Source organism: Corallococcus sp. CA049B, from assembly GCF_003611685.1.
GTDB lineage: Bacteria > Myxococcota > Myxococcia > Myxococcales > Myxococcaceae > Corallococcus > Corallococcus coralloides.
The window spans coordinates 1-85,610 of sequence record NZ_RAWC01000012.1 but is presented as its reverse complement, the minus strand read 5'-3'; the positions used below and the strand labels follow the sequence as shown (position 1 = coordinate 85,610).

Sequence of the window (85,610 nt, the reverse complement as noted above, 5' to 3'; positions counted from 1 at the left end):
TCCCCGCCCCCCGTGGGCGGGGAGGGGCCCGCCATCGACCCCGTGTGCGGCATGGAGGTGGACCCTCGCGCGCCCCGGGGTGGGAGCTGGGAGCACGAAGGCCACACCTGGTTCTTCTGCAACCCGAAGTGCCGCCAGCGCTTCCAGGACGACCCCGCCCGGTTCCTCCAGCCCCAGACTCAGCCACCGCCCGCCGCGCCGGGCGCCGTGTACGTGTGCCCCATGGACCCGGAGGTGCGGCAGGACGCGCCAGGGGCGTGCCCGAAGTGCGGCATGGCGCTGGAGCCCGAAGCGCCGCCCGCGCTCCAGACGCGCGTCGAATACACCTGCCCCATGCACCCGGAGGTGGTGAGCGACGGGCCCGGCGCCTGCCCGAAGTGCGGCATGGCGCTGGAGCCGCGCACGGTGACGGTGGAGGAGCCGCCGGATCCAGAGCTGCGCTCGATGACGCGAAGGTTCTGGGTGGGCCTGGTGCTGAGCGCGCCGCTGATGCTGCTGGGCATGTCGGACATGCTGCCGGTGCGGCACGGGCTGTCGGCCTCGGCGCTCGTGTGGGCGCAGCTCGCGCTGGCGACGCCGGTGGTGCTGTGGGTGGGGGCGCCGTTCTTCCAGCGGGGCTGGGCGTCGGTGAAGAACCGGCACCTGAACATGTTCACGCTCATCGCGCTGGGCGCGGGCGCGGCGTACGCCTTCAGCGTGGGCGTCACGCTGTTCCCGCACCTGTTGCCGGAAGGCGCGCGCACGGGGCACGGCGGCACCGTGCCCGTATACTACGAGGCCGCGGCCATCATCCTCACGCTGGTAGCGCTGGGACAGGTGCTGGAATTGCGCGCCCGCCACGCGACGTCCGGAGCGCTGCGGGCCCTGTTGTCGTTGGCCCCCGCCACCGCGAGGCGCATCTTGGACGACGGCCACGAGGAGGACGTGCCGCTGTCCCAGGTGCATGCGGGATGGCGCCTGCGCGTGCGCCCCGGTGAGAAGGTGCCGGTGGATGGCGAGGTGCTGGAGGGCGCGAGCGCGGTGGATGAATCGCTCGTCACCGGGGAGCCCGTGCCGGTGGAGAAGGGGCCGGGCGCGAAGGTGACGGGCGGCACGGTGAACGGCACGGGCACGCTCGTGATGCGGGCGGAGCGCGTGGGGCAGGACACGCTCCTGTCGCGCATCGTCCAGCGCGTGGCCGAGGCGCAGCGCACGCGCGCGCCCATCCAGCGGTTGGCGGACCGGGTGGCCGGCATCTTCGTGCCCGCGGTCATCGCGGTGGCGGTGGTGACGGCGATGGTCTGGGGCGTGTGGGGCCCGGAGCCGAGGCTCGCGCATGCGCTGGTGAACGCGGTGGCGGTGCTCATCATCGCCTGCCCGTGCGCGCTGGGCCTGGCCACGCCCATGTCCGTGATGGTGGGGACGGGGCAGGGCGCGCGCATGGGCGTGCTCATCCGCGACGCGGCGGCGCTGGAGCGGATGGCGGCGGTGGACACGCTGGTGGTGGACAAGACGGGCACGCTCACGGAGGGCAAGCCGCGGCTCGTGACGGTGGAGCCCGCGCCGGGCGTCGTGGACGCATCCGCGCTGCTGCGCCAGGCCGCGAGCCTGGAGCGAGGCAGCGAACACCCGCTGGCCGCCGCCGTGGTCGCGGGGGCGAAGGAGCGCGGCGTGTCCCCCGGGGGCGTGGAGGACTTCCAGTCCGTGCCAGGGCAGGGCGTCCGGGGCCGCGTGGAGGGACGCGAGGTGGCGCTGGGCAACGCGGCGCTGATGCGGAGCCTGGGCGTGGAGGTGGAGGCTCTGACGGAGCGCGCGGAGGCGCTGCGCCAGGAGGGCCAGACGGTGGTCCTGGTGTCGGTGGATGGCCGGGCGGCGGGGCTCCTGGGCGTGGAGGATCCGCTGAAGCCGTCCACGCCGGAGGCGCTGGCGAGGCTGCGGGATGAAGGCCTGCGCGTGGTGATGCTCACCGGCGACAGCCCGACGACGGCGCACGCGGTGGCGCGCAGGCTGGGCATCACGGAGGTGATCGCGGGCGTGCAGCCGGACGCGAAGGGCGACGCGGTGAAGACACTGCAAGCCCAGGGGCGCGTGGTGGCCATGGCGGGCGACGGCGTGAACGACGCCCCGGCGCTCGCTCGGGCGGACGTGGGCATCGCCATGGGGACGGGCACGGACATCGCGATGGAGAGCGCGGGCGTGACGCTGGTGAAGGGCGACCTGCGAGGCATCGCGCGGGCGCGCGGGTTGAGCCAGGGCGTGCTGCGCAACATCCGGCAGAACCTCTTCTTCGCCTTCGTCTACAACCTGCTGGGAGTGCCGCTGGCGGCCGGCGTGCTGTACCCCGTCCTCGGGTTGCTCCTGAGCCCGCTGTTCGCGAGCGCGGCGATGAGCCTCTCGTCGGTGTCCGTCATCGGCAACGCCCTGCGCTTGCGGCGGCTGAAGCTCTAGTCCGAGAGCAGCCGGACAGTCGGCCGCGCGGGGCGGGATGGTGACGTCCCCGCGCGTGACCACCGTGAGGCCCGAAAGGAACCCCACCATGGCCAACGCCGAAGTGATGCGAGGCGACGACGCGATGCGGGAGTGCATCGACCACTGCATGGCCTGTCACCGCGTCTGCCTGGAGACCCTGGCGGACTGCCTGAAGCGGGGAAGCAGGCTCGCCGAGCCCGGCCCCCTCCGGCTGCTGATGGACTGCGTGGACATCTGCGAGACGAGCGCGCGCTTCATGCTGCGCGGCTCGAATCTGCACTCGCGCACCTGCTTCGCCTGCGCGGAGGTGTGCGCCGCCTGCGCGACCGCCTGCGAGGAGCTGGGCGACGAGGGGCTGATGGAGGCCTGCGCGGACGCGTGCCGCAGCTGTGAGGAGTCCTGCCGCGGGATGAGCGGCGGGGTGATGCCCCAGCCCCTCAACCCGGAGGCCGCCCAACGCTTCGCCGACCTGCCCGCCTGAAGGGGGCGTGCACGGCGGCCCGGGCCCATTAGACTGGGCGCATGAACGCCCGCGAGGAGGGGCGCACCCCAGGTGCGTCCCCCAGTCACATCTCCGTCGTCCGGCTTCCGCACTCCTGGTTCATCCTCTGCACGTCGCGCGAGCTGGGGGACAAGCCGCTCGCCCGCACGCTGCAGGGCACGCCCCTGGTGCTCTTCCGGGGTGAAGGCGGCAAGCCCGGCGCCCTGATGGACCGCTGTCCGCACCGCAACGTGCCCCTGTCGCTGGGGCGCGTGACGAACGGGCAGCTGGAGTGCGGCTACCACGGGTGGCGCTTCGACACCGGAGGCCAGTGCCGGCTCATCCCCGGCCTGGTGGGTGAGCCCGAGGCCCGCTCCCGCTGCGCCGCGACCTACGCGACGCGCGAGCAGGACGGCTTCGTCTGGGTCTACTCCACGCCCGGCGTGGAGCCCACGTCGGAGCCCTTCCGCTTCCCGCTGCTGGACGCGGCGGACTACACCACCGTGCGCCGGGTGCTGCGCGCGCCCGGGTCGCTGCACGCGGTGCTGGAGAACACGCTGGACGTGCCGCACACGGCATTCCTCCACGGCGGCCTGTTCCGCACCGCGGAGAAGAAGAACGAAATCGACGTGGTGGTGCGCAGGAGCGCGGACCGCGTGGAGGCGGAGTACCTGGGCGAGCCCGCGCCCAAGGGGCTCGTGGGGCGGCTGCTCGCGCCGGGCGGCGGGGTGGTGCAGCACTTCGACCGCTTCCTGATGCCGTCCATCGCGCAGGTGGAGTACCGCATCGGGGAGAAGAGCCACATCGTGGTCAACTCCGCCATGACGCCGGTGAGTGACTGGGACACGCTCGTGTACGCGGTGGTGACGGTGAAGCTGCCCGTGCCGCGCTGGCTGCTCAAGGCCGCGGTGCCCTTCGTGCTGCCGGTGGGTCTGCACATCTTCGGGCAGGACGCGCGCATCCTGGAGAAGCAGACGGACTCCATCCGCCGCTTCGGCACGGAGGCCTACGCCTCCACCGAAATCGACGTCCTGGGGCCCAGCATCCTGCGCCTGATGCGCGCCCAGGAGCGCGAGCGCACCGCGCCGCCTCCGGACACGGTCCACGAGACGCGCGTGCGCATGCGCACCTGAGGGGCTTTCAGCCGGCCTTGGGCGCGGCCCGGGGCTGCACGAGCTCCGTGGAGAAGTAGCGCTCCATGCGGTCCGGGAACACCGTCACCACCTGGGCCTGCGGGCCCAGCCGCTTCGCCGCCTCCACCGCCGCCGCGTAGTTGAGGCCGGAGGACGGGCCCACCGGGAAGCCCCGGCGGATGAGCGCCCGCGCGGTGCGCATGGCCAGGTCGTCCGACACGTCCAGCTCCACGCGGCCCGGCATGTCCGCCTCGCGGTACAGCCGCGACAAGCCGTCCACCACGCCCGGCACGCGCGCGCTGAAGCTGCAACACTCGATGTCGCAGCCCAGCCCGGCGATGGGCCGCGCCACGAAGGGCGTCACCGGACAGCCGGCTTCCGCGAACGCCTGGAACAGCCCCACGATGGTGCCGCCCGTGCCCACGCCGCTCACCACGCCGTGCACCAGCCCGCCCGGCACCTGCGCCAGGATCTCCTGCCCCGTCCACACGCGGTGCGCCTCCGCGTTGTCCGGGTTCTCGAACTGGCGGGGCGCATAGCCGCCGCGCTCCTTCGCCAGCGCCTCCGCCCGCGCGATGGCGCCCCGGATGCCCTCCGAGCGCGGCACCAATTCCACCTCGCCGCCGTAGGCGCGGATGGCGATGAGCCGCTCCTCCGTCACGCCCTCCGGCATCACCGCCGTGAAGCGGCAGCCCATCTGCGCGCTCGCGAGCGCCATGGCGATGCTGGTGGAGCCGCTGGACGCCTCCACCACGTCGCCGCCGGGGCTCAGCTCACCCAGCCGCCACGCCTTCTCCAGCATGTACCGGGCGATGCGGTCCTTGGTGGACCCGCTGGGATTGAGGAACTCCAACTTGCACCAGATGGTCGGACCTTCCGGGTCCAGCCGCACGGGCACGAGCGGCGTGGGCCCCACGGCCTGGAGGAAGCGGCCATCAGCGGGAAGCGGGCGGCAGGGAGGGCGCATGGGGCATCCCTATCGCGAAACGCGCTGACAGGGGAGCCACCCTGTCGTCCAGCGAGCGGTGACGGACGCCCGTTCCCCTGGCTGTTCCGTCAGAGAAGACATTTTCCCACGTGCAAGGCTTGGCGCGCCCGGGAGCAGCCATTACGAAGAAGGGCCTCGGTTCCATCCGCCCGCATGCCTTCCGCGCCCATCATCCTCAACGTCAACGACGACCTGGCCAGCCGTTACGTCACGTCGCGTGTGCTGTCCCTGTCGGGCTTCCAGGTGCTGGAGGCGGGCACGGGCGGCGAGACGCTGGCGCTCGCGGACGAGCACACGGACCTGGTCATCCTGGATGTCCGCCTGCCGGACATGAGCGGCCTGGAGGTGTGCCGGCGCCTGAAGGCCTCTCCGCGCACGCGCAACGCGCTGGTGCTGCACCTGTCCGCGCAGGCGGTGGGCCCGGCGGACCGGGCGCAGGGGCTGGAGCACGGCGCGGATGCGTACCTGGTGGCGCCGGTGGATCCGGAGGAGCTGGTGGCCCAGGTGCATGCGCTCCTGCGCCTGCGCCGCGCCGAGCGCGAGGTGCGCGTCCTCTCCGACCAGGTGCAGCAGCAGCGCCGCTTGCTGGAGCTGGCCATGGCCGCGGCGGCGGACCCCATCGCGCTCTATGACGGCGACGGGACGCTCATCTATGCGAACCAGGCGGTGGCCGCGTCGCGTGGCTCGCACCATGTGCACGTGCCGGGCAGGAACATGGACGCGCTGCGCGTGATGGATCCGCAGCTGGAGTCCTTCGCGAAGTCGCTGGACGCGGCGCGGCGCACGGGCCAGGTGCAGCGCGGCCGCGTCACCCTGTCCTCGGACCAGGGCCCCCGGCACTTCGAGTACACGATGTCACCGGCCACCGGGCCCACGGGCGCGGTGGAGGCCGTCATCGCCACCGGGCAGGACGTCACGGAGCTGCGCAACGCGGAGGACTTCCGCGAACAGTTCATCGGCATCCTGGGCCACGACCTGCGCAATCCGCTCAACGCGCTGTCCATGTCCGCGCAGCAGCTCCAGCGCCAGGGCGAGCTGTCCGACCGCCAGCGCGTCTTCACCGAGCGCATCCTCACCAGCGCCGTGCGCATGGAGCGGATGATCCGCCAGCTGCTGGACTTCGCCAGGGCGCGGCTGGGCGCGGGGCTGCCGGTGGTGCGCTCGCGGTGCGACCTGTTCGACGTGGTGCGTGGCGCGGTGGAGGAAGCGTGCGCCAGCCATCCCCAGCGAGAGGTGCTGCTGGACGTGCAGGGGGACGGGCGCGGCGAGTGGGACGCGGACCGGCTGGAGCAGGTGGTGGGCAACCTGGTGTCCAACGCGCTCAAGTTCAGCCCGCCGGAGTCGCCCGTGCGCGTGAGCGCGGAGGGGCTGAATGGGGAGGCCGTGCTGCGGGTGCACAACCTGGGCGCGCCCATTCCGGCGGAGCAGGTGCCGCACCTCTTCGCCGCGTGGCGCCGCGCCGGCCGCAGCGACCGGGAGCGTGGCACCGCCGGAGGGCTGGGCCTGGGGCTCTACATCACCAGTCAGATCGTCCGCTCCCATGGCGGCACCGTGCAGGTGACCTCCACCGAGGCCCAGGGGACGACCTTCACGGTGCGTCTGCCGCGAGGCTGAAAATCCTACGGGTTTGACGACTCGTGGACGGATGCATTGCGTCCGCCCTTCCGGATGCTCAGGGGCGCCCCCACCCTGGGGGCATGGTCCCATCCGAAAAGCAAATCTTCGCCCAGAGCGTGGAAGCCCTCTTCGTGCGTGCGTTGGGGCCGTACCTGACGCGTGACGGACGCCAGAAGCTGAAGGCCGCGGGCCTGAACCTGTCCGAGCCGCTGCGCCCCCACTACTCGCTGGACCAGTGGCGCGTCTTCCTGGACGTGGCCGCGCGGGACGTCTTCCCCGGCCAGCCCCTGGAGACGGCCTACCTGGAGCTGGGCGCCCGCTACCTGAAGGGCTTCCAGCAGACGTCCGTGGGGCGGGCGAGCATGCAACTGGTCACGCACCTGGGGCCACAGAAGACGCTGGAGCGCGTGCCGTACAACCTGCGCGCGGGCAACAACTTCAACGAGGTCCGGGTGGAGGAGCTGTCCAAGCAGGACGCCACCCTGTGGGTGAAGGACGTGCTGGCGGACAACCCCTTCTTCGCCTGCGGCTTCCTGGCGGAGACGCTGCGCGCGTCGGGCGCGGGCTCACCTGAGGTGAAGCCCATCGCCTTCGACGGGACGGCGGCGACGTACCGGCTGACGTGGTCGCAGGCGAAGTCGCAGCGGCCCGCGGGCACGCTGGCGCCGGTGCGCCGGCTCTACGGGTAGCGCACGGGCGCGGGCGGATCATCCGGCGGCAGGGGGATGAACTCCGTCTCCGTGGGCACGGCGGCGAAGCGGCCCTCCTTCCAGTCCGCCTTGGCGGCCTCCAGGCGCTCCTTGGAGGACGACACGAAGTTCCAGAAGAGGTAGCGCGGGCCGTCCATGGGCTCGCCGCCCAGGAGCATCATCCGCGCGGAGGACTCCGCGTTGAGGATGATCTCGCTGCCCGGCTTGAACACGAGCAGTTCGCCGGGCTGGAAGCGCGTGCCCTCCACCTCCACGGTGCCCTCCACGAGGTAGAGGCCGCGCTCCTCGTATTCGGCGGAGAGCTTCAGGCGGGAGCCCGCCTCCATCTTCGCGTCCGCGTAGAAGAGGTCGGAGTGGGCGCGCACGGGGGACTTGCCGCCGTGCACCTGGCCCGCGATGACGGTCAGGTGGATGCCCTCGCCGTCGATGACGGGGAGCGTGTCCGCGGGGTGGTGGACGAAGGCGGGGGCGACCTCCTCGTGCTTCTTGGGGAGGGCGATCCAGGCCTGGATGCCGAAGAGTCGGCCACCGGCGGAGCGGGTCTCCGGGCCGGTGCGCTCCGAGTGGGCGATGCCCTGGCCGGCGGTCATCCAGTTCACGGCGCCGGGGCGGATGGGCTGCACGAAGCCCAGCGAGTCGCGGTGGAGGATTTCGCCCTGGAAGAGATAGGTGACGGTGGACAGGCCGATGTGCGGATGGGGGCGCACGTCCAGGCCGCGGCCGGGGTCGAAGTCCGCGGGGCCCATCTGGTCCAGGAAGATGAAGGGGCCGACCATGCGGCGGCGCGCGGAGGGCAGGGCGCGGCGCACATGGAAGCCATCGCCCAGGTCGCGCACGCGCGGGACGATGAGCGTCTCCAGGGAGGGCGGGGGCTCACGGCCCTGCAGGTCTTCTTCCCAGCTCATGGTGTGGCTCCTTTTCGAGGCGCGCAGTGTGCCGCAGATCCGGCGGGGGCGCGCGGCTCACTTTTTTCCGCGGAATGAGCGGCGGCGTTGCGTGCTTGTACGGTCCGGCGCTGAACTCAGTGGACCGAGCCTGTGCGGCATTCCGGCACGACAGCGGCTTCGCGAAACATCACGTCGGATGGGCCCAGGGCTTCGATTGCTTCGACGAAGCGTTCGTTGACGAAGGTGTACGTGGTTCCGTTCATGGGGCGGAAGAGGTCCACGTCGTGAGTGAGGTCATCTCCATCCAGCCAGGGCTCGGGCGAGATTCGTGCCTCGTACAAGCCGCAGGTTGGGCACCTGGGACCTGTCAGGACTGCGTCTCGGTGCAGAAGCCCGCGCAGAGGAAGCTCCAGCTCATACAGCACGACTCCTGAATCGAGTCCTTGTAGCTCCGCGCGCACAGGAACGAGCGCCCGGATCCCCACGGCCTGGAGGTGCCGCAAAGCTTCCTGCGTGACCAGTACCTCCCAGCCGTAGCGTGCGCTCAAGGGGCCGAAGGTTCCGCTCGCCGTGCCTCGAAGCGGACCGAATTGCATGCCGGGTTCCGGGGACAGACCGGCTGGGAGGAACGGCTGCACATGGGACGCAAGGCGCGCGTATTCCGCGTGGGGTTCGACACGCGGTTCCATCAGCAGGTCGCGCTCGGGCAACGAGGACAGATCAACGCTGGGAAGCGTGAACTGGCCACTCCAGGTCTCATGGCAGGTGGGGCACTCCACCCCGGGCAGGCTCCAGATGTGCTCGGCGGAGAGGCTGCCGCTCCAGTGTCTCGGAGTGGAAGGGGCCGGACGTTGGAGTTGGTAGAAGCGCATCGATGCTTCCCAGGCGTCAGCGGGCCTTCTCGCGCGCGTTCCATTCCAGCTCGTTCGTGGAGGGAGGACTGTCCTCTGTGAGCATCGGATGCTTTGGGTCCATGACTGTGACGGCACGGCTCGGACGGGTGTGGTGTTCTGCGACGACACGAAGCCTGTCCGCCTGATTACCCTGCGTCCTGCTGGGAGACGAATCCGCCGAGGGTTCGGGGGGCACGCCGACCCTCCGACATCCCCTGACCTGGGGGCCCGGAGTCGGCACCCGGCGTCCGTTGACGACGCGCTGTACCTGTGTTCAGGCTGGCCCTCTGGGAGCCCGCCATGTCCCCTCAAATCGCCCTCGCCTTCTCGTCGGAGTCCGCGGCCCATCCGGCGCTCGCCGCCTTCCACCCGGTGGTGCGGCGCTGGTTCGCTTCACGCCTGGGCGAGCCCACCCGGCCGCAGGTTGAAGGCTGGCCGCTCATCCACGGCGGCCATGACGTGCTCATCGCCGCGCCCACGGGCAGCGGCAAGACGCTCACCGCGTTCCTCGCGGCGCTGGACTCCCTGTTCCGCCTGGCGCTCGACGGCACGCTGCCCGACCACACGCGCGTCCTCTACGTGTCGCCCCTGAAGGCCCTGGGCAACGACGTGCAGAAGAACCTCCTCCAGCCGCTGGAGGAGCTGATGACCCTGGCGCGCGAAGAGGGCTACGAGCCCCAGCACCTGCGCGTCCAGGTGCGCACCGGCGACACGCCCGCGGGCGAGCGCGCCCAGATGGTGCGTCGCCCGCCGCACATCCTCATCACCACGCCCGAGTCCCTCTACCTCTACCTCACCGCCGAGCGCGCCCGCGCGACCCTGCGCCACGTGCGCACGGTCATCGTGGACGAGATCCACGCGCTCGCCCGCGACAAGCGCGGCAGCCACTTCGCGCTGTCCATGGAGCGCCTCAAGGCCCTCACCGACGTGCGCCCCCAGCTGTTGGGCCTGTCCGCCACGCAGAAGCCGCTGGACGCCATCTCCGGCTTCCTCACCGGCGCGTCCCTCACCGAGTGCAAGCGCGTGGAGGTGGGCCACCAGCGCCCGTGGGACCTCAAGGTGGAGATTCCGGACGCGGAGCTCTCCTCCATCGCGAGCCACGAGATGTGGGGGCAGGTCTATGACCGGCTGATCCAGCTCTCCAGCGAGCACCGCACCACGCTCATCTTCGTCAACACGCGCAAGATGTCCGAGCGCGTGGCGCACGACCTGGGCGAACGCCTGGGCCAGCAGTGGGTGGCCGCGCACCACGGCAGCATGTCCCGCGAGATGCGCCTGTCCGCCGAGGAGCGCCTCAAGGCCGGCCAGCTGCGCGTGATGGTGGCCACCGCGTCGCTGGAGTTGGGCATCGACGTGGGCAACGTGGACCTGGTCGTGCAACTGGGCACCACCAAGGCCATCTCCGTGCTGCTCCAGCGCGTGGGCCGCGCGGGCCACCACAAGGCGGGCATCTCCAAGGGCATCCTCTTCGCGATGACGCGCGACGAATTGGTGGAGTGCGTCGCGCTCCTCAACGCCGTGCGCGAGGGCGACCTGGACGCGGTCCGCATCCCCAAGAAGCCATTGGACGTACTGGCGCAGCAGATTGTCGCCGCGTGCGCGTGCGAGGAATGGGACGAGCGCGCCCTCTTCAGCATCTTCCAGCGCGCGTACCCGTACCAGGACCTCACCTGGGAGGAGTACCAGCAGGTGCTGGAGATGCTGTCGGAGGGCGTCTCTGAGCGCCGGGGCCGGGGCAGCATCCACCTGCACCGGGACCGGGTGAACCAGCGGCTCAAGGGGCGCAGGGGCGTGCGCATCACCGCGCTCACCAACGGCGGCGCCATTCCGGACACGTTCAACTTCAGCGTCACCGCGCAGCCGGAAGGCAAGGTGGTGGGCACGCTGGACGAGGACTTCGCGGTGGAGTCCTCGCCGGGGGACATCTTCCTGTTGGGCAGCACGGCGTGGCGCATCCAGCGCGTCGTCGGCAGCACGGTGATGGTGGAGGACGCGAGGGGCGCTCCGCCCAACGTGCCCTTCTGGCGCGGCGAGGCCCCGGGCCGCACGGACGAGCTGAGCCTCCAGGTGGGCCGGCTGCGCGAGGAGTTGCTGCGCCACGATGACCCGGCGGGCTTCCTGGAGAAGCTCCTGCGTGTGCCGCCGCCCGCGGTGGACGCGCTCCTGGGCTACCTGCGGCTGGGCAAGAAGATGCTGGGCGACGTGGTGCCCAGCCACACGCAGATCGTCGCCGAGCGCTTCTTCGACGAGGCGGGCGGCATGCAGCTCATCATCCACGCGCCGTTCGGCAGCCGCATCAACCGCGCGTGGGGCATGGCGCTGCGCAAGCGCTTCTGCCGCTCGTTCGACTTCGAATTGCAGGCGGCGGCCACGGAGGACGGCATCCTCTTGAGCCTGGGGGAACAGCACTCGTTCCCGCTGGCGGACATCTTCGACTTCCTGCACCCGGACAACGTGGAGGAGGTGCTGGTGCAGGCCATCCTCCAGGCGCCCATCTTCGGCACGCGCTTCCGGTGGGTGGCGTCGCGAGCGCTGACGCTGCACCGGATGATGGGGGGCAAGCGCGTGGCGCCGAACCTCCAGCGCGCGCGCAGCGAGGACCTGCTGGCGGCGGTCTTCCCCGCGCAGGTGGGCTGCCAGGACAACCACGGTGGCGGGGACGTGGAGCTGCCGGACCATCCGCTGGTGAAGCAGACAATGGACGACTGTCTGCGCGAGGCGATGGACATCGACGGGCTGCGCGAGGTGCTCCGGCGCATGAAGGACGGGCGCATCCAGCTGGTCGCGCGAGACGTCCCGGAGCCGAGCGTCTTCGCACACGCGCTCATCAACAGCCAGCCCTACACCTTCCTGGACGACGCGCCGGCCGAGGAGCGCCGCGTGCGCAACGTGGCCCTGCGCCGCGCGATGCCAGCCGAGGACGCGGCGGCGTTCGGAGCGCTGGACGCGAACGCCATCCGGCAGGTGGTGGAGGACGCCGCGCAGCCGATGCGCGACGAGGACGAGCTGCACGACGCGCTGTTGCAGCTGGTGCTGGTGCGGGCCTCGGAGGTGCCGCGAGGCCTGGAGACAGGGCTCTTCAAGCAGGGGCGCGTGGCTTGGCTGGAGCGGGAGGGCGGACGGTTCCTGGTGTCGGCGGAGCGGGGCAACGCGGTGCGCGCGCTCTTCCCGGACGCTCGGACGCAGCCGGTGTTGCCGGTGCTGGAGTACGACCGGCCGGTGGAGCGCGACGCGGCGGTGCTCCAGGTGGTGCGCGGGCGGATGGAGCTGGTGGGGCCCACCACAGTGACGGAGCTGGCGCGGCTGACGCTCTTGGATCCGGACGACATCAACCTGGCGCTGCACCACCTGGAGAGCCAGGGCAGCGTGCTGCGAGGCCAGTTCCGCGCACAGGACGACGTACCGGTGCCTCGGGACGCGGACGGAAGCCCGGTGCTGGAGTGGTGCGACCGGCGTTTGCTCCAGCGCATCCACCGGCTGACGGTGGGGCGGCTGCGCCGTGAGATTGAGCCGCTGAGCCCCCAGGACTTCATGCGCTTCCTCTTCCGGTGGCACCACCTGGAGGACGTGGACGCGCTGCGAGGCTCCACGGGACTGCTCAAGGCGGTGAGACTGCTGCAGGGATATGAAGCGCCGGCCTCCGCGTGGGAGCGCTTCCTGTTGCCCGCGCGCATGCGGGGCTACACGCCGGACCTGATGGAGCGCGCGTGCTACGCGGGCGAGGTGGCGTGGGGGCGGGTGACGCTGAAGGATCCGCCGAAGCCCGCGGGCCCGCGCCGGGGCGCGCCAGTGGAGGCGCCGGAGCCGGTGGTGGCGAAGCGGTCTTCACCGACGCGCAACGCGCCGTTGACGTTCACGGTGCGCGAGGACCTGGAGTGGATGCTCGCGGCGGCTCGTCCGCACGCGGTGCTGGCGGACGGGGGCGTGTGGACGCCGCCGGACCTGAGCGCGGCGGCGAAGGACGTGGTGGGCGTGCTGGAGCGGCGGGGCGCGTGCTTCTTCCAGGACCTGGTGACGCGGGCGCGGCGGCTGCCGGCGGAGGTGGAGGACGCGCTGTGGGAGCTGGTGGCGAAGGGGCTCGTGACGGCGGACGCGGTGCAGAACCTGCGCATCCTGCAGAGCCCGGCGCACCGCAAGCGGCAGAAGCTGCTCAACCGGGGTGGCCCGGGCCGCTGGAGCCTCCTGGCGCCGTCGGAGCCGAAGGCGCAGGAGGAGGTGACGGAGTCGCTGGCGAAGCTGTTCCTCCAGCGCTACGGCATCGTCTGGCGCGACCTGGTGATGCGCGAGTCGCTGTCGCCGACGTGGCGCGAGCTGCTGTTCGTCTACCGGCGCATGGAAGCGCGCGGCGAGCTCCGAGGCGGGCGCTTCGTGTCGGGCTTCGTGGGCGAGCAGTTCGCGCTGCCAGAAGCGGTGGACATGGCGCGAGCGGTGCGGCGCGCGCCTCCGTCCGGCGTGCGCATCCAGCTGTCCGGAGTGGATCCGCTGAACCTCACGGGCGTGGTGACGCCGGGCCCGCGCGTGGCCGCGCTGCCGAACAACGTCGTCACCTACGTGGATGGCATTCCGCAGGGCGTGGACGCGGTGGAGGACGCGCCGGAGAACGAGGACGCGGAAGTCGATGGTTCGCTCGCGCAGGTGAACTGACCTGCGCAGGACAGAGGCCCGTCGCGGCTTGAATGGGGTTGGCGTTCGGGCGTGGAGTGACGCCCATGAGCCCCAGCGCCCGGCATGGAGCCCCGGTTCTCATCTTCGTCCTCATGGTGATGCTGGCCACCGCTTGTGGACACGCCCAACGTCCCGAGCGGAGGACCTATGTCGTCTCCGAGGATGCGCGAGGCGTCGGGACGGCGGAAGGGCCCGGTACTGGCGGCTCTGGAGCGGAGGCTTACTGCGGTGAGGTGCAGAAACAGTGTTTCCAGAGGTGCTGGAGGCGGAAACCTCCTGCTACCAGCATTCCGAAGCATTCAGCGATGCACCATGAGTACTGCACGAAGACGTGCCGTGAGGAGTTCATGAAGTGCGTCGAGGAGCAGGAGTCTCTGGAGCGTCAGGCTGCCAGGCCGGAGCTGCGATTCTCCACCATGGCTGCGGCGTTGGATTGGCTCAGGGAGCACAAAGCAGAGGTGGCACTGGGAACCATTGTCGTCGTCGCGGGCGTGGCCTTCACGCTTGCGGTGGCGCCCGCGGGCTTCTTGGTGCTGAGCCCCATCTGATCGAAAGGGTAGGACCGTGAGCAAGATACCGGACGTCAACGTTGACGATGTGCTCGAGGTCCTCGGAGCCGAAAGCCAGAAGCATGCGCGAGGAACTCGTGAGTGGAACGCGTTGGAAACGGCCGCGTTCTGCCTGATCTACGTTCAGCATCTCGGCAAGCTGAAGGATTTCGCGCAGTACTTTCAGGAGCGCCTCGACCCCAACTTCAAGATCAAGATCGAACGGGACTTCGCGACCCGGGACGAAGCAGAGTCTTGGATCAAAAGCGGTGATGCGGAGGATGGCATGCAGATCCGCATCGACGGCAAAGGCTTCCTCGTGGTCCGGCTCCCCGGGCGGCTCACCCTGCTGAACAACCCGTTGCCTGAAGAACTCGGCACTGACGACTCCGAGGACTGACCCGACTGGATAGGCCGGCTTTCCACGGGAGATACCCGTCCCGATGCACTGGAGGCAGGTGCGCGCGGTTTGCTAAGAATCCACGACAGCGGGGGACTTCAGTTTCGATCTGTTCGAGGGGCAGTCATGGTTGCCGTAGTCGTTCGCAGGGAGGATTCGCGATGAAGACGCCCATGTGGATTGCCCTGCTCTGCCTGCCACTGTCCGGGTGTTCGCTGGTCGGGTATCACAAGGTGAAGAAGGCTTCGTGGGCGCCACCCGGAGAGGCCGCAGCCGTGGTGTTCCCGAACTCGTTCAAGGAAGGCGTTCACCTGGAGGGCCCCGTGATGGCCGCCCTCGAAGTCGCGATGAACGAGTTCCTGCCTCCGGGCTCGGAGCTCCAGACCGAGGACCCCGACAAGCGCATGGCGCAGTGTCTCTCCAGGCGAAGCACCTACGACACCCATGTCCTCCAATCGGGAGCCGACCTGTTCTTCGTGTGGTTCTCCCCGCAGCCATCACGCTGTGGCCTGAACGAACCCATCCTGGATGGGGGCGCCGTCTACGCGATCGACGGACAGGGGCGCATCCTGGGCCAGAGATAGGGCTAGAACGCCGAGGTCGATGGTTCGCTCGTGCAGGTGAACTGACCTGCGCAGGACGGCAGAGGCCCGTCGCGGCTTGAATGGGGTTGGCGTTCGGTCGTGGAGTGACGCCCATGAGCCCCAGCGTCCGGCATGGAGCCCCGGTTCTCATCTTCGTCCTCACGGTGATGATGGCCGCCGCTTGTGGACACACCCAACGTCCCGAGCGGAAGACCTATGTCGTCTCCGAGGATGCGCGAGGAGTCTGGACGGACGAGGGGTCCGGTAAGGGCGGCTCTGGGGCGGACGCCTACTGCGGCGAGATGCAGAAGCAGTGCTTCCAGAAGTGCTGGAGACGAAAGCCGACAGTGAAAGACATGGAGAAGCACTCAGAGAGCCACCACCGGCTCTGCACGAGCCAATGCCTTGAAGCGTTCATGGACTGCATCAAGGAACAGGAGGCACTGGAGCAACAGGACGCGAAACGGGAGCTGCGATTCCCTGACATGGCTGCCGCGTTGGACTGGCTCCGGGAACACAAGTCCGAGGTGGCATTGGGAACCGTGGTCATCGTCGCGGGGGTGGCTTTCTCGCTCGTCGTGGTTCCCGCGGGGCTGTTGGTGTTGAGTCCCATCTGAAAGGACATATCCGTGAGCAAGGCGCCGGAAATCGATGTGGAGGATGTGCTCTCCGTCCTGGGGGACGAAACCCAGCGTCACGAGAAGGGTTCACGAGAATGGAATGCCCTCCAGGTCGCGGCGATCTGCCTCGTCTACGTCCGGCACATGAACAAGCTGGACGACTTCAAGCGCTACTACCGTGAGATCCTCAGCCCGGATTTCAAGATCAAGGTCGAACGGGATTTCGGAACGCGGACTGAAGCCGATGCATGGCTCAATGAAGGTACAGCCGTCCATGGCATGCACATCCGGATCGGCGGTGCCGGCTTCCTCGTGGTCCAACTTCCTGGGCGGCTCACCTTGATGAACGCCCCGCTGCCAGAAGAACTGAACGCGATGGAGTCGGAGGAGGATTGACCCGCGGAGGACAGCCTCGCCCAGGGTGGCGCCGTCTACGCGATCGACGGACAGGGACGCATCCTGGACAGGAGGTAGCGACCAGGCCCCTGGCTTGGTGGTTGCTTCTGAAACGTTGTCCGCTGTGCTTCGAGGCGCAGATTTTAGAATTAATTTCATGAAATCTAGGCCCCGCCGGATTGAAATTAGCCCATCCGAAGCCTAAGCTGCATTGCGTCAGCTCTCTGGAGAGGTGCGGCGATGCAGAAGTGGGTGGCGCTGGTCCTGTTGGTGGCGGTGGGGGTGGCGGGACTGCTGGTGGCCCCGGCGGCGCAGGTGAAGCAGGGCGGTCCCATCAACCCGGCGGACACCGCCTGGCTGCTCACCGCCACGGCGCTGGTGCTGCTGATGACGCCCGGCCTGTCGTTCTTCTACGGCGGCATGGTGCGGCTGAAGAACGTGGTCTCCACCCTGATGCAGAGCTTCATCGCCATGGCCGTCATCAGCGTGCTGTGGGTCGTGGTGGGCTTCAGCCTGTGCTTCGGTGACAGCTTCCACGGCCTCATCGGTGACCCGCGCACCTTCTTCATGTTCAGCGGCGTGGGCGGTGAGACGCACCCGGACCTGGCGCCCACCGTGCCGCTGCTCCTCTTCGCGCTCTTCCAGCTCAAGTTCGCCATCATCACCCCGGCGCTCATCACCGGCGCGTTCGCGGAGCGCGTGCGCTTCAAGGCGTACCTGCTCTTCATGGTGCTCTTCAGCGTCTTCATCTACGCGCCGCTCGCCCACTGGACGTGGCACCCGGAGGGCTTCCTGCGCCAGTGGGGCGTGCTCGACTTCGCCGGTGGCACCGTGGTGCACATGTCCGCGGGGCTGGCCGCGCTCGCGGGCGCCATCGTCCTGGGCCGCCGCCAGGTGCACCTGACGCACGCCACGCACGCTCCCGCCAATGTTCCCTTCGTGATGCTCGGCACGGGCATGCTGTGGTTCGGCTGGTTCGGCTTCAACGCGGGCTCCGCCCTATCCGCGTCGTCCCTGGCCACGCTCGCCTTCGCCACCACCAACACCGCCTCCGCCGCCGCGATGCTCGGGTGGATCGCCTTCGACTGGCTGCGCGGACGCAAGCCCAGCGCCATGGGCGCCTGCGTGGGCGCGGTCGTGGGCCTGGTCGCCGTCACTCCCGCGGCGGGCTTCATCACCGTGGGGCAGAGCATCGTGGTGGGCCTGGTCGCCAGCTTCGTCAGCAACGCCGCCGTCCACTTCAAGAGCCGCACCGCGCTGGATGACACGCTCGACGTGTTCCCCTGCCACGGCCTGGGCGGCATCGTGGGCATGGTGCTCACCGGCGTGCTCGCCAAGGACGTGGGCCTGCTCTACGGCACCACGCGCACCTTCCTCATGCACCTCCTGGCGCTGGTCGTCGTCTCCGTCTTCTCCTTCGTGGGTTCGTACATCCTGTACAAGATCGTCGACCGCATCGTCCCGCTGCGCGTCACCCGCGAGCAGGAGGAGGAGGGCCTGGACCTGAGCCAGCACGGAGAGACCGTGGGCGAGGTCCCCACCGCCGCGCTCGCCGTCCCCACGCCGCCCGCCCCGAGCGCGCCCGCCGCACCGGAGCACGCCGCTCCGTCGGAGCCCGTGCCCGCGTAGCGCTCCTCTCCACCCAGGCAGCTGCACACGGGGCCCCTCGCTTCACGCGGGTGGGCCCCGTGATGCTTTGAGCCTCCAAGCGCGTGGACCCCGCGAGGCCGGGAACCTGTCAGGAAGGAAATGGGCGCGTCCTCGCGGATCATTCGCGCGGGCAGCGCCCTGTCCGGGGCCTGACTGCGACCTGCCATGCGTTGAACGTCTGTTCATGCACGGGCGCCCGCGGCGTTGAGACAAGACCAGCCATCGGATGACGGGCTGGCTTCGCCGTGGGGGAGCGCATGTCGCGGAAGTGCAAGGAATCGAGAATCGCTGTCCTGGGAATCATGCTCGCGGTGTGGGGCTGCTCGAAGGAGCCCGCACCCGCGCAGCCTCCGCCGGTGCGGGAAGCTCCGGCGGGCGTGCAGGCCGGTCCGGGAGGCACCAGGAGCCTGGGGGAGCTGCCCGTCGTGGAGGGCACCTCCGTCGCGAAGGTCTTCGCCCAGAAGCTGGGCAAGCCCACGTCCCTGGGAGAGACGACCGCGGTGCACGTGAAGCTGCCGCCCCCCGCCAATCGAGGGCTCGCGGGCAGCCTCGTGCGCGTGGTCGGTGAGCCGTCCGCGCCCACCGTCCTCTTCCACTCCGACACCCTGGTCCGGCTGGGGGTGATTCCCTCAAGCCCCGGCCCCGACTTCTTCACCCTCTTCGCGCGGCTCCCGGACTCGGAGGTGGAGCGCCGAGCGGAGCGCGAGCGGCGGCTGGCCTCGGGCGAGTTCGGGATGCCCACCCGGGAGACCGTCCTGTTCAACGGCCGCCACCCGGCTGCCCGTTACGAGGGGCTCCCCATGGACGCCAACGCCTTCGCGCAGGGCGCGCTCGTGCCCCAGACGAGCTGCCCCCGGATTCCAGCCTCCACCGAGGCCTGGTGGGAGCGGACGCAGCTGATCCGCGACCCGGCCGTGGTGCTGGACCCGGCGCGCACGTGGGACCCATGCACCGGCGCGGGGACGAAGGGCGGCGTGTGGACCTTCGCGCACCTCATGCGGGAGATGGCCCAGGGGTCCGGCGCGAGCCCGGAGGACTTCGTGCTGGAGTGGCTGTCGCTCTGGCTCAATGACTTCCAGGCCAACGGCGACACGGTGCCCGCGCGCCGCAAGATGTATGACGAAGTGATTGCCCCCTGGGCCGCCGCCAGCGGCGCGACCTCGTCGCTCGAGTTCAACGCCTCCACGAACCGCTGGGAGGTGGTGCTGCGCCAGCCGCTGGACCTGGACATCGCGCCCTTCCGGCTGCTGGCCATCATCAACCGCATCGACCTGGGGGGCAGCTCGGAATACGGAGGCCGGTCATCCAACCCGGGGGAGCTGCGCTTCATCTTCGGGCTGACGCGCCCCTCACCCTGGGGCGGAGGAACGGAGGCGACGTGCAACCTCAAGCCCTTCACCGTCATCTTCGAATACGGCGTGCCGGGCGCGGGGTGCAGGGCCATCACCGGCTGGGCGCGGCAGTGGGTGGGGTTGGGGATGTACCCGGCCTTCAACGCGGCCTACCGGTCGCGGCTGCAGCAGATGACGGAGAGCGTCGTCCGGCATGGGCGGGCGCCGGGGAAGGGCAACCAGAGCGCCCTCAATCAACTGCGCACCAACGAGGTGGCCCTGGGGTTTCCATGGGAGCTGCGGGAGTTCCACCTGGCGGACGAGAACCCCGGCGCCGGCAAGGACAAACCCTCCAACGGCTTCCTGCGCGTCCACACGATGGCGCTGACCCCGGATGACGCGACCCACGACTTCCGCACGGACCCCGACGTGGACTTCTTCGTGCGCACGCACGTCAAGAACGGCGTCGAGCAGCCGGTGACGGTCCCCGCCCACTGCACCGCCCGCTTCACGGTGCCTCACGCCGTCAACGGCAGGCCGTTCCTGGGGGCCAACGCGCAGGTGGCGCCGCCCACCCACTGGGACGCCGTCTCCGCGGTCTCCACCAACGCCACGGAGGTCTGCGCGCGCAAGGAGTTCTCCAGCAACACCTGCAATGGCTGTCACTTCAAGGACACGGGCACCAACGACTTCACGGGCGTGGACAACCTCGCCTTCACGCACGTCAGTCCCACGTCGGGCATCCCGGCCCGGGAATCCAAGTTCATGACGGGTGGGGGCAGCGGCTTCATGTACGTCGTGCCGGATGCCCAGTTCGGAGCGCCGGTGACGTCGTGGCCGTTCGCGGACCTGCTGCGCCGCCACCAGCGGCTCCAGGAGCTGGCCCACTGCTCCACCTGCGGATGGTTCATCGACCTGGACGCGGGCTACCTGAAGCGGATGGAGGCGCTCGCCGGGAGCGTGCCCCTGGACCTGCCCCCCGGTGCACCCGGGCCGACGTTCACGGTGGGCCCCATCCGCGACGTCGGCGTGGTGCAGCAGCTCCTGGAGCTGCGCCCAGGCCTCCGGATCCGGCCGCGGGAGCTGCCGCTCGACTTCCTCGAGCCGCCCGCGGCCCGCGTCCACTGACGGGCCCGGCGATGCGTTGGGGCTCCAAGCGTGTGGACCCCGCGAGGCCGTGAGCCTGTCGGGAAGGAAATGGGCGGAGCCCCTGCTGATCACTCGCGCGGGCAGCGCCTTGTCCGGGGCCTGACTTCGAACCTCATGGGTCGGGTCTCCGCGCGCGCACTTCATCCTCGCGGCGTTGAGTCAATGCCAGCCATTCAAGACGAAGGCTGGCTTTGCCGGGAGGAATGTATGTTGTGGAAGTGCGAGGAGTTGAGAATCGCCGTGGTGGGGGCCTTGCTGGTGGTCAGCGGCTGCGCGAAGGAGCCGGCGCAGGAGCCGGCTCCGGAGCCTTCGAGGCAGGACGCCGTGGAGGAGTCGCGGACGAGCAGCACGAGCCTGGGGGAGCTGCCCCTCGTGCCGGGCTTGTCCGTCGCCGGAACCTTCGCGCAGAAGCTGGCGCGGCCCACGCCCCTGGGGGAGACGACGGCGGTGCACGTGAAGCTGCCGCCCCCGGCCAACCGCGAGCTGGCGGACAGCCTCGTTCGCGTGGTGGGTGACCCGGCGCGGCCCACGGCCCTGTTCCACTCCGACACCCTGGCGCGGCTGGGCGCGATTCCCTCGAGCCCCGGTCCGGACTTCTTCACGCTCTTCGCGCAGCTCCCGGACTCAGAGCTGGAGCGGCGCCAGGAGAACGAGCGCCGCCTGGCCTCGGGCGAGCTTGGGGAGACCACCCGGGAAGCCATCCTGTTCAACGGCCGCCACCCGGTCGCCCGCTACGAGGGGCTCCCCGTGGACGCGGCGGCCTTCGGGTGGGGCGAGCAGGTGCCGGTCACGATCTGCCCCCTGCTGCCGGCCTCCACCCAGCCCCAGTGGGAGCGGACGCTGATGATCCGCGACCCGGCCGTGGTGCTGGACCCGGCGCGCACGTGGGACCCGTGCACCGGCGCGGGGACGAAGGGCGGCGTGTGGACCTTCGCGCACCTCATGCGGGAGATGGCCCAGGGGTCCGGCGCGCGGCCGGAGGCCTTCGTGCTGAACTGGCTGTCGCTCTGGCTCAATGACTTCCAGGCCAACGGTGACACGGTGCCCGCGCGCCGCAAGATGTATGACGAAGTGATTGCCCCCTGGGCCGCCGCCAGCGGCGCGACCTCGTCCCTCCAGCTCAACACCGCCACGAACCGCTGGGAGGTGGTGCTGAGCAAACCGCTGGACCTGGACATCGCGCCCTTCCGGCTGCTGTCCATCGTCAACCGCATCGACCTGGCCAGCAGCTGGGACTACGCCGACCGGCAGACCGACCCAGGCGAGCTGCGCTTCATCTTCGGGCTGACGCGCCCCTCGCCCTGGGGAGGAGGAACGGAGGCGACGTGCAACCTCAAGCCCTTCACCGTCATCTTCGAATACGGCGTGCCCGGCGACGGATGCGCGCCGGTCGTCGCCTGGGCACGGCAGTGGGCGTGGCTGGGGACGTACTCCTCCTTCAACGCGGCCTACAAGGCGCAGCTCACGCAGATGACCCAGAGCGTCGTCCTGCGGGGAAAGGGGCCGGGGAAGGGCAACGGGAACGCGCTCAATCAGATCCGCACCAACGAGGCCGCCCTGGCGTTTCCGTGGGAGCTGCGGGAGTTCCGGCTGGTGGACGAGCACCCCGTCACCGGCAAGGACAAACCCTCCAACGGATTATTGCGTGTCCACACGATGGCGCTGACCCCGGATGACGCGACCCATGACTCCCAGACGGATCCGGACATCGACGCCTTCGTGCGCACGCAGGTCAAGAACGGCGTCGAGCAGCCGGTGGCCGTCCCCAACCGGTGCACCGCGCACTTCACGGTGCCGCGCACCCTCAATGGCAGGCCGTTCCTGGGGGCCAACTCGCTGGTGGCGTCGCCCACCCACTGGGAGGGCTTCGGCGTGGTGCCCACGAGTGCCACGGAGGTCTGCGCGCGGAAGGAGTTCTCCGTCAACACGTGCAATGGCTGTCACTTCAAGGACACGGGCACGAACGACTTCGCTGGCGTGGACAACGTGGCCTTCACGCACGTCAGCCCCACGTCGGGCATCCCGGCGCGGCTGTCCAGGTTCCTGACGGGCGGGGGCCCGGGCTCCATGTTCGTCGTGCCGGACGCCCAGTTCGGGGCCGCCGTGGCGTCGTGGCCGTTCGCGGACCTGCTGCGCCGCCACCAGCGGCTCCAGGAGCTGGCCAACTGCACCACGTGCGGATGGGTCCGGGGCCTGGACGCGGGCTCCCTGGCGCGGATGGAGGCGCTCGCCGGAAGCGTGCCCCTGGACGTGCCGCCCGGCTCGCCCGAGCCGGCGCTCACGGTGGGCCCCATCCGCGACGTCGGCGTGGTGAAGCAACTGCTGGAGCTGCGCCAGGACTTCAGGACGCCGCCGCGGGAGGTGCCGCTCGACTTCCTCCAGCCGCCCGCCGCCCGCGTCCACTGAAGCCGGCCGGGGCGCCTCCTCCCTTCAAGAGGGGGCGTCCCCGGGCCGTTCGTGTCTTTGTCAGAACGCGCAGTCCTGGCCGCGCGTGGGCAGCACGGAGGCGGTGCCGGACAGCCAGGAGTCCAGCGCGCGCGCCGCCTCACGGCCGTCCGCGAGCGCCCAGACGATGAGGCTCGCGCCCCGGCTGGCGTCCCCCGCGCAGTACACGCCCGCCGCCGTGGTGGCGAACTTCGCGTCCACCCGCACCGTGCCGCGCGGCGACAGCGCCACGCCCAGCTCCTCCGCCAGCCGGTCCGTGTTCGGGCCGGTGAAGCCCATGGCCAGCACCAGCAGGTCCACCTCGAACACCTGCTCGGAGCCCGGCACCTCCGCCAGCTTCACGGCGCCGCCCGGCTCGCGCTGCACCTCCACGCGCACCGCGTGCAGGCGCTTGAGCTGTCCGTCATGGCCCTCCAGCCGCTTCGTCATCATCGCGAAGGCGCGCTCGCCGCCCTCCTCCTGGCTGGTCGACGTGCGGAACACCAGCGGCCAGCGCGGCCACGGGTTCTCCTTCGCGCGCACCTGCGGCGGCGCGGGGAAGAGCTCCACCTGCATCACGCTCGCCGCCCCCTGGCGCAGCGCCGTGCCCAGGCAGTCCGAGCCCGTGTCGCCGCCGCCCAGGATGATGACCCGCTTTCCTTTCGCCTCCAGGCGCGCGTCCGGCGGCGCTCCCGCCGTCACCACGCGGTTCTGGTGCTCCAGGTAGTCCATGGCCTGCAGCACGCCGGACAGCTCGCGCCCCGGCACGTCCAGCTCGCGGGCCTTGCGCGCGCCCAGGGCCAGCACCACGCCGTCGTACTGCTCGCGCAGCGCGCGCCAGCCCGGCGTGACGGCCACGTCCTCACCCGTGCGGAAGACGATGCCCTCCGCCTCCATCAGCGCGAGCCGGCGGTCCAGCACCGCCTTCTCCAGCTTGAAGTCCGGGATGCCGTAGCGCAGCAGGCCTCCGGCGCGGCTGTCCTTCTCGTACACCGTCACGCTGTGCCCCGCCGAGTTGAGCTGCGCCGCCGCCGCCAGGCCCGCGGGGCCGGAGCCCACCACGGCCACGCGCTTGCCCGTGCGCCGCGCCGGAGGCCGGGCCTTCACCCAGCCCTCCGCGAAGGCGCGCTCGGAGATCTCCTTCTCCATCTGCTCGATGGTGACCGGGTCCCGGTCGATGGCCAGCACGCACGCGGCCTCGCACGGCGCGGGGCACAGCCGTCCGGTGAACTCCGGGAAGGTGTTGGTGCGGCTGAGCACCTGGTACGCTTCCTTCCACTGGCCCCGGTACACCGCGTCGTTGAAGTCCGGGATGAGGTTCCCCAGGGGACAGCCCTGGTGGCAGAAGGGGATGCCGCAGTCCATGCAGCGCCCCGCCTGCCGCTTCGCCTCGTCCGCCGCCAGCGGCAGGTGCAATTCGCGCCAGTCCTCCAGCCGCTCCACCTTGTCCCGCTTGGGGGCGTGGACGCGCTGCCACTCCATGAAACCCGTGGGCTTGCCCATGGCTCAGGTCCCCCCGCCAACGACGTGGAGCTGCTGGACGCTCGTCGTGGGTGGCGGCCTGCGCGCCGCCCTGCGCGCCTGGAGCACGCGCTTGTAGTCGGACGGCATCACCTTCATGAACTGCGGCACCATCAGCTCCCAGTTGTCCAAGACCCGCCGCGCGAGCGCGCTGCCGGTGTGGTGCAGGTGGCGCTCGATCATCCCGTGCACGAGCCAGATTTCGGACTCGTCCACCAGCGACTCCAGCTCCACCATCTCCAGGTTGCAGCGCTCGCGGAAGTTGCGCTCGCGGTCCAGCACGTACGCGGTGCCGCCGCTCATGCCGGCCGCGAAGTTGCGGCCCGTCTGGCCCAGCACCACCACCACGCCGCCCGTCATGTACTCGCAGCCGTGGTCGCCCACGCCCTCCACCACCGCCTGCGCGCCGCTGTTGCGCACCGCGAAGCGCTCGCCGGCCAGGCCCCGCAGGTACACCTCGCCGGCCGTGGCGCCGTAGAGCACCGTGTTGCCGACGAGCACGTTCTCCTCGGGCGTGAAGCGGCTGCCCTCCGGCGGGTAGACGATGATGCGTCCACCGGACAGCCCCTTGCCCAGGTAGTCGTTGGTGTCGCCCTCCAGCTCCAGCGTCACCCCGGACGCGAGGAACGCGCCGAAGCTCTGGCCCGCGGAGCCCTTCAGCTTCACCCGCAGCTTCCCGTCCGGCAGCCCCTGCGCGCCGTGGCGGCGGGCAATCTCGCCGGACAGCATGGCGCCCACCGCGCGGTGCGTGTTCGCCACCGGCAGCGACAGCATCAGCGGCGGCCCGCCCGCGAGCACGGACTGCGCCTTCGTGAGCAGCTCGTGGTCCAGGTGGTCCGCCACGTCCTTGCGGTGCGGCGTCTGGCAGTGGCGCGGCTCGGTGGCCGGCGCGGACGGCGCGGTGAGCAGCGCGGACAGGTCCACCTTGCGCGCCTTCCAGTGGTCCACCGCCGCGCGCTGGCGCAACAGGTCCACCCGGCCCACCAGCTCATCCAGCGTGCGCGCGCCCAGCTTCGCCATGTGCCGGCGCAGGTCCTCCGCCAGCAGCAGGAAGAAGCTGACCACGTTCTCCGGCGTGCCCTGATAGCGCTCGCGCAAGCTGGGGTCCTGCGTGGCGATGCCCGCCGAGCAGGTGTTGAGGTGGCACTTGCGCAGCATGATGCAGCCCACGGACACGAGGCTCGCGGTGGCCAGGCCGAACTCCTCCGCGCCCAGGAGCGCCGCCACCAGCACGTCGCGCGCGGTGCGCAGGCCGCCGTCCACCTGCACGCGGATGCGCGAGCGCAGGCCGTTGTGCACCAGCACCTGCTGCGTCTCCGCCAGCCCCAGCTCCCACGGCAGGCCCGCGTGCTGGAGGCTGGAGAGGGGAGAGGCGCCCGTGCCGCCCTCGTAGCCCGCCACCACCACGCAGCCCGCGCCCGCCTTGGCCACGCCCGCGGCGATGGTGCCCACGCCCACCTCGCTCACCAGCTTCACGCTCACGCGCGCCTTCGCGTTCACGGACTGGAGGTCGTAGATGAGCTGCGCCAGGTCCTCGATGGAGTAGATGTCGTGGTGCGGCGGCGGCGAAATCAGCGTCACGCCCGGCGTGCTCCAGCGCACGCGGGCAATCCGCTCGTCCACCTTGTGGCCCGGCAGCTGGCCGCCCTCGCCGGGCTTGGCGCCCTGGGCCATCTTGATTTGGAGCTCGTCCGCGTTGACCAGGTACTCCGCGGTGACGCCGAAGCGCGCGCTGGCCACCTGCTTGATGGCGCTGCGGCGCGAGTCGCCGTTGGGGTCCTGGGTGTAGCGGCGGGACTCCTCTCCGCCCTCGCCGCTGTTGGACCGGCCGCCCAGCCGGTTCATCGCGATGGCCAGCGTCTCGTGCGCCTCCGCGCTGATGGAGCCGAAGGACATGGCGCCGGTGACGAACCGCCGCGCCAGCTCCAGCGCGGGCTCCACCTCCTCCAGCGGCACCGGCGTGCAGCCGTCCGTCACCACGTCCAGCAGGCCGCGCAGGTTGCTGTGCTCGCGCGTCTCGTCGTCCGCCAGCTTCGAGTACTCCTGGAACCGGGCCGCGTCGTTCGTCCGCACCGCCTCCTGGAGCTTCGCCACGGTGGCCGGGTTCCACTTGTGCCGCTCCCCCTGCCGGCGCCAGCGGAACTGACCGCCCACGGGCAGCAGGTCCTCCTCGCCGTCCGCGCCTGCGCCGAAGCCGCGCGCGTGCCGCTCCGCCACCTCGCGGCCCAGCTCCGGAAGGCCCACGCCCTCCACGCGCGACGACGTGCCGGTGAAGTGCTTCTCGATGAGGCTTCGCTGCAGGCCCACCGCCTCGAAGAGCTGCGAGCCGCGGTAGGACTGGAGCGTGGAGATGCCCATCTTGGACATCACCTTGAGCAAACCCTCCTCCAGGCCGTGGAGGTACTGCGCCTGCGCCTTGTCCGCGTCCGCCTTGAGCTCTCCGGCGTCCGCCAGCGCGCGCAGCGTGTCCAGCGCCAGGTACGGGTTCACCGCGGACACGCCGTAGGCGAACAGGCACGCGAAGTGATGCACCTCGCGCGCCTCCGCCGTCTCCAGCACGATGCCCGTGTACATGCGCGTGCCGTCGCGCACCAGGCGCTGGTGCACCGCGGACACGGCCAGCAGCGCCGGGATGGCCGCGTGCGCCGAGTCCACGCCCCGGTCGCTCAGCACCAGGATGCTCGCGCCCGCGTCCACGGCGTCCACCGCCGCCGTGCACAGCCGCTCCACCGCGACCTCCAGCGCTGTCGCCGCGCCGCCCGCGTGCGGGTACAGCAGGCTCAGGGGACGCGGCTCGAAGAGGCCCGTGTCTCCGCGCAGGTTCGCCAGCCGCGCCAGCTGCCCGTTGGTGAGGATGGGGCCGGGCAGGGACAGCCGGTGGCACTGCTCCGGCGTCTCCTCGAAGGTGTTGCCCTCCGGGCCCAGCGCGGTGGCCAGCGTCATCACCAGCGCCTCGCGCAGCGGGTCGATGGGCGGGTTGGTCACCTGCGCGAACAACTGGTGGAAGTAGTTGAAGAGGGTGGGGGCCTGGTCGCTCAGCACGGCGAGCGGCGTGTCCGTGCCCATGGAGCCCGTGGGCTCCTTGCCCGTCTCCGCCATGGGCACCAGCGTGGTGCGCACGTCTTCATCCGTGTAGCCGAACGCGCGCTGAAGCCGCCACAGCGTCTCTCCCTTCAGGCGCGCGGGGGCGGGGACCGCGGGCAGGTCCTCGAAGGTGAAGACGTTGCGCTGGAGCCAGCGGCGGTAGGGCCAGCGCGAGGTGATGTCATGCTTCACCTCTTCATCCTCCAGGATGCGCCCCTCCGTGGTGTCCACCAGCAGCATGCGGCCCGGCGTCAGCCGGCCCTTGCGGCGCACCTGCGACGGGGGCACGTCGATGACGCCCGTCTCCGACGCCAGGATGATGCGGTCGTCCTCCGTCACCAGGTAGCGCGCGGGGCGCAGGCCGTTGCGGTCCAGCGTCGCGCCAATCAGCTGCCCGTCCGTGAACGCGATGGCGGCGGGGCCGTCCCACGGCTCCAGCAGGGACGCGGAGTACTCGTAGAAGGCGCGGCGCTCGTCGCCCATCTCCTTGTGACCCTCCCACGCCTCCGGGATCATCATCATCATCGCGTGGGGCAGGGTGCGGCCGCCCAGGTAGAGCAGCTCCACCATGTTGTCGAACTGCGCGGAGTCGCTCTTGCCCGGGACGATGATGGGCCACAGCGGCTCCAGGCTCCCGCCCAGCTTCGCCGTCTGGAGCAGCCCGCGCCGCGCCGTCATCCAGTTGCGGTTGCCCCGCAGGGTATTGATTTCACCGTTGTGCGCGATGAAGCGGAACGGCTGCGCCAGCTCCCACGTGGGGAAGGTGTTGGTGGAGAAGCGCGAGTGCACCAGCGCCAGCGCGCTGACGAACTCCGGGTGCCGCAGGTCCGCGTAGAAGCGCGGCAGCTGCCGGGGCAGCAGCAGGCCCTTGTAGATGAGCGTCTCCGACGAACAGCTGGCCACGTGGAAGCGCCCCTGCGGATCCACGCCGCGCGCCAGCACGCGGTTCTCCACCAGCTTGCGGATGCGGTAGAGCTTTCGCTCGAAGGCGCTGGGCACCACGCGCCTGCGCGCGATGAAGAGCTGCCGGATGACCGGCGCGGCCTCCCGGGCGAGCGGCCCCAGCTCCTCCGGCGCCACCGGCACGTCGCGCCAGCCGAGCAGCCGCTGCCCCTCCTCCTCCACCACGTCCTCGAACAGCGCCTCGCACGCGCGGCGCGCCTCCGGCTCCGACGGCAGGAACACCTGCGCCACGCCGTACTGGCGGCGCGGCGGCAGCTCGAAGCCCAGCCGCGGTGCTTCGTGGTTGAAGAAGCGGTGCGGCAGCTGCACCAGGATGCCGGCGCCGTCGCCCGTCTCCGGGTCGCGCCCTGCCGCGGCGCGGTGGCTCAGCCGGTTGAGCAGCTCCAGCGCGTCCTCCACGATGCCCCGCGAACGCTGTCCCCGGAGGTGGGCCACGAATCCCACGCCGCAGGCGTCGTGCTCGGTCTCCGGCTCATACAGCCCGTAGCGCGGAGGGAGGGTGAACGGCATCGTCGGAACCCCTTTCCCGCATGACGCGGGAAGCCAAGCTGTTGAGCATCCAGGCTAACGCGGCGTGTCGCAGCCCGTAAAGACAGGGTGACTCAGGGGGTCGAGTCACCGCGTGGAGTGGTGCCGGGGAAACAGGCACCCCGTGAAGCCTCACGCTCCGTGCGCCCCCCGCCGCATGCATGAGTGAACGGACAACAGTCACCCGCGATGAACGGCCAACATTCAGCGCAATTGGTTCTTTCCACCCGCCGCGCTGATCCCAATCCTCCGGTCACCTTGGAACTGATGCAGCGGCTGAAGACGGAGACGCGCCCCCACCATGAGCGCACGGAGGGCGTGGTGCGTCTGATGGACGCGCACCTGACGCCCGTGGACTACCAGCGCCAGCTGGAGGACTTCTACGGTCTCTACCTGCCCCTGGAGGCGCGGCTCGCCGGGCCCCTGGCGGCGCTGGAGCCGGCGCTGGATTGGAGGGCGCGCTGGAAGACGCCGCTGTTGGAAGAGGACCTCCGCGCCATGGGGCACGACACTGCCTCGCTCGCGCGGCTGCCGCGCGCCTCCTCGCTGCCGGCGCTGCCGGGGCTGGCGGAGGCGCTGGGCTGCGCGTACGTGCTGGAGGGCTCCACGCTGGGGGGCCAGCTCATCCTGCGCCACCTGACGCGCCACTTCGGTCCGGACGCGCGCGTGGGGAACTTCGCCTTCTTCCGGGCCTACGGCGACCAGGTGGGCCCCATGTGGCGTGCGTTCGGTGAAGCCCTCACCCGGGCGTCCGAGCGGGCGGCCTCCGGGACCTTCGACGCGGCCGTCGTGCAGGGCGCCCGCGATACCTTCGACTCCTTCGCCGCCTGGTTGATGCGAGAGCACGATGTCTCCGTCCGTCTCTGATGCCGACGTCAGTGTCTGTGACCGCGAGCCCATCCACCTGCTGGGCGGCATCCAGCCCCGGGGGGTGCTCGTCGCGTTCCACCCGGACACGCAGGCCGTCGCGGTCGTGAGCGCGAACGCCCAGGCGCTGCTCGGCGCCGGGCCGGACGCGCTCCTGGGCAAGCCCCTCTCGAGCGTGCTGCCGCACGGGCTGCTCGCGCGCGTGGAGGCGGGACCCGTCACCGTGGAGGTGTCCGGACAGCGCTGCTCCGCGCTCCTGCATGACGGCGACGGCCTGCGGGTGCTGGAGCTGGAGCCGCTGGCGGACGAGGACGTGGGCGCGGAGCAGACCGCGCTGGGCGCGGTGCAGCGGCTGGTGTCGCCGCTGGCGCGCGCGGAGGGGACGGCCGCGCTGCTTCAGGAGGCCGCGGACGCGGTGCGGGAGCTCATCGGCTACGACCGGGTGATGGTCTACCGCTTCCACGCGGACTTCCACGGCGAGGTCGTGGCGGAGAGCGTGCGCGAGGGCGTGGACTCCTTCATGGGCCTGCACTACCCGGCGAGCGACATCCCCGCGCAGGCGCGCGCCCTCTACACGCGCAACCCGGTGCGCCTCATCGCGGACGTGGACGCGAAGGCCGTGGGCCTGGTGCCGCCGGTGCTGCCGGGCACCCAGCGCCCGCTGGACCTGTCCGGCGCCGCGCTCCGCAGCGTGTCGGAAGTCCACCTGGAGTACCTGCGCAACATGGGCGTGGGCGCGTCCTTCAGCGTGTCGCTGCTGAAGGACGGACAGCTCTGGGGGCTCATGGCCTGCCACCACCTTTCGCCCCGCACGGTGTCCGCCGCGCGGAGGCAGGCGTGCGAGGTGCTGGCGCGGCTGTTGTCGCTCCAGCTGTCCGCGGAGGAGCGGAGCCTGGAGTCCGCGGGCCAGGCGCGCCGCGCGTCGCTGCTCAACGCGCTCGTCCTGCCGAACCTGGGCGAGCGCAGCCCCGCGAAGGCGCTGGAGGCGCAGGCCCCGCTCCTGATGGAGCTGACGAACGCCCACGGCATGGCGCTGGTGCTGGGCGCGAGCGCGGGCCCGGAGGCGTCGCCGCTCCTTCTGGGGACCACGCCGTCCGCGGAGGAGGTGCGCGCCCTGGTGGCGTGGCTTTCGCAGCGGGAGCTTCCGGGCGAGCACTTCCACGTGGACCGGCTGGGGGACGTGTACCCGCCGCTGGCCTCACGCGCGGACGTGGCCGCGGGCCTCCTGGCGGTGCGCCTGGACCCTTCCGTGCCGCACTTCGCGCTGTGGTTCCGCCCGGAGGTGGCGCGCACCGTGGCGTGGGCGGGCAACCCCAACAAGCCCGTGCGTCCGGAGCCGGGCCATGCGCGGCTGCGCCCCCGCGCGTCCTTCGACGTGTGGCGCGAGGAGATGAAGGGGGCCTCCACCCCGTGGTCCGCGCAGGACCTGGAGGCGGCGCTCGCGCTCAAGGGCGCGCTGGTGGGCGTGGTGCTGCGGCACGCGGAGGACCTGGCCCGGCTGTCGCGGGAGCTGGCCCGCTCCAACGCGGAACTGGACGCGTTCGGCGGCACCGTGGCGCACGACCTCAAGGAGCCCCTGCGCGGCATCCTCCAGTACAGCTCCTTCCTCCAGGAGGACTTCGGCCCCACGCTGGGCGCGGACGGGCGCCAGCAACTGGACGCCCTGGCGTGGCTGGCGAAGCGCACGTACAGCCTCATCGACGACCTCTTCGAGTACAGCCGCCTGGGACGCCTGGAGCTGTCCTGGGAGGAGACGGACCAGCAGGCACTGGTGGAGGACGTGCTCAGGACGTTGAGCGCGCGGCTGGAAGAGGGGAGGGTGGAGGTCCGCCTGCCCTGCCGCCTGCCCACGGTGGCGTGTGACGCCGTCCACATCCGCCAGGTATGGGCCAACCTCATCAGCAACGCGGCCAAGTACCAGACGGCCGAGCCCCGCTGGGTGGAGGTGGGCTTCATGGGGCCCGGGGAAGCACGTCCGGCGGCGGCGCGTCAGGTGGAAGCACCCTACATTTTCTACGTGAGAGACCCTGGCATCGGCATCGCGCCCCAGTTCCATGAGGCCATCTTCGAGTTGTTCCGTCGCCTGCACCCGGCGCAGGCCTATGGTGGCGGCTCGGGGGCGGGTCTGGCCATCGCGCGGCGGCTGGTGTCGCTGCACGGCGGCGCGCTCTGGGTGAGCTCCGCGCCGGGGCAGGGCTCCACCTTCTATTTCACGCTGGGCGAGGAGCCCCGGACATGAACCCGTTGCTGCTGGTGGAGGACAGCGATCCGGACGCGGAGGCGCTGATGCGCATCGCGAAGCGGCTGCCCCTGCCCGTGCCCGTGGTGCGCGTGCGCGACGGCGAGAACGCCCTGGACTACCTCTACCGGCGTGGAGCCCACGCGGACGCGGAGCGCCCGACGCTCATCCTGCTGGACATGCACATGCCCGGCATCAGCGGGCGTGACGTGCTGGCCACGCTGAAGGCGGACCCGGACCTGCGCGCCATCCCCGTCATCATCTTCTCCTCCTCCGTGGAGGCGGGGGACGTGGAGGGCGCGTACGCGAATGGCGCCAACAGCTACCTCTTCAAGCCGGAGATTGGCCCCCAGCTGCAGGCGACCGCGGAGGCGCTCCATGCCTTCTGGTTCAAGGCCGCGCGCCTGCCCGACCCCCAGGAGCCGGAGGCATGAGCCTGCGCGTGCTGCTGGTGGACGACGGCATGGCGGACCGCCTCGCGGTCAGCCGCGCGCTGGCGAAGGACCCGGACATGCAGTGGGAGGTCGTGCCCATGTCCAACGCGGAGGACGCGCTGGCGTACCTGTCCGGCAACCCGGTGGACGCGATGCTGCTCGACTACCACCTGCCCGGCATGAACGGCGTCACCCTGCTGCAGAAGGTCGCGGCGCTGGGCCTGCCTCGCGTGCCCGCCGTGGTGGTGCTCACCGGCAGCGGCAACGAGCGCGTGGCGGTGGACGCCATGAAGGCCGGCGCCAACGACTACCTGGTGAAGGAGGCCTTCAGCCCGGAGCGCCTGCGCCGCAGCCTCAAGACCGCGGTGGACACGGTGCGGATGACGCGCGAGCTGGAGGAGCGCCGCCTGCGCGCCGAGCGCGCCGAGGCCGCCGCCCGCGAGGCCCTGGCCGTGCGCGACGAGCTCTTCTCGCTGGCCACGCACGACCTGAAGGGCCCGCTGCAGATCATGACGCTCAACGCCCAGGTGCTGCGCCGGCAGATCCCCGCCGCCGCGATGACGCCCGCGCTGGAGACGCGCCTGGGCCACATCGTGCGCGCGGCGCACCGCATGGGGGAGCTCATCGACCACTTCCTGGAGGTGACGCGCGGCCAGGAGCGCCCCCTCAAGCGCGAGCCCATGGACCTCCTGGCCCTGGTGCGCGGCAAGGTGCGCGAGCTGGAGGCCAACGCGTCACGCCACTTCGTCCTGGAGGTGCCGGAGGGGCGCGACTTCACCGGTGATTGGGACGCGCACGCCCTGGAGCGCGTGCTGGAGAACCTGATGGGCAACGCGGTGAAATACAGCGCCGCGGGCTCCACCGTCACCGTGCACCTGACGGTGGAAGAAGGGCAGACGCAGCAGTTCGTGCTGCTCGCCGTGACGGACCAGGGCATCGGCATCCCGGCGGAGGACCTGCCCTTCGTCTTCGAGCGCTTCCACCGCGGGCGCAACGTGTCCCAGGAGGTGTCCGGCAGCGGCGTGGGCCTGGCCAGCGCGCGCCGCATGGTGGAGCTGCACGGCGGCACGCTCGCCGTGCGCAGCGTGGAGGGGCAGGGCTCCACCTTCACCGTGCGCCTGCCCCGGGGCATCGTGCTCTCCGCGGGGCCCGCGCGGTCCACGTCCGAGCACACCGCGCCGTAGCGCGGCGCTTCAGGACACCGCGGGCACGCCGCCGCGCAGCATGAAGAACACCACCACGCCCGTCACCGACACGTAGAGCCAGATGGGCGCCAGCCACCGCGTCACCTTGCGGTGCCGGGCGAACTGCTGCCGCCAGGAGAAGTAGAAGGCCACCAGCGCCATGGGCAGCACCGGCATGGACAGCAGCACGTGGCTGGCCAGCAGCGTCAGGTACAGCCCGCGGAAGTCGCCCACGTAGCGCGTGTCCCCGTGCACGAAGTGGTAGGCGAGGTAGCCCACCAGGAACAGCGCGGACGCGCTGAACGCGCTCACCATCAGGTTCTGGTGCGCCTTGCGCGCGCCGCGCTTGATGGCCACCCAGCCGCCCAGGAGCAGCGCCGCCGCCGTCGCGTTGAGCCCCGCGTTCACCGCCGGCATGAAGCGCAGGTCCACGCCCGTCCCCGCGCCTCCGCGCCGGATGAGCAGCAGCCACGCCAGCAGCGCCAGCGCGCCGGCGGACACCACTCCAATCGCGATGAAGAAGGACCGGTCGTTGGCGGACGAGGACGACGGGGTGAGCCCGGAGGCGGCGTTGGACATGTCCCCCTTGTGGCTCGCGTCAGGTCCGGCTTGCAACAGGCTCTCCCAGCGGAGTCCCGCCGATGCCTACATGTCGGTTGAATGGAATCGGTTAGCCCAACTGGATCTTAAACCGGAAATTCCTTCATACTTCTGTTCACTGCGTCACCCCCGACCCCCCCTCTCGGAGGTTCCCCGTGTTCAGCGTGCGTTGCCTTGCCCCCCTGGCGAGCGCCGCCCTCCTGCTCGCCCTGCCCGCAGCCGCTGAAGAAGCGGTGTGCGCGCCTGTGGCGAAAGTTCCCTTGGAGCGGCACTTACGGCAGCTTTCTCTCGATTTGCTGGGACGTCCTCCGACCATGGAGGAGTACAAGGCGTTCCAGGCGAAGGGCTCCGTCACGGCGGAAGACGTCCGCGCGATGATGAAGGACGAGTCCTTCTACGCGCGGATGCGCAACTACCACCGCGCGCTGCTGCGCTCGAACATCAGCTCGAGCGTGCAGGGCAACGGCGACTACCGCGTGTCCGGCACGCCGCTGAGCTTCGCGGGCAACAACTCCAACACCCTGCGCGGTGGCCAGAGCCAGCGGTGTGATGGGGAGATTGCGCAGGACAGCTGCAAGGCGAACCCGCAGGACCCGCACCAGGACAACTCCACGGCCCCTGCCTGCCGCGACGCGCAGGGCATCCCGCTGCCGGTCAGCTACGACTACGACACGAACTTCTACCAGTGCCGCCAGCTGGACGTGGCCTCCACGGCGCCGGAGCTGAAGTTCGCGGACTGCAACGCGCTGAAGGCCGACGCGACGTACGGCAAGTACGTGAACTTCTGCGACAACCGCTATCTGGCCTCCGCGGGCAGGTCCGTGGGCTACCTCTGCCTGCCAGACCCGAACAAGAACACCACCAACGTGCTGGTGGCTTCGCCGGCCACGGGCGTCATCACCGCCTGGGTGAATCCGGATCAGGGCGCGAACTTGAAGCGGCTGGACCGCTGCGGGTTCGACATCAAGACGGACGTCAACGGCAGGCCCACCCGGGACGGCGTCTGGGCCATGCAGCGCGGCTGCGTGCAGCGCGAGGGCTACGTCACCACCCCGGTGCAGCCCTACTGGTCCACCACCACGGAGACCGTGAAGGTGTGCGCCGTGGAGGCGCAGGACCGCGCGATGAACCCGTACACGGGCGAGTCCTGTGAGACGGGGCGCTTCAACAGCGACCGCAGCTGTGGCTGCGGCGACAAGATGCGCCGCTGCGAGATCTCCGACGTGCACACCGCGCGCGTCGCCGCCTTCAACGAGGAGCCGCTCTACATCACGGACGCCGTGGTGCGGAACGACGAGCCCTACTTCAACATCCTCACCACCCGCCGCTCCTTCGTGAACGGCCCGCTGTCGGAGTTCTACAAGCAGCGCCAGGGCGCGGGCGTCTTCAGCATCAAGTCCCCCGCGGACGCGGCCACGCTGCCCGCCGTGACGTACGCGAACGCCACCCAGTGGAGCGAGTACGTCCGCGACAGCACCCACTCCGGCGTGCTCACCACGCCCGCGTTCCTCTACCGCTTCCCCACGCAGCGCGCCCGCGTGAACGAGTTCTACGAGGCGTTCCTCTGCAAGCACTTCGCCCCGGCCGCGGACGCGAACCTGCCGCCCCCGGACGACGCCTGCAACCGCGAGAACAACCTGGCCAAGCGCTGCGGCTGCAACTACTGCCACGCCACCATCGAGCCCACGGGCGCGCACTGGGGCCGCTACGCGGAGCGCTCCGCGCTGTTCCTGTCCCCGGAGCAGTTCCCCCGCCTGGACGTGAAGTGCCGCGACTGCGCCATCAACGGCGACACCGGCTGCGGCGGCGAGTGCAGCCAGTACGTGATGCAGGCCTTCGACGGCGACGGCGCCAACTCGCTGGGCCTCCTGAAGACCTACCTCTACCGCAGCGCGGACGAGGAGAAGAACATCGAGGGCGGCCCGCAGGCGCTGGTGAAGCGGATGATGGAGACGGGCGACCTGGAGCGCTGCACCGTCAAGCGCGTCTGGAACGAGTTCCTGGGCCGCGCCATGACGGCCGAGGAGCAGCGGATGTACCTGCAGACGCTGTCGCAGGACTTCGCCAAGAACAACCACAGCCTCAAGGGCCTCATCGAGCAGGTGGTGATGTCCGACGCGTACCGGAGGATCGACTGATGCGCCGCCTTCTGCTGACCGCGCTGCTCGCGCTCGCCACGGGCTGCACCCAGGGCTCCGTGGACGCCCCCGCCAAGCCCGTCCCGCTGGACGCCCAGCTGGACCCCGTGCCCAACCCGCACGGGAACACGGATCAAATCGACCCGCTGCCGGACCCGGAGGCCCAGGGCGGCAGCGTGGGCCGCGCGCCCCGCCGCCTCACCGTCGCGCAGCTCAAGGAGTCCATCCGCATCGCCGTGGGCATGGAGTGGGATGAGCTGGAGTCCCGCGCCCAGTCGCTGGGCCGCGCCGACTACGCGCTCATCACCTCCGAGAACACGGAGCCCAACCTCGTCTTCGCCCGCTTCCTGGACGACGGCGCGCGCAAGGTCTGCATCGCCCAGGCGCAGAAGGACATCGCGCAGGCGGACGTGGGCTTGCGCACCCTGGGACGCACGCTGCCTTCGCCCATGAGCGACCTGACGAAGCTCACGGACGCGCAGGTGGACGAGACGCTCGTGTACCTCTCCACCCGGTTCTGGGGCGCGCCCCTCGCCGGTGAGGAGCTCACGCGCTACGCGACGTTCTTCCGCAAGGCCGCCGCCCGGGCCGAAACCCTCAAGAAGCGCGACCAGGCGCTGGCGGTGGTGTGCATCGCCATGCTGACGGACTCGCGCTTCATCACCTACTGACCTTGACGGTGCCTGCGATGAAGAAGACACGCCAAGACGACCTCAGCAGCCCCGAGCGCCGCACCTTCCTCAAGGCCGGAGCCGGCTTCATGGGCTCCCTCCTGCTGGGAGGCATCCCCTTCAAGGCCGTGGCCCAGGCCACGAACATGGCCCCGCCGGACCGCTGCTTCGTGTTCGTGTATTTCAGCGGAGGGTGGGATCAGCTGCTCGCGTTCGACCCGCGCGACCCGGCGGAGTTCACCGCCGACCGCGTCAGCGAGACGCGCATCATGCCGGGCTACAGCCTGCTCACCGACGGGGCCTTCGCGCAGACTCCCGTCGTCCCCAAGACGCGGGCGGGGGCGGCCCCGTCGAACATCGCGTTCGGGCCGGCCATCGGCGACCCGCGCGTGGCCAACCTGTCGGACCACTACGACCTGATGACGGTGGTGCGCGGCATCAACATGAGCACGCTCACCCACGAGGTGGGCTACCGCTACTTCCTCACCGGGAAGATGCCCATTGGCAGCGCGGCGCGCGGCTCCTCCACCGCCACGGAGATCGTGGGCCAGATGAAGCCCACGGTGCCCATCCCGTCCATCGCCCAGGGCGTGGAGTCCTACAACGACCGCTACGGTGGCTACGCCAACGCGCTGCGCGTCAGCGGCCTGGCGGACCTGGTGCTCACGCTGGATCCGCCGGTGGCGTCGCGCCAGCTGGACAGCGAAATCGAGAAGAGCCTCATCGACCTCAACGGCCAGCCCATCACCTGCGAGGAGCAGGCGCTCACCGCGCGGGGCGTGGGCACGGCCTATGAGAGCAGCCGCGGTCAGATGCAGACCGTGATGGAGAACAAGCTGTCGGACTCGTTCCGCTTCCAGCTGGCGGCCAACCAGTCCGTGCGCGACTTCTACGGGCTCAACGGGCAGTCCTACCCGTACAACAGCGCCGCGGGCCGCGCCGCCATGGTGGCCACCGCCCTGAAGAAGGGCATCAGCCAGTGCGTGTCCATCAACCTGGCGGGCGGCCTGGACACCCACTTCGGCACGCAGCAGACGCACGCGACCAACCAGCGCGCGGGCTTCAACGCGCTGAACCTGCTGGTGACGGACCTGCGCGCCACCGAGCACCCGGGCGGCGGCAACTTCATGGACCACACCACCATCCTGGTGTTCAGCGAGTTCGCTCGCACGCCCACCATCAACGCCACGGGCGGCCGTGACCACCACCTGTCCAACAGCTGCCTGCTGATGGGCGCGGGCATCAAGCACAACCAGGTGGTGGGCCGCAGCGGTGACATCGGCATGTCGCCGGGCCTGGTGGACCTGCGCACGGGCGCCAATGATCCGAACGGCTCCAACATCTTCCCCGAGCACATCATCGCGACGGTGCTGGCCTCGGCGAAGCTGGACTACAGCATCACGCGGGTGGACCCGCTGCGGTTCATCCTTGCCTGAACCTTGATGAGCACTCCCCTCATGCGTCCCCGTCCGCGCCACGGTTCCCCCGCCGTGGCGCGCTTCCTCCCCACCTCGCTCCTGCTGATGTCCGCGGTGCTGTCCTCCGCGTGCGGCGAGGACGCACCGCCGGGCAGCGACCCGGCGAAGCCCGCGGCCTTCACGGCCACCCAGGTCACCACGGCGCAGTCCCTGGCCGCGATGCCCGGCTTCGCGGACCAGTCCGGCGGCGGCATCTTCGCCACCGCGAAGGGCGAGGCCGTGCGCTTGCGGCTGGACGGCACCCGGGGCGCGCTCACCGCCCACCCGCGGAACACGGCGGCGTTGGGCTCCGTGCGCGCCACCTTCCGCCTGGGGCCGCACAGCGCCCTGGTGGAGACCGACCGTGGCCTGTTCCTCGCGGACCAGGGCTGGCTCATCGAACCGCTGTGGCAGGAGGTGCTGGGCACCGGCATCGTCGCCACCGCGCAGACCGCGGACGGCGCCGCGTGGATTGCCCACCCCAAGGGCCTGTTCCAGATTCAAGGCGGCGTGCTCGCGTCGCTGAAGCTGTCCGGGCAGGCGCTCACCGGCATCACCACCATGACGGCCGCGCCCGCGGAGGACGGCCTCGCGGGGCTGTGGTTCGCGCGCGAGGGCAAGCTGAACGTGGTGGTGGCGTCCGCGCCGGGCGTCTACCAGGTGCGAGGCACGGACGCGCCGCTCGCGGGCGGTGAGACGGTGCGCGCGCTCGCGGGGCTGGGCGCGGGCACGGGCGCGGCGGGGGAGGTCTGGGTGCTCACCAGCACCCGCCTGCTGCGCCGGAACACGGACGGCTGGAGCACGGTGTCGCTGCCGGCCCTGCCCGAGCAGCTCTTGAGCGCGGGGCGCTACCTCTGGGCCCGCGCCGGGGACCGGCTCTTCACCTACGACGCGGACGCGAAGGTCTGGGGCTCCGCGGAGGGGCTGCCGTCCGGCGCGGTGGTGCTGCTGGCCGCGGACGAGAGCGGCTGCGCGTGGGTGCGCGTGGGCGAGCAGGCCCTGGCCATCAGCCAGACGCCGGCGCCGCGCGTGACGGGCATGCACCAGGGCATGCTGGTGGTGGAGGACGGGCTGGTGGTCCAGGCCCGCCTGCCGCCGGGCACTCCGCCGAAGAGCGTCCACTTCCAGCTGGAGGGCCAGGAGGTCCAGGCCACCGGGCCCGCGTTCAGCATGGGCGGCCTGGAGGCGGACGGCGAGACGCTCAAGGCGTTCTCCTTCTCCACCCTGGCGCCGGGCGGCCACACGCTGAGCGTCGTGTCCCGCTTCGACGACGGTTCAGAGGCGCGACGGCAGCTGCCCTTCGTCTACCAGCCGCTCACCACGGTCCCCAGCTGGGCGCGCGACATCCGCCCCGTGCACGAGGCCCGCTGCGCCAAGTGCCACACCACCAGCCCGGGCCGGCCGCTGAACACCTACGAGTTGTGGAAGTCCAACGCCCAGCTCATCAACGCGGCGGTGCGCGACCTGCGCATGCCCGCGGACGGGCCGTTGGATCCGCAGGGCATCGCCCTCATCCAGCGTTGGGTGTCTTCCGGCGCGCTGCCCTGACGTTCCTGATTCAAGACTGCTTCCGAGGCACCCCCCATGAAACGTCTCCTCCGCGCGACCCCCCTCGCCGCGCTGCTGACCCTGGCCTGTGACGGTGAGCCCAAGCCCGCCGAGCAGCTTCCCTACGTGGGCCCCTGTGAGGGCCTGGCCCCGCTGACGCTGTCGGCGGAGCCCACGACGGTGCGCTCCGGCAGCGTGGCCACGCTGACGGCCGGCGGCGGCAGCGGCTACTACACCTTCCGCGCGGAGGCGGGCGGCTCCTCCGGCGACATGCGCGGCAACCGCTTCGTCGCGGGCGCCACGCCGGGCGAGGACACGCTGACGGTGGTGGATGAGCAGTGCGGCGGCGCCACCAGCGTGCGGGTGAAGGTGATTGCCGGCTTCGGCGTCGCGCCCGCGCGCGCGGTGCTGCGGCCGGGCACGTCCTTTCAAATCCGCATCGAAGGGCTGGTGGGCACGGCGGCCTTCACGCTCGCCACCAACGGCTCCGGCGCCACGCTCACCGACGCGGGCGTCTACACGGCGGGGCAGGTGGAGGCGCAGGACGTCCTCACGGTGCGCGACACGAAGTCCGGCGACACGGTGGCGCTCCAGTACACCGTGAGCAAGGCCGCGAAGCTGGTGGGCGACCCGCTGTACCTGGGCGTGCCGTCCGGCAGCTCCGCGCCGCTGGGCACGGCGGGCGGCTCGGATACCGTGACGTGGACGAAGAAGTCCGGCCCCGGCTCCGTGGTGAACGGCCGCGTCGTGGTGGAGGCGGGCGCGGCCGGCACCATCGTGCTGGAGGCGAAGGACACCTTCACCGGCGACGTGGCCCCGGTGTCGGTGCGCGTGCTGGATGAGCTGACGCGGCCCCTGCTGGCGCACGGCAAGCTGTCGGACGTGGCCACGCTGGTGACCGCGGACTTCGACGGCGACGGCATCCAGGACCTGGCCGTGGGCCAGCGCGAGAGCGAGCTGGCGCGCCCCACGGGCGGCGCGGTGTTCATCTACAGGGGCAGCGCGTCCGGCCTGCCCTCGAAGCCCACCTGGGTGCTGACGGGTGAGACGGAAGGCGCGCTCTTCGGCGACATGATGGCCGCGGGGGACCTGGACGGCGACGGCATCGCGGACCTGGCGGTGTCCTCGCCGGCCGCGGACGTCACCATCGGTGACTCGGGCGCGGTGTACCTCTACACGTTCAAGTCGGGGCAGGCGCCCGCGCTGCTGCGGCCCGCGCTCACCGGCCTGGGCCGCGGCGGGTTCGGCACGGGCCTGGCCATCGCGGACGCGGACGGCGACGGGGACATGGACCTGTTCGTGGGCTCGCCCGGCGCGGACCTGTCCACCCTCTCCGGCATCAGCCGGCGCGGCGTCATCGACATCTTCATCCTCACCCGGGGACAGGCCGTTCCGGACCTGCCGGTGGTGCGCCTGGGCGGCCAGGACCTGAAGTCGACGGGCGAGTTCATGCTGAAGAGCACCACGGAGCTGGGCCGGGCGCTCGTGGTGGCGGACCTCAACGACGACGGCCGCCCGGACCTGGCGGCGCTGCACCGGCTGACCCGCTACAACGCGGACGGCTCCACCAACGGGCAGCAGATGGCCGTGGCGGTGTACTTCGCGCGGGACACGGCGCCGCGCTACCGCTCCGCGGCGGACCTGTACGTGCTGGTGTCCAACACCGCAGTGGAGGCGATGGCCAGCGAGGGCACCTTCCGCCTGGGCGCCATCCCCGGCGAGGGCAACCGGCCCCCGTTCCTCCTGGTGATGGCGGACAAGGCGGACGCGCCGGACCTGCGCACGTCGGGCGGCGTGGCGGCGGCGCAGGACGCGGGCGGCGCGTACCTGTTCGACCTGCGGGGCGCGACGCTGGCGGCGGACCCGGCGGTGGTGAACCCGCCGACGGTGCCGCTGGCGAACGCGTACGCGCGCTTCTATGGCGACGCGCGAAGCATGACCGCGACCCGGAGCTGGGCGGTGATGGATGTGGACGGCACGGCAGGCCCGGAGCTGCTCCTGGGCGCGCCCTACGCGTCGGTGACGGCGGGCACGACCACGCTGGGCAATGCGGGCAAGGTGCTGGTGTATCCGCTCACCGGCCTGTCGAAGGACACCGTGATGAACAAGCCGCTCGCGGCGCTGGGCGGCGCGGCGAAGGCGGAGGTGCTGGGTGCGGGCCTCGCGGCGTGGAACCTGCCGTCCGGCCCGGTGCTGGCGGGCTTCTCCGGCCGCGCGTCCTCCACCGCGGGGGCGTTCGTCGGCCGCGTGGATGTCTTCTCCAAGGCCGGCGCGTCCTTCGCGGAGTGGTCGCGCAGCGGCATGGAGGTCACGGCGAAGGCCAGCGTGGAGCGCTTCGGTGAGGCCGTGGCGGTCGCGCGCCTCAACGACAAGGTGATGGCCCTGGTGGGCTCGCCGGGCTTCTCCGGCCCGGGCCCCAACAACGACGGCGCGGACATGAACGTGGGCCGCGCGTACACCTTCGACACCGCGGAGCCGGGGAAGGCCATCGTGTCGGGGGAGGGCGCCAGCTCTCCGTGGCACGGCGGCCGCAACGTGGGCGTGGACGTGGCGTTCACGGACTTCAACGGCGACGGCCGGCCGGACCTGGTGGCCGGCGCCACGGGGCTCGTCATCCCGGCCACGAGCTCCGCCGCGACGGAGCGCGACCCCTACGTGGCGAACGCCTGCATGACGACGGCCACCCAGTCGCTGGGCGGGCTGCTGGTGTCGCTGGGCCAGACGGACGGCACCTTCAAGCCGGCCTACCGCGTGTTCGCGCCGTCCGTGGTCACCGACTGCCACGACGCGGCGAACACCCGCTGCAAGCGCACCGCCATCGGGCGGGGTGTGGTGGGCGGCTTCGACTTCAACGGCGACGGCAAGCAGGACCTGGCCGTGCTGCGCGACCGCGGCATCGACGTGTTCCTGGGCCGCGCGCCCGAGGACGCGTCGCTCGCGAAGATGACGCTGGCCTGCAACCCGGTCTGGTCCTGGCCGACCGACCCCATGCCCGCCACGCCTCCAGCGGATCAGGGCGGTTGGGCCAATACGACGATGCCGGCGACCTCCGCCCTCGCCACGGTGGGCGACCTCAACGGGGACGGCTGTGACGAGGTGGCGTGGCGCTACTCGGACAACGCGCACTCGGGCATCGTGATTGCCTACGGCTACGACGCGAGCGGCTCGAAGTGTGGTACCCGCACGGTGGCGTCCATGGTGCGCATCGCGGGGGATCCGGAGAAGAAGATCGCGCTGATGAACCTGGGCGTGGCCACCACGCGCGCGGGGAGGTTCCTGGGGGACTCTCGCGACTTCATCGCGGTGACGGCCAACAACTACCTGTTCGAGGGCGTGAACCAGCCCACGGTGCTGCTCTTCGACGTGGCCGCCATCAACGCGAAGCGCCCGGCCTCCGGCGAGGCCGTGGTGGGCGCCATCAACGACGGGCTGACGCCCATCCCCGTGACGTACCGCGCCCGCGCGGTGAGCTTCGGCACGTCGCTGTCGGGCGGCAGGGACCTGAACGGCGACGACGTGCCGGACCTGTGGGTGGGCGCGCCCAACGCGTCGGTGGCCTCGGACGGCGACGGCGCGGCGTTCCTCTTCGCCGGTGGCGCGAAGTCCACCGGCGCGCTGTCGCCCTTCCTGCTGGTGGTGGGCGATGGCGCGGAGCGCTCCTATCTGGGCCAGTCCATCGCCGTCGTCCCTGGCTCCGGAGGCTCGCCGCCCACGGCCGTCATCGGCGCGCCGAGGAGCTACCGCACCGGCACGCAGAACGGCACGGCGTACTCGCTGCCCCTGCCGTTCTGATTCACCCCGCGGGCGGGGCTTCCGGAGGCGCCTTCGCCTCCGGGGCCTCGTCGCGGTTGGCGAGCGCCGCCGCCGTGAGGATGAGCGCGCCGCCCGCGAGCAGCGACGGCGTGAGCGGCTCGTCCAGGAGCGCCACGCCCAGCGTCACCGCCACCAGCGTGTCCAGCAGCGCCATGGCGCCCAGCGCCGCCAGCGAGATGCGCGGCAGCAGCCAGTACAGGCACTGGTAGGTGAGCACCGTCCCGCCCAGCGCCAGGTACAGGAGCGCGCCAATCGCCTTCGGTGTCCAGTGCGCCGGCTGGTTCCACTCGAACAGCGCGGACGCGGAGAGCAGCAGCGCCGCGCTGCTCAAGGTCTGCACCAGCGTCAGCAGGTGCGGCGGCACGTGCGTCATGTGCCGGCGCACCAGCACGTTGGCCACCGCCACCACCGACGCCGCGAACAGCGTCATCGCGCAGCCCAGCAGCACCTGTCCGGAGAAGCTGAGCGACACCAGCTCCTGGTGCTGGAGCGCCACCACGCCCGTCAGGCCCAGCCCCGCCGCGAAGAGCTTGCGCCCGGTGAGCGGCTGGTCCGGGAACACCACGCGGCCCACCAACAGCAGCCACACGGGGAAGGTGGAGAAGAGGAGCGCGGACCAGCTGGAGGGAATCCATTGCTGCGCCACGAAGAGCAGCCCGAAGGGCACCGCCAACTGGAGCACGCCCAGCCCTGCGATGCGCCACCCGGTGCCGCCCCCCAGCGCCGTCCCGCGCGAGCGCGCGAAGGGCAACAGCGCCACCCCGGCCAAGAGCATGCGCGCGCCCACGAAGCGCAGGGGCGGCAGGTCCTCCAGCCCCACCTTCACGGCGGCCCACGTGGAGCCCCAGAGGAGGAAGCAGGTGGCGTAGGCGAGGGACACCTTCCACCGCGGCGCGGGCTGCGCGGCCGGGGTCACGACGGTCACGGACGACATGGCGGCGCCGCACTAGCACGCGCCGCCCCTCCGGGAAACACCCGCTCAGGGCGCGGCGCGTCAGCCGCCTGCTCACTCGTCCGGCAGCACCTGATTCACCCGGAGCACGGGCGCGAACAGGTCGCCCACGGCCTCCAGGCGCTTCTTCAGCGTCTTCAGGCGGAAGCGGTGCGGGTCCAGCCGGCCGTTCACCTCGCTCCACTCGAGCGGCGCGGAGAAGGGCGCGCCCTCCACGGCGCGCAGGGAGTAGGGCGCCACCACCGTCTTGCCGCGCGCGTTCTGGCCCGCGTCGATGTAGAGCCGTCCGCCGCGCTCGCGGATGGAGCGCTCCGTGGTGGCGATGTCGCCCAGCTCCTCCTCCAGTTCGCGTGCGCGCGCGTCCGCGAACGCCTGGGTGCGCGCGTAGGTGTGGCCCGGCGCCAGGGGCACCAGCACGTGCAGGCCGCGCTTGCCGGACGTCTTCGGGAAGGCCTTGAGCCCCAGTTCGTCCAGGCGCGCGTGCAGCAGGGTGGCCACCTTCACCACGTCCTTCCAGCCCCCCTCGCCCGGGTCCAGGTCGAACACCACGAAGTCCGGCTGCGCCAGCCGGGGCGCGTGGGACAGCCACATGTGCAGCGTGAGCGCGGACTGGTTGGCGAGCCATAGGAGCGCGGACGTGTCCTTCACGTTCACGTGGCGCAGCGTCTTGCCCTCGTGGCGCACGCGCAGCGTGGGCAGCCATGGCGGGATGCCGGACAGCTCGTGCCGGAAGAAGCCCGGGGCCTGGATGCCCGCGGGCCACTGCTGATGGGCCAGGGGCCGGTCCGCGAGCACGGGCAACAGCAGCGGCGCCGCCTGCTCGTAGTACGCGAACACGTCCGCCTTCGTCAGGCCGGAGCCGGGGAACAGCACGCGGTCGCCATGCGTGAGGGCCACCTCCGGCGCGCGTCGGGACTTCCCGCGGGGCGTCTTCATGGCGGGCGCCTTCGCGGTGCGGGCGGCGGCCTGCACCGGCGCTCGCCGTGAGCCCCGGCGTGCGGCGCCTTCGATGGGGGCCGGGTGTTCGCGCACGACCTCCCGCGGCCCCTTGTCGCTGCGCAGGCCCTGGAACACGGGGTGGCGCAGGCGGCCGTCCTTCGTCCACTCGGTGAAGTTCACCTGGGCCACGTACTTCGGCTTCACCCAGACGGTGTCCGTGTTCGTGGGCGCGTCCACTGCGGCGGGCTTCTTCACGCGCGTGGCGTCCAGCAGCCAGCGCAGCTCGCGGCGGTCCTTCGACGTGTAGCCCGTGCCCACCTTGCCCACGTCGAGGAAGCCGTCCTTGCCGCGCACGCCCACGCGCAGCGCGCCAATCTCCGACTTCGCCTTCGCGTTCTTGATGGGCAGGTAGCCCAGGATGACGACCTCCTGGCCCGCGACCACCTTCAGCTTCAGCCAGTCCCCGGAGCGCGTGCCGGTGTAGGGCGCGTCCTTGCGCTTGGCGATGAGCCCCTCCCACCCCTTGCGCCGCGCCTCCAGCAGGCCCCGCGACAGCGGCAGGTCCACCTTCTCGGAGAGCTGGAGGGGCGGCCGCGCCCCGGCCATCAGCTTCTCCAGCCGCGCGCGGCGCTCCGCGTAGGGGAGCCCGCGCAGGTCCTCGCCGTCCATCCACAGCAGGTCGAACACCATGAAGCGCTGCTCCGCGCCCTCTTCCGTGTTCTGCAGAATCTGGAAGCGCGAGCGGCCCTTCGCGTCGAGCGCGACAATCTCTCCATCCACGACGACGTCCTTCGCGGGCAGCTCCCGCAGCGCGGCGGTGAGCCGGGCGAAGCGGCCCGACAGGTCGTTGCCCCGGCGGCTCTGGAAGGCGATTTTCCCGTGCGTGAGCGCGCACACGGCGCGGAAGCCGTCGTACTTCACCTCGTAGGCGTGCGTCTCGTCGTGCACCTCGTCGGACGCGGCCAGCCGCGCCAGCATGGGCGGCCACACGCGCTCCAGCAGCTTCTCTGGCGTCGACGGTGGACGGGCCGGCTTCTTCGAGGCCTTGCGCACGGGGGCCGCGGGCTTCTTTTTTCGCGGCACGCCGGGCTTGTGAGGCCCTCGCGTCTCCACCTGGCCGCTCTTCACGGACTCGGGGCGCTCCACGGTGACGTCGTAGCCGGCCTTGGCGTATTCATCCTTCGCCTTGAAGAAGAGCCACTGCGCCTTGCCGCCGCGCGGCCGCGTGCGGATGAGGTGCCAGCGCCCCTTGAGCTTCGCGCCGTGCAGCACGACCTCCAGGTGCCCGCGCTTCAGCTGCGCCGCGGCGTCGCCGGGTGGAACGACCTCGAAGGTTCCGGACTCCCAGAGCAGCGAATCCCCGCCGCCGTACTGCTCATCCGGGATGTGGCCCTCAAAGTCCGCGTAGGAGCGCGGGTGGTCCTCCGTCTGGACCGCGAGCCGCTTCACGGAAGGGTCATGGCTGGGGCCCTTGGGGATGGCCCAGCTCACCAGCACGCCGCCAATCTCCAGGCGCAGGTCGTAGTGCAGCCGCGTGGCGTCATGCTTGTGGATGACGAAGACGGGCGCGCTCGACTTCGACGTCACCACGTCCGGGGATGGCTCGGGCGTGAGCTGGAAGTCGCGCTTCGTCCGGTAGCGGCGCAGCCGCCTCTGGGGGTCGGAGGTCTTCACCCTCCAACGCTCTGCACAGGAGGGCGGGCGCGCAATTCCTCGCATTGGCTGGTGGGCAGGCAGGAGGGCAGGCGCTCCTCGCGGACCCGGCCCCTGATTTTTCGGCCACAGCCTCCGACGGGGGCCCAGTCCGTCCGCCTGCCCTGGGGGCGGTGGAGGGATGGCACCGGGAAGGGTGGTTGGAACCGGGAGGAGGAATCCCCACATTGTTCGGGCCCGAGCACTCACCGTACCCGGTTGAAGGAGGCACCCATGGCCGACAAGTCCGAAGTGGCTCGCCTGCACAGCCTGGCCCAGCTCGATGCCGACGCAGTGGGCGCGTATGACGTGGCCATCGCTCGCATCGGGCCTGCCCTGGTGCGCGAGCGCCTCAACAGCTTCCGCGCGGACCACCTGCGCCACGTGCAGGACCTCAACGCGCTCATCCTGCACTTCGGGGGCGAGCCGGTGACGCTGCGCCCGGACCTGAAGGGCTCCGCGATGAAGGGCCTGACGGCCATGACGGGGCTGATGGGCACGGAGGCCACGCTGTGGGCCATGCTGGGCAACGAGGAGTTGTTCGACCGGGCCTATGAGCTGGCGCTCCAGTTCGAGTGGTCCCCGGAGGTGAAGGCCCTCATCCGTCAGCACCGCGAGGACGAACGCCGCCACGGCACGTGGATCCGCGACGCGGTGCGCACCCGGCCCTGGGCGGAGCGCCGTCTGCCCTTCATGGACACGGCCGAAATGAGCGCCTGAAGCCGCTGCCGCGCGCCGGAGCGAAGTGGCATACGCTGCCGCGCGTGAGCGACATCACTGTCTACCAACCCGACTTCCTCTTCACGGAAGGTCGTTTCCACGAAGGCCGTGCGCTGGCGGTGAGCGCGGAGGGCCGGGTCCTCGGCGCGGTGCCGGAAGGCGCGCGCGTGGAGCGGCTCGCGGGGCGGGCGCTGTTGCCGGGGCTCGTCAACGGCCACTCGCACGCGTTCCAGCGGCTCATCCGCGGGCGCACCGAATACGTGGCCTCCGCTGGCGGACAGGACGACTTCTGGTCCTGGCGCGAGGCGATGTACCGCGCCGCGGAGGCGCTCACGCCGGAGGAGATCCACATCGCCTCCCGGCAGGTGTTCCTGGAGATGGTGCTCGCGGGCATCACCACGGTGGGCGAGTTCCACTACCTGCACCACCAGCCGGACGGGACGCCCTACGCGGACCGCAACGCGCTGGCGCACGCGGTCATCCGCGCGGCCACGGACGTGGGGCTGCGCATCTGCCTGCTGCGGGTGGGCTACGCGCGCGCGGGCTTCAACGTGCAAGCGAACCCACGCCAGCGCCGCTTCATTGACGCGGACGTGGACACGTTCCTGTCCACCACGGAGGCGCTGGCCCACGCGACGCGCGGCGACGCGCGGGTGAACGTGGGGCTCGCGCCGCACAGCGTGCGCGCGGTGTCGCGGGACTGGCTGACGCAGGTGGCCCGCGCCGCGCCCGCCGGCATGCCCATCCACATGCACGTGGCGGAGCAGCCGAAGGAGATTGAGGCGTGCCTGGCGGAGCACGGCCGCCGTCCGGTGGAGCTGGTGTCGGACGTGGGCTTGCTGGGGCCGCGCTTCACGGCGGTGCACGGCGTGCACCTGACGGAAGAAGAGGTGGCGCTGCTGGGCCGCGCGGAGGCCACGGTGTGCGCGTGCCCGTCCACGGAGCGCAACCTGGGAGACGGCATCGTGCCGGCGGACGCGCTGGTGAAGGCCGGGGCGCGCGTGAGCTTCGGCTCGGACAGCCAGACGGTGGTGGACCTGCTGGACGAGGCGCGGCAGCTGGAGCAGCACCTGCGGCTGGTGCGGCTGCGCCGCGCGGTGCTGGACCCGGGAACGGGGACCCTGGACGGACTGGCGGCGCGGCTCTTCGACATGGCCACGGTGCAGGGCGCGCGAAGCCTGGGGATGGGCACGGGCACGCTGTCGCCGGGGGCCCCCGCGGACTTCTTCACGGTGGACGTGAACCACCCGTCGCTGGTGGGCGCGAGCCCCGCGTCGCTCCTGCCGGGCATCGTCTTCGGCGCGGCGGGAGGCGCGGTGCGCGAGGTGGCCGTGGCGGGCCGGCTCGTGGTCCGGGACGGCCGCCATCCGCTGACGGAGCAGAGCGGAAGGGCGTTCCAGCAGCTGGCCCGGCGCCTCTACCCGTAGGGGCGGGGACCCGGTTCGATATGGGGGGCGCCGTCGGCGCGTTGTGGGTGCGGGAGGATGCGGATGCGTTCAGGTATCTGGTTGTCGCTGGTGGTGCTGATGGGACTGGCCGTGGGGGGCTGTGCCGGGCGGCAGGGCCTGGAGACGCCGGACTACGAGGCCATCTACGACATGCCCCTGGAGGAGATGTGGCCGTCGGTCCGGGAGTACTTCACGGACGCGAACCTGCCCTACCGCGAGGACCGGGGCAGCCTGGTGCTGGAGACCGAGTGGAAGCAGGAGTTCGGCGGCTCCAAGATCGCGGGCTACTGGCACCGGTACATGGTCATCGGCAAGCGGGAGACGCCCACGAAGAGCAAGCTGTGGATCATCCGCATCACCAAGTCGGTGAACAAGGCGCTGGCCCTGCCCGGGCGGCAGTTGGAGTGGGGCACGGACCGCGGGCTCGGCGGACCTCCCAGTGCGCGCGGCTCGGGGGCCCCGGGCGATGCGTCCTCGAGCGTCGCGTACGGTGTCTCCGTGGAGGACGACGCGGACCGGTTCGCCTTCCCGGTGGGAGAGAACGCCTTCTACGTGGACTCGGGGCAGGGCACGCGCGACCTGACCATGGAGTGGCGCGTGTTCCGGGGCATCATGCCCAAGCTCGCGAAGAAGCAGGCGGTGAGCGCGGAGCAGCAGGTGGCGAAGGCGCCGGGGGCGAAGGAAGCCCCGGCGTTCACCGAGTGCGGCCAGTCCATCCTCGGGCTGAAGAAGCTGGCGACGGCGGGTGGGGTGCTGCTGCTGGGTGAGCTGCACGGCACGCAGGAGGTCCCGCGCTTCATCGCGCAGTCCGTATGCCAGCTCGTCACGGCGGGCATGCCGGTGACGGTGGGCCTGGAGCTGCCGGTGGAGAACGAGGAGCGCATCACCACCTTCCTCCAGAGCCAGGGCGGCGAGGTGGACTGGCTCAAGCTGATGGAGGCTCCCTTCTGGCGCAGCCCGTATCCGGACGGCCGTGGCAGCGAAGCGGTGGCGAACATGCTGGAGCAGCTGCGCCATTTGCGAGCCCAGGGCCTGGACGTGGCGGTGTTCGTCTACGACCACCCGAAGCTCTCCGGTCAGCAGCGCGAGGATGCGCTGACGAAGACGGTGCTGGCGCGGGTGAAGGCAACGCCACAGCGCTTCCACCTGGTGGTGAGCGGCAACGTCCATCCGCGCACGGCGAAGGGCCTGCCCTGGGACAAGCAGTACAAGCCCATGGGCTACCTGCTGAAGGACCAGCTCAAGGACGTCACCGCGTTGGACATGGCCTACGACAGCGGCACGGCGTGGATCTGCGCGGCGGATACGCAGGGACGCAAGCTGGACTGCGGTGTGAAGGAAGCGAAGGGGAAGGACAACGGCGACCGCTTCTTCGTGCACCGGTGGAGCTCGGCCAACAATGAGGGTTACCACGGGGTCTTCTACGTGGGCCATGTGACGGCGTCCGAACCCGCCATCAACAAGGGCCTGGGGAACCCGGACGCGGCGCCCGCGTCCGCTCCGTAGCCAGCACCCGAGGGAGCAGCACAGAGGCCGTGCGAGTCACCGGAGCCGGTGGCCCGCGCGGCCTCTGGCTTTTCGCGGGGATTCGATATGCCCACGCCCCACGCAGCGTTCTTCCGTGCATCGGAGAGGGAGGCACTGCGGATGCGCTCGATGGTGAAAGTGGGATGGCTGGCGTTGCTCCTGGCGGTGGGCTGCGCCGGACGGCAGGACCTGGAGACGCCGGACTACGAGGCCATCTACGACGTGCCGCTGGAGGAGATGTGGCCGTCGGTCCGTGAGTACTTCACGGAGGCGAACCTGCCCTACCGCGAGGACCGCGGGAGCATGGTGCTGGAGACGGAGTGGAAGCAGGAGTTCGGCGGCTCGAAGATCGCCGGCTACTGGCACCGCTACATGGTCATGGGCAAGCGGGAGACGCCGACGAAGAGCAAGCTGTGGATCACCCGCATCACCAAGTCGGTGAACAAGACGTTGTCCCGGCCCGGGAAGGAGCTGGACTGGGGCACCACCGCTGGCCGGACCATTGACTCTGAATCTAGCGATTCCGTGAACCTGAGCGCCGAGGACGCCGCGGACCGGCTGGCCTTCCCCATGGGAGAGAACGCCTTCTACATGGAGTCGGGGCAGGGCACGCGCGACCTGACCATGGAGTGGCGCGTGTTCCGGGGCATCATGCCCAAGCTCGCGAAGACGCAGCCGGCGAAGACGGAGCCGCCCGTGGCGAAGGCCGTGGCGACGTTCACCGAGTGCGGCCAATCCATCCTGGGCCTGAAGAAGCTCGCGAAGGCGGGCGGGGTGCTGCTGCTGGGCGAGCTGCACGGCACGCAGCAGGTCCCGCGCTTCATCGCGCAGTCCGTGTGCCAGTTGGTCACGGCGGGCATGCCGGTGACGGTGGGCCTGGAGCTGCCGGTGGAGAACGAGGAGCGCATCACCACCTTCCTCCAGAGCCAGGGCGGCGAGGTGGACTGGCTCAAGCTGATGGAGGCCCCCTTCTGGCGCAGCCCGTATCCGGACGGCCGTGGCAGCGAAGCGGTGGCGAACATGCTGGAGCAGCTGCGCCACCTGCGAGCGCAGGGCCTGGATGTAGCGGTGTTCGTCTACGACCACCCGAAGCTCTCCGGTCAGCAGCGCGAGGATGCGCTGACGAAGACGGTGCTGGCACAGGTGAGCGCGAAGCCGGAGCGCTTCCACCTGGTGGTGAGCGGCAACATCCATCCGCGCACGGCGAAGGGCCTGCCCTGGGACAAGCAGTACAAGCCCATGGGCTACCTGCTGAAGGACCAGCTCGAGGACGTCACCGCGTTGGACATGGCCTACGACAGCGGCACGGCGTGGATCTGCGCGGCGAACCCGCGGACCAGCAAGCTGGACTGCGGCGTGAAGGAGACAAAGGGGAAGGACAACGGCGACCGCTTCTTCATGCACGCCTGGAGCTCGGCCAACAAGGACGGCTACCACGGCGTCTTCTACGTGGGCCACGTGACGGCCTCCGAGCCCGCCATCAACAAGGGCCTGGGGAACCCGAACGCGCCGCCCCCGCCGTCGCCCGCGTCGGGTCTTTGATGAATGCCACGAAGGGGGCACCGCGAATGCGCTCGATACTGAACGTGGGCTGTCTGGCGCTGCTCCTGACGGCGGGATGCGCCGCGCGTCCTATGGACTGGGACCTGATGGGACGGGAGGCCATCTACGACCGGCCCCTGGAAGAGGTGTGGCCATCGGTGCGTCAGTACTTCGTGGATGCGAAGCTGAGCTTCCGTGAGGCCCCGGACAGCCCGGTGCTCCAGACCGAATGGAAGGAGGAATTCGGTGGCTCGAAGATCGCCGGCTACTGGCACCGCTATCTCGTGCTGGGCAAGCGGGAGACACCGACCAAGAGCAAGCTGTGGATCATCCGCGTCACCCGCAGCGCGAACAAGACGCTCTCCGCGCCCGGCAAGGAGATGGAGTGGGGCGTGAGCCGCAACATGGGCATGGACCGCCGACGGCTGGACGATATCAGCCAGGGACTCGTTCCCGCGCCCGGGGGGCCAGAGACGCTCGAAGGTGGCCTCGGCCTCAGCGTGGAAGACGACGAGGACCGGTTCTCGATGCCGCGCGGAGAGAACGCCATCCTCGCGGAGTCCGCGCAGGGCACGCGCGACCTGACCATGGAGTGGCGGGTGTTCAACGCCATCGCGCCGGGCCTGGCGGCGAAGGACGGGGCCGCTCCCCGCACGGCAGTGCAACCGGTGGCGAAAGCGCCCGAGGCGGAGACCGCGCCCGCGTTCACCGAGTGCGGCGCGCCCATCCTCGGCCTGAAGGCCCAGGCGAAGGCGGGTGGGGTGCTGCTGCTGGGAGAACTGCATGGCACGCAGCAGGTGCCGCGCTTCATCGCGCAGGCCGCCTGCCAGCTCACCGTCGCGGGCACACCCGTGTCGGTGGGGCTGGAGCTGCCGGTGGAGAACCAGGCGCGCATCACCGCCTTCCTCCACGGCCAGGGCGGCGAGGAGGACTGGCTCAAGCTGATGGAGGCCCCGTTCTGGCGCAGCCCGTACCCCGACGGCCGTGGCAGCGAGGCGGTGGCGAACATGCTGGAGCAGTTGCGGCAGTTGCGCGTCCGGGGCCTGGACGTGGCGGTGTTCGTCTATGACCACCCGAAGCTGACGGGACAGCAGCGTGAGCAGGCCCTGTCCGCCACGGTCCTGAAGGAGGTGGAGGCCGGCCCCGCGCGCTTCCATCTGGTGGTGAGTGGCAACATCCATTCGCGCACGGCGAAGGGCCTGCCCTGGGACAAGCAGTACCAACCCATGGGGCGGCTCCTGTCCGACCGGCTGAAGCACGTGGTGGCGCTGGACGTGGCCTATGACAGCGGCTCGGCGTGGATCTGCGGGCCGGACGAGCGCAGCCGCACACTGGACTGCGGCGTGAAGGAGGCGAAAGGGAAGGACAACGGGGACCGCTTCTTCGTGCACGTCTGGGACTCGCCCAACAAGGACGGCTACCACGGGGTCTTCTACGTGGGCCGGGTGACCGCGTCCGCGCCCGCCATCTCCAAGGGGCTGGGCCGGCCGGGCGCGGATGACAACTCCGTGTTTCCAGTGCCTCCAGACGCGGACGCGGTGGCCTCCGCGCGACGCTGAGGGCGCGGGCCCCCTGGCGTCGCGGCGCGGGCGGTGGCATGGAGGTGGCCTGACTGGAGGCCATCCCATGAGCGACACGCTGCCCGCGCTGCGGGCCACCCTGGCGGAACTGGTGGCGCTGGACACCACGTCCTCGCGCCCCAACGCGCCCCTCATCGACTACGCCCAGGCGCGCCTGGAGGCCGCGGGCTTCACCGCCGAGCGCCAGCACTACACCGACGACGCGGGCGTGGCGAAGGTGAACCTCGTCGCCCGCAAGGGTGACGCGGACCGTGCAGCGCTGGCGCTGGTGGGCCACTCCGACTGCGTGCCCTATGACGCCGCCTGGACGGACGCGCTGCGCCTCACGGAGCGCGACGGCAAGCTGTACGGCCGCGGCGCCTGTGACACCAAGGGCTTCATCGCCTGCGCGCTGCACACCGCCACGCGCAAGGACCTGCCGAAGCTGGACGCGCCCCTGCTCGTCATCCTCACCGCGGATGAAGAGGTCGGCCTCGTGGGCGCGAAGAAGCTGGTGTCCGCCGGCCTGGGCCGCGCGCGGCACGCCATCGTCGGAGAGCCCACGCGCCTCATCCCCGTGCGCGCCAACAAGGGCTACTGCCTGGCGGAGGTGGAGGTGCTGGGCAAGGAAGGGCACAGCGCGTACCCGGAGCTGGGCGCGTCCGCCATCTTCCGCGCCGGCCGCTTCCTGCACCGGCTGGAGGCGCTGGCGAACACCGTCCTCCGCGAGGACCGCGACGAGGGCTTCCAGCCGCCCTTCACCACCGTGAACGTGGGCCTCATCCAGGGCGGCAAGGCGAAGAACGTCCTGCCCGGCTCCTGCCGCTTCACCGTCGAATGGCGCCCCATCCCCGGCCAGGCCGCCGAGCGCGTCCCGGAGATGATGGAGCACATCCGCCAGGAGCTCACGCGCGACGAGCCCGCCTACGAGGCGCGCATCAAGGTCCTGCGCATGGACCGCGGCGTCCACACGCGCGGCGACGCGGACGTGGTGCGCTTCCTGGAGCAGGTCAGCGGCAACGCGTCCGAAACGGTGTCCTTCGGCACGGAGGCCCCGCAGCTCACGGAGCTGGGCGCGGAGGCCGTGGTGTTCGGCCCCGGCGACATCCGCGTCGCGCACCAGACGGGCGAGTTCGTCCCCATGGAGGACCTGGTGCGCTGCGAGGCCGCGCTCACGCAGGCCGTCGCGCGCTTCTGCACGGGCGGCTGAAGGCGCGGCGCTTCAGGGCTTTGGCGCGTCGATGACTTCGACGTTGCGGAAGCCCTGACACGCCTCCTTGAAGCCGAGCACGTACTTCAGCGACCGCAGCTCCAGCCTCAGCTTGTTCCACAGCTTGCGCGGCAGGTTGGGGCGCGGCGCGGGCACGCTCGTCACCAGCGAGCCCAGGTCGATGTAGTGGGTCGCCGTGCGGCCCATGCCCTCGAAGTCGTGCTCCAGCCCCTGGCTGAGCTGACGCAGCTCCGGCTCCAGCTGCTGGTGCACCGCGTCTGTCATCAGGACGTACTCGGAGATGGGCACGTCGTTCTTCAGCATCCGGTGCAGGAGGATGACGTCCACCCCCGCCAGCTCCGTGAGGTGCTTCACCTTCTGGAAGGCGACCTCCCCGGCGTGGGCCACGAACTTGAGCGTCAGGTTGCCCACCTGCGTGCACCCGTCGCACTTGCACATGCGGTCGATGACCAGCTGTTCCCGGCGCTCCAGGAAGGCACGGCGGATGGCCGCCACCTGCTTCGCGACCGGCGAGGTGTCCTCGCCCACGGCGTAGAAGAAGGCCGCGTCACCTTCGAGCTTCGCCAGCTTGAACCGCCCGGACGCGTCGATGACGGCTTCCAGCAGCTGGGCCACCGTGTCCTGGGCGTGCGCGAGACCGAAGCGGTGCTGCCGCATGAAGCGGGTGTAGCCGCCGATGTCCGCGATGAGCAGCAGCGCCTTCTCAATCGCCATTCGGCGGCCAGCCTATCTCAAGTCCCCGGACGTGCGTCAGTGCCGGGGCAGCGCGCAGGTGCCCACGTCGCGCAGCAGCTTGTGCGCCTCCGCCAGCAGGGCGTGCCCCTTCACCTCCGGGGGCACGCGGGCGATGAGCTTCATGTCCGGCGTCAGCCGGTAGAAGCCCTTGGAGCGCTGCACCAGCCCCGCCACCTTCGCGCCGTCCAGGAGCGCGTCGCCGCCCAGCGCCAGCGACAGCCGGGCCGGGCCCCCCTCCAGCGCGCGCAGCCGCAGCTCGCGCATGTCTATCTTCAGGAGCGTCACCTCGGACAGGGCATCCACCTCGTCGGGCGCCTCGCCGTAGCGGTCCACCAGCTCCGCGCGCAGGTCCGTCACCTCGTCCGGGTGGCTGGCCTGGCTGAAGCGCTTGTAGAACACCAGCCGCTGGTGCACGTCCGCCACGTAGTCGTCGGGGATGAGCGCCGGCATGGGCAGGTTGATGTCCGGCTCCACGTGCACCTTGGGCGGCTGGCCCTGCAGCTCCGCCACCGCCTCCTCCATCAGCTGCGCGTACAGGTCGAAGCCGATCTCCGCGATGGCGCCGGACTGCTTCTCACCCAGCAGGTTGCCCGCGCCGCGGATCTCCAGGTCGTGGCTGGCGATGGAGAATCCCGCGCCCAGCTCCGTGAAGTTCTGGAGCACCTCCAGGCGCCGCTGCGCGTCCTTCGTCACCGGACGGCGGGTGGGCACCAGCAGGTACGCGTACGCGCGCTCCTTGCTGCGGCCCACGCGCCCGCGCAGCTGGTAGAGCTGCGCCAGACCGAACTGGTCCGCGCGGTTGACGATCATCGTGTTGGCGCTGGAGATGTCGATGCCGCTCTCGATGATGCTGGTGCACAGGAGCACCTGGAACTTGTGCTCCGTGAACTGGAGCATCACCTTCTCCAGCTGCCCCTCGCCCATCTGGCCGTGCGCCACGCCGATGGAGACGTTCGGCAGGAGCTTCTTCAGCTCCTGCTCCATGGACGGCAGGGACTCCACGCGGTTGTGCACGAAGAAGACCTGGCCCCCGCGGGCAATCTCGCGCTCCACGGCCTCCTTGATGACGGCCTCGTCGTACTTCATCACGAAGGTGCGGATGGCCCGGCGGTCCTGCGGCGGCGTGGCGATGATGCTCATGTCGCGCACGCCGGACATGCTCATGTGCAGCGTGCGGGGGATGGGCGTCGCCGTCAGCGTCAGCACGTCCACCTGCGTGCGCAGCCGCTTGAGCGCCTCCTTCTGCTTCACGCCGAAGCGCTGCTCCTCGTCCACCACCAAAAGCCCCAGGTCCTTGAAGGCCACCTCGCCCGCCAGCAGCTTGTGCGTGCCGATGACGATGTCGACCTTGCCCTCCTTGGCGCGGCGGAGGATGTCGCGGATCTCCGGCGGCTTGCGGATGCCGGAGATGACCTCCACCGTGACGGGGTAGTCCTTGAAGCGCTTCTTGAAGGAGTGGAAGTGCTGCTGCGCCAGCACCGTGGTGGGCACCAGCACCGCCACCTGCTTGCGGTCCAACGTGGCCTTGAAGGCGGCGCGCATCGCCACCTCCGTCTTGCCGTAGCCCACGTCGCCGCAGACGAGCCGGTCCATGGGCTGCGCCTTCTGCATGTCCGCGAGCACATCCTCGATGGCCTTCGCCTGGTCCGGCGTCTCGTCGAACTCGAAGTCCGCCTCGAACTGGGCGAAGTAGCGGTCCGGCGGCGCGAACGCATAGCCCGGGTGCGCCTTGCGCGCGGCGGCCATCTGCAGGAGCTCCGCCGCCATCTTGAGCAGCTGCTCCTTGACGCGCTTCTTCGTCTTCTCCCAGCTCGTCGTGCCCAGCTTGTCCAGCTGGACCTTCTCCGGGTCGCCGCCGGTGAACTTCTGGATGAGCCGCATGCGGCCCACCGGCAGGTAGATCTTGTCCCGCCCCGCGTACTCCAGGACGAGGAAGTCCCCCGGCACGCCCTGCACCTCCATCTTCGTCAGGCCCGCGTAGCGCCCGATGCCGAAGTCGGTGTGGACGATGAGGTCGCCCTCCTTCAGGTCCTTGAAGCCCGCGGCGAACGCGTCCAGCTTCTTGCTGCGCTTGACGCGGCGGCGGGAGCGGACGCCGAAGATCTCCTCGTCCGCGAGCACCGCCAGCCGGCCTTCCGGGTCGATGAAGCCGTGGCTCACCTCGCCGGTGAACAGGTGCGCCCACACCGCCGGCTCGTAGAGCTTCGCCGCGTCCTGCATGGGCTCCGTGTGCACCTTCACCATCACGGAGCGGTCCAACAGCAGCCGCTTCAGCCGGTCCGCCTGGCTGAGCGTGCCGCACGCCACCGCGCACGCCACGCCGGTGTCGCGCCAGCGCTGCAGCCGCTCCACCAGCGGGGTGAGCGCGCCCTCCTCACCGTGGTGCGCGAGGATGGCCTCGCGCAGGTCCTGCGTCGTGCCGAAGGTGAAGGCCACGGGCACTTCGGACTGCGTGAGCGACAGGCCTCCGCCCTCCACCACGCGCAGGGCCTCGAGGCCCTCCGCCACACCCTCGCGCGTGAGGAAGTGGTGCTCCGGCGGATAGGTGAGGTCCTGGCGCGCGTCCGCCTCCTCCACGCCCTTCGCCAGCTCCGCCGACAGCTCCTCCAGCGCGCGGTCCAGGCCCACCGGGTCGTCCAGGTAGACGACGGGCTCCGGGGCCCACGCGCGCAGATAGTCGAACACCGAGGCCAGCCCGCCCTCGAAGAAGCCGGGCAGGAGCCCCTCCAGGCCAAAGCCGGGCAGCCCTTCGCGGAGCGCGTCCAGCCGCTCGCGCAGCTTGATGGTGGGCAGGTTGATGCGGTCCGCCACCGCGCGGGCGGCGGCCTCGGCGCGCGGGCGGGTGTCGTCGGTGAGCAGCAGCTCGCGCGCGGGCACCAGGTCCACCGTCTTGAGCGCGTCCACCGTGCGCTGCGACTCCGGGTCGAAGACGCGGATGGACTCGATGGTGTCCCCGAAGAACTCCAGGCGCACCGGCCGCTCGTACAGCGGGCTGAAGACGTCCAGCAGGCCGCCGCGCACGCTGAAGGTGCCCTTGTCCTCCACCAGCGGGCTGTTCTGGTAGCCCATCAACGCCAGCTTCCGCGCCAGCGAGTCGCGGTCGAAGTCCTGGCCCACCTCCACGCGCTGGGCCAGCCCCTCCATCACCCCCAGCGGCAGCACGCGGCGGTGCAGCGCGCGCACGGACAGCACCAGCGCGGGGAACGGCGTGCCGCGCGCCAGGTGGAACAGCGCGCCCAGGCGCTCCGTGATGGGGCCTGCCTCCGGCGACAGCTCGTCGTACGGGAGCACCTCGTCCGCGGGCAGCCGCAGCACGCGGGGCTCCAGCAGGCTGCCGGTGCCGCCCAGGAAGAAGGCCAGGTCGTGCGCGAGCGCGTCCGCCGCTTCTTCATCCACGGCCACGCACACCAGCGGGGCGCGCAGCTCACGGTGCAGGCGGGCGAGCAGGTGGCCGCGCGCCGCGCCCTTCACCCCCTGCGTCCGCGCACGGTGCCCCGCGCGCAGGGAGGCGAGGAGCCGGGCAAAGGCATCACTGGAGGAGGGGGCGCCGCCGGGCCAGGACGTGCCGTCGGTCTTCGGGGGGAGAGAGGTATCCATTCGAGGGCCCGTGTGGGGCCCTCGGCTAATTAGGGTGCGCCCTCTCCCAAATCAACGCTGGATGCGGACACCTGTCGTGTCCAGGGGGGACAGCGGGACGGCCGCTGGGCGGGGAGGCTCACGCGCGCCCGGGACACGGGAAGGTCCCCGGGCGCGCGGCAGGCCCGCTCAGGGCTCGGCGCAGGCGTTCGCCAGCCGGAGGTCCCGCCGGGTGGTGTCCGTGGTGGTGGCGGCCACCGAGTCGCAATCCATCACGCTGGACAGGCCCGTCAGAGGCTCCACCATCAGCACGCTCTTGGGGCGGCCGGAGGTGAACCGGAACTGGATCTGGTGGTCCTTCGGCGCCGCGGCGGCGACGAGGGCGGCCTGTCCCAGCTGCCCCTGCATGCAGTCCATCTTGTTCAACACCGGCCGGCCGGACCCCGGCAGGAAGCACAGGTTGTTGATGTCCGTCGCGGTCATGCTGTCCGGGATGACGATGTCCGGCCCCGTGGAGCTGCAGCAGTCGGGCGTGGTGCGGCAGGTCTTGTCCACGCAGGCCGTGCTGGGACACTCGTTCATGGACCACTCGTCCGGGTTGGCCAGGTCACTGCCGCACTTCAGCTGTTCCCAGCGGGCCACGGTGCGCCGCGTGCCATCCGGCAGGTCGACGTCGTTCTCCACCACGATGCGCACGGGCTGGCTGGTGCTGATGGCCAGCTGGCGCGCTCGCAGCGCGCCCGACCACAGCTCGCGCGTGGCCATGCTCTCGCGCTGCCCGCCAATGCGCCCCTGCAGCCCCCCCACCGCCAGGGCGATGAAGACGGACACCACCGCCAGCGCGGTCAGTATCTCCAACAACGTCATGCCACGCGTCTGCTTCATGGTGTCACCGGAGCCGAAGGGGGCCGGGTCAGGCCCACGGTCATGTTGCGCGCCGCGACGCGGAACGTGTAGCGACGGCGCGTGTAGCCGTCCTTCGCCTGTCCCTCTTCATCCGTGCCCGTGGTGTCCGCGTCGCGGTTGATGCGCCGCGTGCGGATGACCAGCGTCACCTCCAGCTCACGCACCCGCTGGCGGAGGCGCTTGATGACCTCTTCCTTCGTGGTCGCGGCCGGAAGGAGACTCCCCCCGACGGCGATGTCGTCCGTCTTGCAGGAGCCCAGGGTGTACTTGCCCACGTCGCAGTCGGAGATGGCCGGACGCGGGGTGCCCGAGGGCACGTCGCTGGGATACCAGTCCAGCGTGTTCAGGGGATTGGCGAGATTGACGACGCCCTCGCGCACGGTGAGCTGCTCCACGTCACGGCTCAACACCGACCAGTCCTCCTGGTTCGGGGCGCGGTACTCCAGGGTGGGGATGCCGCCCTTCCAGTTCACCCGGTAGGCCGCGCCGCTCAGCCGCAGGGCCACCCAGTTCTCGACGTCCCCGGACGCCTTCGTCCACAGGTCCTTGCCGGCGCAGACATCCGAGCGCGGGACCTCGGGGGTCGGCCCCTTGATGACGAGCTTCCCGGAGGCCTCCTGCACGCTGTCCACCAGGACGGGACAGGCCTTCTTGTTGCCGCCGCTGGCGATCACGGCCAGCGTGGGGGTGGCGGGATCCGCCAGCGCCGTCGAGGGATTCGGGCGCGTGCAGAAGGTGCCCGCCGTGGTGGTCTCCTCCTCGCGGATCCGCGACAGCGTGTCGCAGGTCCTCAGGGTGAGCATCCCGTTCGTGTCCCCCCAGTAGAGCTGGAGGGCGTCCGACGCCGGGAACCCCGCGGGCGGCGGCGCGTAGTCCGTCGCGTCCGCGCCCAGCGTGGTCCCGATGCCCGTCGTCAGGTCCGGCTTGGACCAGACCGTGATGGCCGAGCGCTCGTCGTCGTTCGCGAAGGAGATGGGCGTGTTGCCCATGCCGGTGCCCGCGCGGGACACGTCCAGGGTGATCTGATCCTTCACGGCCCGCCCGGTGACCTGGGCGGTCATCGTCTGTTCCTCGAACAGGGCGCGCTTCTGCATCTGGGCGCCCACCACCAGCCCCGTGGTGAGCACGATGACCCCGATGGCGCTGGCGATCATCACTTCAAGGAGCGTGAAGCCCCGGCTGCGGAGGGAGGACGGTTTCATGGCGCCATTCGACTCTGGAGGACCACCATCTGCTGGCCCTCGCGGATGCCCGGCTCATCCCAGGCCACGGTGACCCGCACGTTCACGAGCGTGCCCGTCGTGGTCCCCACGAGCGGGCGGGTGATGGCCGGCTCGCCCGCCTTGCCATCCTCGATGCTGCCGGGGACCACGGAGTTGTCCACGTCCACGGTCACCGTGTACTTGCGCGCGACGATGTTCGGATCCACGGGGGCCGTCTCCCGTTGGAACCCCTCCGACGTCTGGTACACGTCGAAGGTTTCGTTCGACGCCGTCTCGCACGTCACCGAACCCTGGCAGCCCCGCTGAAGGATGTTCTCCAGGGTCTGCTCCGCGATGATCTGCGCCTGGTTGGCGGTCAGGGTCCGGCGATTGGAGCGGGTCGTCTGGCTCACCACGGTCATCGCCGCTGCGACTCCCAGCAGCATGACGGCCATGGTGGCCATGACTTCCAGCAGGGTGACACCCCGTGAGGCGCGCTGCTTCATTGCGGCAGTCTCCCGTCAGGCAGCGGTTCCCACAACATGATCTGCGAGCGCGGCACGCCGCTCGTGCCCGCCTTGTTGTTCCAGTCCTCTCCGCCCTTGACCTTCATCTTACCCGTGGCCGTCAGCACGAAGAGGTGCTCGTCGTGGACCACCGGCGCGGAGATGGCGTGGCCGTCCAGCTCGCTCGCCACACCACCGACAAGCGCGCCGCTCGACTGGCTGGCCATGTAGGCCTCACCCTTCGCGTCCGCGTTCAGGCTGCAGATGTCCGCCGCCGTGCCCACCGCGGTCGCCGCGTAGATGTTGTCCGAGCTGAGCGCCACGCCGCCCCACAGCTTCTGGCCCGGGCTCATCTTCTGCACCCACAGGGGCTTGAGCTCCGTGCACCCGTTCTTGCCCGTGGGGTCCGGGTCCTCGAAGGCGAGCAGGTGGTACTGGTACGTGGGGTTCAGGGGGTTCTGGACATCCGGGAGGTAGCCGTCCGTGTACTTGTCGGGGCTGTCGCTGGTGCCGAAGTAGAAGCGCACCGCCGGGCCCGCATCCGTCGCGACCAGCTTCACCGCGATGTTGGAGTAGAGCTCCTGCAGGTCCAGCTGCGTCTGGCTCGCATCCGCGCGGCCCTCCAGCGCGGACGCCGCGTGGGCCACCATGCACTTCTGCACCTGGCTGCCCAGCTTCCGCGAGGTGCTCACGTCCTTGAGGTTGACGCGCCACACGCTGCCGGCCGTGGTGGGCACGTACAGGACGTCGTAGGAGCCGTCCTGGTCCAGGTCCAGCATCGCCGTCTCCGCCGCGATGCCCGAGCCCTGCTCGAAGGTGACGACGCCCGCGTACTTGCCGCTGCCGTACTCGAGCGGCTTCCCCGTCTTCATGTCGAGGATGTAGATGGCGCCCGCGCGCGCCTCGCCCGGGTCGTAGTCGGTGCCCACCACCGCCACCCAGCGCCGGTCCTTGTCCTGCGCGGAGCCCCAGGAGATGCGCCCCACCGTAGGCGCGTGCCGGGAGCCCGAGTTGTCCGGCAGCTTCACGGTGCCGGTCTTGTCGTCCTTCACGGCCTGGGTGAAGGCGGACGCCACGTCCGTGTTCGCCAGGCTGAACTCCCACATGGGCAGCGGGTACCGGTCCGTCTTCGTGGGATCCGTGATGTCCAGCGCGAAGACCACCGGGCTGGTCTTGCCCGTGGCGGAGACGAGCACCGTCTTGGCGCCCTGCTGCTTCTGCGCCGTGTCCGCGGGCGTCCAGGTGTACTTGATGTTGTCGTTCCAGTCGTTGCGGTCACCCAGGTCCACGTTGGCGATGCTGGGCGAGGCGTCCATCTGCGGCTTGGGCAGGGTGCCCGAGCCGCGGAAGCGCACGTACTGGTTGCGGTACTGATCCAGCATCAGGTACGGCATGTAGGCGAACTCTTCCTCGCCGGTCCCGTACTCGCGGATCGCCTTGGTCTTGTCGGGAGGGCACGACTTCGGGAGGAAGTAGCCGCGGAACTGGGGCTCCGCCACGCAGTCGTCGTTCAGGGCGTTGCGGAACTCACCCGCGTCGAAGGCGTGCAGCACGCCCGACATCGTCCCCACGAAGGCCTTCGTGCTGCGCTCCTGGAGGGGCGTCATGAAGTTCTTGCGGTAGGTGTCGCGCTCGGTGCCCTTCGCGTTCTGGTACCAGTTGTCCTGGTACGGGGGCACCGCCACCGCCACGGTGGAGAGGTTGATGCCGCCGAAGGCCCAGGGGCGGAACTGCGAGGTCCGCTTGTTGTCGTACCCATACAGCCAGTCGACGAGGAACTGGCGGTCGCTGTAGGGGTTGGCGGCGGGATCCGCCTGCGCGGTGACGGTGCAGGTGCTGTCGTTGTTCATGTCGTACAGGTAGCGGCCGTCAATCTCGCTGTACGTGTTGCAGTAGGAGGCAGGCAGCAGCGTGTTGCCCAACGCGGCCACGTCACTGACCTCCGTGCGGGCCCCCGAGCCATTCATCGTGTAGAGCTTGCGAGCGGAGGCGGCCAGCGACAGCGCCATCACGCGGCCGGCTTCCCAGCGCAGCTTCGGGTCGGTCTTGGCGACCCCCGGCTCGTAGAGCGACTGCATGTACAGGCGGCCGCGGATGGTGAAGTCCTTGGCGCCGTCATAGGCGCGCGTGCCGGCCGGAGGCAGGCTGCCCTCGGTGGCGCTCCATCCCTTGCCCCAGTTCTGGCCCGGCGTCTCGTTCACGCCCCAGACCGCGACGTTGCCCAGGGTGCTGGGGCTGGAGCGCGCGTAGGAGCCGGAGCGCACCGCCTGGTAGCCGATGTCGACCTCGTCGATGATGGGACGGCACAGCTCGCTGGGGCTGCTGATGTCCACCTTCCAGCACAGCTGCGACCCGGTGAGGCCCAGCGCCAGGATGTCGATCTCCACCTCCTGGTCGGGGTACTGCTTGTCGTTGTTGAGCGGCACCGGCACCCACGTGGGGTTTTCGTTCTTCTCGTAGATGCCCGCGGCGTTCAGCACGCGGCAGTCCACGGCGATGGAATAGGTGATGGTGGGCTTCACGCCGCTCGCGGTGCAGGCACCCGCGACCTCCTCGGTCCAGCAGGGCGCCTTCGTGCAGGCAGGGGCGGGCTTGCAGGACGGATCCTCCACCAGGTTGCAGGAGGACTTGTTGCGGATGTTCGTGGGCGGGTTGCCCGGGGTCGCGTACGGGGCGACGTCGTCCTGGCGGCGGAAGCGGACCTTGGTGATGGTGAAGTTCGGGCCCAGCTTGTCGCCCGTGTCGCTCATGACGTCCGAGGTGATGGTGGTGGACTTGGCGCCACCGCCGTTCTCCTTGTTGATCATGAACACGATGTCGTTGAAGTCGCGGTCACCGCCGCCGTTGAGGTCCTCGAAGCCGAGGATCCACCGGAAGGGGTCCGTGGTGGGCGCGCCCACGATGACGTGGGGCATGTAGTTCATGCTGGCCATGGCGGCGGCCTTCACCGGGTCGGTGATGTCCTTGCCCGGAACCGGCACGACCACGCCTTCCATGGGCATCTTCAGGTTCTTGTAGGCAGGCGAGTCCAGGCGGTTGAGCGTGTCCTCCTCCAGCCAGCCGCAGGCCTTCTTGACCGGGCTCGTGCCGTCAATCTTGCAGGCGGACCCGTCCGTGGGGGAGTTGCAGCTCTCGGAGTACTTGCAGCCGATGTTGCGCTCCGCCACCACGTTGTTCGTGGGCGCCTTGAAGTTCTGGTCCAGGTTCCAGGTGGCCTTGGAGAAGAACACGGAGACGGACGTCTGAAGGTGCAACAGGCACTTGCCGTCCTCGACGGGGTCGCCCGTATAGGGCTTGCGCTTGAGGCAGGGGGCGACCGTGTCGTTGTCCGTGTTGTGGCGGGCGTCGTAGTAGACGACGGCGAAGAAGATGATCTCCTTGCCACCCGCGACGAGGCCCAGGTTCACCCGGCGGTCGCCGGTGTTGATCTTCTCGTAGTTGTCCTTGTCCGCGGCGTACTGGTCCTTTTCTGACTTCGGCGCATCGTTAGGGGGCTTGATGGGCGCGGGGAGCTTGATGCCCCGGAAGTCATACTGGGAGACGTTGTAGTCGGGCACGCCGTTGAAGGTGTCGTCGGCGTCCGCGACGGGGCCCAGGTTGCGCGCGACGGTATGGTCGCTGTCGTCGTCCACGAGCAGGTAGACCATTCTTCCAATGCCCAGGTTGCCGTTCTCCGGCACTCTCGGCTCGAGCAGGTTGGGGATGTAGTTGAACAGCCCCCGGTCGCCCGCGGCGTCGTTGACGTTGTTGACGCCCACCCAGTCCGCTTCGATGTTGAATTCGCTGGAGTGCCCGCGGCCCGGGCGCGCGTCCGTGACGTCGTCTTCGTGGCGGAAGGTGCTGCCGCAGGCGCCCATCGCCAGCTCGGGCTCGTTGTACTTCTTGCCCCCGGACGTGAAGGTGTTGTTGCAGCGCCGCGACAGGCCCACGTACTTGATGGGCAGGACAGGGTCGTCGTCCGGCGTCAGGTTGTAGATGGCCTCGTGCAGGTCGAGGATGCCGTTGTTGTTCAGGTCGACCAGCTCGTGGGTGTCCTTGTCCGCGTAGCCCCGCTTCACCACGTCTTCCATGTACATGTAGCCGAGCGAGTGCGACGCGCCGGCGGACTCGTACACGTAGTCGATGGTGACCGTCTGGTCGAACGGGAAGGTGATGTTCTCCGAGTCCAGCTTCTTGAGGTTGGTGTTGAGCTGGAGCCGGCCGTCCTTGCGCAGGAGGATGGTGTCGTTGGCGACGGTGAGGCCGTCAGGGCCCAGCTTGAAGGCGCCCTGCTTGTCGTTGGACAGGTCGTCCTGGCAGAGCTGCTGCGCGTGGACCAGCGAGGGCGCCGCGACCGCCAGCACCAGCGCCGTGAGGGTTCGTTGAAAGAGCGTGCGCATCACTGCTTCCCCTGGTTCTTCGGCTGGGACTTCGCCTTCGCTTCGGCCTCGGCCTTGTCACGCGCCTTGCGCGCCGCCACCTGCTCCGTCATCTGCTTGCGCAGCATCATCCGGCGGGGGGGCGCGGGGGCCACCACCACGGTGGACAGGTAGCTGGTGAGGGCGTCCAGCTCGTCGCGGGGCAGCAGGCGCGTGTCGCAGTCCGTCTTCGGGTTGATCATGTGGGGGGACTGCACCCACGTGCGGACCTCCGCCAGGGTCTTCTTGTCCAGCACCTGGTCCATGTAGGGACCCACGGGCTTGCGCACGCCGAGCGGCCCCACCGGCTGCTTCTCCGTCGGGGTCCTGGCTTGGTGGCATTGCGCGCAGGCCTTGTTGAAGGCCACCGCGCCTCGGTCCTGGGCGCTGGCGAGCACCGGCAGCAGGAGCAGCAGGGGAATCAGGCGTTTCATGGGGGGGCTCGTGGGAGAAGACGAGGTCACGGAAGGGTGATGGTGGTTCCCGCGGGCGCATTCTGGTCCGTGGGATTGTTGTAGGTCATGTCCGGGCCGCAGCCCTTGGTGATGCAGCCGGGCGCGAAGATGGATTCGCCAATCGCGTTGGTGACCAGCGCCTGGACCATGGAGCGCGTCGGGCGGCGGCCGTTCTCCATGGTCACCTCGCCCACGGCGAGGACCCACAGCTGGCGGTTGCTGTCGACGGTGTTCTGGTCGTCATCCAGGTCATCCCGGATGAAGACGCGGTAGCGCACGTTGCGCTGCTCCGGGTAGTCCACGCCCACGGGGACTTCAGACGCGCTCAGGTTGGCCGTGGTCACCGTGTACGGGTTCCATCCGTCCTCCGGTCCGGGCAGCAGCTCGTACCAGGGGGGATTGGCGGCGGCCAGCGCGGGGATGTCGGCCACCGGAGCGACCCCTCCCAGGGCGGCGGACAGGCCCATCGTGGAGTTGTTCCCGTTGTTGTTCAGCAGCAGGCGCACCGTCTCGCGCCCTTCGGCGAGGCCCGCCTCGGCGGCGAAGAACGCCTGCTTCTGGCGGCGGGTGTCCGCCTGGGTGTCGGCCTCGCGGCCCACCACGCTGTAGCTGAGCATCACCGCCATCGTCACGACCGCGACCACGCCCAGCGCGAGCAGGAGCGTGAAGCCACGGGACTGACGGCGGGGAGTTGGGCGACGCACCATCGGGGGCTCCTTCACGTACCCCTGGGGGGAGGTACGGCTTGGGAGCCACAGAACAGCAAGCTTCGTGCCGGGAATTCCGGCGCTCAACCCGCCGGAATAAGGGATGTCCGTGAGGCGGGGGGGTGCCGTCTGACGTCAGGGGGCTGCGCAAACTTTGCGAGCCCCCCTCATTCTTGCGAGGTAACCCGAGCCTCAGCGCTGGCCGCCGCGCACTGCGGCGCGCAGGCGGAGCATGTCGTCCAGGACGCCGGGGTCCACCAGCTCCAGGGCGGCCTTCTGGGAGAGGGCGCGGGTCTGCCGGCGGTACTCCTCTTCGTCCTCCTCGCCGCCCTTGCCGCCGTCGCTGCCGCCCTTGCCACCGCCCTTGCCGTCGCCGCCCTTGGGCATCAGCGCCACCGGCTGGGAGACGCCCGGCTCCAGGCGGGGGAAGGCATTGGCGTCGGCGCGCACCGACGTGAAGAGGCTGACCATGGACAGGCAGAACACGATGGCGACGGTGAGGGTCTTCATGGCGGCTCCAATTCTCCCAGTCCCCACGACGCCCGGGCGCGGAGGGTTATTCACGAGCGCTACTCCTTCGCCTTGAAGGTGCGGATGTATCGCACCAGGGCGTCCAGCTGCTCCGGGGTGAGCCGGTCCTTGTAGGCCTTCATCTTGGGGTTGTGGGACGAACCGTTGGCGATGACGTCTCGCAGTCCGGTGTCCGACTCCGCCTTCTGCCAGGCGGCCCGGCTCATGTCGGGGATGGACTCCTTCTGGCCCATGCGCGTCTGGGCGCGGCCGTCCGGACCGTGGCAGTTCTTGCAGCTCTTGTCCCAGAGGGCGGCGGCGTCCTCGGCGTGGGCGAGGGCCGGGGCACACAGCAGGAGGGTGGACAGCAGGCACCACCGCGAGGTCATGCACGGTCTCCAGAGGGAGGGGGACGCCAGTATAGCCACGCGCTCAGGAACCGGCGCGGGGCCAGAAGGGCGCGGTGGGGCGGCCGGGGGGCTGGAGCCAGACGGACTCCAGGAAGCGGACCGCGTTCTGATCCGCCCGGTCGTTCCGGGTGAACGCCGCCTGCGCGCTCGCGAGCACCGCCAGCGTCGCGAGCCCCGCCACCCAGGCGGCAGGCGGAGGCGCGCGTCCGGCCGCGTCCCGGAGCAGCGCTCCGAAGACGGACGCCGCCACGGCGGCGAGCGCCGCGAGCAGCACCGCCCCCGCCACGGACGTGGGCAGGCCCAGCCAGGCGAGCAGGTTGGGCGGGTGGTAGCCGTCCAGGAGCAGCGGCCGGGCCAGCGCGAGCACGGGGGTGGAGACGTCGTCGGGGACGTAGTTGACGAAGGTGGCCAGCCCCGTGATGAGCACGGACGCCGCGCACAGCATGGCCGCGATGCCGGACAGCACCGGCCGGCCGGCGCCGCGCAGCCACTCCAGCACCAGGCCCGCGGGCAGCAGCAGGAAGGGCACCAGCCCCGTGAGGTGCCGGGGCCCCGTCGTCCAGCCCCACGAGTCGTAGGTGAACGACGAGGTGAAGTACGTGTAGCCGGCGAGCGTGGCCGCGGACATCCAGAAGAGGGCGCGTCCCTCCGCGGAGGTCCGGCCCAGGCGCTTGAGCAGCACGAGTCCGGGCAGCGCGAGCAGGAGGAACGGCGACAGGGTGAAGAGGCCCCGCAGCGGGGAGAAGAACGACAGCGTGAAGGCGCGCGGATCCGGCGTGCGGATGCCCAGGAAGCCGCCCAGGTGCCACGGCTGGTAGGCCGCGTCGTTGAGGTGCTTGTACCCCGTCTCCAGCGGGTGCCCGAAGGTGGCCTGGTGGTAGAGCCCCAGCGCCACGATGAAGGGCAGCGCGCCCAGCACGGCGAGCCCCGTGGCCCGGCCCAGCTTCTTCAGCCGCGCGGCCCAAGGCTCCGGAGCCTCCGGAGCCTCCGGCGTGCCGCCCAGGACGGTGAGGACGGCGTAGAGGATGAGGCCCAGCACGCCGAGCGCGCCGGTGTACTCCGCCGCGACGGTGGCGCCCGCGCACGCGCCGGCCACGGCGTAGCCGCGCTCGCGCCATTCTCCGCGCGACAGCTTCCAGAGCGCGTAGAAGCCCGCGAAGAGCAGCACCGCCGTCGTCTGGTGGCTCATGAAGAGCAGCGAGTAGCTGAACGCGAGCGAGCCCAGCGCGTACGTCACCGTGACGCCGTCCGCGACGATGGGCGACAGGAACGCGGAGAGGAAGCGGCGCACCAGCCACAAGAGCCCCAGCGTGGGCAGCACCGTGAGGAAGAGGCGGCTGAAGAAGACGAGCGGCACCTCCGGCACGGCGTAGCGGTGGCCGCCGCCCAGGAGCCTCAGGCCCGCGTACACGGGCACCGCGGCGAAGGACAGCAGCGGCGCCTTGGACGGGTAGTAGCGCCCGTCCATCACGGACAGGTCGCCCACCGGGCCGTAGTCGCGCAGGGCGCGGTTGATCTCCAGCGTCCCGTCCTCCACCAGGGCGCGCGTCTGCCACAGGCGGCACAGCTCGTTGGGCGAGCGCAGGCCCGGGTGGTACGGGAAGAGGACCACGTAGAGCGCCGCGACCGTGGCCCACACCGCCCTGGGCAGTCCGGGAGCGCGGGAGGACATCAGACGGCGCGGGCGACGGCGAACAGGCTCATGCCCACGGGCAGCCGCACCTGCTGCTCGGCCTGGGCGAGCAGGGGGGCCAGCGCGTCGTAGAGCTTGAGCTGGAGCTTGGGCACCGCGCGGCGGCGCAGGAGGCGGCTGTTGACGAACCAGCCCGGCAGGCCGACCAGGTTCATCCACTCCAGCGTGTCCACGCGGAAGCCGTTCTCCTGCAGCACCGCGCGCAGGGACTCCGGCGTGTAGCGGCGGTAGTGGCCCACGGCCTCGTCGATGGCGCCGAACAGCTGCGGCAGCGCCGGCACGAGGATGAGCACGCGGCCGTCCGGCTGGAGGATTTGACGGAAGCGGCGCACCGCGGACGCGTCGTCCGGGATGTGCTCCAGCACGTTGGACAGCACGATGGTGTCCAGGGCCTCCGCCTTCAGCGCCTCCCAGTCCGCGAGCGCCACGTCGGACAGGTAGGGGCGCACGTGGGGCTTGCCGCGGAAGAGGTTCTTCAGGCGCTCCACGTAGAAGCGCTCCACCTCCAGCGCGACCAGGTGCTCCGCGCCGGCCTCCAGCTCGCGGGTGATGGTGCCGATGCCGGCGCCAATCTCCAGCACGCGCCGGCCCATGTGCTCGCGGAAGCGGCGGCCCAGCCACTGGTTGTAGTGGGTGGCGCCGTCCATGCGCTCCAGGGTGGAGTAGCCCTCGTGCTGGTTGTCCGCGTCGTCGCGCACGGTGGCGTAGCGCACCAGCGTGCGCAGGCGGGCCAGGTGCGCGGAGGCCGGGCGGCGCGGCACGGCCTGCAGCGGCGGCAGGGGCACTTCGGTGAGGCGGAAGAGCTGCGCGGCCAGCTTCACCACCAGCTCCGCGTCCACCGCGTCGTCGTCGCTGGTGAGCTGGATGGAGCGCAGCGCCTCCGTGCGGAAGGCGCGCAGGCCGGTGAGCGGATCCGCCAGCGCCACGTCGGTGACGAAGCGGGTGATGCCGCCCAGCGCGCGCTCGGCCACCATCTCCGGCGACATGCCGGGGCGCCGGCCGAAGACGCCGTCCGCGGTGTCGTCCCGCAGGGGCTGCACCAGGGCGTCGTAGGTGTCGGGCGAGTAGGCCGCGTCCGGATCCTGGAGCACCGTGTGGGCGCCGGTGACGTGGGGCAGCGCGGCGCGGATGGCCGCTCCCTTGCCACCCTGGGCGGCGAGGACGTGGACGTTGGGACCGGGCGTGACGTCCACCGGCCCTTCACCCGCGAGCACGACCTGGGCCTGGCCGGACAGCGCGTGCGCGAACCGGGCGGCGGCGGCGGCGGTGGCGGGGTTGAAGGGCAGGACGACGGAAAGCGCAGGAACCATTGCGCCGCTCACTACCACAGGACCCTCCAGGGTGCGCGTTCGCGGACCGGCGCGGATGGATGGGGGGCATCCAGGCGGCGTCGGTTGGATGGACAACCCGCCCGGCCCGTTGCACGCTCCGGCCGTTATTCCCCCAGCGCGATGTGGGTGCAGGTCGGGTCCGGATGCGTTCGGGCCGGTGGAGACCGCCCGCGGCAGCCACTTCCGGAGAGACGCGACGTGGAAGGAACGGTGTTGGACCCGGCCGGTGGAGCACCCGGCGCGACGTCCGCGAGCGTGATGCACCGGCTGCGGGGCGTGTGGCGCCGGCGGTGGGTGATGCTCGGGGTGGCGTTGGGGATCACCGCGCTCACGGCGGCGTGGACGCTGCGCCAGCCGCGCATCTACGCGGCCAGCACCTCGCTCATCATCGACGTCACCGCGCCGCGCATCCTCGACGGCGAGGTGAAGGAGGTGATGGGGGAGGAGCGCAGCAACTACTGGTTCAACAAGGAGTACTACGCCACGCAGAGCGAGATCATCACCTCGCGCGCGGTGGCCAGCCGCGTGGTGGACCGGCTGGGGCTGTCGAAGGACGCGTCCTTCCTGGGCCTGCCGGCGAACCAGGACCCGGCGGAGCGCGCGAAGGCGCTGGAGGACGCGGACGCGGTGGGGCTGTTGCGCTCGCGCATCCAGGTGGTGCCCGGCAAGGACTCGCGGGTGATGAACATCGGCGTGGAGGACGTGGACCCCGCGCGCGCGGCGCTGCTCTCCAACGAGGTGGCCGCCGCGTACATGGCGGAGAACCTGGCGCTGAAGCTGCGCACCACGGAGGAGGCGCGCGCGTGGCTGGAGGGGCGCCTGGATGAGCTGGGCCGCCAGTCCAAGGCCGGCGAGATGGCCGTCTACGACCTGAAGAAGGACGCGGACATGCTGTCCACGTCGCTGGAGTCGCGGCTGTCCATCGTCAGCGAGCGGATCAACTCCTACAACCTGAAGCTCACCGAGGTGCGCACGCGCATCGCGGCGCAGCAGGCGCGCGTGGACGCCATCCACCGGCTGCGCAAGGACGCGGGCAACGACGAGACGTGGGCGGAGGCGGTGCCCGGCGCGAAGGACGGGCCCATCCAGGATCTCAAATCGCGCTACGGCGAACAGAAGGCCGCGTGCGCGGAGCTGACCGAGCGCTACCTGCCGGAGCACCCGAAGCTCCTGGAGTGCAACCGCAAGCTGGACGTCGTGCGCGCGGACCTGCTCAAGAGCCTGACCAACGTGGTGCGCTCCGCGGAGACGCAGCTGGCGGAGGCGCAGGGCGAGGAGAAGAACCTCAACAAGCTCCTGGACGAGACCAAGGCCGAGGCCTTCCAGGTGAACAAGAAGGCCATCGAGTACGGGCGGCTGCAGCGCGAGTCGGACAACAACCAGCGGCTCTATGAGCTGGTGCTCAAGCGGCTGAAGGACATCGAGCTGTCGGGCTTGCTGCGCACGAGCAACGTGCGCGTGCTGGACCCCGCGCGGCCGGAGCTCTTGCCGGTGCGGCCGCACACGCGGCGCAACCTGATGGTGGGCTGGGTGATGGGGCTGCTCCTGGGGCTGGGCGTGGCGCTGTTCCTGGAGATGCTGGAGAACACCGTCGGGTCGCAGGCGGACGTGGAGGACGTGCTGGGCCTGGCGTTCCTGGGCGTGGTGCCGCGCATGGAGGCCACGAAGGCGCCGGGCGACCGCGACCTGTACGTGCACCGCGCGCCGCGCTCGGCGGTGGCGGAGTGCTGCCGCGCGGTGCGCACGAATCTCTTGTTCATGTCGCCGGATCATCCCTGCAAGACGCTGGTGGTGACGTCCAGCGGCCCGCAGGAGGGCAAGTCCACCACGTGCATCAACCTGGGCGTGGCCATGGCCCAGAGCGGCAACCGCGTGCTGCTGCTGGACACGGACATGCGCCGGCCCCGGCTGCACCGCGCGTTCGGCGTGCCCAATGACCTGGGCATCAGCTCGCTGGTGGTGGGCGAGGGCTCGCTGGACAAGGCCGTGAAGAGCACGGAGGTGCCCAACCTCTTCGTGCTGCCGTGTGGCCCGCTGCCGCCGAACCCCGCGGAGCTCCTGCACACGCGTGCCTTCAAGGAGCTGCTGCGCGCGGCGGGGGAGAAGTTCGACCGCATCATCCTGGACAGCCCGCCGCTCAACGCCGTCGTGGACGCGGCGGTGCTGGCCACGCAGGCGGACGGCGTGGTGATGGTGCTCAAGGCGGGCCGGACGGACCGGAGCGCCGCGAAGCGCGCGCTGCGCTCGCTGGCGGACGTGCAGGCGCGGATGTTCGGCGCCATCCTCAACGACGTGGACCTGCGGCAGCCGCGCTACGGCGACACGTACCTGGGCTACCAGGGCTATGGCCCGACGCAGGACGAGCCCAAGGGCGGGGTGGCGCCGTCGTGAAGGGCGCGGGCCTGCGGGTGCTGCACCTGGGGAAGTTCTACCCTCCGGCTTCCGGCGGCATGGAGGCGCACCTGTGCACGCTGGCGCGCGCGCAGGCGTCGCTGGGCGCGCAGGTGGAGGTGCTGTGCGCGAACCACTCCGTGGATGGCACCGGGACGAGCCACGAGTTCCACGGGCGCAGCCCCACGCGTGAGGAGTGGGATGGGCCGGTGCGCGTGGTGCGCCTGGGTCGGCTCGCGTCGGTGGCGCGCATGGACGTGATGCCGTCGCTGCCGTTCATGCTCCGGCGGGCGCTGGCGCGGGGCGTGGACGTGGTGCACCTGCACGTGCCCAACCCGAGCATGGTGCTGGCGCTGGACGCGGTGCCGCGCCTGCCCGCGGTGGTGGTGACGCACCAGAGCGACATCATCCGGCAGAAGGTCGCGGGCGCGCTGTTCCGTCCCTTCGAGTGGATGCTGTACTCGCGCGCGGCGCGGCTCCTGGCCACGAGCGAGGCGTACGTGCGCGGCTCGTCGCTGCTGTCGACGTTCAAGTCGAAGGTGCGGGTGCTGCCGCTGGGCATCGAGCTGGAGTCGTACCTGCGGCCTCCTTCCGCGGAGGCGCGCGAGGCCCAGGCGCGGTGGACGGCGGAGGCGGCGGGCGGACCGCTGTGGCTGATGGTGGGGCGGCTCGTCTACTACAAGGGGTTGTTCACGGCGCTGGAGGCGCTGGTGCACGCGCCGGGGCGGCTGGTCATCGTGGGCGAGGGGCCGCTGGCGGAGGAGGGCCGCGCGCGGGCGAAGGCGCTGGGCATCGAGGACCGGGTGACGTGGGCGGGGTACCTGTCGCCGGAGGCGCTGACGGGCGCGTACCGGGCCGCGACGGCCCTGTGGTTCCCGAGCAACGCGCGCAGCGAGGCGTATGGCCTGTCGCAGGTGGAGGCGCTGGCGAGTGGATTGCCCGTGCTCAACACCGCCGTGCCGGACTCCGGCGTGGCGTGGGTGAGCCTGCACGAGCGCACCGGGCTCACGGTGCCCGTGGGAGATGCGCGGGCGCTGGCGGCGGCGGCGCGCCGGTTGGTGGAGGAGCCGGGCCTGCGGGAGCGGCTGTCGCGTGGGGCCCAGGAGCGTGCGCGGGCGGAGTTCGCCCATGACGTGATGGCGTCGCGCAGCCTGGACCTGTACGCGGAGGCGCTCGGTAGGCAGCCGGTGGCGGAGGACCGGAGCGATGCTTCCGTCCGGCACGTCGCGGGCGGGCGCTGAAGGTCCGCGCATGCGTGTTCTGCACGTGTCCAGCGGCAACCTCTACGGCGGCGTCGAGACGCTGCTGCGCACGCTGGCGCTCGCGAGCGCGGACCGGGCGGGCGGTGCGGTGCATGCGTTCGCGCTCTGCTTCGAGGGGCGCATCGCCGAAGAGCTTCGCGCGGCGGGCGCACCGCTGACGCTGCTGGGGCCGGCGAAGGTGAGCCGGCCGTGGCGGGTCTGGGAGGCTCGCCGCTCGTTGATGGCGCTGCTCCAGCGGGAGGCGTTCGACGCGGTGGTGTGTCACGCGGCGTGGCCTCAAGCCCTCTTCGGGCCGGTGGTGCGCACGGCCGGTGTTCCGCTGATCTTCTTCCAGCACGACGCGCTGTCGGGCTCGCACTGGGTGGAGCGGTGGGCGCGGGTCACCTCTCCGGACCTGGCGCTTTGCAACAGCCGCTACACCGCGAGCACGCTTCCGAGCGTGTATCCGCGCACGCCGTGGCGCGTGCTCCATCCGCCTGTCCGGGACGGTGGCCCGAACCTCATGGCTTCCGAGCGCACGTCGCTCCGAGGCGAGCTGGGCGCGGACGCGGCGGACGTCGTCATCGTCCATGCCAGCCGCATGCAGGAGTGGAAGGGGCAGCGGCTGCTCCTCGAAGCGCTGGGCCGGCTGCGCCAGGTGCCTCGCTGGAAGGCGTGGATCGCTGGGGGTGCGCAGCGCCCGGAAGAAGTCGCCTACGAAGAGGGCTTGAAGGCGCAGGCCCTGGCCCTGGGCCTGGGGGACCGCGTGCGGTTCCTGGGACAGCGCTCGGATGTGCCCCGCTTGCTGCGCGCGGCGGAGGTGCACTGTCAGCCCAACACCGGGCCGGAGCCGTTTGGCCTGGCGTTCGTGGAGGCGCTCTACGCCGGGCTCCCCGTGGTCACCACCGCGCTGGGCGGACCGCTGGAGATCGTCGATGCGTCTTGCGGCGTGCTCGTGCCTCCGAAGCCGGAGGCCCTGGCCCAGGCGCTGCGCGGGCTCATCGAGGATGAAGCGGCTCGGCGGAGGCTGGGCAGCGGTGGCCCTGCTCGCGCGAAGGCGCTGAGCGGGCCGGAGGCCTTCCTGTCGGCGCTGGAGGACGCGGTGCGCTCGGTGGTCCGGGAGCCCGTCGCGTGAGTGGCGCGAGTCCTCGTCCCCAGCTCCAGGGCCCCGGGGTGCTGCATCGGCGGTACGTGCGCCGCGCGCCCCAACCCGCGACGACGCAGGCCGTGCCGGCTCCGGCGGCGTCTCCGGGGCTGCTCGGTTCGGGCGGCGTGGTGGTGGCGTTCATCGCGCTGCTCTTCGTCTGTCAGCTCGCGCTCCTGGTGGAGGCGCTGGCTCCGGCGCGCGTGGTGTTCCGCATCCTGTCGTTCGGCACGAGCCTGGCGCTGCTGGTGCTGGTGAAGGGCCCGCGTCTCAAGCACCCGGCGATGCCCTTCCTGCTCGCCTCGGCGGGGCTCACCGCGCTGAACTTCTTCCACCCCGGCACCAACACCCCGCTGGCGGCGGCCGCGCAGCTGGGCATCCAGATCTCCGTGTTCGCGCCCCTCTTCTGGGCGAGCCGCCTGCGCATCGACGCGAAGATGTTCGGACGCGTCGTCCTGCTGCTCTTCCTGTTCAACATGGCGAGCGCGTCGCTGGGCATCCTGCAGGTGACCTTCCCCGGCCGCTTCCAGCCCGCCCTGTCCGCCATGGTCGAAAGCCAGGGCGAGGGCTACGTGCGCAGCCTCCAGTTCGAGACCGCGAGCGGCGCGCGCGTGTTCCGCCCCATGGGGCTGACGGACGTTCCGGGCGGAGCCGCCACCGGCGCCTTCTACTCGGTGCTGCTGGGCGGTGCGTTCCTGCTCAGCAGCCAGGGCATGTCCCGGAAGGTGCTGGGCGCGGCGGGCATCGGCATCGGGCTCATCTGCCTCTACCTGGGGCAGGTGCGCGTCGCGGCGGTGACGCTGATTGTCTGCATGGCGGCCATGGCGCTGGTGCTCACCGTGAGCGGCCGGTGGGTGCGGCTCGTGGCCCTGGCCGCGGTCGTGGGGGGCTTCGCGGTGGTGGCCTTCGGCTGGGCCGTCGCGGTCGGCGGCGACGCGGTGCTCGCGCGGTGGAGCACGCTCACGGCCTCCGACCCTTCCCAGGTGTATCACTCCAACCGGGGCCGCTTCCTCGACGAGACCTTCGACCAGGTGCTCCCGGAGTTCCCCCTGGGCGCGGGCCTGGGCCGCTACGGCATGGCCAACGCCTACTTCGGCGACAACCTCGACCGCGAGAGCCCGCCCCTCTGGGCCGAAATCCAGTGGACGGCGTGGGCCTATGACGGTGGATGGCTGGGGCTCATCTGCTATCCGCTCGCGCTGCTGGCGACGTTGTGGTGGGGCTTCCAGGTGGCGCGGCGCCGCGATGAGTCGGCGGGCGAGTTCTGGCTCTGGGGCAGCCTCCTCTTCGCGTATGACCTGGGCGCGCTCGCGCAGACCTTCAGCTACCAGTTCTTCATGAGCCAGATGGGCATGGAGTTCTGGCTGCTCAACGCGGCCTTCTTCAGCGCGTACTGGAACCGGAATGCGGCCCTACACCCTCATCGCCGGTGACTTCGTCTCCACCGGAGGCATGGACCGCGCGAACCTCGCGCTGGCGGACTGGCTCGCGCGCCAGGGCGGACCCGTGCGGCTGGTGGCGCACCGGGTGGAGGATTCACTCCTGCGCTACCCCAACGTGCGCTTCGTCCGCGTGCCCAAGCCCGCGAACGCGTACCTGCTGGGCGAGCCGTTGCTCGACGCCGTGGGACGCCTCTGGGCCGCGCGCACGCTGGCGGAGGGCGGGCAGGTGGTGGCCAACGGCGGAAACTGCGAAGTGGCCGCCGCCAACTGGGTCCACTACGTCCACGCCGCGCACGCGCCCGAGCCCGCCGGCGGTCCGCTGCGCAGGCTGAAGGGCCACGTGAGCCACCGGATGCACCTGCGCAGCGAGCAGCGCGCGTTGCGCCGGGCGCGGATCATCCTGGCGAACTCGGAGCGCACGCGGCAGGACCTGCTGGCCGCCACGGGCGTGGAGGCGTCCCGCGTCCACGTCGTGTACCTGGGCGGTGACCCGACGCGCTTCCCGTCCACGACGCCCGTGCTCCGTCGTGAGGCGCGGGCGTCCCTGGGGTGGCCTCAAGAACGGCGGGTGGCGCTGTTCGTGGGCGCGCTGGGGGACCGGCGCAAGGGCTTCGACACGCTCTTCCATGCGTGGGCCCAGCTGTGCGCGCGACGTGAGTGGGACGTGGACCTGTTCGTGGTGGGAGCGGGAGCGCAGCGCGAATCATGGGAACGCGCGGCGCGTGAGCAGGGCCTGGGCGAGCGGATCCGCTTCCTGGGTTTCCGCGACGACGTGCCCCGCCTGCTGGCCGCCGCCGACCTGCTGGTGTCTCCCACGCGCTACGAGTCCTATGGCCTGGGCGTGCACGAAGCGCTGTGCGTGGGCATCCCCGCGCTGGTGAGCCGCTCGGCGGGCGTGGCGGAGCGCTTCCCGTCCTCGCTCCAGGGGCTGTTGTTGGACGACCCCGAGGACTCGGGCGAGCTGGTGCGGCGCCTGGAGGAGTGGCGGTCGCGGGGCGGGGACTGGATGCCCGCCGTGGCCGCGCTGTCCTCGGAGCTGCGGGCCTGGACGTGGGACGCGATGGCCGCGGCGGTGGTGGCCCGGCTGGAGGCGTGAGCCTCAGGCTCCGCGCTCGAGCACCTGCTCGAAGAAGTCGAGGTGCGCCTTGGCGACCACCGGCCAGGCGAAGCGGGACACGGCCCGCTCACGGCCTCGGGCGGACAGCTCCTGGCGTTGAGCGGGGCTCTCCAGCAGTTCTTCGAGCGCGGTGATCCAGGCGCCGCCGTACGACTCCGGCAGGATGCGCCCGGCATCTCCCACGGTGTGCGGAATCTCTCCGGAGTCGCTGGCGAACACGGGCACGCCACACGCGAAGGCCTCCGCGAGCATGCGGCCGAACTGCTCCTTCCACGCGGGCGTCGTCTGGCTGGGCGCGCAGAGCACGTCCATGGCGTTGAGCGCGCGGGGCACCTCCGCGTGCTTCACGCCCGTGATGACGCGCACGCGGTCCCCGTGGCGCTGCGCCCACGCGCGCAGGTCCACCTCCAGGGGGCCTCCTCCGACGAAGAGGGCTCGCCAGGGGGTGTTCAGTCTGTTGAGCGCATCCATGAGGAGGCGCAGGCCCTTCTCCGGCACGAAGCGGCCCAGGTAGCCCACCACGGGCGGCCCTTCGTTCGTCCAGCCCAGGCGCTCGCGGAAGGCGCGGCCCGCCTCCGGATCCGGGCGGAAGTGCTCCACGTCCACGCCCACGGGGATGAAGCGCGAGGGGCGCTGCTCATAGCCGGGCCGGGCGAGGAGGTTGTCGTGCACCGTCTGTCCCCAGGCGATCCACCCCGCGGCCCGGCGCACGACGAAGCGCTCGGCCTGCGCGAAGGGCGGGGGATAGCGCTTGGTCAGGTTCTGGAACGTGCAGAAGACGAGCGGCACGTGGGCCGGCGTCATCAGCGCCACCTCCAGGCCGGAGAGCACGTAGGGCTCCTCCCACAGGTGCACCAGGTCCGCGCCCCGCGACAGGTGCGCGTGCACCTCCGGCCCGTAGACGAAGCCGTGCAGCGAGCGGCTGAAGTACGCGGGCACGCCCTCCAGGTTCACGGCCTCGTGAGGGTCGCGCTGGAGCACCAGCGGGCCCAGGTCTCCGTGGAAGGACTTCGGCGCCACGGCGGTGACGTCCCAGCGGCCGGCGCCCACGCGGGCCATCTCGTTGGCCAGCCGCCGGTTGAGGGTGACGACGTAGGAGTGCGAGACGGTGACGAGCTTCCGGGGACGCATCATGAGTGCCCTCGCGCGGGGACGAGGCTCCGGTACACGGCGAGGATGTCCCGGGCATAGCGCTCACGGGAGAAGCGGCGCACGGCGGTGTCGCGGGCCGCGCGGGCCAGGGTGTCTCGCAAGGCTTCATCCTCCAGCAGCCGGCGCAGGGCCGCCGCGAGCGTGTTCGCGTCGCCGGGCTCGATGGCCAGCACGTCCTCGCCATCCCGCAGCGCTTCGGCGGCGCCGCTCGACTTCGAGATGACGGCGGCCCGGCCGCAGGCGAGCGCCTCCGCGATGGTGAGGCCGAAGGGCTCGCGGCGGGTGCTCGCGTGCACGAAGACGTCCAGGGCCCGGTAGACGCGGGCGGGCTCGGGCTGGAAGGGCACGAAGCCCACGCGTCCCGTGAGGCCGTGGCGCTCCACCTGTTCGCGAAGCTCCGCGTCGGTGAACTGCGAGCCGGCCGTGCGGTAGAGCGGCGCGCCCACCAGGTAGAAGCGCACGGGCAGGGCCGGTGCCTGACGCGTCAGCAGGGCCGCGGCCTCCAGGAAGACGTCGTGTCCCTTCCAACGCGCATACGTGGCCACGAGCCCCACGCGCAGCGTGTCCGGAGGCGCGGGAGGCAGTCCCGCCAGTGCATCCAGGTGCGCGCCGTCACCAGCGGCTGGAGAGAACCGCTCCACGTCCACGCCGTTGGGCACGACATGCACGGGCACCTTGCCGAGCACCGTGCGCGCGTCGTCGCCCACGGCCTGCGAGTTCGCGATGGCGGCCGAGGCCAGCGGATGCAGGCCGGAGAGCGCGCGCCGCACGAGCGGACGCTCGCCGAGGAAGTCGTGCACGTGCCACACGCGCGGAATTGGCAGTCCGGTGGTGGCCGCGCTCAGCAGGTGGGTCTTGATGCCATTGGAGTGCAGCAGGTCCGGCGCCGCGTCACGCACCGCGCGCCGCAGGTCGAGGCCGTAGCGGGTGAGCAGCAGGGGCGTGGGGGCAAGCTCCCGCGCGAAGCGAAGGAGCCCCGCGCGTCCCTGTTCCCGCAGCCCGCTGTCCCCGAGCGCGGACAGGCGGTCGGGCAGGGCGAGCACGCGGGCCTCCACGCCGAGGCCTCGGGCCGTCTCCACCAGCGGCCCGTCCGTGCCCGCGATGAGGTGCAGCGACAGCCCAGGGTCCTGCGCTCGCAGGCACGCGAGGAGATCCACGAGCGCGCGCTCGGCACCGCCCAGGATTCCCACGGGGTTGAGGAACAGGATCCGCACGCGGACGCGACCGAATCAGACCCGCCCGGGTCGGTCAAGGCGATGCAGATACGCGTCCAGCACGGTGCGCGCGTGGGCGCTCCAGGTGAAGCGCTCGGCCCGTGCGCGGCGCGTCTCCGGTGATGGCGCGCGCACGCGGCCCGTGAGCAGGGCATCCACCGTCTCCGCCCATGCTGCCACATCGCCCACCGGGCAGTACGTGCAGGCGTCGGCGCCCACTTCGCGCAGCACCGGAAGGTCGCTGGCCACCACGGGGACACCACACGCCAGCGCTTCGATGACGGGCAGGCCGAAGCCCTCCGCGTCGCTGGGCACCAGCACCGCGCGGGCGCGCCGGTACAGCCCCGCGAGCGTGGCCCGCTCCTGCTGGGGCGGTTGCAGCAGCGCGTCCTTCAAGCCGAGCCGCGCCACCTGTGCTTGTTGGGCCGCGTCCAGCGCTCCGCCCTGCTGCACCAGCATGAGGTCCGGATGCCGGGCGCGCAGCGCCGCGAAGGTGTCGAAGAGCACGTCCAGCCGCTTGCGGCGGATGGCGCTGCCCACGTGCAGCAGATACGGCCGGCCCTTCAACGGCGCGAGCACCGCGTCGCTGGAGTCTCCGGCAACGGGTTCGAGCCGGTACTCCGGCGAGACTCCGTAGGGCGCCCACACCAGCCGCTCGGGCGGCACCACGCCGTGCGCGAGCAGTTCGTCGCGCACCTGCTGCGTGCTGTGGAAGACGATGGCCGCGCGTTCCAGGCCCTTGAGCGTGGCTGTCGCCATCAGGCGGAACCACGTGGGGCGCGGTTCGCGGTGGGGCTCCAGGACGGAGCGGAACGCATCCAGGTCATGGCAGAAGACGCCGGTGCGCTCCGCGGGCAGCGCGTGGACGAGCTGCGCGTAGGTGTGGTCCACGACGTGGAACGCATCGGGGCCAACGCGCTCACGCAGCAGTCGCGCGGGATAGAGGCCGAAGCGGGTGAGCAGCCGGTCCGCGTTGAAGGCGGCCTTGCGGCTGCCCACGCGGGGCAGGGCGCGCACGGCGTGCGGAATGGAGGGCCGCACGCGGGTGACGTCGACCTCCGCGGGAAACGCCGCCAGTCCCTCCACGAGCGCTTCGCCCACCAGGTCCATGCTGGGCCAGCCCTCCTCGCGCGGATCCATCAGGACCTTCAACTTCAAGGTGCTCACGCGGTGACTCCGCGACGCAGCAGGTGCGCCACCGTGTGCTCCAGCGCGAAGTGCTCAAGGTACACGCGCACCGCGCGCTCACCCAGGGCCCGGCGTTCATCGCCGTGCTCCAACAGGTGCTCCGCGAGCGCCAGCAGCGCGGCGGGTGACGCATCGTCCGCGAGCGCCACGGGCCGCAGCTCGCGCCACAGCGGTTCGCTCAGGTGCCCGGTGTGGGTGACGATGGGCAGGCCCAGTCCCAGTCCGCCCATCGCGCTGCTGCGCCGGGCGCTCACGCCGTCGGGGTAGGGCTGCAACAGCAGCTCCGCCGCTCGCAGGTGCGCGGCCACGGCCTCCGGTGCCAGTCCGTCCCTCGCATGGAGCCTGCGGGCCAGCGCGGGATGCTTCCGTCCCAGCGACTCGCTCCAGGCCTGACTGCCCCGGCCCAGCAGCAGCGCCTGCCGCCGCTCATCCCGCTGCAACAACGGCACGAGCACGGCCTCCAGCGGGCCCGCGATGGCTCCGCCATACGTCCCGAAGTGCGCCACCGTGGGGCCACCCCCCAGCGCTTCACGCACCGCGCTCACGGCCTCCGTCGGCACGTCGAGCGGCAGGGGACTGGGAATGGGACACCAGCGGGCCTGGGACCGCAGGGGCTCCGGCAGGTGCTCCGCCCAGGTGGGGATGGAGACGTAGGCGCGCTCCGCTCCAAGCGCCAGCGTGCGCAACATCACCCGGGTGACTCCCGCGAGCAGCTGATGCTTCCACGGCGCGCCCGGACTCCACGGGTACACCGCCTCATGGAGGAACAGCTCGCGTTCGTCCCGCCGCCTCGCCGCGAACCAGGCGCAGAGCGGCACGTTCATCGCCTTCATGCCGAACGCGTGCGGCACGTACAGGAGCAGCAGCCTTCGGGGGCCGGACGTTGCGTCCAGCTCACGCGTCAGGCGCACCAGCCCCGGCGGCGTGAAGAGGCCGGGCCACCGGTGAACGGTCACGCCCTGATCATCCGTGAGGCCCTCGGCGCCCGGGGTCCAGACATGCACCGTCTCCCCCGCCTGCAACAACGCGTGGGCGATGCTCCGGGTGTGGTCGGAGACGCCGCCGGGGGCCGGCGGATACTCCCCCGTCAGCAGATGCCACGCGCGGCTCACGGCGGCGCCCGCCTCGCGCGCAGGTGCTGGACCAGGGCGCGCAGCTCTCCCAGCAACGACAGGCCGCGCCGCGTGGCCTCACGCGCGAGCACCAGCGCGGTCAAGAGCCCCGCCGCCACCAGCGCCTGCACGAGCAGCCCGTCCTGTCCCATCGCGAGCCGCGAACAGCCCACCGCGAGCGCGAGCAGCGCGCCCACCGTGAGGAACGGCTCCATGACCTCGAACTCGAGCCGCGACAGGTGCGGGTTGCGGCGGGACACCAGCCGCGCCGTGAACCACAGCTCCGTGAGCGTCACGGCCGTCGCGCTCACCCCGACGCCCACGATGCCCCAGTGCATCACCGCCACCACTCCCAGGCCGAAGCGCAGCAGGCTCCCGGTGATGGCCACGTACATCCGCTCCCGCGCGTGACCGCTGGCGTTCTGCTGCGAGTTCAGCAGGCCCTGCACCGCCAGCATCGACGCCTCGATGGTGAACCACTGCACCAGCGTGGACGCGAGGCTCCAGCGCTCACCGAAGACCACCGGGATGAAGGGCGGCAGCGCGATGACGCCGAACGGGATGGCCAGGCACAGGACCGCGCTCACGCGCCGGATGGACGTGCGCAGGTAGTCCGCCAGCGCGGCCGAGTCCTCCTGCATGCGGCTGTACGCCGGATATGCGACGCGGGTGAGGACGCTGCTCACCGCCAGCGGCACGGAGGCCAGCGCGGTCGCCCAGTTCACCAGGCCCACTCCGTCCTTGCCCTCCATGCGCCCCACCACGAGCGGAATCCAACCCTGGAGCGCGGCGGGGATGATGCCCGTGAGCTGGAACCAGATGCCGAAGGACAGGAGCCGCTTGACGATGTCCCAGCGGAACGTGCCCTGGGGCCGCCAGCCCGCCGCCGCCCAGAACAGCACCATGCCCACCGCGCCCCGCACCAGCCCGCCGCCGATGAGCGACCACGCTCCGAAGTGCAGCGAGGCCAGCAGGATGCTGCCCGCCGTCTGCGCCACGCTCTCGATGAGCTCGATGCGCGCGAGCGTCGGGAAGCGCAGCTGCCGCTCCAGCATCATGATGGGGATGACGCGCAGCGAGTGGAAGAACAGGCCAATCGCCATCGTGCCCACCATGGCCGCGCCCGAAGGCCCCAACTCGTAGGTGCTCGACAGCCACGGCGCGAGCAGCACGATGGTGCCCACGATGAAGACGGTGAACGCCTGGTGGCTCCAGAAGGCGGAGGTGATTTCGTCCTGCGTGGGTTCGTGCTGCTGGCGCACCAGCGAGGCGCTGAGCCCCAGGTCCCCCAGGAACGCGCCCATCGCGGAGGTGAAGGCGACGATGGCGAACACGCCATAGTCCCCGGGGAACAGCAGATGCGACAGGGTGAGCGAGCTCACCACGCGCAAGCCCAGCGAGCCGACCGTCCGCAGGAGCAGGGCGATGATGGAGCGCTGCGCGCGGACCTTCACGTCCGACATGCCCAGGGGCGGAGCGTCGGCGGCGTCCGGCGCGGGAGGGGAACGGCTGCTCATGGGGAAACGGGGCGCTCCACGAAAGGAACTCCGGCGGAGCCTATATGCGCCCCCGCCTCCGGCGAACAGGGGCACGAGGAGGC

Annotated in this window: 59 protein-coding genes; 34 read left to right on the top strand and 25 right to left on the bottom strand. The window is 70.9% G+C overall.

The features are described 5' to 3' along the window. From D7W82_RS04745 to D7W82_RS04735, 3 genes are all read left to right on the top strand, one after another. Positions 1-2,427 (top strand): heavy metal translocating P-type ATPase (locus D7W82_RS04745; RefSeq protein WP_370450933.1); only part of this gene is annotated, 2,427 nt, incomplete at its 5' end. Positions 2,428-2,515: 88 nt separating this feature from the next. After that, positions 2,516-2,929, top strand: coding sequence for a four-helix bundle copper-binding protein (locus tag D7W82_RS04740; protein WP_120617185.1), 414 nt, complete (start codon positions 2,516-2,518; stop codon positions 2,927-2,929). A gap of 41 nt (positions 2,930-2,970) precedes the next feature. Further along, positions 2,971-4,062, top strand: coding sequence for an aromatic ring-hydroxylating dioxygenase subunit alpha (locus D7W82_RS04735; protein WP_120617184.1), 1,092 nt, complete (start codon positions 2,971-2,973; stop codon positions 4,060-4,062). A 7-nt stretch (positions 4,063-4,069) separates the two neighbouring features. On the opposite strand, the gene D7W82_RS04730 is transcribed toward D7W82_RS04735, so the two are convergent. Beyond that, complete coding sequence (locus D7W82_RS04730; protein WP_120617183.1) at positions 4,070-5,029, bottom strand: PLP-dependent cysteine synthase family protein; 960 nt, start codon at positions 5,027-5,029, stop codon at positions 4,070-4,072. Positions 5,030-5,203: 174 nt separating this feature from the next. On the opposite strand from D7W82_RS04730, the gene D7W82_RS04725 reads away from it, so the two are divergent. After that, positions 5,204-6,664 carry an ATP-binding protein gene (locus D7W82_RS04725; RefSeq protein ID WP_120617182.1) on the top strand — a complete coding sequence of 487 codons (1,461 nt, stop codon included), beginning with the start codon at positions 5,204-5,206 and terminating at the stop codon, positions 6,662-6,664. Between the two features lie 83 nt (positions 6,665-6,747). Continuing rightward, entirely contained in the window at positions 6,748-7,356 is a 609-nt protein-coding gene (locus tag D7W82_RS04720; RefSeq protein WP_120617181.1) for a DUF2378 family protein, read from the top strand. Here the strand turns inward: D7W82_RS04720 and D7W82_RS04715 are convergent. Together D7W82_RS04715 and D7W82_RS04710 are read right to left on the bottom strand one after the other, a co-directional pair. Then, positions 7,347-8,282, bottom strand: coding sequence for a pirin family protein (locus D7W82_RS04715; RefSeq protein WP_120617180.1), 936 nt, complete (start codon positions 8,280-8,282; stop codon positions 7,347-7,349). The genes D7W82_RS04720 and D7W82_RS04715 overlap by 10 nt on opposite strands. A 116-nt stretch (positions 8,283-8,398) precedes the next feature. Continuing rightward, the gene (locus tag D7W82_RS04710) at positions 8,399-9,136 is read right to left on the bottom strand and encodes a double-CXXCG motif protein (protein WP_158617589.1); all 738 of its coding nucleotides are present in this window, start codon (positions 9,134-9,136) and stop codon (positions 8,399-8,401) included. Between the two features lie 321 nt (positions 9,137-9,457). Between D7W82_RS04710 and D7W82_RS04705 the strand changes: the two genes are divergently transcribed. From D7W82_RS04705 to D7W82_RS04665, 9 genes are all read left to right on the top strand, one after another. Beyond that, entirely contained in the window at positions 9,458-13,801 is a 4,344-nt protein-coding gene (locus D7W82_RS04705) for a DEAD/DEAH box helicase (protein ID WP_199727678.1), read from the top strand. Positions 13,802-14,169: 368 nt separating this feature from the next. Then, a complete protein-coding gene (locus tag D7W82_RS41310; protein WP_233587295.1) occupies positions 14,170-14,370 on the top strand; it encodes a hypothetical protein in 201 nt (66 codons plus the stop codon). Positions 14,371-14,386: 16 nt separating this feature from the next. Beyond that, the gene (locus tag D7W82_RS04695) at positions 14,387-14,770 is read left to right on the top strand and encodes a hypothetical protein (RefSeq protein ID WP_120617177.1); all 384 of its coding nucleotides are present in this window, start codon (positions 14,387-14,389) and stop codon (positions 14,768-14,770) included. 161 nt (positions 14,771-14,931) lie between these two features. Further along, complete coding sequence (locus D7W82_RS04690) at positions 14,932-15,354, top strand: hypothetical protein (protein WP_120617176.1); 423 nt, start codon at positions 14,932-14,934, stop codon at positions 15,352-15,354. 113 nt (positions 15,355-15,467) lie between these two features. Next, positions 15,468-15,971: a hypothetical protein gene (locus D7W82_RS04685; RefSeq protein ID WP_120617175.1), complete on the top strand. Its 504-nt coding sequence runs from the start codon at positions 15,468-15,470 to the stop codon at positions 15,969-15,971. 12 nt (positions 15,972-15,983) lie between these two features. After that, complete coding sequence (locus D7W82_RS04680) at positions 15,984-16,370, top strand: hypothetical protein (protein WP_120617174.1); 387 nt, start codon at positions 15,984-15,986, stop codon at positions 16,368-16,370. 240 nt (positions 16,371-16,610) lie between these two features. Further along, complete coding sequence (locus tag D7W82_RS04675) at positions 16,611-17,999, top strand: ammonium transporter (protein ID WP_120617173.1); 1,389 nt, start codon at positions 16,611-16,613, stop codon at positions 17,997-17,999. A gap of 323 nt (positions 18,000-18,322) precedes the next feature. After that, positions 18,323-20,479: a hypothetical protein gene (locus D7W82_RS04670; protein WP_233587294.1), complete on the top strand. Its 2,157-nt coding sequence runs from the start codon at positions 18,323-18,325 to the stop codon at positions 20,477-20,479. A 228-nt stretch (positions 20,480-20,707) separates the two neighbouring features. Further along, a complete protein-coding gene (locus tag D7W82_RS04665) occupies positions 20,708-22,906 on the top strand; it encodes a hypothetical protein (protein ID WP_233587293.1) in 2,199 nt (732 codons plus the stop codon). Between the two features lie 60 nt (positions 22,907-22,966). Here the strand turns inward: D7W82_RS04665 and D7W82_RS04660 are convergent, their stop codons facing one another. Continuing rightward, entirely contained in the window at positions 22,967-24,427 is a 1,461-nt protein-coding gene (locus D7W82_RS04660) for a glutamate synthase subunit beta (RefSeq protein WP_120617170.1), read from the bottom strand. Positions 24,428-24,430: 3 nt separating this feature from the next. Next, a complete protein-coding gene (gltB, locus tag D7W82_RS04655; protein WP_120617169.1) occupies positions 24,431-29,002 on the bottom strand; it encodes a glutamate synthase large subunit in 4,572 nt (1,523 codons plus the stop codon). A 285-nt stretch (positions 29,003-29,287) separates the two neighbouring features. Here gltB and D7W82_RS04650 point away from each other — a divergent pair, with 285 nt between their 5' ends. The 4 genes from D7W82_RS04650 to D7W82_RS04635 are packed head-to-tail and all read left to right on the top strand — an operon-like array spanning position 29,288 to position 33,744. Beyond that, a complete protein-coding gene (locus D7W82_RS04650; RefSeq protein ID WP_120617168.1) occupies positions 29,288-29,887 on the top strand; it encodes a biliverdin-producing heme oxygenase in 600 nt (199 codons plus the stop codon). Beyond that, positions 29,868-32,126: an ATP-binding protein gene (locus D7W82_RS04645; RefSeq protein ID WP_120617167.1), complete on the top strand. Its 2,259-nt coding sequence runs from the start codon at positions 29,868-29,870 to the stop codon at positions 32,124-32,126. The genes D7W82_RS04650 and D7W82_RS04645 overlap by 20 nt, the downstream gene beginning before the upstream one ends. Next, positions 32,123-32,560 carry a response regulator gene (locus tag D7W82_RS04640; RefSeq protein WP_120617166.1) on the top strand — a complete coding sequence of 146 codons (438 nt, stop codon included), beginning with the start codon at positions 32,123-32,125 and terminating at the stop codon, positions 32,558-32,560. Before D7W82_RS04645 ends, D7W82_RS04640 begins: the two co-directional genes overlap by 4 nt. After that, positions 32,557-33,744 (top strand): hybrid sensor histidine kinase/response regulator, encoded by a 1,188-nt coding sequence (locus tag D7W82_RS04635; RefSeq protein ID WP_120617165.1) that lies wholly within the window; start codon positions 32,557-32,559, stop codon positions 33,742-33,744. The genes D7W82_RS04640 and D7W82_RS04635 overlap by 4 nt, the downstream gene beginning before the upstream one ends. A 9-nt stretch (positions 33,745-33,753) precedes the next feature. Here the strand turns inward: D7W82_RS04635 and D7W82_RS04630 are convergent, their stop codons facing one another. After that, positions 33,754-34,323 carry a DUF420 domain-containing protein gene (locus D7W82_RS04630; RefSeq protein ID WP_120617164.1) on the bottom strand — a complete coding sequence of 190 codons (570 nt, stop codon included), beginning with the start codon at positions 34,321-34,323 and terminating at the stop codon, positions 33,754-33,756. Positions 34,324-34,658: 335 nt separating this feature from the next. Between D7W82_RS04630 and D7W82_RS04625 the strand changes: the two genes are divergently transcribed. The 5 genes from D7W82_RS04625 to D7W82_RS04605 are packed head-to-tail and all read left to right on the top strand — an operon-like array spanning position 34,659 to position 43,950. Beyond that, positions 34,659-36,482, top strand: coding sequence for a DUF1585 domain-containing protein (locus D7W82_RS04625; protein WP_233587292.1), 1,824 nt, complete (start codon positions 34,659-34,661; stop codon positions 36,480-36,482). Continuing rightward, entirely contained in the window at positions 36,482-37,153 is a 672-nt protein-coding gene (locus tag D7W82_RS04620) for a hypothetical protein (RefSeq protein WP_120617162.1), read from the top strand. Before D7W82_RS04625 ends, D7W82_RS04620 begins: the two co-directional genes overlap by 1 nt. 17 nt (positions 37,154-37,170) lie before the next feature. Then, positions 37,171-38,589: a DUF1501 domain-containing protein gene (locus D7W82_RS04615; protein WP_120617161.1), complete on the top strand. Its 1,419-nt coding sequence runs from the start codon at positions 37,171-37,173 to the stop codon at positions 38,587-38,589. A 21-nt stretch (positions 38,590-38,610) separates the two neighbouring features. Continuing rightward, positions 38,611-40,158: a hypothetical protein gene (locus tag D7W82_RS04610; RefSeq protein ID WP_120617160.1), complete on the top strand. Its 1,548-nt coding sequence runs from the start codon at positions 38,611-38,613 to the stop codon at positions 40,156-40,158. Positions 40,159-40,194: 36 nt separating this feature from the next. Continuing rightward, positions 40,195-43,950 (top strand): VCBS repeat-containing protein, encoded by a 3,756-nt coding sequence (locus tag D7W82_RS04605; RefSeq protein WP_120617159.1) that lies wholly within the window; start codon positions 40,195-40,197, stop codon positions 43,948-43,950. A gap of 1 nt (position 43,951) precedes the next feature. Here the strand turns inward: D7W82_RS04605 and D7W82_RS04600 are convergent, their stop codons facing one another. Both D7W82_RS04600 and ligD read right to left on the bottom strand, forming a co-directional pair. Further along, positions 43,952-44,905, bottom strand: coding sequence for a DMT family transporter (locus D7W82_RS04600; RefSeq protein WP_120617158.1), 954 nt, complete (start codon positions 44,903-44,905; stop codon positions 43,952-43,954). A gap of 72 nt (positions 44,906-44,977) precedes the next feature. Further along, positions 44,978-47,536, bottom strand: coding sequence for a DNA ligase D (gene ligD, locus D7W82_RS04595; protein ID WP_120617157.1), 2,559 nt, complete (start codon positions 47,534-47,536; stop codon positions 44,978-44,980). Positions 47,537-47,788: 252 nt separating this feature from the next. Here ligD and D7W82_RS04590 point away from each other — a divergent pair, with 252 nt between their 5' ends. From D7W82_RS04590 to argE, 6 genes are all read left to right on the top strand, one after another. After that, entirely contained in the window at positions 47,789-48,274 is a 486-nt protein-coding gene (locus D7W82_RS04590; protein ID WP_120617156.1) for a ferritin-like domain-containing protein, read from the top strand. A gap of 44 nt (positions 48,275-48,318) precedes the next feature. Continuing rightward, a complete protein-coding gene (gene hutF / locus D7W82_RS04585) occupies positions 48,319-49,701 on the top strand; it encodes a formimidoylglutamate deiminase (RefSeq protein WP_120617155.1) in 1,383 nt (460 codons plus the stop codon). A 63-nt stretch (positions 49,702-49,764) separates the two neighbouring features. Beyond that, the gene (locus D7W82_RS04580; protein WP_120617154.1) at positions 49,765-51,228 is read left to right on the top strand and encodes a hypothetical protein; all 1,464 of its coding nucleotides are present in this window, start codon (positions 49,765-49,767) and stop codon (positions 51,226-51,228) included. A 141-nt stretch (positions 51,229-51,369) separates the two neighbouring features. Continuing rightward, on the top strand, positions 51,370-52,791 hold the full coding sequence (locus D7W82_RS04575; RefSeq protein WP_120617153.1) for a hypothetical protein: 1,422 nt from the start codon (positions 51,370-51,372) through the stop codon (positions 52,789-52,791). A 26-nt stretch (positions 52,792-52,817) separates the two neighbouring features. Further along, positions 52,818-54,350, top strand: a complete 1,533-nt coding sequence (locus tag D7W82_RS04570; RefSeq protein WP_120617152.1) for a hypothetical protein — start codon at positions 52,818-52,820, stop codon at positions 54,348-54,350. A 67-nt stretch (positions 54,351-54,417) separates the two neighbouring features. Continuing rightward, positions 54,418-55,560 carry an acetylornithine deacetylase gene (gene argE / locus D7W82_RS04565; RefSeq protein WP_120617151.1) on the top strand — a complete coding sequence of 381 codons (1,143 nt, stop codon included), beginning with the start codon at positions 54,418-54,420 and terminating at the stop codon, positions 55,558-55,560. A gap of 12 nt (positions 55,561-55,572) precedes the next feature. On the opposite strand, the gene D7W82_RS04560 is transcribed toward argE, so the two are convergent. The 12 genes from D7W82_RS04560 to D7W82_RS04505 form a co-directional block, all read right to left on the bottom strand. Further along, positions 55,573-56,295: a DUF2652 domain-containing protein gene (locus D7W82_RS04560; protein ID WP_120617150.1), complete on the bottom strand. Its 723-nt coding sequence runs from the start codon at positions 56,293-56,295 to the stop codon at positions 55,573-55,575. A gap of 36 nt (positions 56,296-56,331) precedes the next feature. Continuing rightward, positions 56,332-59,913, bottom strand: a complete 3,582-nt coding sequence (gene mfd / locus D7W82_RS04555) for a transcription-repair coupling factor (RefSeq protein WP_120617149.1) — start codon at positions 59,911-59,913, stop codon at positions 56,332-56,334. 168 nt (positions 59,914-60,081) lie between these two features. Beyond that, a complete protein-coding gene (locus tag D7W82_RS04550; RefSeq protein WP_120617148.1) occupies positions 60,082-60,777 on the bottom strand; it encodes a Tfp pilus assembly protein FimT/FimU in 696 nt (231 codons plus the stop codon). Beyond that, entirely contained in the window at positions 60,774-62,000 is a 1,227-nt protein-coding gene (locus D7W82_RS04545; RefSeq protein ID WP_120617147.1) for a PilW family protein, read from the bottom strand. Before D7W82_RS04545 ends, D7W82_RS04550 begins: the two co-directional genes overlap by 4 nt. Continuing rightward, positions 61,997-62,506 (bottom strand): prepilin-type N-terminal cleavage/methylation domain-containing protein, encoded by a 510-nt coding sequence (locus D7W82_RS04540; RefSeq protein ID WP_120617146.1) that lies wholly within the window; start codon positions 62,504-62,506, stop codon positions 61,997-61,999. The genes D7W82_RS04545 and D7W82_RS04540 overlap by 4 nt, the downstream gene beginning before the upstream one ends. After that, a complete protein-coding gene (locus D7W82_RS04535; RefSeq protein ID WP_120617145.1) occupies positions 62,503-66,885 on the bottom strand; it encodes a DUF4114 domain-containing protein in 4,383 nt (1,460 codons plus the stop codon). Before D7W82_RS04535 ends, D7W82_RS04540 begins: the two co-directional genes overlap by 4 nt. Beyond that, a complete protein-coding gene (locus D7W82_RS04530; protein WP_120617144.1) occupies positions 66,885-67,337 on the bottom strand; it encodes a c-type cytochrome in 453 nt (150 codons plus the stop codon). The genes D7W82_RS04535 and D7W82_RS04530 overlap by 1 nt, the downstream gene beginning before the upstream one ends. 26 nt (positions 67,338-67,363) lie before the next feature. After that, positions 67,364-68,065: a hypothetical protein gene (locus D7W82_RS04525; protein ID WP_120617143.1), complete on the bottom strand. Its 702-nt coding sequence runs from the start codon at positions 68,063-68,065 to the stop codon at positions 67,364-67,366. 192 nt (positions 68,066-68,257) lie between these two features. Beyond that, positions 68,258-68,575 carry a hypothetical protein gene (locus D7W82_RS04520; RefSeq protein WP_120562061.1) on the bottom strand — a complete coding sequence of 106 codons (318 nt, stop codon included), beginning with the start codon at positions 68,573-68,575 and terminating at the stop codon, positions 68,258-68,260. A gap of 59 nt (positions 68,576-68,634) precedes the next feature. Next, positions 68,635-68,964, bottom strand: coding sequence for a cytochrome c (locus D7W82_RS04515; RefSeq protein ID WP_120617142.1), 330 nt, complete (start codon positions 68,962-68,964; stop codon positions 68,635-68,637). 43 nt (positions 68,965-69,007) lie between these two features. After that, positions 69,008-70,657: a hypothetical protein gene (locus D7W82_RS04510; protein ID WP_233587291.1), complete on the bottom strand. Its 1,650-nt coding sequence runs from the start codon at positions 70,655-70,657 to the stop codon at positions 69,008-69,010. After that, positions 70,657-71,988 (bottom strand): bifunctional glycosyltransferase/class I SAM-dependent methyltransferase, encoded by a 1,332-nt coding sequence (locus D7W82_RS04505; protein ID WP_120617141.1) that lies wholly within the window; start codon positions 71,986-71,988, stop codon positions 70,657-70,659. Before D7W82_RS04505 ends, D7W82_RS04510 begins: the two co-directional genes overlap by 1 nt. Positions 71,989-72,207: 219 nt before the next feature. Here D7W82_RS04505 and D7W82_RS04500 point away from each other — a divergent pair, with 219 nt between their 5' ends. From D7W82_RS04500 to D7W82_RS04480, 5 genes are read left to right on the top strand one after another with little or no spacing between them, the layout of a single operon-like run. Beyond that, positions 72,208-74,400, top strand: a complete 2,193-nt coding sequence (locus D7W82_RS04500) for a polysaccharide biosynthesis tyrosine autokinase (protein ID WP_120617140.1) — start codon at positions 72,208-72,210, stop codon at positions 74,398-74,400. Further along, positions 74,397-75,641, top strand: a complete 1,245-nt coding sequence (locus tag D7W82_RS04495) for a glycosyltransferase (RefSeq protein WP_120617139.1) — start codon at positions 74,397-74,399, stop codon at positions 75,639-75,641. The genes D7W82_RS04500 and D7W82_RS04495 overlap by 4 nt, the downstream gene beginning before the upstream one ends. Before the next feature lie 10 nt (positions 75,642-75,651). Further along, on the top strand, positions 75,652-76,776 hold the full coding sequence (locus D7W82_RS04490) for a glycosyltransferase family 4 protein (protein WP_120617189.1): 1,125 nt from the start codon (positions 75,652-75,654) through the stop codon (positions 76,774-76,776). Continuing rightward, entirely contained in the window at positions 76,773-78,218 is a 1,446-nt protein-coding gene (locus D7W82_RS04485; RefSeq protein ID WP_120617138.1) for an O-antigen ligase, read from the top strand. Before D7W82_RS04490 ends, D7W82_RS04485 begins: the two co-directional genes overlap by 4 nt. A gap of 19 nt (positions 78,219-78,237) precedes the next feature. After that, on the top strand, positions 78,238-79,323 hold the full coding sequence (locus tag D7W82_RS04480) for a glycosyltransferase family 4 protein (RefSeq protein ID WP_120617188.1): 1,086 nt from the start codon (positions 78,238-78,240) through the stop codon (positions 79,321-79,323). A 3-nt stretch (positions 79,324-79,326) separates the two neighbouring features. Here the strand turns inward: D7W82_RS04480 and D7W82_RS04475 are convergent, their stop codons facing one another. The 5 genes from D7W82_RS04475 to D7W82_RS04455 are packed head-to-tail and all read right to left on the bottom strand — an operon-like array spanning position 79,327 to position 85,527. Then, positions 79,327-80,478: a glycosyltransferase family 4 protein gene (locus tag D7W82_RS04475; RefSeq protein ID WP_120617137.1), complete on the bottom strand. Its 1,152-nt coding sequence runs from the start codon at positions 80,476-80,478 to the stop codon at positions 79,327-79,329. Further along, positions 80,475-81,710 carry a glycosyltransferase family 4 protein gene (locus tag D7W82_RS04470; protein ID WP_120617136.1) on the bottom strand — a complete coding sequence of 412 codons (1,236 nt, stop codon included), beginning with the start codon at positions 81,708-81,710 and terminating at the stop codon, positions 80,475-80,477. Before D7W82_RS04470 ends, D7W82_RS04475 begins: the two co-directional genes overlap by 4 nt. 15 nt (positions 81,711-81,725) lie before the next feature. Further along, entirely contained in the window at positions 81,726-82,850 is a 1,125-nt protein-coding gene (locus D7W82_RS04465; protein ID WP_120617187.1) for a glycosyltransferase family 1 protein, read from the bottom strand. A 23-nt stretch (positions 82,851-82,873) separates the two neighbouring features. Continuing rightward, the gene (locus tag D7W82_RS04460) at positions 82,874-84,010 is read right to left on the bottom strand and encodes a glycosyltransferase (protein ID WP_120617135.1); all 1,137 of its coding nucleotides are present in this window, start codon (positions 84,008-84,010) and stop codon (positions 82,874-82,876) included. Next, positions 84,007-85,527: an oligosaccharide flippase family protein gene (locus D7W82_RS04455; RefSeq protein ID WP_120617134.1), complete on the bottom strand. Its 1,521-nt coding sequence runs from the start codon at positions 85,525-85,527 to the stop codon at positions 84,007-84,009. Before D7W82_RS04455 ends, D7W82_RS04460 begins: the two co-directional genes overlap by 4 nt. Between the last annotated feature and the right edge of the window lie 83 nt (positions 85,528-85,610).

Bases quoted from the DNA above. Each gene is read 5' to 3' on its own strand.
- D7W82_RS04610 (WP_120617160.1), top strand. From the start codon at position 38,611: ATGCGTCCCCGTCCGCGCCACGGTTCCCCCGCCGTGGCGCGCTTCCTC.
- D7W82_RS04650 (WP_120617168.1), top strand. From the start codon at position 29,288: ATGCAGCGGCTGAAGACGGAGACGCGCCCCCACCATGAGCGCACGGAG.
- D7W82_RS04510 (WP_233587291.1), bottom strand. From the start codon at position 70,657: ATGTCCTCCCGCGCTCCCGGACTGCCCAGGGCGGTGTGGGCCACGGTC.
- D7W82_RS04525 (WP_120617143.1), bottom strand. From the start codon at position 68,065: ATGGTGCGTCGCCCAACTCCCCGCCGTCAGTCCCGTGGCTTCACGCTC.
- D7W82_RS04665 (WP_233587293.1), top strand. From the start codon at position 20,708: ATGTTGTGGAAGTGCGAGGAGTTGAGAATCGCCGTGGTGGGGGCCTTG.
- D7W82_RS04570 (WP_120617152.1), top strand. From the start codon at position 52,818: ATGCGCTCGATACTGAACGTGGGCTGTCTGGCGCTGCTCCTGACGGCG.
- D7W82_RS04640 (WP_120617166.1), top strand. From the start codon at position 32,123: ATGAACCCGTTGCTGCTGGTGGAGGACAGCGATCCGGACGCGGAGGCG.
- D7W82_RS04630 (WP_120617164.1), bottom strand. From the start codon at position 34,323: ATGTCCAACGCCGCCTCCGGGCTCACCCCGTCGTCCTCGTCCGCCAAC.
- D7W82_RS04480 (WP_120617188.1), top strand. From the start codon at position 78,238: ATGGACCGCGCGAACCTCGCGCTGGCGGACTGGCTCGCGCGCCAGGGC.
- D7W82_RS04725 (WP_120617182.1), top strand. From the start codon at position 5,204: ATGCCTTCCGCGCCCATCATCCTCAACGTCAACGACGACCTGGCCAGC.
- D7W82_RS04550 (WP_120617148.1), bottom strand. From the start codon at position 60,777: ATGAAGCAGACGCGTGGCATGACGTTGTTGGAGATACTGACCGCGCTG.
- D7W82_RS04645 (WP_120617167.1), top strand. From the start codon at position 29,868: ATGTCTCCGTCCGTCTCTGATGCCGACGTCAGTGTCTGTGACCGCGAG.
- D7W82_RS04605 (WP_120617159.1), top strand. From the start codon at position 40,195: ATGAAACGTCTCCTCCGCGCGACCCCCCTCGCCGCGCTGCTGACCCTG.
- D7W82_RS04735 (WP_120617184.1), top strand. From the start codon at position 2,971: ATGAACGCCCGCGAGGAGGGGCGCACCCCAGGTGCGTCCCCCAGTCAC.
- D7W82_RS04730 (WP_120617183.1), bottom strand. From the start codon at position 5,029: ATGCGCCCTCCCTGCCGCCCGCTTCCCGCTGATGGCCGCTTCCTCCAG.
- D7W82_RS04660 (WP_120617170.1), bottom strand. From the start codon at position 24,427: ATGGGCAAGCCCACGGGTTTCATGGAGTGGCAGCGCGTCCACGCCCCC.
- D7W82_RS04535 (WP_120617145.1), bottom strand. From the start codon at position 66,885: ATGCGCACGCTCTTTCAACGAACCCTCACGGCGCTGGTGCTGGCGGTC.
- argE (WP_120617151.1), top strand. From the start codon at position 54,418: ATGAGCGACACGCTGCCCGCGCTGCGGGCCACCCTGGCGGAACTGGTG.
- D7W82_RS04590 (WP_120617156.1), top strand. From the start codon at position 47,789: ATGGCCGACAAGTCCGAAGTGGCTCGCCTGCACAGCCTGGCCCAGCTC.
- D7W82_RS04520 (WP_120562061.1), bottom strand. From the start codon at position 68,575: ATGAAGACCCTCACCGTCGCCATCGTGTTCTGCCTGTCCATGGTCAGC.
- D7W82_RS04615 (WP_120617161.1), top strand. From the start codon at position 37,171: ATGAAGAAGACACGCCAAGACGACCTCAGCAGCCCCGAGCGCCGCACC.
- D7W82_RS04545 (WP_120617147.1), bottom strand. From the start codon at position 62,000: ATGAAACCGTCCTCCCTCCGCAGCCGGGGCTTCACGCTCCTTGAAGTG.
- D7W82_RS04490 (WP_120617189.1), top strand. From the start codon at position 75,652: ATGCGTGTTCTGCACGTGTCCAGCGGCAACCTCTACGGCGGCGTCGAG.
- D7W82_RS04455 (WP_120617134.1), bottom strand. From the start codon at position 85,527: ATGAGCAGCCGTTCCCCTCCCGCGCCGGACGCCGCCGACGCTCCGCCC.
- D7W82_RS04580 (WP_120617154.1), top strand. From the start codon at position 49,765: ATGCGTTCAGGTATCTGGTTGTCGCTGGTGGTGCTGATGGGACTGGCC.
- D7W82_RS04560 (WP_120617150.1), bottom strand. From the start codon at position 56,295: ATGGCGATTGAGAAGGCGCTGCTGCTCATCGCGGACATCGGCGGCTAC.
- D7W82_RS04600 (WP_120617158.1), bottom strand. From the start codon at position 44,905: ATGTCGTCCGTGACCGTCGTGACCCCGGCCGCGCAGCCCGCGCCGCGG.
- D7W82_RS04690 (WP_120617176.1), top strand. From the start codon at position 14,932: ATGAAGACGCCCATGTGGATTGCCCTGCTCTGCCTGCCACTGTCCGGG.
- D7W82_RS04540 (WP_120617146.1), bottom strand. From the start codon at position 62,506: ATGAAGCAGCGCGCCTCACGGGGTGTCACCCTGCTGGAAGTCATGGCC.
- D7W82_RS04740 (WP_120617185.1), top strand. From the start codon at position 2,516: ATGGCCAACGCCGAAGTGATGCGAGGCGACGACGCGATGCGGGAGTGC.
- D7W82_RS04575 (WP_120617153.1), top strand. From the start codon at position 51,370: ATGCGCTCGATGGTGAAAGTGGGATGGCTGGCGTTGCTCCTGGCGGTG.
- D7W82_RS04675 (WP_120617173.1), top strand. From the start codon at position 16,611: ATGCAGAAGTGGGTGGCGCTGGTCCTGTTGGTGGCGGTGGGGGTGGCG.
- D7W82_RS04515 (WP_120617142.1), bottom strand. From the start codon at position 68,964: ATGACCTCGCGGTGGTGCCTGCTGTCCACCCTCCTGCTGTGTGCCCCG.
- D7W82_RS04715 (WP_120617180.1), bottom strand. From the start codon at position 8,282: ATGAGCTGGGAAGAAGACCTGCAGGGCCGTGAGCCCCCGCCCTCCCTG.
- D7W82_RS04530 (WP_120617144.1), bottom strand. From the start codon at position 67,337: ATGAAACGCCTGATTCCCCTGCTGCTCCTGCTGCCGGTGCTCGCCAGC.
- D7W82_RS04685 (WP_120617175.1), top strand. From the start codon at position 15,468: ATGAGCCCCAGCGTCCGGCATGGAGCCCCGGTTCTCATCTTCGTCCTC.
- D7W82_RS04625 (WP_233587292.1), top strand. From the start codon at position 34,659: ATGGAGGAGTACAAGGCGTTCCAGGCGAAGGGCTCCGTCACGGCGGAA.
- D7W82_RS04620 (WP_120617162.1), top strand. From the start codon at position 36,482: ATGCGCCGCCTTCTGCTGACCGCGCTGCTCGCGCTCGCCACGGGCTGC.
- D7W82_RS04720 (WP_120617181.1), top strand. From the start codon at position 6,748: ATGGTCCCATCCGAAAAGCAAATCTTCGCCCAGAGCGTGGAAGCCCTC.
- D7W82_RS04635 (WP_120617165.1), top strand. From the start codon at position 32,557: ATGAGCCTGCGCGTGCTGCTGGTGGACGACGGCATGGCGGACCGCCTC.
- D7W82_RS04465 (WP_120617187.1), bottom strand. From the start codon at position 82,850: ATGGATCCGCGCGAGGAGGGCTGGCCCAGCATGGACCTGGTGGGCGAA.
- D7W82_RS04705 (WP_199727678.1), top strand. From the start codon at position 9,458: ATGTCCCCTCAAATCGCCCTCGCCTTCTCGTCGGAGTCCGCGGCCCAT.
- D7W82_RS04670 (WP_233587294.1), top strand. From the start codon at position 18,323: ATGCTCGCGGTGTGGGGCTGCTCGAAGGAGCCCGCACCCGCGCAGCCT.
- mfd (WP_120617149.1), bottom strand. From the start codon at position 59,913: ATGGATACCTCTCTCCCCCCGAAGACCGACGGCACGTCCTGGCCCGGC.
- D7W82_RS04505 (WP_120617141.1), bottom strand. From the start codon at position 71,988: ATGGTTCCTGCGCTTTCCGTCGTCCTGCCCTTCAACCCCGCCACCGCC.
- gltB (WP_120617169.1), bottom strand. From the start codon at position 29,002: ATGCCGTTCACCCTCCCTCCGCGCTACGGGCTGTATGAGCCGGAGACC.
- D7W82_RS04475 (WP_120617137.1), bottom strand. From the start codon at position 80,478: ATGATGCGTCCCCGGAAGCTCGTCACCGTCTCGCACTCCTACGTCGTC.
- D7W82_RS41310 (WP_233587295.1), top strand. From the start codon at position 14,170: ATGAAGTGCGTCGAGGAGCAGGAGTCTCTGGAGCGTCAGGCTGCCAGG.
- D7W82_RS04710 (WP_158617589.1), bottom strand. From the start codon at position 9,136: ATGCGCTTCTACCAACTCCAACGTCCGGCCCCTTCCACTCCGAGACAC.